Origin of the sequence: Lactobacillus sp. ESL0701 (genome assembly GCF_029433445.1) — a bacterium.
GTDB lineage: Bacteria > Bacillota > Bacilli > Lactobacillales > Lactobacillaceae > Lactobacillus.
Genome location: NZ_JAQTIC010000005.1, coordinates 1 through 115,343, shown reverse-complemented (window position 1 = coordinate 115,343; position 115,343 = coordinate 1). Strand labels below are relative to the sequence as shown.

General features: G+C 39.7%; 122 protein-coding genes, 2 tRNA genes and 2 riboswitches (1 of these 126 running past the window's edge). Of the genes, 15 read left to right on the top strand and 109 right to left on the bottom strand.

The genetic code is table 11. From position 1 onward, the window contains the following. From PT281_RS05230 to PT281_RS05185, 10 genes are all read right to left on the bottom strand, one after another. Positions 1–468, bottom strand: the 5' end (the start) of a protein-coding gene (locus tag PT281_RS05230; RefSeq protein ID WP_277152642.1) for an ABC transporter ATP-binding protein. It extends 1,098 nt beyond the left edge of the window; only the first 468 of its 1,566 coding nucleotides appear in the window; it begins with the start codon at positions 466–468; its stop codon lies beyond the left edge, outside the window. Between the two features lie 165 nt (positions 469–633). After that, positions 634–2,109, bottom strand: a complete 1,476-nt coding sequence (galT, locus tag PT281_RS05225) for a UDP-glucose--hexose-1-phosphate uridylyltransferase (protein ID WP_277152640.1) — start codon at positions 2,107–2,109, stop codon at positions 634–636. Between the two features lie 21 nt (positions 2,110–2,130). After that, the gene (locus tag PT281_RS05220) at positions 2,131–3,297 is read right to left on the bottom strand and encodes a galactokinase (protein WP_277152638.1); all 1,167 of its coding nucleotides are present in this window, start codon (positions 3,295–3,297) and stop codon (positions 2,131–2,133) included. A gap of 122 nt (positions 3,298–3,419) precedes the next feature. Next, on the bottom strand, positions 3,420–4,250 hold the full coding sequence (locus PT281_RS05215) for a DUF4097 family beta strand repeat-containing protein (protein ID WP_277152637.1): 831 nt from the start codon (positions 4,248–4,250) through the stop codon (positions 3,420–3,422). Positions 4,251–4,388: 138 nt separating this feature from the next. Then, positions 4,389–5,324 (bottom strand): AAA family ATPase, encoded by a 936-nt coding sequence (locus PT281_RS05210; RefSeq protein ID WP_277152635.1) that lies wholly within the window; start codon positions 5,322–5,324, stop codon positions 4,389–4,391. A 105-nt stretch (positions 5,325–5,429) separates the two neighbouring features. Beyond that, a complete protein-coding gene (locus PT281_RS05205) occupies positions 5,430–6,104 on the bottom strand; it encodes a 2,3-diphosphoglycerate-dependent phosphoglycerate mutase (RefSeq protein ID WP_277152633.1) in 675 nt (224 codons plus the stop codon). A 1-nt stretch (position 6,105) separates the two neighbouring features. Further along, positions 6,106–6,282 carry a DUF308 domain-containing protein gene (locus tag PT281_RS05200; protein WP_277152631.1) on the bottom strand — a complete coding sequence of 59 codons (177 nt, stop codon included), beginning with the start codon at positions 6,280–6,282 and terminating at the stop codon, positions 6,106–6,108. Positions 6,283–6,293: 11 nt separating this feature from the next. Beyond that, positions 6,294–7,184 (bottom strand): cation diffusion facilitator family transporter, encoded by an 891-nt coding sequence (locus PT281_RS05195; RefSeq protein ID WP_277152630.1) that lies wholly within the window; start codon positions 7,182–7,184, stop codon positions 6,294–6,296. 60 nt (positions 7,185–7,244) lie between these two features. After that, positions 7,245–7,925 carry a histidine phosphatase family protein gene (locus tag PT281_RS05190; protein WP_277152628.1) on the bottom strand — a complete coding sequence of 227 codons (681 nt, stop codon included), beginning with the start codon at positions 7,923–7,925 and terminating at the stop codon, positions 7,245–7,247. 35 nt (positions 7,926–7,960) lie between these two features. Then, complete coding sequence (locus PT281_RS05185) at positions 7,961–8,722, bottom strand: sulfite exporter TauE/SafE family protein (protein WP_277152626.1); 762 nt, start codon at positions 8,720–8,722, stop codon at positions 7,961–7,963. A 72-nt stretch (positions 8,723–8,794) separates the two neighbouring features. Here PT281_RS05185 and PT281_RS05180 point away from each other — a divergent pair, with 72 nt between their 5' ends. Both PT281_RS05180 and PT281_RS05175 read left to right on the top strand, forming a co-directional pair. Beyond that, positions 8,795–9,454, top strand: a complete 660-nt coding sequence (locus tag PT281_RS05180) for an HAD hydrolase-like protein (protein ID WP_277152624.1) — start codon at positions 8,795–8,797, stop codon at positions 9,452–9,454. A gap of 36 nt (positions 9,455–9,490) precedes the next feature. Further along, positions 9,491–10,075: a DJ-1 family glyoxalase III gene (locus tag PT281_RS05175; protein WP_277152622.1), complete on the top strand. Its 585-nt coding sequence runs from the start codon at positions 9,491–9,493 to the stop codon at positions 10,073–10,075. Positions 10,076–10,163: 88 nt separating this feature from the next. Here the strand turns inward: PT281_RS05175 and PT281_RS05170 are convergent, their stop codons facing one another. The 3 genes from PT281_RS05170 to PT281_RS05160 all read right to left on the bottom strand — a co-directional run bounded on the left by PT281_RS05170 (position 10,164) and on the right by PT281_RS05160 (position 12,718). Then, positions 10,164–10,754, bottom strand: coding sequence for a histidine phosphatase family protein (locus PT281_RS05170; RefSeq protein ID WP_277152620.1), 591 nt, complete (start codon positions 10,752–10,754; stop codon positions 10,164–10,166). Then, complete coding sequence (locus PT281_RS05165) at positions 10,751–11,758, bottom strand: aldo/keto reductase (protein ID WP_277152618.1); 1,008 nt, start codon at positions 11,756–11,758, stop codon at positions 10,751–10,753. The genes PT281_RS05170 and PT281_RS05165 overlap by 4 nt, the downstream gene beginning before the upstream one ends. Positions 11,759–11,863: 105 nt before the next feature. Beyond that, complete coding sequence (locus PT281_RS05160) at positions 11,864–12,718, bottom strand: alpha/beta hydrolase (protein ID WP_277152616.1); 855 nt, start codon at positions 12,716–12,718, stop codon at positions 11,864–11,866. 82 nt (positions 12,719–12,800) lie between these two features. On the opposite strand from PT281_RS05160, the gene PT281_RS05155 reads away from it, so the two are divergent. Next, positions 12,801–13,676, top strand: a complete 876-nt coding sequence (locus tag PT281_RS05155) for a LysR family transcriptional regulator (RefSeq protein WP_277152614.1) — start codon at positions 12,801–12,803, stop codon at positions 13,674–13,676. A 99-nt stretch (positions 13,677–13,775) separates the two neighbouring features. After that, a complete protein-coding gene (locus PT281_RS05150; RefSeq protein WP_277152613.1) occupies positions 13,776–14,159 on the top strand; it encodes a helix-turn-helix transcriptional regulator in 384 nt (127 codons plus the stop codon). A gap of 37 nt (positions 14,160–14,196) precedes the next feature. On the opposite strand, the gene PT281_RS05145 is transcribed toward PT281_RS05150, so the two are convergent. The 39 genes from PT281_RS05145 to rpsL form a co-directional block, all read right to left on the bottom strand. Further along, positions 14,197–16,167: a TetM/TetW/TetO/TetS family tetracycline resistance ribosomal protection protein gene (locus PT281_RS05145; protein ID WP_277152611.1), complete on the bottom strand. Its 1,971-nt coding sequence runs from the start codon at positions 16,165–16,167 to the stop codon at positions 14,197–14,199. 161 nt (positions 16,168–16,328) lie between these two features. Continuing rightward, positions 16,329–16,724, bottom strand: coding sequence for a 30S ribosomal protein S9 (gene rpsI / locus PT281_RS05140; RefSeq protein WP_277130602.1), 396 nt, complete (start codon positions 16,722–16,724; stop codon positions 16,329–16,331). A 12-nt stretch (positions 16,725–16,736) separates the two neighbouring features. Continuing rightward, positions 16,737–17,180 carry a 50S ribosomal protein L13 gene (gene rplM / locus PT281_RS05135; RefSeq protein ID WP_277130601.1) on the bottom strand — a complete coding sequence of 148 codons (444 nt, stop codon included), beginning with the start codon at positions 17,178–17,180 and terminating at the stop codon, positions 16,737–16,739. 106 nt (positions 17,181–17,286) lie between these two features. Next, entirely contained in the window at positions 17,287–18,072 is a 786-nt protein-coding gene (truA, locus tag PT281_RS05130; RefSeq protein WP_277152609.1) for a tRNA pseudouridine(38-40) synthase TruA, read from the bottom strand. Then, on the bottom strand, positions 18,072–18,869 hold the full coding sequence (locus tag PT281_RS05125) for an energy-coupling factor transporter transmembrane component T (RefSeq protein WP_277152607.1): 798 nt from the start codon (positions 18,867–18,869) through the stop codon (positions 18,072–18,074). Before PT281_RS05125 ends, truA begins: the two co-directional genes overlap by 1 nt. A 4-nt stretch (positions 18,870–18,873) precedes the next feature. Further along, complete coding sequence (locus tag PT281_RS05120) at positions 18,874–19,719, bottom strand: energy-coupling factor transporter ATPase (protein ID WP_277152605.1); 846 nt, start codon at positions 19,717–19,719, stop codon at positions 18,874–18,876. After that, positions 19,695–20,546 (bottom strand): energy-coupling factor ABC transporter ATP-binding protein, encoded by an 852-nt coding sequence (locus PT281_RS05115; RefSeq protein ID WP_277152603.1) that lies wholly within the window; start codon positions 20,544–20,546, stop codon positions 19,695–19,697. The genes PT281_RS05120 and PT281_RS05115 overlap by 25 nt, the downstream gene beginning before the upstream one ends. 177 nt (positions 20,547–20,723) lie before the next feature. Continuing rightward, positions 20,724–21,107, bottom strand: coding sequence for a 50S ribosomal protein L17 (gene rplQ / locus PT281_RS05110; RefSeq protein ID WP_277130596.1), 384 nt, complete (start codon positions 21,105–21,107; stop codon positions 20,724–20,726). Positions 21,108–21,126: 19 nt separating this feature from the next. Continuing rightward, complete coding sequence (locus tag PT281_RS05105; RefSeq protein ID WP_277130595.1) at positions 21,127–22,065, bottom strand: DNA-directed RNA polymerase subunit alpha; 939 nt, start codon at positions 22,063–22,065, stop codon at positions 21,127–21,129. 45 nt (positions 22,066–22,110) lie between these two features. Beyond that, on the bottom strand, positions 22,111–22,494 hold the full coding sequence (gene rpsK, locus PT281_RS05100) for a 30S ribosomal protein S11 (protein WP_277130594.1): 384 nt from the start codon (positions 22,492–22,494) through the stop codon (positions 22,111–22,113). Between the two features lie 19 nt (positions 22,495–22,513). Continuing rightward, positions 22,514–22,864: a 30S ribosomal protein S13 gene (gene rpsM, locus PT281_RS05095; protein ID WP_277130593.1), complete on the bottom strand. Its 351-nt coding sequence runs from the start codon at positions 22,862–22,864 to the stop codon at positions 22,514–22,516. A 23-nt stretch (positions 22,865–22,887) separates the two neighbouring features. Next, the gene (gene rpmJ / locus PT281_RS05090) at positions 22,888–23,004 is read right to left on the bottom strand and encodes a 50S ribosomal protein L36 (protein WP_003647815.1); all 117 of its coding nucleotides are present in this window, start codon (positions 23,002–23,004) and stop codon (positions 22,888–22,890) included. Positions 23,005–23,018: 14 nt separating this feature from the next. Continuing rightward, positions 23,019–23,240 (bottom strand): translation initiation factor IF-1, encoded by a 222-nt coding sequence (gene infA / locus PT281_RS05085; protein WP_034980408.1) that lies wholly within the window; start codon positions 23,238–23,240, stop codon positions 23,019–23,021. Positions 23,241–23,311: 71 nt separating this feature from the next. Beyond that, positions 23,312–23,962, bottom strand: coding sequence for an adenylate kinase (locus tag PT281_RS05080; RefSeq protein WP_277152601.1), 651 nt, complete (start codon positions 23,960–23,962; stop codon positions 23,312–23,314). An 11-nt stretch (positions 23,963–23,973) separates the two neighbouring features. Then, positions 23,974–25,269 (bottom strand): preprotein translocase subunit SecY, encoded by a 1,296-nt coding sequence (secY, locus tag PT281_RS05075; RefSeq protein WP_277152599.1) that lies wholly within the window; start codon positions 25,267–25,269, stop codon positions 23,974–23,976. After that, on the bottom strand, positions 25,269–25,709 hold the full coding sequence (rplO, locus tag PT281_RS05070; RefSeq protein ID WP_277130590.1) for a 50S ribosomal protein L15: 441 nt from the start codon (positions 25,707–25,709) through the stop codon (positions 25,269–25,271). Before rplO ends, secY begins: the two co-directional genes overlap by 1 nt. Before the next feature lie 21 nt (positions 25,710–25,730). Continuing rightward, on the bottom strand, positions 25,731–25,916 hold the full coding sequence (gene rpmD / locus PT281_RS05065; RefSeq protein WP_277130589.1) for a 50S ribosomal protein L30: 186 nt from the start codon (positions 25,914–25,916) through the stop codon (positions 25,731–25,733). 11 nt (positions 25,917–25,927) lie between these two features. After that, on the bottom strand, positions 25,928–26,434 hold the full coding sequence (rpsE, locus tag PT281_RS05060; RefSeq protein ID WP_277130588.1) for a 30S ribosomal protein S5: 507 nt from the start codon (positions 26,432–26,434) through the stop codon (positions 25,928–25,930). A gap of 16 nt (positions 26,435–26,450) precedes the next feature. Then, positions 26,451–26,807: a 50S ribosomal protein L18 gene (gene rplR / locus PT281_RS05055; RefSeq protein ID WP_277130587.1), complete on the bottom strand. Its 357-nt coding sequence runs from the start codon at positions 26,805–26,807 to the stop codon at positions 26,451–26,453. A 23-nt stretch (positions 26,808–26,830) separates the two neighbouring features. Beyond that, entirely contained in the window at positions 26,831–27,361 is a 531-nt protein-coding gene (rplF, locus tag PT281_RS05050) for a 50S ribosomal protein L6 (protein ID WP_277130586.1), read from the bottom strand. A gap of 24 nt (positions 27,362–27,385) precedes the next feature. Then, a complete protein-coding gene (gene rpsH / locus PT281_RS05045; RefSeq protein WP_277130585.1) occupies positions 27,386–27,784 on the bottom strand; it encodes a 30S ribosomal protein S8 in 399 nt (132 codons plus the stop codon). 22 nt (positions 27,785–27,806) lie between these two features. Beyond that, complete coding sequence (locus PT281_RS05040; RefSeq protein ID WP_046307561.1) at positions 27,807–27,992, bottom strand: type Z 30S ribosomal protein S14; 186 nt, start codon at positions 27,990–27,992, stop codon at positions 27,807–27,809. A 12-nt stretch (positions 27,993–28,004) separates the two neighbouring features. Further along, entirely contained in the window at positions 28,005–28,547 is a 543-nt protein-coding gene (gene rplE, locus PT281_RS05035) for a 50S ribosomal protein L5 (protein ID WP_277130584.1), read from the bottom strand. A 14-nt stretch (positions 28,548–28,561) separates the two neighbouring features. Next, on the bottom strand, positions 28,562–28,810 hold the full coding sequence (gene rplX / locus PT281_RS05030; RefSeq protein ID WP_277130583.1) for a 50S ribosomal protein L24: 249 nt from the start codon (positions 28,808–28,810) through the stop codon (positions 28,562–28,564). A gap of 17 nt (positions 28,811–28,827) precedes the next feature. Next, positions 28,828–29,196 carry a 50S ribosomal protein L14 gene (gene rplN / locus PT281_RS05025; RefSeq protein WP_277130582.1) on the bottom strand — a complete coding sequence of 123 codons (369 nt, stop codon included), beginning with the start codon at positions 29,194–29,196 and terminating at the stop codon, positions 28,828–28,830. 32 nt (positions 29,197–29,228) lie between these two features. Beyond that, positions 29,229–29,495, bottom strand: coding sequence for a 30S ribosomal protein S17 (gene rpsQ, locus PT281_RS05020; RefSeq protein ID WP_277130581.1), 267 nt, complete (start codon positions 29,493–29,495; stop codon positions 29,229–29,231). A gap of 18 nt (positions 29,496–29,513) precedes the next feature. Continuing rightward, positions 29,514–29,711, bottom strand: coding sequence for a 50S ribosomal protein L29 (gene rpmC, locus PT281_RS05015; protein ID WP_277130580.1), 198 nt, complete (start codon positions 29,709–29,711; stop codon positions 29,514–29,516). Then, positions 29,701–30,141 carry a 50S ribosomal protein L16 gene (gene rplP, locus PT281_RS05010; RefSeq protein ID WP_277130579.1) on the bottom strand — a complete coding sequence of 147 codons (441 nt, stop codon included), beginning with the start codon at positions 30,139–30,141 and terminating at the stop codon, positions 29,701–29,703. Before rplP ends, rpmC begins: the two co-directional genes overlap by 11 nt. Further along, a complete protein-coding gene (gene rpsC, locus PT281_RS05005) occupies positions 30,141–30,812 on the bottom strand; it encodes a 30S ribosomal protein S3 (RefSeq protein WP_277130578.1) in 672 nt (223 codons plus the stop codon). The genes rplP and rpsC overlap by 1 nt, the downstream gene beginning before the upstream one ends. 13 nt (positions 30,813–30,825) lie before the next feature. Continuing rightward, positions 30,826–31,179: a 50S ribosomal protein L22 gene (rplV, locus tag PT281_RS05000; protein ID WP_277130577.1), complete on the bottom strand. Its 354-nt coding sequence runs from the start codon at positions 31,177–31,179 to the stop codon at positions 30,826–30,828. Positions 31,180–31,198: 19 nt separating this feature from the next. Then, positions 31,199–31,477 carry a 30S ribosomal protein S19 gene (gene rpsS / locus PT281_RS04995; RefSeq protein ID WP_277130576.1) on the bottom strand — a complete coding sequence of 93 codons (279 nt, stop codon included), beginning with the start codon at positions 31,475–31,477 and terminating at the stop codon, positions 31,199–31,201. Between the two features lie 18 nt (positions 31,478–31,495). Further along, positions 31,496–32,332: a 50S ribosomal protein L2 gene (gene rplB, locus PT281_RS04990; protein WP_277130574.1), complete on the bottom strand. Its 837-nt coding sequence runs from the start codon at positions 32,330–32,332 to the stop codon at positions 31,496–31,498. Positions 32,333–32,347: 15 nt separating this feature from the next. Beyond that, positions 32,348–32,653 carry a 50S ribosomal protein L23 gene (gene rplW, locus PT281_RS04985; protein ID WP_277130572.1) on the bottom strand — a complete coding sequence of 102 codons (306 nt, stop codon included), beginning with the start codon at positions 32,651–32,653 and terminating at the stop codon, positions 32,348–32,350. Next, a complete protein-coding gene (rplD, locus tag PT281_RS04980) occupies positions 32,650–33,282 on the bottom strand; it encodes a 50S ribosomal protein L4 (protein ID WP_277142784.1) in 633 nt (210 codons plus the stop codon). Before rplD ends, rplW begins: the two co-directional genes overlap by 4 nt. 14 nt (positions 33,283–33,296) lie before the next feature. After that, positions 33,297–33,926: a 50S ribosomal protein L3 gene (gene rplC / locus PT281_RS04975; protein WP_277130570.1), complete on the bottom strand. Its 630-nt coding sequence runs from the start codon at positions 33,924–33,926 to the stop codon at positions 33,297–33,299. 25 nt (positions 33,927–33,951) lie between these two features. Further along, positions 33,952–34,260 (bottom strand): 30S ribosomal protein S10, encoded by a 309-nt coding sequence (gene rpsJ / locus PT281_RS04970; RefSeq protein ID WP_046327486.1) that lies wholly within the window; start codon positions 34,258–34,260, stop codon positions 33,952–33,954. A 352-nt stretch (positions 34,261–34,612) separates the two neighbouring features. Continuing rightward, positions 34,613–36,706, bottom strand: a complete 2,094-nt coding sequence (fusA, locus tag PT281_RS04965; protein WP_277152597.1) for an elongation factor G — start codon at positions 36,704–36,706, stop codon at positions 34,613–34,615. A 35-nt stretch (positions 36,707–36,741) separates the two neighbouring features. Continuing rightward, positions 36,742–37,212 (bottom strand): 30S ribosomal protein S7, encoded by a 471-nt coding sequence (gene rpsG, locus PT281_RS04960; protein WP_277131861.1) that lies wholly within the window; start codon positions 37,210–37,212, stop codon positions 36,742–36,744. A gap of 14 nt (positions 37,213–37,226) precedes the next feature. Next, a complete protein-coding gene (rpsL, locus tag PT281_RS04955) occupies positions 37,227–37,634 on the bottom strand; it encodes a 30S ribosomal protein S12 (RefSeq protein WP_277130565.1) in 408 nt (135 codons plus the stop codon). A gap of 184 nt (positions 37,635–37,818) precedes the next feature. On the opposite strand from rpsL, the gene PT281_RS04950 reads away from it, so the two are divergent. Further along, on the top strand, positions 37,819–38,511 hold the full coding sequence (locus tag PT281_RS04950) for an A24 family peptidase (RefSeq protein WP_277152595.1): 693 nt from the start codon (positions 37,819–37,821) through the stop codon (positions 38,509–38,511). Positions 38,512–38,553: 42 nt separating this feature from the next. Here PT281_RS04950 and rpoC read toward each other — a convergent pair whose 3' ends face one another. The 8 genes from rpoC to PT281_RS04910 form a co-directional block, all read right to left on the bottom strand. Next, a complete protein-coding gene (gene rpoC / locus PT281_RS04945; RefSeq protein ID WP_277152593.1) occupies positions 38,554–42,219 on the bottom strand; it encodes a DNA-directed RNA polymerase subunit beta' in 3,666 nt (1,221 codons plus the stop codon). 16 nt (positions 42,220–42,235) lie between these two features. Next, entirely contained in the window at positions 42,236–45,883 is a 3,648-nt protein-coding gene (rpoB, locus tag PT281_RS04940; RefSeq protein ID WP_277152591.1) for a DNA-directed RNA polymerase subunit beta, read from the bottom strand. Between the two features lie 210 nt (positions 45,884–46,093). Continuing rightward, on the bottom strand, positions 46,094–48,577 hold the full coding sequence (locus PT281_RS04935; protein WP_277152695.1) for an ATP-dependent Clp protease ATP-binding subunit: 2,484 nt from the start codon (positions 48,575–48,577) through the stop codon (positions 46,094–46,096). Positions 48,578–48,774: 197 nt separating this feature from the next. Beyond that, positions 48,775–48,848, bottom strand: a tRNA-Pro gene (locus PT281_RS04930). Between the two features lie 45 nt (positions 48,849–48,893). Next, positions 48,894–48,965: transfer RNA gene (locus PT281_RS04925), tRNA-Gly, on the bottom strand. Positions 48,966–49,079: 114 nt separating this feature from the next. Next, positions 49,080–50,636, bottom strand: coding sequence for a lysine--tRNA ligase (gene lysS / locus PT281_RS04920; protein WP_277130560.1), 1,557 nt, complete (start codon positions 50,634–50,636; stop codon positions 49,080–49,082). Between the two features lie 17 nt (positions 50,637–50,653). Further along, entirely contained in the window at positions 50,654–51,676 is a 1,023-nt protein-coding gene (dusB, locus tag PT281_RS04915) for a tRNA dihydrouridine synthase DusB (protein WP_277152589.1), read from the bottom strand. Positions 51,677–51,772: 96 nt separating this feature from the next. Further along, positions 51,773–52,399 (bottom strand): histidine phosphatase family protein, encoded by a 627-nt coding sequence (locus tag PT281_RS04910; protein WP_277152587.1) that lies wholly within the window; start codon positions 52,397–52,399, stop codon positions 51,773–51,775. A 111-nt stretch (positions 52,400–52,510) separates the two neighbouring features. Here PT281_RS04910 and PT281_RS04905 point away from each other — a divergent pair, with 111 nt between their 5' ends. Further along, positions 52,511–52,852: a YrdB family protein gene (locus PT281_RS04905; RefSeq protein ID WP_277152585.1), complete on the top strand. Its 342-nt coding sequence runs from the start codon at positions 52,511–52,513 to the stop codon at positions 52,850–52,852. A 19-nt stretch (positions 52,853–52,871) separates the two neighbouring features. On the opposite strand, the gene hslO is transcribed toward PT281_RS04905, so the two are convergent. From hslO to pth, 8 genes are all read right to left on the bottom strand, one after another. Further along, positions 52,872–53,762, bottom strand: a complete 891-nt coding sequence (gene hslO / locus PT281_RS04900) for an Hsp33 family molecular chaperone HslO (protein ID WP_277152584.1) — start codon at positions 53,760–53,762, stop codon at positions 52,872–52,874. Between the two features lie 54 nt (positions 53,763–53,816). After that, positions 53,817–55,985 (bottom strand): ATP-dependent zinc metalloprotease FtsH, encoded by a 2,169-nt coding sequence (gene ftsH, locus PT281_RS04895; protein WP_277152582.1) that lies wholly within the window; start codon positions 55,983–55,985, stop codon positions 53,817–53,819. 86 nt (positions 55,986–56,071) lie between these two features. Further along, positions 56,072–57,337, bottom strand: coding sequence for a tRNA lysidine(34) synthetase TilS (gene tilS / locus PT281_RS04890; RefSeq protein ID WP_277152580.1), 1,266 nt, complete (start codon positions 57,335–57,337; stop codon positions 56,072–56,074). Continuing rightward, positions 57,327–57,692, bottom strand: coding sequence for a S1 RNA-binding domain-containing protein (locus PT281_RS04885; RefSeq protein ID WP_277152578.1), 366 nt, complete (start codon positions 57,690–57,692; stop codon positions 57,327–57,329). The genes tilS and PT281_RS04885 overlap by 11 nt, the downstream gene beginning before the upstream one ends. Continuing rightward, positions 57,692–58,066, bottom strand: coding sequence for a septum formation initiator family protein (locus PT281_RS04880; RefSeq protein ID WP_277152576.1), 375 nt, complete (start codon positions 58,064–58,066; stop codon positions 57,692–57,694). The genes PT281_RS04885 and PT281_RS04880 overlap by 1 nt, the downstream gene beginning before the upstream one ends. A 79-nt stretch (positions 58,067–58,145) precedes the next feature. After that, a complete protein-coding gene (locus PT281_RS04875; RefSeq protein WP_277130546.1) occupies positions 58,146–58,388 on the bottom strand; it encodes an RNA-binding S4 domain-containing protein in 243 nt (80 codons plus the stop codon). Positions 58,389–58,398: 10 nt separating this feature from the next. After that, the gene (gene mfd / locus PT281_RS04870) at positions 58,399–61,890 is read right to left on the bottom strand and encodes a transcription-repair coupling factor (protein WP_277152575.1); all 3,492 of its coding nucleotides are present in this window, start codon (positions 61,888–61,890) and stop codon (positions 58,399–58,401) included. Position 61,891: 1 nt separating this feature from the next. Further along, a complete protein-coding gene (gene pth / locus PT281_RS04865) occupies positions 61,892–62,458 on the bottom strand; it encodes an aminoacyl-tRNA hydrolase (RefSeq protein WP_277152573.1) in 567 nt (188 codons plus the stop codon). 191 nt (positions 62,459–62,649) lie between these two features. On the opposite strand from pth, the gene cbpA reads away from it, so the two are divergent. Next, positions 62,650–63,354: a cyclic di-AMP binding protein CbpA gene (cbpA, locus tag PT281_RS04860; protein WP_277152572.1), complete on the top strand. Its 705-nt coding sequence runs from the start codon at positions 62,650–62,652 to the stop codon at positions 63,352–63,354. A 74-nt stretch (positions 63,355–63,428) separates the two neighbouring features. On the opposite strand, the gene alr is transcribed toward cbpA, so the two are convergent. From alr to rbsK, 12 genes are all read right to left on the bottom strand, one after another. After that, the gene (gene alr, locus PT281_RS04855) at positions 63,429–64,559 is read right to left on the bottom strand and encodes an alanine racemase (RefSeq protein ID WP_277152570.1); all 1,131 of its coding nucleotides are present in this window, start codon (positions 64,557–64,559) and stop codon (positions 63,429–63,431) included. A 1-nt stretch (position 64,560) separates the two neighbouring features. Then, positions 64,561–64,914, bottom strand: a complete 354-nt coding sequence (gene acpS / locus PT281_RS04850) for a holo-ACP synthase (RefSeq protein WP_277152568.1) — start codon at positions 64,912–64,914, stop codon at positions 64,561–64,563. Positions 64,915–64,991: 77 nt separating this feature from the next. Next, positions 64,992–66,521, bottom strand: coding sequence for a DEAD/DEAH box helicase (locus tag PT281_RS04845; RefSeq protein WP_277152567.1), 1,530 nt, complete (start codon positions 66,519–66,521; stop codon positions 64,992–64,994). A 10-nt stretch (positions 66,522–66,531) separates the two neighbouring features. Further along, positions 66,532–67,899 (bottom strand): UDP-N-acetylmuramoyl-tripeptide--D-alanyl-D-alanine ligase, encoded by a 1,368-nt coding sequence (gene murF / locus PT281_RS04840; RefSeq protein WP_277152565.1) that lies wholly within the window; start codon positions 67,897–67,899, stop codon positions 66,532–66,534. A 126-nt stretch (positions 67,900–68,025) separates the two neighbouring features. Beyond that, entirely contained in the window at positions 68,026–68,274 is a 249-nt protein-coding gene (locus PT281_RS04835; protein WP_277152563.1) for a type B 50S ribosomal protein L31, read from the bottom strand. Positions 68,275–68,389: 115 nt separating this feature from the next. Continuing rightward, positions 68,390–69,235: a transporter substrate-binding domain-containing protein gene (locus PT281_RS04830; RefSeq protein ID WP_277152561.1), complete on the bottom strand. Its 846-nt coding sequence runs from the start codon at positions 69,233–69,235 to the stop codon at positions 68,390–68,392. Between the two features lie 9 nt (positions 69,236–69,244). Then, the gene (locus tag PT281_RS04825) at positions 69,245–69,985 is read right to left on the bottom strand and encodes an amino acid ABC transporter ATP-binding protein (RefSeq protein ID WP_277152559.1); all 741 of its coding nucleotides are present in this window, start codon (positions 69,983–69,985) and stop codon (positions 69,245–69,247) included. Positions 69,986–69,994: 9 nt separating this feature from the next. Then, positions 69,995–70,666, bottom strand: a complete 672-nt coding sequence (locus PT281_RS04820) for an amino acid ABC transporter permease (protein ID WP_277152557.1) — start codon at positions 70,664–70,666, stop codon at positions 69,995–69,997. Then, on the bottom strand, positions 70,647–71,306 hold the full coding sequence (locus PT281_RS04815; RefSeq protein WP_277152555.1) for an amino acid ABC transporter permease: 660 nt from the start codon (positions 71,304–71,306) through the stop codon (positions 70,647–70,649). Before PT281_RS04815 ends, PT281_RS04820 begins: the two co-directional genes overlap by 20 nt. Positions 71,307–71,687: 381 nt before the next feature. Beyond that, positions 71,688–72,575, bottom strand: a complete 888-nt coding sequence (locus PT281_RS04810) for a GRP family sugar transporter (RefSeq protein ID WP_277152553.1) — start codon at positions 72,573–72,575, stop codon at positions 71,688–71,690. 15 nt (positions 72,576–72,590) lie between these two features. Next, the gene (gene rbsD / locus PT281_RS04805) at positions 72,591–72,986 is read right to left on the bottom strand and encodes a D-ribose pyranase (protein ID WP_277152551.1); all 396 of its coding nucleotides are present in this window, start codon (positions 72,984–72,986) and stop codon (positions 72,591–72,593) included. A gap of 27 nt (positions 72,987–73,013) precedes the next feature. Then, on the bottom strand, positions 73,014–73,928 hold the full coding sequence (rbsK, locus tag PT281_RS04800) for a ribokinase (protein WP_277152549.1): 915 nt from the start codon (positions 73,926–73,928) through the stop codon (positions 73,014–73,016). 189 nt (positions 73,929–74,117) lie between these two features. Here rbsK and PT281_RS04795 point away from each other — a divergent pair, with 189 nt between their 5' ends. Then, a complete protein-coding gene (locus PT281_RS04795; protein ID WP_277152547.1) occupies positions 74,118–75,419 on the top strand; it encodes an amino acid permease in 1,302 nt (433 codons plus the stop codon). A gap of 39 nt (positions 75,420–75,458) precedes the next feature. Here PT281_RS04795 and PT281_RS04790 read toward each other — a convergent pair whose 3' ends face one another. The 4 genes from PT281_RS04790 to guaA all read right to left on the bottom strand — a co-directional run bounded on the left by PT281_RS04790 (position 75,459) and on the right by guaA (position 79,168). Further along, complete coding sequence (locus PT281_RS04790; protein WP_277152545.1) at positions 75,459–76,487, bottom strand: DUF4097 family beta strand repeat-containing protein; 1,029 nt, start codon at positions 76,485–76,487, stop codon at positions 75,459–75,461. Beyond that, entirely contained in the window at positions 76,487–77,140 is a 654-nt protein-coding gene (locus PT281_RS04785) for a DUF1700 domain-containing protein (protein ID WP_277152543.1), read from the bottom strand. Before PT281_RS04785 ends, PT281_RS04790 begins: the two co-directional genes overlap by 1 nt. Then, the gene (locus PT281_RS04780) at positions 77,124–77,447 is read right to left on the bottom strand and encodes a PadR family transcriptional regulator (RefSeq protein ID WP_277130514.1); all 324 of its coding nucleotides are present in this window, start codon (positions 77,445–77,447) and stop codon (positions 77,124–77,126) included. Before PT281_RS04780 ends, PT281_RS04785 begins: the two co-directional genes overlap by 17 nt. Positions 77,448–77,611: 164 nt before the next feature. Next, the gene (gene guaA, locus PT281_RS04775) at positions 77,612–79,168 is read right to left on the bottom strand and encodes a glutamine-hydrolyzing GMP synthase (RefSeq protein WP_280926596.1); all 1,557 of its coding nucleotides are present in this window, start codon (positions 79,166–79,168) and stop codon (positions 77,612–77,614) included. Positions 79,169–79,352: 184 nt separating this feature from the next. Further along, positions 79,353–79,449: riboswitch (purine riboswitch) on the top strand. Positions 79,450–79,532: 83 nt separating this feature from the next. Between guaA and PT281_RS04770 the strand changes: the two genes are divergently transcribed. From PT281_RS04770 to PT281_RS04750, 5 genes are all read left to right on the top strand, one after another. After that, positions 79,533–80,111 carry a xanthine phosphoribosyltransferase gene (locus tag PT281_RS04770; protein ID WP_277152539.1) on the top strand — a complete coding sequence of 193 codons (579 nt, stop codon included), beginning with the start codon at positions 79,533–79,535 and terminating at the stop codon, positions 80,109–80,111. Next, entirely contained in the window at positions 80,111–81,394 is a 1,284-nt protein-coding gene (locus PT281_RS04765) for a nucleobase:cation symporter-2 family protein (RefSeq protein WP_277152537.1), read from the top strand. The genes PT281_RS04770 and PT281_RS04765 overlap by 1 nt, the downstream gene beginning before the upstream one ends. 182 nt (positions 81,395–81,576) lie before the next feature. Further along, positions 81,577–81,699 carry a hypothetical protein gene (locus tag PT281_RS04760; protein ID WP_277130507.1) on the top strand — a complete coding sequence of 41 codons (123 nt, stop codon included), beginning with the start codon at positions 81,577–81,579 and terminating at the stop codon, positions 81,697–81,699. A gap of 672 nt (positions 81,700–82,371) precedes the next feature. Beyond that, the gene (locus PT281_RS04755; RefSeq protein WP_277152535.1) at positions 82,372–82,494 is read left to right on the top strand and encodes a hypothetical protein; all 123 of its coding nucleotides are present in this window, start codon (positions 82,372–82,374) and stop codon (positions 82,492–82,494) included. Positions 82,495–82,778: 284 nt separating this feature from the next. Further along, positions 82,779–84,191: a C69 family dipeptidase gene (locus tag PT281_RS04750; RefSeq protein WP_277152533.1), complete on the top strand. Its 1,413-nt coding sequence runs from the start codon at positions 82,779–82,781 to the stop codon at positions 84,189–84,191. A 96-nt stretch (positions 84,192–84,287) separates the two neighbouring features. On the opposite strand, the gene PT281_RS04745 is transcribed toward PT281_RS04750, so the two are convergent. From PT281_RS04745 to PT281_RS04730, 4 genes are all read right to left on the bottom strand, one after another. Continuing rightward, entirely contained in the window at positions 84,288–85,562 is a 1,275-nt protein-coding gene (locus PT281_RS04745; protein ID WP_277152531.1) for a UDP-N-acetylglucosamine 1-carboxyvinyltransferase, read from the bottom strand. A gap of 124 nt (positions 85,563–85,686) precedes the next feature. Next, on the bottom strand, positions 85,687–87,306 hold the full coding sequence (locus PT281_RS04740) for a CTP synthase (protein WP_277152529.1): 1,620 nt from the start codon (positions 87,304–87,306) through the stop codon (positions 85,687–85,689). A gap of 133 nt (positions 87,307–87,439) precedes the next feature. Continuing rightward, positions 87,440–88,000, bottom strand: coding sequence for a DNA-directed RNA polymerase subunit delta (gene rpoE, locus PT281_RS04735; protein ID WP_277152527.1), 561 nt, complete (start codon positions 87,998–88,000; stop codon positions 87,440–87,442). 46 nt (positions 88,001–88,046) lie between these two features. Continuing rightward, positions 88,047–88,451: a DUF1934 domain-containing protein gene (locus PT281_RS04730; RefSeq protein ID WP_277152525.1), complete on the bottom strand. Its 405-nt coding sequence runs from the start codon at positions 88,449–88,451 to the stop codon at positions 88,047–88,049. 120 nt (positions 88,452–88,571) lie between these two features. Here PT281_RS04730 and PT281_RS04725 point away from each other — a divergent pair, with 120 nt between their 5' ends. Next, entirely contained in the window at positions 88,572–89,939 is a 1,368-nt protein-coding gene (locus tag PT281_RS04725) for an HD domain-containing protein (protein ID WP_277152523.1), read from the top strand. Between the two features lie 34 nt (positions 89,940–89,973). On the opposite strand, the gene PT281_RS04720 is transcribed toward PT281_RS04725, so the two are convergent. From PT281_RS04720 to trpS, 20 genes are all read right to left on the bottom strand, one after another. Beyond that, positions 89,974–90,435, bottom strand: coding sequence for a YbaK/EbsC family protein (locus PT281_RS04720; RefSeq protein WP_277152521.1), 462 nt, complete (start codon positions 90,433–90,435; stop codon positions 89,974–89,976). Between the two features lie 139 nt (positions 90,436–90,574). Beyond that, on the bottom strand, positions 90,575–91,543 hold the full coding sequence (locus tag PT281_RS04715) for a ribose-phosphate diphosphokinase (RefSeq protein WP_277152519.1): 969 nt from the start codon (positions 91,541–91,543) through the stop codon (positions 90,575–90,577). 222 nt (positions 91,544–91,765) lie between these two features. Then, entirely contained in the window at positions 91,766–92,662 is an 897-nt protein-coding gene (gene murQ / locus PT281_RS04710) for an N-acetylmuramic acid 6-phosphate etherase (protein ID WP_277152518.1), read from the bottom strand. A 6-nt stretch (positions 92,663–92,668) separates the two neighbouring features. Beyond that, positions 92,669–94,645: a glucose PTS transporter subunit IIA gene (locus PT281_RS04705; protein ID WP_277152516.1), complete on the bottom strand. Its 1,977-nt coding sequence runs from the start codon at positions 94,643–94,645 to the stop codon at positions 92,669–92,671. A 113-nt stretch (positions 94,646–94,758) separates the two neighbouring features. Continuing rightward, on the bottom strand, positions 94,759–95,625 hold the full coding sequence (locus tag PT281_RS04700) for a MurR/RpiR family transcriptional regulator (protein ID WP_277152515.1): 867 nt from the start codon (positions 95,623–95,625) through the stop codon (positions 94,759–94,761). Positions 95,626–96,448: 823 nt separating this feature from the next. Continuing rightward, positions 96,449–97,504: a MupG family TIM beta-alpha barrel fold protein gene (locus PT281_RS04695; protein ID WP_277152514.1), complete on the bottom strand. Its 1,056-nt coding sequence runs from the start codon at positions 97,502–97,504 to the stop codon at positions 96,449–96,451. Positions 97,505–97,608: 104 nt separating this feature from the next. Further along, positions 97,609–99,180: an SLAP domain-containing protein gene (locus PT281_RS04690; protein ID WP_277152512.1), complete on the bottom strand. Its 1,572-nt coding sequence runs from the start codon at positions 99,178–99,180 to the stop codon at positions 97,609–97,611. 164 nt (positions 99,181–99,344) lie between these two features. After that, positions 99,345–100,730 carry a bifunctional UDP-N-acetylglucosamine diphosphorylase/glucosamine-1-phosphate N-acetyltransferase GlmU gene (gene glmU, locus PT281_RS04685; protein WP_277152510.1) on the bottom strand — a complete coding sequence of 462 codons (1,386 nt, stop codon included), beginning with the start codon at positions 100,728–100,730 and terminating at the stop codon, positions 99,345–99,347. Between the two features lie 57 nt (positions 100,731–100,787). Further along, positions 100,788–101,618 carry a pur operon repressor gene (gene purR / locus PT281_RS04680; protein ID WP_277130489.1) on the bottom strand — a complete coding sequence of 277 codons (831 nt, stop codon included), beginning with the start codon at positions 101,616–101,618 and terminating at the stop codon, positions 100,788–100,790. A 114-nt stretch (positions 101,619–101,732) separates the two neighbouring features. Then, positions 101,733–101,990: a Veg family protein gene (locus PT281_RS04675; protein ID WP_277152509.1), complete on the bottom strand. Its 258-nt coding sequence runs from the start codon at positions 101,988–101,990 to the stop codon at positions 101,733–101,735. Between the two features lie 93 nt (positions 101,991–102,083). Next, positions 102,084–102,962 carry a 16S rRNA (adenine(1518)-N(6)/adenine(1519)-N(6))-dimethyltransferase RsmA gene (rsmA, locus tag PT281_RS04670; protein WP_277152507.1) on the bottom strand — a complete coding sequence of 293 codons (879 nt, stop codon included), beginning with the start codon at positions 102,960–102,962 and terminating at the stop codon, positions 102,084–102,086. Next, positions 102,955–103,521 carry a ribonuclease M5 gene (gene rnmV / locus PT281_RS04665; protein WP_277152505.1) on the bottom strand — a complete coding sequence of 189 codons (567 nt, stop codon included), beginning with the start codon at positions 103,519–103,521 and terminating at the stop codon, positions 102,955–102,957. Before rnmV ends, rsmA begins: the two co-directional genes overlap by 8 nt. Then, the gene (locus tag PT281_RS04660; protein WP_277152503.1) at positions 103,508–104,275 is read right to left on the bottom strand and encodes a TatD family hydrolase; all 768 of its coding nucleotides are present in this window, start codon (positions 104,273–104,275) and stop codon (positions 103,508–103,510) included. Before PT281_RS04660 ends, rnmV begins: the two co-directional genes overlap by 14 nt. Then, entirely contained in the window at positions 104,275–106,251 is a 1,977-nt protein-coding gene (gene metG, locus PT281_RS04655) for a methionine--tRNA ligase (RefSeq protein ID WP_277152501.1), read from the bottom strand. Before metG ends, PT281_RS04660 begins: the two co-directional genes overlap by 1 nt. A 173-nt stretch (positions 106,252–106,424) precedes the next feature. Beyond that, positions 106,425–107,177 carry a hypothetical protein gene (locus PT281_RS04650; protein ID WP_277152499.1) on the bottom strand — a complete coding sequence of 251 codons (753 nt, stop codon included), beginning with the start codon at positions 107,175–107,177 and terminating at the stop codon, positions 106,425–106,427. Then, the gene (locus PT281_RS04645) at positions 107,174–107,833 is read right to left on the bottom strand and encodes an ABC transporter ATP-binding protein (protein ID WP_277152497.1); all 660 of its coding nucleotides are present in this window, start codon (positions 107,831–107,833) and stop codon (positions 107,174–107,176) included. The genes PT281_RS04650 and PT281_RS04645 overlap by 4 nt, the downstream gene beginning before the upstream one ends. A gap of 145 nt (positions 107,834–107,978) precedes the next feature. Further along, entirely contained in the window at positions 107,979–110,669 is a 2,691-nt protein-coding gene (mgtA, locus tag PT281_RS04640) for a magnesium-translocating P-type ATPase (RefSeq protein ID WP_277152496.1), read from the bottom strand. Positions 110,670–110,762: 93 nt separating this feature from the next. Next, positions 110,763–110,926: riboswitch (M-box (ykoK) riboswitch) on the bottom strand. 64 nt (positions 110,927–110,990) lie between these two features. Continuing rightward, positions 110,991–111,659 (bottom strand): TPM domain-containing protein, encoded by a 669-nt coding sequence (locus PT281_RS04635; protein ID WP_277152494.1) that lies wholly within the window; start codon positions 111,657–111,659, stop codon positions 110,991–110,993. Further along, positions 111,589–112,068 carry a deaminase gene (locus PT281_RS04630; RefSeq protein WP_277152492.1) on the bottom strand — a complete coding sequence of 160 codons (480 nt, stop codon included), beginning with the start codon at positions 112,066–112,068 and terminating at the stop codon, positions 111,589–111,591. Before PT281_RS04630 ends, PT281_RS04635 begins: the two co-directional genes overlap by 71 nt. A 12-nt stretch (positions 112,069–112,080) precedes the next feature. After that, positions 112,081–113,097: a tryptophan--tRNA ligase gene (trpS, locus tag PT281_RS04625; RefSeq protein WP_277152490.1), complete on the bottom strand. Its 1,017-nt coding sequence runs from the start codon at positions 113,095–113,097 to the stop codon at positions 112,081–112,083. Between the two features lie 98 nt (positions 113,098–113,195). Between trpS and PT281_RS04620 the strand changes: the two genes are divergently transcribed. Continuing rightward, positions 113,196–113,798 (top strand): SOS response-associated peptidase family protein, encoded by a 603-nt coding sequence (locus PT281_RS04620; RefSeq protein ID WP_277152693.1) that lies wholly within the window; start codon positions 113,196–113,198, stop codon positions 113,796–113,798. A 62-nt stretch (positions 113,799–113,860) separates the two neighbouring features. On the opposite strand, the gene PT281_RS04615 is transcribed toward PT281_RS04620, so the two are convergent. Next, on the bottom strand, positions 113,861–114,856 hold the full coding sequence (locus tag PT281_RS04615; protein ID WP_277152488.1) for an SLAP domain-containing protein: 996 nt from the start codon (positions 114,854–114,856) through the stop codon (positions 113,861–113,863). Positions 114,857–115,343: the final 487 nt, after the last annotated feature.

Below are 115,343 nucleotides of genomic sequence, written 5' to 3'. Positions count from 1 at the left end.
CGGAATAACTGAACCAACAAAGAATAAAATGGTCAACAGCCAATTAATGTAAACGGCGTAACTCAAGGATAGTATCAACATACAGGCACTCATCGCGATATTAATTTCAGCGCCAAAACGGTTAGTCTCAAGCAGCTTAAAGTCACTTGTTAAAAAGCCAAGCCCTGCCGAATTTTCTGCTCGTTCTTCATGAAGCATCCCATTAAAGACCTTGGTTCTTAATGTACTGTTGGTTTGTCTAATTGCGTCATTTTTCAAATAGTTATATCCCAGCTTCGCCAGAAAGACAATTACAAAAAGAACAATAATTGTTACTAAAAAGTGCGGCAGCTTTTGTGGCTCGCCCTTTGTACCAATGTTAACCAAGCTTCCTGTCATATATGCCATCACGATATTTTCTGCGCTGGCAACCAGCCCCAAGATACACATTAAGATTAGCTTAGGCTTTGAATAGTATTTTGCAATCATGAGTTCTCCTTCAAATAATTAATTTCAATATATTCTTTAAGTTAATTAAAGTCTTTTACCCAGTTAAAGCAATAGCTACTGCCCAAGTGGTCGCTCATGATGACCAAGTGGTTATTTTTATGTATTAAAAAACGTTGAACTTATTCAACGTTTACTTGTTAATCTTTAATTTAAGACACTCTTAATAAAGCGCATAAAGGCTGCTTGTCCAACCTGAGTTTGCTTAAAGACACCAGCATCAGCAAGCACCCTAGTGAAGACTTTGCCTAATTCTGACTGTAAAATGGCATCCACATTAGCTGCTGTAATCTCATTTTGAGCCATCATCTGCTTCGCCCACGGCAAATGGATTGCCGCAATTTTATTCTCATCACCTAGCAAAAATTTACGCACCTCTTGCAGTTCTGACTTAAGCCGTGGCGGTAAAATTGCTAACCCCATCACTTCAATAAGACCAATATTTTCCTTCTTAATGTGCTGGACATCTTGATGGGGATGAAAAACGCCGTCAGGATATTCACTTGAAGTTTGGTTATCACGTAATACTAAGTTGAGCTCCAACTGATCACCATGCGTGCAGGCAATTGGCGTAATTGTATGATGTGGTACATTATCCGTAAAGGCGCGCACACCAACCTGCTCGTCACTATATTGTCGCCATGCCTGCAAAATTTTATTGGCTAAGGCAACCAATTGCTTTTTGTTTTGGCTGCGTAAGCGAATCACAGACATGGGCCACTTTACAATCCCAGCCTCTACATCGGCAAAACCCTTAAAATTAAGCTTGGTCATCATTTTCGCCTTCATCATCGCAAAATTATGACGCCCGCCTTGGTAATGCTCATGTGTAAGTATCGACCCACCAACAATTGGCAGATCAGCATTACTACCAGCAAAATATCCCGGGAATTGTTCAATAATATTCAGCAGCCGGATAAATGTTTTTTCCGAGATTTTCATCCCCTCGTGCTTAGAAGAAAGAAAGATGCAATGCTCATTAAAATATGCATAGGGTGAATATTGAAAGCCCCACTCCTCATCGCCAATCTTAAAGCGGATAATTCGGTGGTTGCTGCGGGCTGGATAATTATGGCGCCCTAGATAGCCTTCATTTTCCATACACAATTGGCACAAAGGATAACCCGTTGCTTTTGCCTTCTTCGCCGCCGCAATCGCCCGCGGATCTTTTTCCGGTTTAGATAAATTAATCGTAATTTCTAAATCACCATAATCACTAGGCGTAACAAAATAAATATTCTTGGCAATTGCCCGCGTTTTGATATAGTCACTAGTCTTACTTAACTGATAAAAATCCGCAATTGCCTGTTCTGGCTTTTCCTCATATGTCTGCCAAAATTGCCGATTAACAATACTAGGACGCGGCACTAATAAATTCATCAATTGCGCACCCAAAATATCTTGTTCATTAAAAGTAGGACCACAATGGCCATTTTTAACAGCAGCTGCAACCAATTCATCTTTTAAATCAATTAAAACTGTGCTTGTTGTGACTGCAGAACGTGTCTCATCTCCTACTAGTGCCAATACCTGATTAGTTAAATAGATTCGATCCAGCTCCGTACAATCGCTTGCGGCAATTACTTGCGTAACAAATTGTTCAACCAAACTTGTTTGTGTCATTTTTACATCCTTATCACTAAATTATTTTAAAACCTTAGCACCATCGGATGTTTCCGCAAGATAAAATGACGGCTCATAACCTACTACTCGCTCATATATCGTACCAACATTTTGCTCAAAAGCTGCTACATCTTTCTTGTTAACAAGCGCAATTGCACAGCCGCCAAAACCGGCTCCTGTCATTCTTGCACCTAATACCCCTGGCTGCTGCCAAGCCGCATGAACTAGCGTATCTAGTTCCTTACCTGTAACTTCATAATCATCTTGCAAAGATACATGTGAAGCATTAATTAGCCGACCAAACTGTTCCAGATCACCTTTTTGCAGAGCCTGTTCAGCACGCAATGTCCGCTCGTTTTCCCAGACAGCATGACGCGCTCTTTTAAGAAGCGTTTCTGAAGATAATAACGAGCTATACTGGTCCAAAGTTTCACTATCCAATTCGCCCAAAGAGTTAATCTTCAATTCTTTTTGTAAATCGCGTAATGCTTGCTCGCATTCACTTCGACGCTCATTATATTTGGAATCTGCTAGTTCACGACGCTTATTAGTATTCATAATAACAATTACATTATCTTGTAGATTAAGCGGCACCATATTGTATACCAGAGTATTAGTATCAAGTAAAATTGCCTGATTTTTCTTACTCATTGCCACCGCAAACTGATCCATAATTCCGGAATTTACACCAACAAAGTCATTTTCAGTAGCTACCCCCATCTTAACAAGATCAAGCGCACTAAAATTAAGGTTAAACTGATCGTTCAGTATCACACCGATCAACATTTCCAGAGCAGCTGATGAAGATAGTCCCGCACCGTCAGGAATATTACCATCAATATAAATATTTAAACCATGCGAAATTTGGGCATTTTCAGTCAGTAAAAAGTGCAGCATCCCCTTGGCATAATTAGTCCATGAATCTGATTTAACAAAGTGTAAATCATCAAGGTCAACTTCAATTATTCCTAATTCTTCAAAACTACTAGAGTAAAAATGAAACTTTTGATCATTACGGGAACTAACAGCACCATAAATTCCCAAAGTAATTGCACATGGGAACACATGACCGCCATTATAGTCGGTGTGCTCACCAATTAAATTAATTCTACCTGGTGAAAAATAACAACTGCTAGGAACTTCATGATATATTTTAGTAAACTTCGCTTTTAATTCTTCTTTGTTCATTTTGTTTCTATCCACCTTCATAAAAAAGCGCTATCAAAAATATTTCTACCTAATTGTACTATTTTTTATGATTCCGGCAAATTCAATTTAACAAAATTTAACAGCGGCTAACTATCTAGTCTTTATTCAATCGTAATATCACCAGTTGAGGAATCAACTTTAAGTACTGCCTTGCTGTGAGCAACTTTCTTATTAAGGTGATCGTCTACATCATCACCAAAGTAGTCAATATCACCAGTATCAACTGACAGATGATACGTCATCTTTTTACTAGCCTCATCCAAAGAAAAGTCACCAGTATCTAATGAAAATGAATTATTCCCTGATAACTGCGAGCTAGAAATATGGACATCGCCTGTATCGACATCGCTAGTAACATTGGCAACCTGACTAGTAGTAATCTCAATATCGCCAGTATCAGTCGACAAGTCATTACTTACTGACTTGACATTTTTAAGGTCAATATCGCCGGTATCAGAATCGATGGCCAACTTGTGCAATTGTAAATTGTCTAACTTAAACTTACTCGTTTCTGTCTCGGCATTAATCTTAGTTAATGAATTCTTGTGTGGAACCGTAATTTCTACCTGGCATTTAGCGGTTAGATTTTTACCATTAATCATTATCTTGCTTATGCCAAAGAAATGGTTGTGCGACCGTTCACGCTGGCTAACCAATAATTCATCATCCTTCACCTTCGCATTAATCCTATTTTTCTGATTATCAATAATCTTAACTTGATATTTAGTACCTTGATGAACACTAATATCAGATGTATCAACATCCACTTTAATTTTAGTAAATTTATGAGGATAAATTGTTCTAGTTTTTGTCGGCTGATTATTTGCGGCACTTGAAGTACTTGCTTGGTGACCAACATAAATACCGGCACCTAGCAAGACCACGATTAAACAAATTACTAACGTAATTATCACTTTTTTATTTTTCTTCATTTTCAACTTTCTCTTTCTAATAGACTACTAGTATTATAATACACTATAATCATTGTATTTTTAATATTTTTTAGTCAACCAGTTAATTATTTTTTTACAGAAAAAGACGTCACACCTTAAGTGTAACGTCTAGCAGTTTTACCAAATATGCAATAAGCGGTCGGCTTGCAATTTATTTAAATTAAATTGGTGAACATGTTGCGGCCTACTTTGCGGGACTTCTTGAATAAAGTCAGCTAAATTAACTAATCCAGTTGAATAAGTCCAGACACCTTTAACCTTTTTGATTGGATCCAATAATTCATTTCTGACTGGATACGCTGATATTAAAAAGTGCTTGTGATGAAATTTGAACACAAAATATGGCAGTCGAAATTTCTTAATGACTTCATCTTTTGTCTTACCAATTGTAATCACATTACGATAGGTGCCGTACTTTTCTGTAAAACGGTCGTTAAAAGAAAAGTAAAAATTAGAAATATGCACGTGCGGAAAATCTGCCTCCGCAACTTTATCCGGAATGGCAATTACATGGGCAAAATGATCTAAATTACTTTCCTTTTGTGACAAGGCTTTGCCCATCTGATTAGGATTAATTACATGTGCCCATTCTGGCACCTGCCAATTATCTTTATAGGTCAAATACATTTCCCGAACTACTTCAGGTCTGACCCAATCATATTGCCGACGTACTTCATTACGATTAAGTAAGTTACGTAAGCTTTTGTGGTACATTAAATCCACGACGAATAATTCATACCGGTAACGCTCAACCCATGATTTATAATGTTCTATGCTATCAGAAACAATATGGGTACTATCAACAATTACCGTTTCGCCGCGTTTCATCTTTTCTTCTACGAGGTAATCAACTAACCGCTCTGTCTGCTTATTTGCATATCGCGGAATTACTTGATGTAAGCAATCGGTATCTTCTTCATAAAAATAGGTCAAATTCGCCAATAATAATCTAATTTGATCGCGACTAATCGCATATGGTTGTAAGTGATGGCGAGCAATGAATGAAGATTTACCGGAGCCGGGTGCGCCTCGTAATAAAAATATTTTACGCATGCCTTTTACTCCAAACTAAGAATGTAAAAAATTATATAGTATCGTAATAAATTTTAACATACATCTGCCCAATTCCTTAGCATGAACTAAAAGCAATCTTAAAATTTAGTGTAAAATTTTTTTATCAACAATTTGTAAACAGGTATCTAGCGTGTAACTAATCGGTTCGGCATTAGCCACTTCTAAATGGACAATATCCTGATCGTTAATCCCTTCCATTTTTTTAATTAATGCTCGCAGGCTAGAGCCATGGGCAACAATTAACTGGTCTTCACCCTTGCGCAATCTGCTGGCAACCTCATTATAATAGTATGGTAATAATCGCTGCTGCGTCTGATACAAACTCTCAGCAAGCGGCAACCGCTGCAAATCATAATTAGCATAACGCCGTTCCGTAATTTGCTTACCGGCAGGTGGAATTGCATAAAAACCACGCCGCCATTCTAAAATCTGCTGTCTGCCATAAATTTGGCGAGAAAGATCTTTATTAGTGCCACGCAATTTACCATAATGCCGTTCATTCAGCCGCCAAGTTTTAGTAATTGGTAAATACAAAAAATGACAAACATCCGCCACAATATCGGCAGTAACAATTGCCCGCGATAAAATCGAAGTGTGGATATGCGTTGGTGCAAAATCAGGAATTTGCCTAATTAATTCACCAGCATATCGTGCTTGTGCCCTACCCTTAGCAGTTAATGGCACATCATTCCATCCAGTATAAACATTAGCCGAATTTGCCGTACTTTCACCATGTCTTACTAAAACTAGCTTAACCATTTTACTTAGCCCAATGTAAAATTAACATCACAATTCCGCCAATTGTAAAGATAATTCCTAAAATCATGAAGCCAATTGTTCCCCGCCGGCGATTTTGCTGGCGACGATTATACGCATATGCTAGATCGTAAAGTCCAACAATTAAAACAATAATGGCTGTAAACAAACTAACTTTCATTTCTATTTCCCCTAATTTTCATAATCATGACCTGGAACAATCATATCATCATTTTTACCGCGTTCGCACTCCACTTGAAAATTAATATGATTAATCCCCAACTGCCGCAGTTTTTCACTAATTCGCTGCGTTAATTTTTCAAATTCCTCAGCAGTCAATTTGGCGTCCACATTTACGTGGGCATCAAGCATGATATAGTCATCGCTATAACGCCATAAATGCACATGATGAATATTTTTAATCTCTGGAAAAGATAACACAATTTTATTCATTTGTTCAAGGTCAATATCAGGATTAGATTCCATTAAAATATTAGCAGCCTTTTTGGTAATTTGATATGCTTCGCGCAGAACAAACACTGATACCAGCAACGTCATTACGGGGTCAAGCCACGTAATTTGCCAAAAGTAAATAAACACCGCACCAATCACAACTGCAACGCTGGACAAAGCATCACTCAACATATGAATGAAAGTAGAGCGCACATTTAAACTTCCTTGAGCGTCACGGTGCATCGCTAGCATAGAAATAAAGTTAGCCAATAACCCAATCACCGCTACGACCAACATGATGCCACCCTTAATCTTGCTAGGCTGCCAAAAGCGCTCAATTGCTTCAATAAACAAAGCCAGGCTAATCAAAATTAAAATAATACCGTTAGTAAAGGCCGCCAAAGTTTCAGCACGCTCGTAGCCAAACGTTTTATGTTGGTTGCGACTGCGACTACTAATTAAGTGCGCAACAAATGAAATGATAATCGCGCCGACATCACTCAAATTATGTACGGCATCTGATAGCAAAGCTAGTGACCCAGACGCGAAGCCACCAACAAATTCTGCAATGGTAATGACAATATTCAACAGCGTTACATAAGCATAACGCTTAGTTGTATGATCTTTCATTTTCTGCATTCCTTTCCTTGCATTTAGTGTAACAAAAAAGTCTTACTGCTCCCAGTAAGACTAGATATTTTCTGCATTAATATTATAATCAACAATTTCAAATTTACCATTATCATGGAGAACGCCGCGGCTGACACTACCATTATCGGGAAAGGTAATATCGTGTAAGCCATCACTTTGATTCCAATACTTAATTCCCAAAGTTTTAATAAAATCACCATGTGATACCAGTAAAACACGCTTCTCATTTTTAGTTAAATCGTTTAACACGTTAACTGCCCGCACCATTCGAGCATCAAGTTCTTCTTTATTTTCAGCCAAATGTCGCGGATCAGCCTTTTTAGTTGCCTCACGAAATTCATAAATTCCTACCTGATTGATAATTTTACTAACATTATCCTCGGAGCCAATGCCAGCTGCTAATGCTACTTGTTTCCAAGTATTACGAACATCATCACCTTCAAACGAACCAAAAAAGACTTCCCGAAATTCGGGTAGCTTTTTAATTTTACCAATTTCTGACACTTGATTGGCATCCTTCATTAAGTGTACTGTATCAATTGCCCGCTTCAAATCGGAAGAATACATATTGTCAAAATGAACTTGACTTAAAGCATGTGCTGTCCGCTTCAAATCATTAATTCCCTTAACTGTCAGCGGTGAATCACACCAGCCTTGCACCTTATCAAGCTGGTTAAACATTGTTTCACCGTGACGTACTAAATAAACTTCTGTAGTCAATTTGCATTCTCCTTTCATAATAGATTTGTATTAAACTATAACATATATGCTTTATAAAAGAAATATCCCGCCTGAATAAAGGCTAAGGCTGCAATGAATAAGCGAATAACTTTTGCTGGAACTTTCCGTAAAATTCCCATTCCTAAATAACCACCAATAAACATCCCAACAGCAAGTGGAATTGCCTGCTGCCAATAAATGTGTGAGGTAAAGATAAACACGATTAGCGCCACTAAATTAGCCAACCCGCAAACAACGTTTTTGATAGCATTAACGACAATAAACTTTTCATCAGTGATATAGGTTAACAATACTAATACGATAACGCCGCCCGCAGCACCAAAGTATCCAGTATAAACGCCCATCACGAGTAATGCCGCAATATAGAAAATTTCTTGCCAAAGCGGTCTTTTATGTGGCTCCAAATTATGATGCTTACCAGATGCCAATACCATAATTCCTGAACCCGCAATAAAAAATGGCACCAACTTTTCAAAAACACTGGATGGAAATGATAATAATAAAAAGCAACCGACAAGCGACCCGATAACGGTTAAGAAACCATAAAAGCCGACCTGCTTCCAATGCCCCTTAAGCTCCTTAGTTGATGAAATAGTGGAACCGACACTAGTCCAGATCAAGGCGGCATCATTAGTGACATTAGCATAAACGGGTGGGATGCCAACAGCTAGTAAAACCGGATAAGATGCCAGCGATGCCATTGATGCTACTGACGATAATAGTCCCCCTGCAATTCCTCCCAATAAAAGAAAGATTAATGTAAAAATTGACGGCATAATTTAACTCCTTTTTGGCAATAATATCTATTATAATGCAAGTAGAAAACAAATAAAGAAGGTAAACTAATAGTGACAAAGTTTGAAACATTGATAATTATTCCAGAAGGTAGTCTATTAAATCAAAAAGCAGCTGAAAGAAATGCTTTGCGGCAGACTTTACGTGAGCTTGGGCGTGATTTTGGTCCTGCTGAGCGTATTAAATATACTAGTTTGCAGGAACAGGTAAAATTCCTAAGCCAAGATGAGCGGCTGCAACTACTCAGCCAAACTTTCTTCAATGATAATTCACAAGCAGCGCGCCAGATTTTTGAACAAAAGATGGCTGGACAACACCAATTAACGCAGGATGCTATTCCCTTTTTAGATGAAACGGCAGCCCAACTTAACTTAGTGATGCTGGCAAAAGAACCGCGAAAAATATTAGAACCACGCCTTGCAGAAAGTGAACTGCTAAATTACTTTTCAGCTATCTACTTTCCAGAAAATTTAACTGCCAAATTACCCAATAAAAATGTGTTTGTACCAATTTTTCAAGAACATGACAAATTCAATCCGGCTACTAGTCTTGTAATTGGTACCAATCTAACTGAAGAAATCCAAGGTGCTGTAAATGCCAACCTGCAATCATTGTGGCTGGCACCGAAAAAGAGCAAAATTCCGATTACGCCTCATCCCACACTGCACCTCAACAAGTTAAGTGATTTATTATTTTACCTTGAACTCAGCTAGTTTATAATAAGAGTAACAGATTGCGAGGTATAAAATATGACTAAAGTTGCGGTAGTCTTCGCTGATGGGTGCGAAGAAGTTGAGGGTTTGAGCATCATCGATGTTCTGCGTCGTTTAGGTGTGCAAGCCGATATGGTTGGCTTAACTAGTAAAGATGTCATCGGCGATCACAACATTAAATTAACTTGTGATAAAATTGTTGACGACAGCTTACTGGATTATGATCTAGTAGCCTTTCCCGGCGGTAAAACCGGCGCTGAAAATTTGCGGGACAATGAACGACTTCGCTCATTAATGGTGCAACGTCATCAAAATCAGCAGTGGGACGCAGCCATGTGCGCGGCACCAATTGCCTTGGCACGCTATGGCGTTTTGAATGATGCCAATTACACTTGTTATCCTGGGTTTGATGCCCAAACAAAACATGATGCACCAAGCGGTAACTTCCAAGAAAAGATTACGGTGACCGATCCGGATCATAAAGTAATTACCAGCCGCGGACCAGCAACAGCTTGGGCTTTTGCCTACGCAATTGCAGAAGCACTGGGAATTGATACCACAGATTTAAAACAAGGGATGCTTTATGAGTATCTCGGCAGCAATATTCAAGACAGTTTATAAACAATATAAAAGCCGCTACTAAATTCAGTAGTGGCTTTTATTGTCTAAGTTAACGCCAATCTAATTAGATTATAACGCGCTCCTGGCACTAATTTTCTTCCTTAACATTAATTGCCCTAATAAAAGTAAATTTACCGTCTTCATAAGTGAACTTTAGGATACAACAATTATGAAAGTTGGTTACTTGCCGTTTAATTTCATCATACGGCAGCCATTTTTGTAAGAACATGTAACATGCGCCGCCATGGCTAACTGCCAAGACGAGGTGGTGATCCGGCTGCTCCATAATTGCCGTTAACGTCTGATTCATTCGCTCCTGAACTTCTAAATCAGACTCACCGCCAAACTGCAGAAAAAAGTCACCGTATGAATGCCGACTACTATCATCATGGGGATTGAGCTGCTCACTTTGCCCTTCAAAAACGCCAAAGTTCCACTCTTTTAACCCCTTTATTCTGGTGTAAGGCTGGTCAGTGATATTTTCAAGTGTGTCACAAGCACGCTCCTGCGTTGACGAATAGACGTGATCAAACGTAATTTGTTGGTCCTTAAAATAACGACCAACTTCCTGGGCATCCTTAATTCCCTGCTTAGTTAATGGCGAATCAGACCAGCCTTGAATTCTATGTAACTGGTTAAACAATGTCTGACTGTGCCGCATTAAATATAATTCTTTCATTTTGTATCCTCGTTTAATAATACTGTGCCTTCCGGCGGATTTTCATCAATTGCGCCCACAATTTTGTGGGGCAAGTACGGCTGTTCAATGTAAGCAATATCTTCATTAGTTAGTTTAACAGAAAGCGCATTTACCGCATCATCAAAATGAGCGGCCTTTGTCGCACCAATAATTGGCGAAGCAACTCCCTTGGACCATAGCCATGCTAATGCAATTTGAGACATCTTGACCCGATACTTTTGCGCCAATTCGTTAACCCTCTGAGAAATTTTTTCATCATATTTTTTAGTATGGTCATATTTACCCCGTGCCACGCGGTCAGTTTGACTGCGCAAAGTAGAAGCTGTCCAATTGGGACGCGCAAGTCGACCAGCAGCTAGTGGACTATATGGCATCAGGGATACACCCATCTGCTGGCACAGTGGCAATAACTCACGCTCATCTTCACGATAAAGCAAGTTATAATGATTTTCCATTGCTGAAAACTGGATCCAGCCATGATCTCGTGCAGCTAATTGCAAATTATAAAATTGATAAGCATACATTGCTGAAGCACCAAGAGCCCTAACTTTACCTGCCTTAACCAAATCATTTAAGGCAGACATCGTTTCTTCAATTGGCGTGTGATAATCAAAACGGTGAATAATGTATAAATCCAAATAATCGGTTCCTAGTCGCTCTAAAGTACCGTCAATTTCACGTTCAATTGCCTTGCGGGACAAGCGCCCAGGATTAAAATAAACTTTCGAGGCAATTACTACTTTATCTCTTGTAGTACATTTTTTTAATGCTTTTCCTAAGTATTCCTCGCCCGTACCTGCAGAATAGCTGTTAGCCGTATCAAAAAAATTAATTCCTAAGTCTAATGCGTGGGCAACAACTTTTTCAGTACCACTTTGATCTAAAGTCCAGTCATGCATTGTTCCTGCTTGACCAAAACTCATGCCACCAACACATAATTTGGAAATTTTAATAGGTGTATTACCCAAATCAACATATTCCATAGCTGCTCTCCTTAATTTCTTGTTGTTATTATAATAATTAAGGACAGGCTATGTCTAATACTTATTTTGTATGTCATGCTATAACAATTAGGCATGGATAGTGCTTCACCATAAAAACTGTCCAATAGCTTGATCAACTCGAGAATTTTCATGGAGCTGACTATGCTGACCGCCAGCTCCCTTAACTTCAATTTCTTGATAATTAACTTTGCCGCGGAGCAAGTAACGCAAAGAACGTGCTGAAATAACACTGACATCCCCATCGGAATTTGTGCTGTCTTCCTTGTTGCCAAAAATATTTAAGACGGACACATTCTTCGGATAATTTTGCCGGTGCTTTAACAAATAACGATATGAAGCATTAAGATACCTTGGGCGACCACTGGACAATAAGTAATTACGATTAGCCTTGTCATCCATTCCCAAAATACCATCAAAATGGCCACCAAGATTGACCTGCTTATTTAGCCTAGGTAATTTATCACTATTGCCGTATTTCATTTGGTAAAACATGGTCGTTAAGTTCCCCATTGAGTGGGCAACTGTATTGTAGCGTTTAATTCGGTATTTTTTCTGTAACAAGATAATTAAATGATGGAACCATTCACGAGTCACATCATAATCACCATTTTTATTATCCACAAATACTAACTGGATTAAAGGGTGCATCGTCCCTTCAGGCCATGTTCCCTCTAAACTAATTTGCCCATCTCGCTTAACTTTTGCAGTCAGCACCTTGCGGGCATGATTATGCTTTTCGGCATAGGCAATCATACTATCCGTGGATTTTCCACTAGCTCCCCACCCATGAAGATAAATTGTCGGTGTACTGCCTGAGCGATCCATAACTTGATTAGTATTAGCTGGAGTATTTTGACTAAAATGAAACCAGCTAATAGTACCGCCAACAATCAAAATAATTATTACCGTGCCCAGCCAAAACAAATTTTTCTTTTTCATAATTTCATGTCCTAAAAGTCTTATACTTATCCTAAAATGATTATAATACCAAATACTGATTGACCTTAATAAAAGGAGCATCATGGAACTTAGAGTCTTACGCTATTTTTTAGCAGTTGTTAACGAGCAAAACATTTCCCGAGCAGCAGCCAAGCTGCACATTTCGCAGCCCACAATTTCACGGCAAATTCACGAACTTGAACAAGAATTGGGCGTCAGTCTATTTGAACGCGGTACGAGAACGATCAAATTGACAACTGATGGCGAATATCTTGCCAATCAGGCTAGACAAATTTTGACTTTAGCCAATAAAACGAGCACCAATATTGGTAAGAAATCCGAAATTAGCGGCAGCGTCTTTATCGGCTGTTCAGAAGCACCAATGCTTAGTACAATTGCGGATGCAATTAATCAATTAAAACAAATTGCGCCTAATGTTATTGTTAATTTGCACAGTTGTGATGCAAGCGAGGTCCAGCGCAAAATGCAAAATGGTCTGTTTGATTTCGGTTTTGTCCTGGATCCTTTTAATAAGATTAATTATAACTTTCTAACTCTGCCGGGAACTACAAGATGGGGATTATTGACTAGGAAGGATTCCGATTTAGCTAGTAAAAATAAAATTAAAGTTGCCGATTTAATTGGTAAACCAGTAATTCTGCCGCAGCGACATAATAGTCAAACATTATTGACCAACTGGCTGGGGCAAAGCAGTCTTAAATTTCAAACTGTTGCCAGCTATAACTTGCTTAACAATGCCGCAATTCTCGCACAACACAATGTTGGTGATGTGCTTTGCCTTGACCGAATCATCAATCTCGCACAAACCAGCCTAACTTTTATTCCCCTCGAGCCTGAATTAACCATTCACGCAAGTTTAATCTGGTCAAAAACCGCTGTCCTCTCGCATGCCGCCCAAACATTCTTAGACCAATTAAAAAAGGTGTTAAATCAATAATAGCAACCACTAGTTGACGAAATTTAACCGCTAGTTTATAGAAGGCAACTTTGCAATACGATATACTTTAATCATTATTAAAATAACAGGAGGAAAGTCATGAGCGTTTTAAGTGAGCGACTTAGAAAACAAAGAATTGCTAATCACTGGTCACAGGAAAAACTAGCGACAAAGATGGATGTTTCCAAATGGGAAACTGGTGATGCGGTACCTGATTTGGATAAATTAAAGCAGCTGAGTCAATTATATGCTGTTTCAATTGACTATTTGGTAGGTAATGAAAATCAAAGTAATCATAAAATTAAAGTCAAACCAGTAAATCTTAGAGATCTACGAAAAATTTATTTTATGATAGCAACTGTAATCTATTGTGGTGCTTCAATAATTAATCCTAGATTATGGCACATTCTTTGGGTAATTTATCTTGTTAGCGAGCTAGCTTATGAAATTCATAAATTTTGTTTAATTAAATATACTAATTAAAAATAACCTATTGATTATTCAATCAATAGGTTATTTTTTAGGCATGATAGCCACCGAATTTGTATTTGTTTTGATACGGTACATGAGCCCACTCGGGGACTTCATTCCACGGTATTCTCGTTGCAATTTCATTTGGTACAAAAACAGAGTCTGGTGTATTGGCCAAATCGTGCGTTGGCGAATAATCATAAGCCGCAATAATTTCCGTTGCATTTTGGCAAGGATGATAGCAATCAAATGTACACTCTAAATTCCCCTGCCCATGAATATAATTCCGGACTACTTTAGCATAATTTTGCATTTGCTTAACTGGAGCAGAGCCAGTTAAGACCTCCATCTCTTGATTAGTCCCCACTTCAGGCTCATTAAAGGTGCCCTTCATCTGTTGAATATCACTAATTGCCCGACCAATTTGTGTCGAAGCAATTTCTAAGCGGAAATGATACCACGGCTCAAGCAATTGACATTTTCCTTTAGCCTTAAGCAGCATTAATCCTTGCCGTACAGCACGCCAAGCTGCCTTACGAAAATCACCGCCCTGTGTGTGCTTATAACTGTAATGACCACTAACAAAGCGAATTTTCATATCGGTAATTGGCGCACCGATTAAGACACCCAGATGTTCCTTAGTTTGCAAATCAAACATTACTTGCTTCTGCCAGTTAGGTGCTAAAACTTCATTAGGGCAATCATTTACAATAACTAAGCCGCTTCCAGCTGGCAATGGTTCAAGCACCACATGAGTTTCCGCATAATGCCGCAAGGGTTCAAAATGACCAGCACCCTCAACTGAATCCGTAACCGTTTCTTTATACAAAATCTTACCAGTGCCAAATTCAAGCTGAAGATTAAATCTTTCCTGCAATAATTGCTGCAAAACTTCCAGCTGAACTTCACCCATAATCCGGACACTAATACTTTGACTTGACTCATCCCAAACTACATGAAGTTGTGGATCCTCGTCCTCTAACTCTTTTAAGGCTAGCAAACAAGTATGTGGATCATAATCTTTGGGATCGGCAGAGTAAGTTAAAACAGGTTGAACTTGTGAATCTTGACTATCATGTTCAAGCCCTAAACCTTGTCCTTGATACGTCCCAACTAAATTCGGAATCGTACAAATCTGTCCCGCTGTTACTTCCTGCTTAGTGGTGAATTTTTCTCCCTGATAAATTCGTAACTGGTTAATTTTTTGATCAGTTAATAAAATTTGCTTGGGCTGCAAGCTGCCACTCATAACACGCAGCCAAGTCAACCGCTCACCTTTTGCATTATGTGAAATTTTAAATACTCGTGCGCCAAATTCAGATATTGAAGACTGGTATTCCTCACTCCAAAAAGCAATCTCAGAAAGTAATTCCTTTATTCCCTGCAGCTTTAGCGCTGACCCAAAATAACAAGGAAAAATTTGCCTTTTCTTAATCATTTGGCGAATAGTCGCATTATCAATTGTCCCTGAAGACAGGTAGTCCGTTAAAACATCGTCATCTTGAACAACAATTTGTTCTTGGCTCGAAGCAGACAATTGTTGATTTTTTAATTCAAAATTGACACAACCAGCGGATAATTCTGTTTGCAGTTGTGTAATTATCGTTGATAACTCAGCTTGACTAGCATCCATTTTATTAATAAAAATAAAAGTCGGAACCTGATATTGCTGGAGTAGTTGCCACAATTTTCTTGTTTGACTTTGTACACCTGCAGTAGCGGAAATTACCAAAATAGCATAGTCCAAGACACTTAATACGCCCTCTGTTTGTGCCAAAAAGTCAACGTGACCTGGTGTATCAAGCAAAGTTAATTTTAAATCTTGATATTCTAAATTTGCCTGATGAGAAAAAATAGTGATTCCGCGTCTTTTTTCTAGCTGATCCGAATCCAAAAAGGCATTGCCATTATCAACACGGCCTAATTGCCTAATTGTTCCTGTTCGATAAAGTAGTGCTTCAGATAAAGTCGTTTTTCCCGCATCAACATTTGCCAATATGCCTGCAACTATCTGTTTCATAGTACCTTCTTTTCATCTCGTGTGTTATTTACTTTTTCTTATCTTAATAAAATATAATTTAATATTAGCCCAATTTATTTAAGGATTACAGTAAATTATCAAATTAAACAAAAAAAGATATCCCAATTGAGATATCTTTTTTGATAAACGTAAATCCAAAATTAACGTTTTGAGAATTGTGAAGCTTTGCGGGCCTTCTTCAAACCTGGCTTCTTTCTTTCAACCATTCTAGGGTCACGAGTTAAGAATCCAGCCTTCTTCAAAGGACCACGGAAATCTGGGTCAACTTCAAGAAGAGCACGGGCAATACCAAGACGGATTGCACCAGCTTGACCTGAGAAGCCACCACCATTAACGTTAACTTTAACGTCATATTGACCATCAGTTTCAGTCAAAGTCAATGGTTGCTTCAAGTCCTTAACTAAGTTAGGGAATGGAATGTATTGATCAACATCTTTGTTGTTAACAGTAATCTTACCAGTGCCTGGTACTAAACGTACACGCGCAACTGCGTCCTTACGACGACCAGTACCTGCATATGCAACTTGTTGTGCCATTTATTTAACCTCCTAGATTAATTTATTAATGTCTAATTCTTCAGGTTTTTGTGCTTCATGCTTGTGATCAGCATCAGCATAAACATGCATCTTCATGAATTCTTGGTGACCAAGAGTATTCTTTGGAAGCATTCCCTTAACTGACAATTCAACTAATCTAACTGGGTTATTGGCAAGCAAATCACCAGCTGGAACAGCCTTGATTCCGCCACGCCAACCAGAGTGGTGGTAATAAATCTTGTCAGTAGCCTTTTTACCAGTTAACTTAACTTTAGAAGCGTTAATAATAATAACGTTGTCACCAGTGTCAACATTTGGTGTGTATTGAGGTTTGTTCTTACCTCTTAAAATAGTGGCTACTGCAGTGGACAGACGACCCAAAGATACATCTGTTGCGTCAATAACATACCACTTACGTTCAATTTCATTAGGTTTTGCTAATTGTGTAGTACGCAATGTAAATTCCTCCGTTTATACGTTGTTTGAAAACAATAAGTTGCCGGGGCCTATCATGGACAAACATACTGTTCTAGAATACGTCCTTTTTAATAAATTGTCAATATTAATCAACGTCTTGCCGGTATTTTTTTGGCAAATCATCATAAAAGACATGATAAAGAAATAATCCGCTTGCTTGTGCAGTTTCTCTCACTTGCTCGCGATCCTTGGCTTTTATTACCCGGGGAATATCATCTAGCGGACGTTTGCCATTACCAATTTCTAACAAGGTAGCAACTAAAATCCGCACCATATTGTACAAAAAGCCCGAACAAATAAAATCAAAAACAATTTCATTAGTTTCCTTATCTTGAGCGATATTAACATAATACATTGTTCTTACTTTATTTTTGATTTGACCGCCGCTGGCAGCAAAGCTAGTAAAGTCATGAGTGCCAATCAGATCACGCGCAGCCAGCTGCATTTTTGCAACATCAACAGGATAAGGATAGTGACCAGTATAAAATCGCTTAAATGGATCAACGAAGCGGTCAAGACTAGCCCGATAACGATACCATTTCCCTTTGGCACTGTAACGAACATGAAAGTTCTCATCAACAATTTCACATTCCTTAAAGACAATATCTAGCGGCATAATTGAATTAAGTGCACAAATCATTCTTTCCGGTGGAATAGTATTTCCCGGGTAATCAAAGTGAATTACTTGACCAATGGCATGTACACCCGCGTCAGTCCTACCTGACCCTTCAACGACTATTTTTTTACCCTTAGTCATTTTAGTTAATGCAGCTTCAATTGTTCCTTGGACAGTTCGTTGATGCGGTTGTGATTGAAAGCCATGAAAGAGATGGCCATCATACGCAAGTATCATTTTATATCTTGTAATCATTAATGGGTCCTAAAAATTAATAACAGCGCAATTAAAATTGCAAAATAACCTAAGTCGAGCAAATCAAATTTTGACCAACGCAATATTCGATAACGAGTTCGACCATTATCATCGCGGTATCCTCGTGATTCCATTGCTGTTGACAAATCAACTGCGGTTTCCAATGAGTTAATAAATAATGGGATTAGTAGCGGCGTAATTGCTTTTGCCCGTGTAATTAGACCACCATTATTAAAATCAGCACCACGCGAACGTTGAGCATTCATAATTTTAACAGTTTCATCGAATAAGGTTGGCACAAAGCGCAGTGCAATTGACATCACTAACGCAATTTTATCAACTGGAACTTTAATTAATTTAAGCGGTGTTAGCAGCCACTCCATTGCATCAGCAATTTCAAGCGGCATTGTTGTTACCGTCATCACCGTTGAAATTAAAATAATCACTGTAAACCTGATAAAAATGTAAATCGCATTTTCAATACCATAACTGGTTACTGCAAAAATAGTCCACTGCCAATAAACTTTACCGCCAACCGTAAAAAACAATTGCAAAAGTGATGTAAAAAAGATTAACCAAACTAATGGCTTAACACCATCCCAAAATACCTTAGGACGTAATCTAGTTGCAGCTACTGCAATAAAACTAAATATGGTCACAATCGCATAAGTCAGTGGATTATTAGCCAGAAAAATAATCAAAATAAAAAAGATGGTTGCAAGTAATTTCCCACGCGGATCCATTTTATAAACAAGTGAATTTCCCGGTACATATCGACCAATTAAAATTTTACTCACAAACTCACCCCTTTATATTTTCTTTAATTCCTCGAACTAAGTCTTTTGCCGTTAACGGCTGCTTAGCAAATTTAAATCCCGCTAATTTGGATGCAAACAAAGATGCTTGTGGTTCATCCAAATAATGTTGCTTTAGCCATGAACGATCATCAAAAATCACCTGTGGCTTATCATGCTTAATCATCTGACCATGTTCCATTACCAAAACATCATCAGCATAATTAGCTACATCATCCATATTATGAGTTACCAAAATAACTGTATGTCCTGCCTTTTGGTAATCAACAAACAAATTCATCATTTGCTTACGTGCTTGCGGATCAAGTCCTGCTGCAGGTTCATCAAGACACAGAATTTCTGGCTCATAAGCTAAGACACCGGCAATGGCAACTCGTCTCATTTGACCACCAGAAAGGTCAAACGGCGACTTATCTGCAATATCATCTGGCAAACCCACTTTTTTAAGCCAAACTTGCGCAACCTGTTTTGCCTCTTTTTCACTATAACCAAAATTTTTAGGGCCATAAGCAATATCATCTAAAACAGTGCTTTCAAAAAGCTGAGCTTCAGGAAATTGAAAAACTAGACTAACATGTCGGCGCAACTGCTTTAAATTTTTATTTGAAGTTTCCGGTGTAATTGTTGTTCCTGCAATCTCAATTTGACCACTAGATGGTTTTAACAAAGCATTAAAATGTTGCATCAAGGTCGATTTACCACTGCCAGTATGACCAATAATTGCAGTAAAAGTACCATTTTGAAGTTCAAAATTTACATTATCCAGACCTTTTTTCTCAAGTGGTGAATCTGGCGCATAAATATAGCTTACTTGCTTAAATTTAATTGACATAAAAAATTAATCAACTCTTTTTCTGAATTTACAGTATCCGGAATATTAATGCCTTGTTCTAGCAGCTCATCCTTAATTTGCTCAAAGAAAGGTACATCAAGACCTAACTTTTTAAGAAGCTCTGTTTGACTAAAAATTTCACTACTAGTTCCTTGTTCGATCAGCTTGCCATCATTCATGACAATTACCTGATCAGCTAAACTGGCCTCATCAATGTCATGTGTAATCGAAATAACAGTTAAATCATATTCCTGCTTCATCCGGTGAACAATTTGTAAAATTTTATTGCGTCCTTCAGGATCAAGCATAGAAGTTGCCTCATCCAAAATAATAATTTGGGGCTTAATAGCAATAATACCAGCAATTGCCACACGCTGTTTTTGACCACCTGAGAGGCTAGCAGGCTCAGAATCAGTGTAATCAGTCATACCCACTGCATTAATTGCTTCAGGAACGATTTTTAGCATTTTCTCACGCGGAACACCACGATTTTCAAGACCAAAGGCAACATCGTCCGCAACGGTAGCACCAACAAATTGATTATCAGGATTTTGAAAAACTATCCCAACTTTGTTTCGAATGTCCCATACACTATCGTCAGTAAGTTTTTCACCATCAACTTCGATACTAGCCTCATCAGGATTGTCTGGAACAAGCAGCCCATTTATTAAACGAATAATTGTTGATTTGCCACTACCATTATGACCAATAATTGAGGTCCACGTCCCTCTTTTAATCTCAAAACTAATATGATCAATAGCGGGCTTTTTTGTATCTTGATATGTAAAAGCTACATTTTTAATTTTTATAATACTATCTGCTGCCATTTCTTCACCATCCTATAAGCCTGATTTGATTATACCAAAAAAAGGGCAAAAAAAATCATCCATGAAGAGGGATAATTTACATTATCTAAGCTAGACTAAACTTTCGTCATCATCTTGGCGCTTATTCTCACTTCCATGGATAATTCTTAATAGCTATTAAGTTTTGATTATCTCAAATTAAACTAATTCAAGAATAACCATTGGAGCGCCGTCACCCTTACGAGCTTTGGCTAACTTCATAATTCTGGTGTAACCACCATTACGGTCTTTGTAACGAGGTGCAATATCGCTGAAAAGTTTTTGCAATGCTGATTTAACAACAACTGCGTCTTTTTCTTCATGGATATCAGCAACTTCATCACGTACAAAAGCAGCAGCCTTTCTTCTAGCAGCTAAATCGCCACGCTTACCTAAAGTAATCATCTTTTCGGCAGTCTTACGAATTTCTTTTGCACGAGTTTCAGTAGTAACAATGCGTTCTTTCATGAACAATTGAGTTGTCATTTCACGCAACATTGCTTTTCTATGTGCACTATCCCAACCTAATTTACGGTATGCCATCAGTTTACCTCCTTTATTATTAATCTTCTTGACGAAGTGAAAGTCCCAAGTCAGCTAATTTGTTTTTAACTTCTTCCAATGACTTACGTCCTAAGTTACGTACACGCATCATATCTGCTTCAGTCTTATCTGTTAACTCTTGCAGAGTATTAATACCAGCACGCTTTAGGCAGTTATATGAACGTACAGAAAGATCAAGCTCTTCGATTGTCATCTCAAGTTTCTTTTCTGCAGTATCATCTTCCTTTTCGACCATAACATCATCGAATTTAGTATTTGCATCAGCAGTTTCAAACACTTTAAAGTGCGCTACTAGAATCTTAGCAGCAAAACTAAGGGCGTCATTAGGCTTGATTGAACCATCAGTCCAAATCTCTAAAGTGAGCTTGTCAAAATCATCTCTTTTACCAACACGAGTTGATTCAACCTGGTAATTAACTTTTTCAATTGGTGAAAAAAGAGAATCGACCGGAATAACACCAATTGGCATGTCTTCACTCTTGTTGTCACTTGCTGCAACATAACCACGACCGTTCTTGACAGCAATTTGCATGTGCAAGTGGCCACCTTCAGCGATGGTACAGATATATTGATCAGGATTCAGAATTTGAACATCAGCGTCAACTTTTAGGTCATCAGCAGTTACAGTAGCTGGACCTTCAACGTCCAATTCAATTAACTTTTGTTCATCAGAAAATGATTTTAACTCAAGTTTCTTCAAGTTAAGAATCATTTTTGCTACATCTTCTCTAACACCAGGAACTGTTGAGAATTCATGTAAGACACCATCAATTTGAACATAAACAAGTCCTGTACCTGGAATAGATGTTAGTAAAACTCTACGTAATGAGTTACCTAGAGTAGTACCAAAGCCTCGTTCAAGTGGTTCAATAACAAATTTACCGTAAGACTTCTCTTGGTCAACAACGGTAATATTTGGTTTTTCAAATTCAATCATTACTAGGCCCCTTTCAAAACGCAACGTCCTTCATTAAGAACAAAATTATACACGACGACGTTTTGGTGGTCTAGAACCATTGTGGGGAACTGGAGTAACATCACGAATTGCAGTAATTTCAAGACCAGTAGCTTGTAATGATCTAATTGCTGATTCACGACCAGAACCAGGACCTTTGACAGAAACTTCTACATGTTTCATACCTTGATCCATTGCACTCTTAGCTGCTGCTTCAGCTGCCATTTGAGCTGCAAACGGAGTAGACTTACGGCTACCCTTAAAGCCCAATGCACCGGCTGAAGACCAAGCAACTGCATTACCTTGAACGTCAGTAATCATGACTAAAGTATTATTAAACGTAGAATGAATATGAGCTACGCCTTTTTCAACGTGCTTCTTCACACGACGCTTACGTGCTGTTTTAGGCATCAATAAACCTCCTTATAAATTATTTATTCTTCTTACTACCCTTACGAGTACGGGCATTATTCTTGGTATTTTGACCACGAACTGGAAGTCCACGGCGGTGACGCATACCACGGTAAGAACCGATATCAATTAACCGTTTGATATTCATGCTAACTTGACGACGCAAGTCACCTTCAACACGGTATTTATCAACTTCTGCGCGAAGCTTTTCTTGATCGTCTGGAGTCAAATCTTTTGAACGTATGTCTTCAGAAACGCCAGCATCCGCACAAATTTTTTGAGCTGTAGGCTCACCAATACCATAAATATATGTTAAAGCAACAACTATTCTTTTATCTCTTGGTAAGTCAACACCAGCAATACGTGCCATAAATTGCACCTCCTATTTTATTTTTAACCTTGACGTTGCTTGTGCTTAGGATTTGCAGAACAAATAACCATCACACGGCCATGTCTTTTAATAATCTTACAATGTTCACACATTGGTTTAACAGATGGTCTAACCTTCATGTTTACCCCCGTTATTACTTTATAAACCGATACGTAATTCTACCTTTTGTTAAATCGTAAGGAGAAAGTTCCACAGTAACACGGTCGCCAGGCAAAATACGAATGTAGTGCATTCTAATTTTGCCGGAAACATGTGCTAAAATCACAGCTCCATTTTCCAATTCAACTTTAAACATAGCATTAGGCAAAGTATCTACAACTTTACCTTTTACTTCAATGACATCATCTTTTGCCAAAGTCGTTCCTCCGCAATTAAACAGTCATACTTTGAAATTATAGCACGGAATAGTAAATAAACAAATTATTGTTATTTACCTAATACCGCATCAACACTTTCAAAAACTTTTTCTGGAGTTTGTTCACCATCAATAACAGTCAACAAACCTTTCTTTTGGTAAAAGTCTTTCAAAGGTGTATTCATCTTTTCGTTAACTTCTAAACGATTCTTAACTACTTCAGGCTTGTCATCTTCACGTTGATAAAATTCATGACTACCACAACGATCACAAACACCTTCTTCTTTAGGCATTTTAGTAATCTTATTGTAAGTTGCGCCACAATTTTTACACATAAAGCGAGCTGACAAGCGATCAATTAAGGTCTGTTCTTTAACTTCAAGCGAAATCACATTAGTTAAAGGTTTATTAAGACGCTTAGTAATACCTTCTAATAGTTCTGCTTGAACAGTTGTCCTTGGAAAACCATCTAAAATATAGCCTTCTTTAATATCAGGTTGAGCTAAACGCTCTTCAACTAATTTAGCAGTAACTTCATCGGGTACCAAATCGCCCTTGTCGATATAACTTTTGGCTTCAAGACCAACTTTGGTTTCATTAGCCATTGCTTCCCTAAACATATCCCCAGTTGAAATATGAGTTAGGTGATATTTATCAACAATTTGCTCAGACACTGTACCTTTGCCAGCTCCCGGCAAACCTAAAAGAATTAAGTTAATCATTTATCTATTTCCTATCTGATGAATCCCACATATTCACGTTTCATTAACAAACCGTTAACTTGACGAGATAATTCTAGGACAACCCCAATAACAATTAAAAGACTTGTTCCGCCTAATCCAATTGAACTAGGTAAATTCCAAAAATTAGTAGCAAGCTGTGGCAGTAAAGCAACTAACCCTAAGAAAACTGATCCAACCGTTGATAATCTCATTAACAACTTCGAAACGTAATCTTGTGTATCTTTGCCTGGCCACACACTAGGAATATAAGCGCCTTGCTTTTGCAAATTCTTCGAAAGCTTCTCAGGATTAACCTGAACAAAAGCATAGAAGAAAGTAAACAAAATAATCAAAAGCGTATAAATTATAACTCCTGGTGTAGTCTGCATACTAAAGATGCTAGTCATTACCTTGTACCATTGCTGATCGCCTTGGGACTTTTGAAAGACCATTAAAATTGTTGCTGGTGTAATAATAAACGAACTAGCGAAAATTACCGGAATAACACCGGAAACGTTAACTTTTAATGGCAAAAAGCTTTCTGAGCCACTTACAGTTGCTCTCTTTGTATATTGAATTGGAATCCGACGATCCGCCTGTTCAACCCACGTAACTAATTGTGTTACGACGAGAATTGCAATGATAATCGCGATGAAGAACAAAATCCCTTGAATACGATCACTCGCACTATTATTAATAATATCTTCCTTGAAAATCTGATATAGACCTCGTGGAAGACGAGCAATAATACCAGCAAAGATAATCACAGAAACACCATTACCCAATCCTTTATCGGTGATTTCATCACCAAGCCAAGTAAGTAACATTGTCCCGGCTGTCATAATAACAGCAATTTCGACATAAGTCTGCCACGATTGTGACTTAACAAGCCCCATTTGTGTCAATGCGTTAAAGCCAAGTGTAATACCGATACTTTGAACAAAAGCAACAGCTAATGACAACCATCGAGTAACTTGATTGGTTTTACGCCGACCTACTTCACCTTGTTTTCCCCACTCTACTAATACAGGAACGATATCCATCTGCAGCAACTGAATAACAATTTGCGCAGTAATATAGGGAGAAACACCCAGTGAAAAAATCGAATAATTATCTAACCCACCACCAGAAACAGTATCCAGCATGGGAACTAAACCAGTTTGTGCTACTTGAGTAATCGCTTTTGCATTTACACCCGGAACTGTAATATTAGCTCCTATGCGATACAACAGGAGAATAAAGAGTGTAAAATAAATTTTATTTCTAATTTCTTTATCCTTAAAAGCGTTCTTCAAGGTCGAAAACATTAGATCACCTCAACAGATCCGCCAGCAGCCTCAACTGCTTTCTTGGCAGCGGCAGAAACTTTGTTAACCTTTACGTTTAATTTAACTTTTAATTCGCCTTTAGCAAGTAATTTAACGCCTGATAATTCTTTCTTTACCAAACCGTTTTCTTTCAAACTAGCGACAGTTACTTCACTGTTATCTTCAAACTTGTTCAAGTCGTCTAAATTAACAATTGCATATTCCTTACGGTTAATATTCTTAAAACCACGCTTAGGCATAGTTCTGAACAATGGCATTTGACCACCTTCAAAACCTAAACGAGTATGGCCGCCTTGACGGGATAATTGACCCTTTTGTCCACGACCAGAAGTCTTACCGAAACCACTTGAAGTACCGCGTCCAACACGTTTTCTAGTTGAGCGTGAACCAGCAGAGGCATGTAATTCATTAAGCTTCATTAATTGGCACCTCCTCAATAATTATTTATTAACTTCTTCAACAGAAATTAAGTGGGCAATTTTCATTAATGCACCACGAGTAGCAGCGTTGTCTGGTAGAACAACTGTACTGCTGATTCTACCTAAGCCAAGAGCCTTAACAACTTTCTTTTGGTTAGGTAGACGGTGCGCAACACTTCTAATTAAAGTAACTTTTAATTCAGTCATTTATAGTCTCCCTAATCTAAATCAGCGTGGCGAAGCTTTTCAACTTCTTCACTTGTTCTAAGCTTCTTCAAGCCATCAATTGCTGCGCGAACAACGTTGATTGGTGTGTTTGAGCCAAGTGACTTAGAAGTAACATCAGCAATACCAGCCATATCCATAACGATACGAACGGCACCACCGGCTGCAATACCAGAACCAGCTGGAGCAGGCTTGAATAAAATACTACCTGAACCATAGTGACCAATTACTTCGTGAGGAATGGTAGTACCAACCTTAGGAACATTGATCATGTTCTTCTTACCAGCTTCAACGGCCTTACGGATTGCTTCTGGAACTTCTTGAGCTTTACCAGTACCAAAGCCTACACGACCTTTTTTGTCGCCAACAACTACTAGGGCAGCAAATCTCATGCGTTGACCACCCTTGACAACCTTGGTGACACGATTAATTGCTACTAACTGATCTTCAATGTCGTCCTTATTTCTACGATTATTACGAGAATCGTTGCGGTTTGCCATGTATTATTCTCCTTCCCTAGAAATCTAATCCGTTTTCACGAGCGGCATCTGCCAAAGCTGAAATACGGCCGTGGTATAAGTAACCACTTCTATCAAACACAATGTTTGAAATGTTCTTAGCTTTAGCTGCTTCGGCAATAGCTTTACCAACAGCTTGAGCTTGTTCTACCTTAGTTGAACCTTTAACAGATTCATCCAAAGTTGAGGCACTTGCTAGCGTGACACCCTCTACATCATCAATTAATTGAGCGTAGATGTTCTTGTTTGAACGGAAAACACTTAAGCGTGGGCGCTCAGCAGTACCAGAGATCTTGCTACGAATACGTTTATGACGCTTTAAGCGCAATTTGTTTTTGTCTGGTTTTGAAATCACAATTTCACCTCAAAATTTATTTATTATTTACCTGTCTTACCTTCCTTACGACGTACATATTCGTCAACATAACGAATACCTTTACCCTTGTAAGGTTCTGGTGGACGTACATCGCGAATTTCAGCAGCAAATTGTCCAACATTTTGCTTAGAAATTCCTTCTACTTCAATATCAGTATTTGAAGTAGCATTTACGGAAACACCTTCAGGTGCAGTCATTTCAACTGGGTGTGAGTAGCCAACATTCAAAGTTAACTTGTTGCCTTGTGTAGTAGCACGGTAACCAACACCGATTAACTTTAAGGTCTTCTTGTAGCCGTTAACTACACCTTCAACCATTGATGCTAAATTAGCTCTTTCAGTACCATGAAGTGCTTTATCATTTTCACTTGAACGTGAGAAATTGATCTTGCCATCTTCTTGCTTAAAAGTAATTTTAGGATCGAAGTATCTAGTTAATTCACCCTTTGGGCCCTTAACAGTAATATTGTCACCTTCCTTGGTAACAGTGACACTGTCTGGGACTTCAATTGTTTTTAAACCTATACGGCTCATTGATTGTTCTCCTTTCTGTCAGAATTACCAAACGTAGGCAATAACTTCGCCGCCAACGCCTTTTTGTCTAGCTTCTTTATTGGTAATTACACCAGCAGAAGTAGAAACGATGGCAATACCTAAACCATTAAGAACTTTAGGTAAGTTTTCAGCACTAACGTAATTTCTAAGACCTGGCTTAGAAATCCGTTTTAAGCCTGAAATGACACGTTCTCCGTTTGGACCGTATTTCAAGAAAACCTTGATAACACCTTGCTTATTGTCATCAGTAACTTCGTAATCACGGATGAAACCTTCGCGTTTCAAAATTTCTGAAATAGATTTTTTAATATTTGATGCAGGAATTTCAACTGAACTATGCTTTGCCATGTTGGCATTTCTAATTCTAGTCAAGTAATCTGCGATCGGATCTGTCATGACCATTTATGCTATCCTCCTAACCGTATTACCAACTAGCCTTTTTAAGACCTGGGATTTGACCTTTGTGAGCTAAATCCTTCAGGCAAATACGGCATAAGCCAAATTTACGGTAAACTGAGTGTGGACGACCACATCTCTCACAACGTGTATATTCACGTGAAGAAAACTTAGCAGGACGATGATTTCTAATTTTTTGTGATGTTTTAGCCATTAATGTCCTCCATTATTTTGCAAACGGCATACCAAATTGACCTAAAAGCTCACGAGCCTCTTCGTCAGTATTGGCAGTAGTAACGATAACAACATCTAAACCTCTAGTACGGTTAACTTTATCAAAGTCGATTTCTGGGAAAATCAATTGTTCCTTGATACCTAAAGTGTAGTTACCACGACCATCGAATGAACGACTTGAAACACCGCGGAAGTCACGAACACGTGGAAGTGAAACGTTGATTAACTTGTACAAGAAATCGTACATTCTAGTGCCTCTAAGTGTAACCTTAGCACCAATTGACATACCTTCACGTAAACGGAAGTTAGCAATTGACTTCTTTGCCTTAGTAACTAAAGGCTTTTGACCAGAAATTAAAGTTAATTCTTCAACTGCTTCGTCTAAGTTCTTAGCGTTGGAAACTGCGTCACCAACACCCATGTTCAAAACAATCTTTTCAATCTTTGGTACTTGCATAACAGAATCGTATTCAAACTTTTCTTGTAATGCAGGAACAATCTTTTCTTTATATTCTTGAGCTAAATAACTTGCCATTTGTGTCCTCCCTTCTACTTCTTAGTTTCTTTTTTGCTTTCACCCTTAGCAATAACTTTAACGTTTGATGCATGAATTGAACCTTCTGATTCAACTACACCACCGTTTGCATTGCTTTGTGAAGGCTTTTCGTGCTTCTTAATCGTATTAACGCCCTTAACAACCACACGGTTCTTCTTAACGTTAACAGAAAGAACTACACCTTCTTTGCCTTTATCTTTTCCGGCAATAACTTTTACTTTGTCACCAGTTTTAACAAACATCAGTGCACCTCACTTAATTATAAGACTTCAGGAGCAAGAGAGACGATCTTCATAAAGTCGTGCTCACGTAACTCACGTGCAACAGGCCCAAAGATACGAGTACCGCGTGGGCTCTTATCTGCATTAATAACTACGCCAGCATTTTCATCAAACTTAATGTATGATCCATCTTCACGGCGTGCGCCTGATTTTGTTCTGACAATGACAGCTTTAACAACGTCACCTTTTTTGACAACGCCACCTGGTGTTGCTTGTTTAACAGTTGCTACCACGATATCACCAATGTTACCGGTCTTACGTTTTGATCCACCTAAGACTCTAATAACTAAAAGTTCTCTGGCACCAGAGTTATCAGCAACTCTCAAACGGGATTCATTTTGAATCACTGTATAGTCCTCCCCTCACTAAATCCGCAAAATTAAACAGATTTCTTAACAATTTCTACTAAACGAAAGCGCTTTGTACGAGATAATGGACGAGTTTCCATGATACGAACAGTATCGCCAACTTTAGCTTCATTATTTTCGTCTTGTGCATAGTATTTCTTAGAATATCTAATACGCTTCTTGTAAACAGGGTGGTTCTTGTAAGTATCAACTACAACAGTGATAGTCTTGTCATTCTTATCAGAAACTACACGACCTTGATATACGTGACGATGATTTCTTTCGATTGATTCGCTCAAGTTAATAACTCCCTTCCACTAATCTTTCTTCAATGCTTCTTCACTAAGAATTGTCTTAATTCTAGCGATATTCTTGCGGACTTTACTCAGGCGAGCGGTATTTTCTAATTGACCCGTTGCTTGTTGGAAACGCAAGTTGAAAAGTTCTTCTTTATATTGCTTTTCCTTTTCTAACATTTGATCAGTGGTTAGTGTTCTGATATCCTTAGCCTTCATTAGAATTGCCACCTACTTCCGAACTTTTAGTCACAAACTTACATTTGATTGGTAACTTAGTTGAAGCAAGACGTAAAGCTTCACGAGCAGTTGCTTCGTCAACGCCACCAATTTCAAACATAATCTTTTCTCTTTTTACTACAGCTACCCAACCGGCTGGTGCACCTTTACCAGAACCCATACGTACACCTACACCTTTAGCAGTGTATGATTTTTGTGGGAAAATTCTGATCCAAACTTTACCGCCACGTTTCATGTAACGAGTCATCGCAACACGAGCAGCTTCGATTTGTTGATTAGTAATCCAGTGAGATTCGAGGGCTTGTAGACCATATTCACCAAAGGCAATAGTTCTACCACCTTTAGCAGCACCACGCATCTTACCACGGAATTCACGACGGTGTTTTACTCGTTTTGGTACTAAAGGCATTATTTGTTTCCTCCCTTCACTGCTTTTGCGGGCTTCTTGTTCTTAGTTGGCAAGACTTCACCGCGGTTGATCCAAACTTGAACACCAATTTCACCATAAGTGGTGTAGGCATTTACCCAAGCGTAATCAATATCAGCTCTTAAAGTTTGTAATGGTACACGACCTTCTGTATGCCATTCTCTTCTTGCCATGTCGGCACCGTTTAAACGACCAGAGGTTTGTACTCTGATACCTTTAGCACCAGCACGCATAGTTCTTTGAGTAGCTTGACGAATTGCACGTCTAAAAGCAATACGAGCTTCAAGTTGGCTAGCAATACTATCAGCAACTAATTTAGCATCAAGATCTGGTTTCTTAATTTCAACAATGTTGACATGTACTTGTTTCTTAGTTAAAGCATTTAAGTCTCTTCTTAAAGCTTCAACTTCAGAACCACCTTTACCAATTACCATACCTGGTTTTGAAGTATTGATGGAAACGTTGATTCTGTTAGCTGCACGTTCAATTTCAACAGTAGAAACAGAGGCATCCTTCAACTTCTTAGAAATGAATTTTCTGATGCGCAGGTCTTCATTTAAGGTTTCTTTGTATCCTCTGTCAGCATACCATTTAGATTCCCAGTCGCGAATAACGCCAAGACGGAAACCATTTGGGTTAATCTTTTGACCCATTAATATACCTCCCTTAATCGTTCTTTTCTGAAACTACTACAACTACATGACTTGTTCTCTTGTTAATTGGAGAAGCCATACCCTTAGCACGTGGCCGGAATCTCTTCAAAGTTGCACCTTCGTTTACATATGCTTCTGATACGTAAAGATTTGCACTTTCAAGATCATAGTTGTGTTCTGCGTTAGCGATTGCTGAACGTAAAACTTTTTCAACGATTGGGGAAGCAGCTCTAGGCGTAAATTCTAAGATTGCTAATGCTTCAGCAACGTCTTTGCCGCGAATTAAGTCAACGACTAAACGAGCTTTTCTTGCAGCAATACGAACAGTTCTTGCTTCAGCTCTAGCTGAACTAATTTGTTCTGCCATTTAAGTGTTTCTCCCTTCTTTATTTTGTAGCCTTATCGTCAGATGTCTTGTGTCCACGGAAAGTTCTCGTTGGAACGAATTCACCTAACTTGTGACCAACCATGTCTTCAGTAACATAAACTGGAACATGTTTTCTACCATCGTAAACAGCTATAGTCAAACCAACAAAGGAAGGGAAAATAGTTGAACGACGTGACCAAGTTTTAATAACTTGTTTCTTTTCTGCGTTTTCTTGAGCTTCAACCTTCTTCAACAATGATGCGTCTGCAAAAGGTCCTTTTTTAATACTACGGCTCATTAATTAACCCTCCTTCTATTATTTGCTACCCTTACGGTGACGAATGATTAACTTCTCGCTAGCTCTCTTACTATTTCTAGTCTTAACGCCGCGACTCTTCTTACCCCAAGGAGTCATAGGTTGTGGACGACCAACTGGAGCCTTACCTTCACCACCACCATGTGGGTGATCGTTAGGGTTCATTACGGAACCACGTGATTGTGGACGTCTGCCTAACCAACGGCTACGACCAGCTTTACCTAATTGGATCAATGAATGTTGTTCATTACCAACAACACCGATAGTAGCACGACAAACTGACAAAATCTTACGAACTTCGCCACTTTGCAATCTGATTAATGCATAGTTACCGTCAAAACCTAAAACTTGAGCACTTGTACCAGCACTTCTTACAAGTTGTCCACCCTTACCAGGTTTCATTTCAATGTTGTGAATTGAAGTACCAGTAGGAATGTTCTTTAATGGCAATGCGTTACCTGGCTTGATGTCTGCATCTGCACCAGATTCAACGATGTCACCAACTTTTAAGCCCTTAGGTGCAAGAATGTAAGTCTTGATACCGTCAGTGTAGTGAAGAAGTGCGATGTTAGCAGTTCTGTTTGGATCGTATTCGATAGATTTAACAACTGCTTTTGCATTATCTTTATTACGCTTAAAATCGATAACACGGTACTTTTGCTTGTGACCACCACCACGGTGTCTACTAGTAATATGACCATATGAGTTACGGCCTGCTGTATGTGATTGTGATTCAAGCAAGGTACGTTCTGGCTTGCTCGTCGTAATCTCAGCAAAGTCGGAAGAAGTCATATTACGGCGACCATTTGTGGTTGGCTTATAAACTTTAATAGCCAATTGACTGACCTCCTATTACTTATTCTCTTCTTTGTTTTCGTCTTTGAAAATCTTGATGTCGTTTGAATCGTCAGTTAAAGTAACAATTGCTTTACGGGTGCGAGCTGTTTTACCAGCATAGCGACCAACGCGCTTGTCCTTACCACGAACATTCATGATGTTAACTTTCTTAACCTTAACATCGAAGATTTCTTCAACAGCGTTACGAACTTGAGTCTTGGTTGCAGTTAAAAGCACGTTGAAAGTGTACTTCTTATCATCCATTAAGTTCGTTGACTTTTCAGTAATGACAGGTCTTAAAATGATATCGTGTGCACTCATTTCTTTGAAGCCCCCTCAACATTCTTTTCAATCTTCTCTACAGCATCCTTAGTTAAGATCAACTTGCCATAGTTAACAACGTCTTCAACATTTACGCCGTTAACAGGAACAACCTTAACGTTAGTCAAGTTTCTTGCTGAAAGTTGTACGTTCTTGTCGTCTGAAACAACTAAAACTTTACCTTCAACGTTCAAGCTACTTAACATTGACTTAAATTCTTTAGTCTTAGGAGCTGACATTGTCAACTGGTCTAAAACGATTAAATCTTGATCAATCAATTTTTGGGAAAGAACTGACTTAATAGCCAAACGACGTTGCTTTCTTGGCATTGAATATGCGTATGAACGTGGAGTTGGTCCAAAGACAACACCACCGCCGCGCCATTGTGGAGATCTGATGGAACCTTGACGAGCACGTCCTGTACCCTTTTGCTTCCATGGTTTCTTACCACCGCCGCGAACAGCAGATCTATTCTTAACTTTTGAGGTACCTTGACGTTTGCCAGCTCTTTGTCTGATGATTGCGTCAAATACGACACTTTCGTTTGGTTCAATACCAAAAACTGCATCATTTAAAGTAACTTCACCAGCATCTTTACCTTTTTGATCGATAACCTTTAAATTAGCCATTCTAGTCCTCCTTCCTATTTATTAATCTTAACAGCAGATTTAACAGTAATTAATGAGTTCTTAGCACCTGGAACGTTACCCTTGATAAGCAATACGTTCTTGTCAGCTACAACTTTTTCAATTACTAAGTTTTCAATGGTAACTTTCTTCATACCCATGTGACCTGGCAAACGCTTGCCCTTTGGTACACGGTTAATGATGGAACCCATTGAACCAGGAACTCTGTGGTATCTTGAACCGTGAGTTTCAGGTCCACGTGATTGGCCCCAACGCTTAATGTTACCTTGGTATCCATGACCTCTTGTAATTCCAGTAACGTCTACAACGTCGCCTTCCTTAAATGTGTCCACAGTAACTTCTGAGCCGACTTCGTAGTCCTTAAGCTCAACTCCGCGGATTTCACGAATGAAGCGCTTAGGCGAAGTCTTTGCTTTTGCAGCATGACCTTTTTCTGGTTTGTTGCTCAAAACTTCACGCTTATCTTGGTAACCTAATTGAACTGCTTCGTAACCGTCTGATTCAACAGTCTTAACTTGCATAACAACGTTAGGAGTTGCTTCAACAACAGTTACGGGAACAAGGATACCATCTTTAGTGAAGACTTGAGTCATACCGACTTTTCTTCCTAAGATTCCTTTGGTCATGATTACACCTCTTTCTTTTTAAAAATTATAATTTGATTTCGATGTCAACGCCGCTTGGAAGATCAAGCTTCATTAAAGAATCAACAGTCTTAGGTGTTGGGTTCAAAATGTCGATTAAACGCTTGTGCGTACGCATTTCAAATTGTTCACGTGAGTCCTTGTTCTTGTGTGGTGAACGTAGAACTGTGAATAAAACCCTTTCTGTTGGTAGTGGAACTGGACCTGAAATTTCAGCACCAGTTCTCTTAGCAGTAGCTACAATCTTAGCAGCTGATTCATCGAGAATACCATGTTCGTATGACTTAAGTCTAATACGAATAGATTGACTTGCCATTGAATTACCTCCTTAACGTCTTCTTTTAAAAGATGACTAGCTTCCGCAAAAATTACCGGCCACACTTCTGTGGCAATGCAGCCTGGTGTGCCGCAACCTTTTGCATCAACGCTTTACAACAAATACATGCATTAAGACATAATATGTCCTAAACGCACAAACACTAGTATACCTGCTCCTTGTTGAAATATCAAGGATTTAGGGCACTTTTATTTTATTTTTTTGCTTTTTCTACCTATAATATTCATCTTTTTAACAATTATTTTCTTTAAAAAATCACAAAAAAAGAGTCATTGGCATTACCAACGACTCTTTAAAAGTCTTAACTTTTATTTTTAAAAACTAACAAGAATTAGTCAGCGTCGCCGCCGCGCTTCTTGATAATTTCTGCTTGAATTGACTTAGGTGTAGCTGCATAGTGGTCAAATACCATTGTAAATGTACCACGACCTTGAGTTGATGAACGCAAAGTAGTTGCGTAACCAAACATTTCAGCAAGTGGAACCATTGAGTTCAACACTTTAGCACCTGAACGGTCTTGCATGTTGTCCATTGTACCACGACGAGCAGTGATGGAACCCATTACGTCACCTAAGTATTCTTCTGGTGTAATTACTTGAACCTTCATAATTGGTTCAAGGATTACAGCACCAGCCTTAGGAGCAGCATTTCTCAATGCAAGTGAAGCAGCAACCTTGAAGGCAGCTTCAGATGAGTCGACTTCGTGGTAACTACCATCGTAAAGCTTAGCCTTAACGTCGATCAATGGGTAACCAGCAAGGATACCGTTCTTCATTGATTCTTGAAGTCCAGCATCTACTGAAGGGATAAATTCACGAGGAACAACACCACCGACAATGGCATCTTCGAATTCGTAGCCTTTACCTCTTTCGTTTGGTGTAAATTCAACCCAAACGTCACCGTATTGACCCTTACCACCGGATTGACGAACGAATTTACCTTGAGCCTTAGCAGGTTGAGTGAAGGTTTCACGGTAAGCAACTTGTGGTTCACCGATCTTAGCTTCAACGTGGAATTCACGCTTCATCCGTTCAACCATGATTTGTAAGTGCAATTCGCCCATTCCGGAAATCAAGGTTTGACCAGTTTCAGCATTAGTTTCAGCTCTGAAAGTTGGGTCTTCTTCAGTCAACTTTTGTAAAGCAACATCAAGCTTGTCACGATCAGCCTTTGATTCAGGTTCAATTGAAACTTGGATAACTGGATCTGGAACTTCCAAACTTTCCAAAATTAATGGGTGGTCTGGATCAGTCAAAGAGTCACCAGTAGTGGTGTTCTTCAAACCAATGGCACCAGCGATATCACCTGAGAATACTTCTGGAATTTCAGTTCTTGAGTTAGCGTGCATTTGCAATAAACGACCAACACGTTCACGACTGTTCTTTGAAGCATTCAAAACGTATGAACCTGATTCAAGTGAACCAGTGTAAACACGAATGTAAGTCAAACGACCAACAAATGGATCAGTAGCGATCTTGAAGGCTAAAGCTGAGAATGGCTTGTCGTCCCCTGCTACTAATTCTTTTTCTTCACCAGTCTTAGGATCATGAGCGATGTATGGCTTAACATCAACTGGTGATGGTAAGTAGTCAACAACACCGTCAAGCATCATTTGAACACCCTTGTTCTTGAAAGCTGAACCAGCAAATACTGGGAACAATTCCAAGTTCAAAGTTGCTTTACGAATAGCAGCCTTTAATTCATCAATAGAAATTTCATCACCATTAAGGTATTTTTCCATGATGTCATCGTCAACATCAGCAACTTGTTCGATTAAAGCACTACGACGCTTTTCAGCTTCTGCCTTGTATTCTTCAGGAACTGGAATAGTTTCCCACTTAGAACCAAGCTTGTCTTCATCATAAACATCGGCAACCATGTTGATTAAGTCAATAACACCTTCAAAAGTTTCGGCAGAACCAATTGGCATTTGAACAGGTAAAGCATTGGCATTTAAGCGTTCATGCAAAGAAGTAACAGACTTATCAAAATCTGCACCAATCTTGTCCATCTTGTTAACAAAAACAATTCGAGGAACACCGTAAGTCTCAGCCTGACGCCATACATTTTCAGTTTGTGGTTCAACACCAGCTTGGGCATCAAGAACAGTTACCGCACCGTCAAGAACACGAAGTGAACGTTCAACTTCGATAGTGAAGTCAACGTGTCCTGGGGTATCAATGATGTTAATTCTGTAGTCTTGCCATTGCGCAGTCGTAGCGGCTGAAGTAATGGTAATACCACGTTCCTTTTCTTCTTCCATCCAGTCCATTTGGCTGTCACCCTCATGGGTTTCACCAATTTTGTGGATTTTACCAGTGTAGTAAAGGATACGTTCAGTAGTGGTAGTCTTACCCGCATCAATGTGGGCCATGATACCAATGTTACGTGTCTTTTCTAATGGAAATTCACGCTTATTAGCCATAAATTCTTATCTCCTTAAAAAATATACCAATTAAATTAGAAGCGGTAGTGTGCAAATGCACGGTTAGCTTCAGCCATGCGGTGAACATCTTCACGCTTCTTAACTGCAGAACCGGTGTTGTTTGAAGCGTCAATGATTTCGTTAGCTAAACGTTCATCCATAGTATGTTCATTACGTAAACGAGCGTATGAAACAAGCCATCTTAAACCTAAAGTAGTTCTTCTTTCTGGACGAACTTCAACTGGAATTTGGTAGTTTGAACCACCGATACGGCGAGCTCTAACTTCCAAAACTGGCATAATGTTGTTCATAGCTTCTTCAAAAACGTCAAGTGGTTCCTTGCCGGTCTTGTCTTTAACGATGTTGAAAGCATCATAAAGGATAGAAGATGCCTTAGCTCTCTTACCATCAAGCATCAAGTGGTTGATTAACTTAGTAACAAGCTTTGAGTTATAAACTGGATCTGCTAAAACGTCTCTTTTAGTTACATGTCCTTTTCTAGGCATTATTTAACTCCTCCTTAATCTTTCTTAGCACCGTACTTAGAACGGCTTTGTTTTCTGCCATCAACACCAGCAGTATCAAGGGCACCACGGATAATATGGTAACGTACACCAGGAAGGTCCTTTACACGACCACCACGGATTAAAACAACCGAGTGCTCTTGCAAGTTGTGGCCTTCACCTGGGATGTAGGCAGTAACTTCGATTAAGTTAGAAAGACGAACACGAGCATACTTACGCAAAGCTGAGTTTGGCTTCTTTGGTGTCATAGTACCAACACGAGTTGCAACACCACGCATTTGTGGAGCTGGGTTGAATACTAATTCTTTCTTCATACTGTTGTAGCCGTAGCTTAAAGCTGGTGACTTTGATTTAGTCGTCTTTGAGTGACGGCCTTTTCTTACCAATTGGTTAATAGTTGGCATTAACTTTTTCCTCCTAAAAAAACTGTTTATTCTGTTCACACATCCAGGAGTTTCTTTTTTAGATCCTGAACTATCATCAAAACATACAAGGACTATTGTACTCGCTTTTGGAGATAAATCAATCTTTATTTATTTAAAAAGTAGGATTTATCTTTTTCTGCGTACCTACTAATGAGGTAACAAAATGAACTGGATTTACACATTAACTAATTTTTTAATCGGGACTTGTCTTGCTTCTCACGCCGCTGTTGTTTATGAGCATTGGGATACTTTCGACTTTTTCGTAACCCGCTCGCGCTGCAGCACCTGTCAAACTGAACTTAGCTTACTTGATGAATTGCCCATAATTTCTTATCTTTGGCTGCGTGGCAAATGTCGCTACTGCAATAGTCAAATTCCGGTTAAATTACCGATTATTGAAATTTGTGGCGGCCTTGCCTTTATGCAAATTGACTTTAGCCAGCCTAGTAATTATGCAACTGCTATTCTAATTTTTAGTATCTTACTAGTAGCAATCAGTGATTACGAACAGCAAGAATTTCACTTAGCAATGCTTTTTCCAGCGTTATGCCTAGCTCTATTTAAAAGCAGTAACCTACTTCATTTTCAGCTTTTAGATTACGTTGAATTATTACCGATTTTGCTGCTATTAATTTTCTATGTTTGGCAGAAAAAGCTGGGCAGTGGCGATTTACTTATTTATCTTGTTTTAGCTTTATACTTCAATCCGCACACGGCAAATTTTATTTTCCTAATAGGTGCAACTCTATTAATCGTCCATTTTTGTCTAAAAAGGCAAAAAGGACAAAAGCAAACTACCATTGCCTTTGTCCCCTATCTTTTTCTGGGATTAACCATTCAACTCTTCTTTAAATAAAAATAGCGTTCCTACTCACGTAGAAACGCTATTTATTTTAAACTATTTTTGTGGTTCCTTAGTCTTGTCAGCTTCCTTCATCTTTTTCTCAATATCAGCAATTGAGTAAACAGATTGTGGTCGCTTAACGTCAGCTTCAGGTTCCATGTTACGGTAAACTGGAAGACCAGTACCAGCTGGAATAATCTTACCGATGATAACATTTTCTTTCAAACCAAGCAGTGGATCATTCTTGCCTCTGATTGATGCATCAGTCAGAACACGAGTTGTTTCCTGGAATGAAGCAGCAGACAAGAAACTGTTGGTTTCAAGGGCAGCCTTGGTAATTCCCAAGATAACACTTTGGGCAGTAGCTGGAATACCACCAGAAATAATGACTGACTTGTTTTGTTCCTTGAAGTCGCCAATATCCATTACGGCACCTGGCAATAAGTCAGTTTCACCTGGATCAAGAATTCGAACCTTTTGCAGCATTTGCCGAGTTAAGACTTCGACGTGCTTGTCAGAAATGTCTACCCCCTGCATTCTATAGGCTTTTTGAACTTCAACTAAGATGTATTCTTCAGTCGTCAAAGTGTCAGTTACTTGAATTAATTCCTTAGGATCAACAGAACCTAAAGTCAACTTGTCACCACGGTTAACGAAGTCACCTTCAGCAACTGCAACAGAAGCAGTATAAGGAACACTGTAACTTCTAGTATCAATCTTACCCTTAACAGTAATCTCACGAGTATGTTCAGCTGGGTTTTCTTGGATTGAATCAATTGTTCCATCAACTTCAGAAATGATTGCCCGACCTTTAGGGTTACGAGCTTCAAACAATTCTTGCACACGAGGAAGACCCTGAGTAATATCTTCAGCACCGGCAACCCCACCGTTGTGGAAAGTACGAAGAGTCAACTGAGTACCAGGTTCACCGATTGATTGTGCGGCAACAGTACCAACTGCTTCACCGACTTCAACTTCTTCACCAGTAGCTAGGTTCATACCGTAACATTTGCGACACACACCGTGAGGCGTATCACAGATTAAGATTGAACGAATCTTGACGTCAGTAACACCAGCATCACAAATCTTATGAGCTAAGTCTTCATCCATCATTTCGTTTGGACCAGCAAGTACTTCACCGGTCTCTGGATTCTTAACAGTTTCAGCAGTGAAACGACCAAGCAAACGATCGTATAATGGCTCGATTAATTCGTCACCTTCCATGATTGCATGAACATGGATCCCGCGGTCAGTACCACAATCATCTTCACGGATGATAACATCCTGAGCAACATCAACTAACCGCCGCGTCAAGTAACCAGACTGAGCAGTCTTCAAGGCCGTATCAGTCATTCCCTTACGAGCACCGTGAGTGGACATGAACAATTCCAAAACTGACAAACCTTCTTTAAAGTTTGAAGTAACTGGAATTTCGAACAACCCACCGTTAGGAGTGGCCATCAAGCCACGCATTCCGGCTAACTGAGTAAAGTTAGAAATGTTACCACGGGCACCGGAATCGGCCATGATTGTAATTGGGTTACGTGGATCATAGATCTGCGCAATTTCGTTTTGAACTTGATCCTTACATTCGTTCCAAATGCTGATAACGCGATCGTGTCGTTCTTGCTCAGTAATCAAGCCGCGTCTAAATTGCTTAGAAACAACATCAACTTGCTTGTGGGCCTTAGCTACCTTTTCGTCTTTATCATTAATTTCTGGAACATCGGTCATCCCAATTGTAATACCAGAAGTAGTTGAACTAATATAGCCTAACTTCTTCAAATCATCAAGGTATTCTGATGTTCTTTGCACCTTGTAATACTTGTAGATAGTCGCAATTGAATCAGATAAGAATGACTTCTTAAATGGTGTTGCAACTAAGTCGTCGCCAACATTATCAATCTTTTCATGAATATCTTCACCAGGCTCTAAGAAGTACTTAGTAGCTAGTGGATTATTCGAGTTTTCTTCAGTTGGTTCATTAATGTAGAAGTAATCTTCTGGTGCAATTTGATTGAAAATTACCCGACCATAGGTAGTAACAAAAATACCATGCTCGTAACCCTTAGGCCATGCCTTCTTTGGCATTGAATCAGCTGACATACCAATAATTGTGTGGTAGTGAATATCACCATTATTGTATGCGATTGTAGCTTCTTCAGGTGAATTGAAGATCATGCCTTCACCTTCACGACCACGTTCAGCTTGAGTTAACCAGTAGTTACCCAAAACGACATCCTGAGATGGAGTAACGATTGGCTTACCATCCTTAGGAGCCAAAATATGGTGTGCAGCAAGCATCAATAGGCGTGATTCAGCAACAGCTTCATCTGATAACGGAACGTGAATCGCCATCTGGTCCCCATCAAAGTCGGCGTTGTAAGCTTCACAAGCTAACGGGTGTAACCGAATTGACTTACCAGGAACTAGAACTGGTTCAAAAGCTTGAATACTCAAACGGTGCAAAGTAGGTGCACGGTTTAACAGAACCGTTCTTTCCTTGATTACATCTTCAAGTACATCCCAGACATCATCATCTTCACGATCAATCTTACGCTTAGCACTCTTGATATTAGAAGCAATCTTACGTTTAACCAATTCATGCATTACAAATGGCTTGAATAATTCCAATGCCATTGGGCGTGGAACACCACATTGATATAATTTCAATTTTGGCGAAACGTCGATAACTGAACGACCGGAGTAGTCAACACGCTTACCAAGCAAGTTTTGACGGAAACGTCCTTGCTTACCCTTAAGCATATGTGATAGTGACTTCAATGGCCGGTTACCTGGTCCAACAACTGGACGACCACGACGACCATTATCAATTAAAGCATCAACAGCCTCTTGCAGCATCCGCTTTTCGTTCTGAACAATAATATTCGGTGCGTTTAAGTCAAGTAGTCTCTTCAAACGGTTATTCCGGTTAATTACCCGGCGGTAAAGGTCATTCAAGTCAGAAGTGGCAAAACGACCACCTTCTAGTTGAACCATTGGCCGCAAGTCTGGTGGGATAACGGGAACGGCATCAATAACCATCCATTCAGGCTTATTGCCTGAATCCTTGAAGGCATCCAAAATATCTAACCGTCTAATTGCCCGTGTCCGTTTTTGACCAGTTGCAGTTTCCAATTCTTTCTTTAAATCGGCAACTTCTTTAGCCAAATCAACTTTCCGTAATAAATCACGGATTGCTTCGGCACCCATCTTGGCAGTAAAGCGATTACCGTACTTAGCTTTTTGCTCACGGTATTCAGCTTCGGTCATTAATTGTTTAAATTCGAGGTCAGTGTCGCCAGGATCGATTACGATGTAAGCTGCAAAATAAATTACTTCTTCCAGTAATCTTGGTGACATATCAAGAATTAATCCCATCCGAGATGGAATACCCTTGAAGTACCAAATATGAGTAACTGGAGCAGCCAACTCAATGTGACCCATCCGCTCTCTTCTGACTTTGGCAGAGGTAACTTCAACCCCACAGCGATCACAAACGATTCCGCGATAGCGAACGCCCTTGTATTTACCACATGCACAGGCCCAATCTTTAGTTGGTCCAAAAATTCTTTCATCAAACAGACCGTCTTTTTCTGGCTTTAAAGTACGGTAGTTAATTGTTTCTGGCTTTTTAACTTCACCGTATGACCAGCTGCGGATCTTGTTAGGTGATGCAAGACCAATTTGCATGCTTTCAAACTTATTTACATCGATCAAAAGTTTAACCCCCTACTTATTTAGAAATCTTGTTATCATCGTCAGATTCATCAATGACAGTTTCGGTCTTCTTTGGTTCCGCAACTGATTCACCTTGATCATCAGATTTGGCAGTTTCTTCGGCTAACTTCTTCTTTTGTTGTTCTTCAGCCATCTTCGACAAAGTATCGATATTCAAACGTTCATTTGAATCATCATCCATGTCGCGTAATTCAATTTCATTATGATCCATGTCAAGCACGCGAATATCCAATCCTAATGACTGTAATTCTTTAACAAGAACACGGAATGATTCTGGAACACCTGGCTTAGGAATTCTTTCACCCTTAACAATTGCTTCGTATGCCTTTACCCGACCAACAACATCATCTGACTTATAAGTCAAAATTTCTTGCAGAGTATATGCAGCACCGTAAGCTTCAAGAGCCCAAACTTCCATTTCACCAAAACGCTGTCCACCAAATTGTGCTTTACCACCAAGAGGTTGCTGAGTAACAAGTGAGTAAGGCCCAATCGAACGAGCGTGAATCTTATCGTCAACCATGTGAGTCAACTTCAGATAGTGCATAATCCCAACAGAAACCCGGTTATGGAATGGCTCACCTGTACGACCATCGTAAAGAACAGTCTTACCGTCTTTATCAATACCGGCTTGGTGAACTGTATCCCAAACGTCATCTTCACTAGCACCATCAAATACTGGTGTCGCAACATGGATACCCAAGCTATTCGCAGCCCAGCCCAAGTGTAATTCCAAAAGCTGTCCAATGTTCATACGTGAAGGAACACCCATTGGGTTCAAACAAATATCAACTGGCGTACCATCTGGCAAGTATGGCATATCTTCTTCGGGAACAACTGCGGCAACCGTACCCTTGTTACCGTGACGACCAGACATCTTATCTCCGACTTGAATTTTACGTTTTTGAGCAATGTAAACTCGAACTAAGGTATTAACACCTGGTGATAATTCATCGCCCTTTTCACGCGTGTAAACCTTAACGTCGCGAACAATTCCGCCGCCGCCATGTGGTACACGCAAAGAAGTATCACGAACTTCACGTGCCTTTTCACCAAAGATAGCGTGTAGTAATCTTTCTTCAGCTGACAATTCTGTCACACCCTTAGGTGTAACTTTACCAACCAAAATATCGCCATCGTGGACTTCAGCACCAATGCGAATAATTCCTTCTGCATCGAGGTCTTTTAATGCATCCTCACCAACATTTGGCAATTCACGCGTAATTTCTTCTGGTCCCAATTTAGTATCACGGGCTTCAGATTCGTAATCCTCAATACTGATTGAAGTATAAACATCATCCTTAACAAGCCGTTCAGACAGCATAATTGAGTCTTCATAGTTGTACATGTTCCAAGTCATGAAGGCAATAACTGGGTTTTGACCCAAGGCTAATTCACCATGGCTCATTGTTGGACCGTTGGCAATTACTTCGCCTTCGACCACTTCATCACCTAACTTAACGTTTGGCGTTTGGTTGTATGACTTCGAGTTGTTTGACCGACGGTACTTCTCAAGAACATATTCATCTAAGGTACTATCAGCACGTCTAATCCGAATAGTGTTAGCATCAACGTATTCAACTTTACCTGCAGCCTTAGCGATTAAAGCAGCACCAGAATCGTGGGCAGCACGATATTCCATTCCAGTTCCAACAAGAGAACCGTGTGGATTAATTAATGGCGCAGCCTGACGTTGCTGGTTAGCACCCATCAAAGCCCGGTTAGAGTCATCGTTTTCCAAGAATGGAATACATGCAGAAGCAACAGACACAACTTGCTTAGGAATAACGTCCATGTAGTCAATCTTGTCTGGACTAACTTCGACGTTATCTTCCTTTGAACGAGCCAAGATCAATTCATCTTTAAATGAACCATCTGGATTAAGTGGTGAGTTTGCACCGGCAATAATATAGTTATCTTCAACATCAGCTGTTAAATAGTCAATCTTGTCAGTAACCTTGTGGGTCTTCCAAGAAACGCGACGGTATGGAGTTTCAATAAAGCCATACTTGTTAATTACAGCGTATGTTGCCAAAGAGTTAATCAAACCAATGTTTGGACCTTCTGGCGTTTCAATCGGACATAAACGACCATATTGTGTATAGTGCACGTCACGAACTTCGTATCCGGCACGATCACGAGTCAAACCACCAGGCCCTAAGGCAGACATCCGGCGCTTATGAGTTAATTCACCCAGCGGGTTATGTTGATCCATGAACTGTGACAGTTGTGATGAACCAAAGAATTCCTTAATGCTGGCAACGATTGGACGAATGTTGATTAATTGTTGTGGAGTAACAGTTGATGGGTCTTGAATTGACATTCTTTCCCGAACAACACGTTCCATTCTTGCTAAACCAATTCTAAATTGATTTTGCAATAATTCACCAACTCGACGAATACGACGATTACCCAAGTGGTCAATATCGTCAACATTGCCGATTTCATCTTGCAATAATAAGAAGTAATTAATTGAAGCCAAAACATCAGCAGGCGTCAAGTACTTAACGCTCTTGTCAATGTGACCATTGGACATCATCTTAACAACGCGTTCTGGATTTACTTTTGAGTAAACCTTGATTTCTTGAACACTGATTGGATCTGGCAAAACGCCTTCCTTAGATGGTTCATAAGTAACCATCTTAAAGTCATCGCGGTCAAGGTACTTCTCTAAAGTATCCATTACTTCATGAGTAACAACGGTACCCTTCTTAGCGATAATTTCACCAGTGTCGGGATCAGCCAAAGTTTCAGCCAAAGTTTGACCATATAAACGGTTCTTCAGTGATAACTTCTTGTTGACCTTGTAACGACCAACTGGTGCCAAGTCGTAACGACGTGGATCAAAGAACCGGGCATAAAGCAAGGAACGTGAAGAATCAGTCGTCTTCGGCTCACCTGGACGCAATCTTTCGTAAACATCCTTCAATGCTTCTGCAACTCTTGAGTCTGCAGGGTTCTTATGTACATCTTTATCCAAAGTAAATTGTAGAGTATCACTTTGACCAAACATGTCTAAAATGTCGCTGTCAGAGCCAACACCTAACGCTCTGATCAATACAGTCAAAGGTAATTTACGAGTCCGGTCAATGCGAACATATGAAACATTCTTGGCATCAGTTTCATATTCAAGCCATGCACCACGGTTAGGAATAACAGTCGTACCAAAAATTTGGCGACCGTTCTTATCATAGTCACCTGAGTAATAAACACTTGGTGATCTAACTAACTGTGAAACAATAACTCTTTCGGCACCATTGATAATGAATGAACCAGATTCAGTCATTAACGGCAAATCACCAAAGAAAACATCTTGAGTCTTAATTTCACCGGTTTTTTGGTTAGTTAACTTCAAAGTAACGTGCATTGGTGCGGAATAAGTCGCATCATGATCGCGGGCTTCATCAACGGTATATTTCGGCTTTTGCAGTTTATAGCCCATGTATTCCAAAGAAAGCTTACCTGAAAAGTCACTAATTGGCATAATGTCGTCAAAGACTTCTTTAATACCTTCATCCAAAAACCACTTATATGATTCGGTTTGAACATCGGTTAAGTTAGGTAGTTTCAGTACTTCTTTAATCCGTGAAAAACTACGTCTTGTTCGGTGTTTACCATAGTTCACTACGTGTCCATTTAACAAGGAGAAAACATCCTTTCTGTCAGAGAAAGCAAATATTACATTTCATTTACAAATTCAAAAGGCCGGAATTTTAAGCATAAAAAAGACAAAAACAACATTGTCGTTTTTGTCTTTTATTATTCTGCTGGACAATATATCAGCAAAATTCTGAACTTCAGCCTTTTTAATCAAGCTTCAATATAACAAAATTTATTAATATTGTCAACTGATTTAACTAGCTCCAACCAATTTTGAATCAGCTGCTTTAACAATTTCAAACTTTAATTTATCATGACTACTGCCAATCTTGAGTAAATCTCCTGCCTGCAGTTCATCTTTAATCAACATCGAGGCAATCTCGTCTTCAATATCAGCTTGAATGGCACGTCTTAGTGGTCGTGCACCCATTTCAGGATTATAGCCGTCCTTAGCAATCTTGTCCATTGCTGCACGTGATAATTTAAGCTTGATACCTTTTTTAGCCAGGCGATCAATTAACTTGCGCGTTAACAGCGTAACAATTTGCCGTAATTGCGGTGCATTTAGTTCATCAAAGATAATTGTTTCATCAATCCGGTTCAAAAATTCCGGTCGGAAGAACTGCTTAAGGGCTTGCTTGACCCGCTCACGCCGCATCTTAATTTGACTAGAACCATCAGCATTAAAGCCAACTGCCTGCGTCTCAAACAGTGACCGTGAACCCAAATTAGAAGTCATGATGATGATCGTATTTCTGAAGTCAACTTTGCGACCCTTTGAATCCGTTAAAAAGCCATCATCAAGAACTTGCAATAGCAAATTGAACACATCGGGATGTGCCTTCTCCACCTCATCAAGCAAGACAACTGAATATGGGTGACGTCTAACCTTTTCGGATAATTGCCCACCTTCATCATAGCCAACATAACCAGGAGCCGAACCAATCAGCTTGCTGCTGGCAACTTGGTCCATATATTCAGACATATCAATTCTGATTAAATTATTTTCTGAGCCAAACATCGCAGCTGCAATTGCCTTGGCTAGTTCCGTCTTCCCAACACCAGTTGGACCTAAGAATAAAAATGAACCTATCGGACGTTTTTCGTCTTTAATGCCACTGCGGCTGCGGCGGACAGCCCGACTAACTGCCGACACGGCCTTATCTTGCCCAATAATCCGCTTATGCAGGTCACTTTCAAGATTTGCCAGCTGCTTTGATTCATCCCGGTTCATCTGCGTAACTGGGACTCCTGTCCAATTAGACACAACTTTAGCAATATCTTCCGGCTTAACAACAGCTTTACTATCAACTCGTTCTTCTAAACGATCAGCTAGTTTGTCACGCTTTAATTGCAGACTATTTTGCCGCTCTTGCAGTTTAGCCGCTTCAACAAAGTTTTGGTTGACGGCTGCCTGATTTTTTTGGTCAATTACTTGTTTAATTTGATCGTTAACCTGCATCAATTGGTTATCAGGCGCCTTGTTCGTCTTAATCTTGACAGCAGCACCAGCCTCGTCAATCAAGTCAATAGCCTTGTCTGGTAAATAACGGTTAGAAATATAGCGACTAGACAAGTCGACCGCGTCTTCTAACGCTGCTTTAGTAAATTTGACATGGTGGAATTTTTCATATTTAGCCTGCAACCCTGTCAAAATTGCCAAAGATTCTGCTCGTGACGGTTCATTAAGCCGAACTTGCTGGAAGCGGCGGGCCAAAGCCTGATCCTTCTCTACATACTTTTGGTATTCATCAAAGGTTGTTGCCCCAATCATTTGAATATCACCACGAGCAAGCGATGGCTTCAAAATATTAGCGGCGTCAATTGAGCCTTCGGCACCACCAGCACCGATTAACGTATGCATCTCATCAACAAAAAGAATAATTTTACCGTCTTTGGTAATCTCTTTAATAATCTTTTTCATCCGATCTTCAAATTCGCCGCGGTACTTGGTACCAGCCACTAGACCACCTAAATCAAGCGAAATCACCCGCTTATTCAGTAAATCATGTGGTGCTTTCTTAGTCACGATTGCCGTTGCGATTGCTTCAGCTACCGCCGTTTTACCGACACCTGGTTCACCAATTAAAACCGGATTATTCTTAGTCCGCCGCGATAAAATTTCAATTACTCGAGCAATCTCTTGATCGCGCCCAATTACGGGATCAATCTGACCATTTTTTGCCCGCTCATTTAAGTTAACCGACACTTGATCTAAGGTCGGTGTCGTACTCTTAGGTTTATCTGTATTTAAATCGGTTGGCGGCGCACCAATCCAATCACTGTCAGTTTCTGGATTATCTTCTTGACCAAGGCTGCGTTGAGCATCATCTTGTAGACTCTGAATATTAATATTTAAATTACGCAAAATTGTAGCAGCCAAAACCTGCTCGCTAGAAATTAACCCCAGCAAAATATGACTGGTCTTAACCTCAGTCGAACCACCACGTTCTGCTAATGTCCCCGCATATGCCAGAGCCATGCTTAAGCGCGGTGACATCTCCATATAACTAGTTTTAGCGGCAGAACCGTAACCGGTGTAACGCTCAATTTCTTCACGAATGGCAGTAGGTGTAGCACCCCAAGCCCGCAAGTCCTTACCGGCTTCGCCATCTGATTCAATCACCATCGCTAAAAGTACATGTTCAGTACCAATTAAGCGATGATGAAAATTCTGTGCTTGTTCACGTGCAATTTCTAATACTTGATTTGCACTTTTACTGTAAGAGTTCTTCATCATAGCACCACCTTAAAATGACATGGATATTGCCAATCCCTTTATAGCCAATTGTAAGACCATTTACTGTAAATGGTTACCTTCATATCAAAAACATTGCAATCATTATAGCAAATACATTATGCTTACGCTAATATTCCTTACTACTAATCATTTGCAGACAACAAAAAAACTGTCTGTTACCAGACAGTCAATCATCGGGAAAACAGGATTCGAACCTGCGACCTCTACGTCCCGAACGTAGCGCTCTACCAAGCTGAGCTATTTCCCGTTTCAATAAAAAGACTCACCTAAGCGGTGAGTCTTTTTATTATAGAGCGGAAGACGGGATTCGAACCCGCGACCCCCACCATGGCAAGGTGATGTTCTACCACTGAACTACTTCCGCAAGACATTTATTATTATAGCAAATGAATTTGATTTTGCAAACCTTTTTTGCAAGAAAAAAAGGAAATTCTTCAAAAAGAATTTCCTAATTGCTTAAAAAGCCTAGTCTAACAGCTTATTCTGCTGAATTATTTTTTGCTTTTTTCTTTAAATCTGCTTGAACTTCGCGATCAATGTCTTCGACTTTTTCCGGACGCATGGTTGGGAAGAGCAAAACATCCCTGATTGCTGGTGCATCTGTTAACAGCATTACCAACCGGTCGATTCCGATTCCGAGTCCACCTGTTGGCGGCATACCGTATTCCATTGCCCGCAAATAATCTTCATCAATCATATCTGCTTCATCATTACCGGCTTCACGTTCAGCCATTTGGGCTTCAAACCGTTCACGTTGGTCATCTGGATCATTTAATTCTGAGAAGGCATTGCCGTATTCCTCACCCATAATGTAAATTTCAAACCGATCAGTGAATCGTGGATCATCTGCATTTTTCTTGGCTAATGGTGAAATTTCAACAGGATGACCATAGACAAAAGTTGGGTCAACAATGGTTTCTTCACAATACTTTTCAAAGAAAGCATTGATAATGTGACCAACCTTCCAGAAGCTTTCGACCTTGATGTCGTGATCTTCAGCAATCTTAGTTGCTTCTTCAACACTCATCTTTTGCCAGAAGTCAACGCCAGTCTTTTCCTTGATTAAATCAACCATATGAACACGACGGTATGGCTTACCTAGGTCAATTTCTGTGCCTTGGTAAGTAACCTTACCATCTGGTGAAACAACTTCAGCAGCAGCCCGAATAATGCCTTCTGCTTCATCCATTACATCGTGGAAGTCCCAGTATGCGGCATACGTCTCAAGTTCTGTAAATTCAGGGTTATGGTGAGTATCTAAGCCTTCATTTCTGAAGACCCGACCAATTTCATAAACGCGTTCCATATCACCAACGATTAACCGTTTAAGTGGTAATTCCAACGCAATTCGCATGTAAAGATCAATGTCTAACGCATTGTGGTGGGTAATAAATGGACGTGCTTCAGCACCACCAGGGATATTATGCAAAACTGGCGTTTCAACTTCTAAGAAGTCCTTCTTATTCAAGAAGTCACGAATTGCCTGAATAATCTTAGTCCGGTTGACAAAGCGCTTGTAGCTGTCTTGATTAGTAATCAGGTCAAGATAACGTTGCCGGTAAATTTGTTCAACGTCCTTTAGGCCATGATACTTGTCAGGAAGTGGGCGCAGTGCCTTAGACAGGAAGGTAACGTGAGTTGCACGAATGGTCAATTCGCCGGTATCGGTCTTCATTACTTCGCCGTCAATACCTAAAAAGTCACCAATGTCAGACTTTTTGAAAATCTTGTAGTTGTCTTCACCAACAATATCCTTACGAACGTAAATTTGTACCTTACCAGTCCGATCATAAAGATCAGCAAAACCAACTTTACCCTTACCACGTTTAGCAAGCATTCTGCCGGCTACCTTGGTCTTAGGCATGTCGTTATTTAACTCGTCTTTATCATCATCACGATACTTTTCATTTAAGGTCTTTGCTAAATCTTGACGATGAAATTTACGCATACCAAAGGGCTCAATCCCATTCTCACGTAATTCTTCCATCTTTTGGCGGCGAACAATTAATTGATCGTTCATTTCATTTTTTGCCAATTACTTTTCCTCCATTACTATATAGTTGCGACACGTCGAGCCGTCTTTTGCGCCTGACGCTTCTCATAATCCTCAACAAAGTTATCCAGTAAGTCATAAACTTCTTGCGCTGTCCATACTTCATTTATTTTAGCACGAGTGCGCGCAGAACGGGGAACACCCTTCAAATAGTAGGCTGCCTGCTGACGAAATTCTGGTACCGCAATTTTTTCACCCTTTAGGTCAACTAAACCTTGCAATTGATGCTTAGCAGTTGCAACCTTCTCGCGAACTGTCTGCGGCGTTAACCGTTCACCCGTTTCAAGATAATGGGTCATATCTTTTAAAATCCAGGGATTCCCTAAAGCAGCCCGACCAACCATAACAGCAGTTGAACCAATTTCTTTTAACGCTTTTGCGGCTAATTCTGGTGTTTCAATATCGCCATTAGCAACAAAAGGTATATCAAGGACCTGGGCAACATCATGCAATGTTTCCCAATCAGCATGTCCTTGGTACATCTGCTTACGTGTTCTACCATGCATCGCGATCATGCTTGCACCGGCTTCTTGGGCAGCTAAAGCATTTTCAACCGCAAAAATATGCTTACGATCCCAGCCAATTCGCATTTTTACACTAACTGGCTTAGACACATTTTGCACAACTGCATGCACCATTTGATAAATCTTGTTTGAATCAAGCAGCCACTTAGAACCCGCATCCGTTTTTGTGATTTTCGGTACTGGGCAGCCCATATTAATATCAATAATATCAGCATCAGTATGCTGATCGATGTACTGTGCCGCCTCAAGCAGAGTTTCTTCAGTTCCCCCAAAAATCTGAATACTCATTGGGTGTTCTTGCGGATCAACCTTCATCATTGACATTGTTTTTTTATTACGATAAATGATCCCATGATCCGAAATCATTTCACAGACAACCATTCCCGCGCCGAATTCTTTACAAATCATCCGAAATGCCGAATTAGAAACTCCGGCCATCGGTGCAACAACAACGCGATTAGGAATAGTAATATCCCGAATCTTCCAACTATTATCCACCAAATCATCCTTTCAAATACTTTAACATCATAACAAAAAAGACTAAATCAGCAAAATTTCACGGTGTTAACCACTTAAAAGAACGATTGTGGTTAATTACTTCTTCAAGAAAAACTTCCCGGGAGCAACCCGATTATAATAACGCAAATATGCTTTTTTACTGCGATCATCAACAGAAAAGTTAATTACACCAGCATTTTGGATTTCGCCAATTAGGGCAATATTAGGAATTTCCAAAATATTCTGAACCATCGAACGTGAAGCCGTGCCGTGAAAGACAAGCAATACTGCTTCATTTTCATGCTGCTGAATAAGGTCATGCCAAAAGTCCATAAGCCGTGCGCCTAATTCCTGATAGCTTTCACCAGTCGAGTAATCGCTATAATTTTCCTTAAAATAACCTAGTTCATCAAAGACCTGCGGATACTTATCACGAATTTCCTGTGTATCTTTACCGTCCCAATTACCATAATTCATTTCCGTCAGCCGTTTATCGGTAATAATCTCACGCTTATCCTGCGCCAAAATTTTTGCAGTCTGCTGCGCCCGTTTCAAGGGACTAGCATAGACATAATCAATTTGATTAATATCAAAACTATCCCGCAAGGTTTCAACTTGCTTAATACCTGTCTGGTTCAGCGGCAAATCAACTGAAGAACCATTGATTGCCCCCATCTTGTTCGTATCAGTTTCACCATGACGCACAATATAGACGTTTAACATGTTGTCACACTCCTTTTCATCTTTGTTCAACCCTTACATTATAATCAAAATCGGTATTAACCGCACCTTGATTTTGGATTATACTTAAAAATAAAAGAAAGGATAGCATCTATGAATTTTATCAAAATAATTACAATTAGCTGCCGCTTTTTATTAGAGTGCGCAACAGTTATTGGCATCTTCAGCGGCATATTTATTAAGCATAATCTTCTGAGCAAAATTATTTTTGCTGTCATCGCAATCCTTATTTTCCTAGTCTGGTCGCGCTACGGGGCACCTCATTCACCTCAAGCCCTGACAGGAGTGGCTAAACTAATACTGGAAATTATTGTTTATACCATTGGCGGTAGCTGCTGGATCATAATTTTTGGCAAGACTACTGGTAGTATCTATTCTGCAATTGCCGTAATTGATTTAATCTTGATGTATCTACTAAAAATTGAACAACTCTAATTTCACAGAAGACACTGAATTAATATTCTTTGTCTTCTTTTTTCTTTCCTAAAATAGCATTTAATTCAGCTTCTGTATAGTGATACTTACTGCCACAGAAGTTGCACGTCAATTCAGCACCATGATCTTCATCAATCATGGACTGCAATTGATCAACTTTTAAAGTTTCTAAAATTTCAGCATATTTATCCTTTGAGCAATCACATTTCCAGGCTACTGGTTCTTTTGCCAAAATTTTGCAGTCAGTTCCTAAAATCTTGCGCGCCAAGTCTTCCGGTGTCATCCCGGCTAAAAATGATGTCGATAGTGCCGGCAGATCATCAATATGCTTAATTGTCTTAGTAATCAGGCTCTCACTGGCACCTGGCAAAGCTTGCAGCATGAAGCCGCCAGCTTCGCCAATTGTATTATTCGGGTTAACAAACACTGACAAGCCAACCGCTGACGGAATTTGTTCTGACTTAGTCAGATAGTAAGCAACATCCTCAGCAATTTCACCAGATACAATTGGCACTTGTCCTGTGTAAGGCTCCTTTAAGCCTAAGTCTTTGGTCACTTCTAACCAGCCTTGACCAACTGCCTTTTTAACATCAATATGACCATCTTCGCGCGGCGGCAAGGCAATGTGGGGATTTTTAACATAACCCTTCACTGTCAAGTCAGCTTGCGCTGTTACTACTGTGGGGCCAACCGGACCATTGCCTAATAAGCGCACCGTCAATTCTTCCTTGTCGGTTAATTCAGCCCCCGCTAATAAGACGCCGGCAACTAAACTCCGCCCTAAAACTGCGGAAGACGCTGACCAAGTATCGTGTCTAGTCTGGGCTTCTTGAACCAAATCCTTAGCTGTTACCGTTAATAACCGTAAATTTTTAGTTTTATCAATTGCCTTAATTAAATAATCACTCATCTTAGTTCTCCTAAAAAAATAGAGCCTGTAACTAGGCCCTATTAATTATTAATCTTATTGATCATCTGAAAAATGGTCACTGCCCTTAGGTGTAGAATCTGAATCAGCTTTAGGAGCCTTCTCTGGATTTTCCGGATTGCGTTCTTCTACTTCTTCATTCTTCTCTAAAGGAGTTTCTGCCTCTTTTTCATCATGAACATGTTTATCTTCATTAGCTGTAACAATTGCTTTATGATTTTCCTTCTTTTCAGCAGCTGCTTTAGCTTCTTCGTAAGTCAAAGCCTTAGATTCACTCGGGTATTCTGGCATTTTTTCTGGCATCTTACCCGTTGTATACAGTGACATGATCTGCTTTTCATCTAAAGTTTCATACTTCAATAATGCTTCCGCAATTATACGGTGCTTGTCGCGGTTTTCCTTGACAATTTCCACAGCTTTAGCATGAGCCTCATCAAGCAGTTCTTTAACTGCTTCGTCAATTTTGGCTGAAGTTGCTTCACTATACGGCTTAAAGCCATAAGGATTAGTTTCGCCTTCTTTTTCAAGCTCAACCATTCCTAAAGAGTCGGTCATCCCGTAATTAACAACCATGCTGTGAGCAATTTGTGTTGCCTGCTCAAAGTCGTTAGAAGCACCAGTTGATTGATCACCAACTACAACTTCTTCACCGGCACGACCACCCATTAACCCCACAATCTGTTCCATCAATTGCTTTTTGGTTAATAAGAACTGATCATCTTTTGGCAACATTAAGTTATAACCACCAGTGCGACCGTGTGGAACAATCGTAACTTTACGAACAGTCCGTGAGTCACTTAAAACTAACCCACAGATTGAGTGACCCGCTTCATGGAAAGCAACACGTTCTCTTTCTTTTTTAGAAATCATGCTATTCCTCTTAGCTGGTCCGGCAATGACGCGATCCTCAGCTTCATCAAGATCAGTTGCCGTAATTTCAGTACCATTGCGCCGAGCAGCAAGCAATGCGGCTTCATTTAAGAGGTTAGCTAAGTCAGCGCCGACAAAGCCCGGAGTTTGACGAGCAATTTCCTTTAAGTCAACATCGGAAGCTAATGGCATGTTCTTAGCATGAACCCGTAAAATAGCTTCACGACCACGAACATCTGGTGAGCCAACTAAGACTTTTCGGTCAAATCTTCCTGGACGCAGCAGTGCTGGATCCAAAACATCAGACCGGTTGGTTGCAGCAATAACGATAACACCTTCGTTACCTTCAAAACCGTCCATTTCAACTAATAATTGGTTCAAAGTCTGTTCACGTTCGTCATTACCGCCGCCGCTGGCATTACTGCCACGCTTACGACCAATGGCATCAATTTCATCAATAAAGATAATACTTGGTGCATTCTTCTTAGCATTCGTAAATAAGTCCCGAACCCGACTGGCACCGACACCAACAAACATTTCGACAAAGTCGGAACCAGAAATTGAGAAGAATGGTACATTTGCTTCACCAGCAACTGCACGCGCAAGCAAGGTCTTACCGGTACCCGGAGGACCCTCAAGCAAAACACCGGACGGAATTTTCGCGCCCAGCTTAGTAAATTTAGATGGATTCTTCAAAAATTCAACGACTTCAACTAATTCTTGCTTTTCTTCTTCTTCACCAGCAACGTCGGAGAAGCGAACCTTATTCTTTTTCGGATCTTCAGGCTTAACATGGGAGCGACCAAAGTTCATAATACCGCCACTGCCTGAGCCGCCGCGACCGCCGCCTGTCTGACTAATCATCATCCACAGCATGACAATAAAGAGAATTGTCGGCACTAACATGACAATTGTTGAAATCCAGTTGCCTGACTGCGATTCTCCTTGGGTTGTCATCTTCGTATTGCTCTTTTGAGCTAAGTCTTGGACGTTGGCAACACTAGAATCATTCTGCAGCATTGTGGTTGAAAATCGCGTTACTTGTGAACCCGAATTACCACTAAAGAAGTCAAAACTATTTTTTGATTGTCCCTTATTTCCTTGTGCTGTTTTATAACTACCTGAAACGGTATAAACCCCGTTAGCAGGTTGAACATTAAAGTTTTTAACTTTGCCTTGACGTAAGTCTTTGACAAATTCAGAGTAGCTAATATTTTCACTGCTGCCAGAATTATCAGAGCCGCCAAGCGCCCAGTTGATACCTCCCAATAACAGAAGGAAGACAACTATATAGAACAAGCCGTTCGATAACAGCCGATTCCGGTTATTCTTCATAAAAAACCTCCGCAAAGTTTCTAGAAATATACGAATAAAAGTTTAACACAAATTTCACTAATGCTCTAATATTTTAAAGGATCTTATCATTTAATGTTATAAACATAATATTGGTCTGTAATAAAGTCAACTTCTTGATTGCTATAAGCATTTTCGACAAAAAGCACCTGATCATTGGCAACTAAAGCCAAACAATATGGGCGTAATACCGCAGGAATGCCATTTTGAGCAAACTTTTTCTTGCTTTTAACATGTTGTCCATTCTTCAACAGTAATTTTGCACCTTTAGGCAAAGAATAAGCTACTAATTGACTCGCTGACTTAACCCTAAACTGACCTAATAACTGACCTGATGAGCAACTATTCTTACTTATTAATAAGTGCCGCGAGCCCCAGTTAAATTCTTCATCTAGTTTAACTACTCTTGCCTGCGGCAATGTTGGCAGCTTAACCGGCATGATATACCAATACCCTTGGTATTTTAGTAACTCAAATCCAGCCAAATTTTCATTAACCCGAACATGCCACGTCTGCCAGATGAAGTTCTGCCAATAAGCAAGCTGCTCTTGCTCAGAAAATTGGATAAGGGCAGATTCCTGCTGCCGATAAGCAAAGCTCAAAAAAGGTTTAGGCGGTGTTACTGCTGCAAAGGCTCTTGCAGCTAGATCCGTTAAGATGCTCATCTGCTTGCTATAACGCAAAGCATTAAGTCCAATTGCCCGATTTTCTTGTTTTAAAAGCGGCACCACATGATGGCGCAAACGATTACGCAACACATCATCTGCAGCATTAGTTGTATCTTCAACAAACGGCACTTGCTCATCGTGATCATACTCAAACAGCTGCTCTTTACTGTAAGTTAACAGCGGCCGCAATAGCAGAACTCCCTGCCACTGGCTAACCGGCTGCAGACTATTCATCTCACTAGGATTACCCGAGCGAATAAATTTTAGCAGGATGTTTTCCAGTAAGTCATCACCGTGATGCGCTGTTAATAAGTAATCGCCGTGCTCCTGCCGCATTACTTTTGCTAAGAAAGAGTAGCGAAAAGCCCGTGCAGCAGCCTCAATTCCCGTATGCGGGTGTAATTCAACTGGCCAGACAGTATTAATTATCTTAATCTGCTTACCAGAGCAATACTGCTCAATTACCGCAGCTTCCGCACTAGAATCGGGCCGCAATTGGTGATCCAAGTGAGCCGCAACTATTTTTAAATGATATTTTTTCTGCAAGTAACTAAGCATTGCCAGCAATGCCATCGAATCTGGTCCACCGCTTGTCGCCACCACCAACGTTTTATTAGCTAATGGCAAATTATTTTGCTTAAAAAAGTCCGCAATCTTAGTTGCCATAATTCGTTAATTCTTGGTGCAGCTTCTTAATTTCTGCTTCGCTATCCGTTACCGTTTTAGTCAATACTTGCAAAAAATCTGCCTTTTCAACAGCAGAAAATTGGTTAGTCTGATCGACTAAGGTTGGATCATTGACCCGCATCTTCGATAAACTGATTTTTCCCTTAAAGTTATGGACAATTACGGTGCGAACGCTCTGACCAATCTGGTAATTATGCCGCTCACGATCCCAATTATTGCCAAAATCACTGTGGTGGATTAAGCCGGAATGGCTTTTAGGTAATGATATAAAAATACCTAAATCCGTTATATTGTTAACAACACCAGTTATCCGCTGTCCTACTTGATATTTCATTAATTATTATCTTTTTCTTCTGGAATATTGTAGATTGTTTCATTAGGTTTGGAATATAAAAACTTGAACCGCACTAATTTGGCTACGTAATCCGGATCTTTGAGGTCATCACGTTTAGCAGACAGAGCCCGCTTTTCCTTATTAATTGTACTAAGTGATTTTTTAGAAGTCTGCACCTCACTATTAATGCGGTTAGTCTGCGCGTGTGTAATGCCAATCTGCACACCCAAAAAGACAAAGATAATCGCAAATACCGCGACTATCCGGTTGCGCCGCACCCGGTGTACTTCTTGTTCTCTTTTTTCCTGTTTACGTTTCAAACGTGCCATTCGCTCTTCTGGACTAAGCGAATTATAAATGCGTGGTCCTTTCATTTTTGATCCCCTATTATTAAAACAATACTATTTTAATTATAACAAGGCCACCTATAAAAGTCATTAATATCGAAACCGATTAATCAACTAGTTCATAAAGCTCACTTGCTTCAGCCTTTTTGGTAGTTTCACGAATTGCACATACCTTGGCCTTAACTTGTCTTGAACCATAACCAACTTCAATAACGTCGCCGACTTTGACATCATAGCTGGACTTAACTACTCGGTCGTTAACCTTAATTCGTCCCTGATCTGCCATTTCCTTAGCAATTGGTCTTCTCTTAACCAATCGCGAAACTTTTAAAAATTTATCAATTCGCATCTTTATCCCTCTATCTTTGAATAATATCACTTGCCGCAGTCATAAATGTCATCAATTCATTTGTCAGCATGCGGCTATTCTCATTAGCTGGCAGTTCTAACAGAACCACCAGCCGCTTTTGCGGCGATAAGCTTATTCTAGCCTTTAACTTAACGTGTTCCAAGGCCTTAAAAATATTTGATCCCTCTAGTTCTCGACTGGCATCAGGTGCAAATTCCACTTTAACGCGATTAGCTGTTTTAACAATATTTAAAACCTGAGCTAAATCGGTCTCAATCTTTAAATTAGCCATCGCCAGCAAGTTTTCAACTGGCTGCGGATAATCGCCAAAGCGGTCAATCAATTCATCCTGAATTTGGTCAAGCTCATCGGCATCAGCCGTTTTAATCTTCTTGTAAAATTCGATTTTTTCTTCTTGATCGCCAATATACGTGTCAGGAATGTAAGCCTCTAAGCCTAAATCAATTTCCGCATTAGTCTTGTTAATGCGCTTTTTGCCCTTACGTTCACGAACCGCATCAGCCAGCATTTGTGAGTACAAATCATAGCCAACACTGTCAATGAAACCGTGCTGCTGAGCACCAAGCATGTTGCCGGCACCTCTAATTGACAAGTCACGCATCGCAATCTTAAAGCCGGAGCCCAACTCAGTAAAATCACGAATTGCATCCAGTCGTTTTTCCCCAATTTCAGTTAGAACCTTATTAGGTTGATACAAAAAGTAGGCATACGCTAACCGCGCGCTACGACCGATCCGACCCCGCAACTGATAAAGCTGACTTAGACCATAATGATCCGCGTCTTCCACAATCATTGTGTTCACATTGGGCATATCAATCCCCGTTTCAATAATGGTTGTGGTCACCAAGATATCAAATTCCCGATTCAAAAAGCGGTACAGAATATCTTCCATCTGGTTCTGGCTCATGCGCCCGTGCACACTAGCAATGCGCGCCTGCGGAATTAAATTTTGCAACTGGTTAACAACATCGTCAATGTCACCAATGCGATTATGCAGGTAAAAGACCTGCCCGCCGCGCTGCATTTCACGTAAGCACGCATCCTTAATCACGCTTGGAATCTGTTCCATGACATAAGTTTGAATCGGATACCGATTAGACGGCGGCGTTTCCATGACTGACAGGTCGCGAACACCGACCATTGACATATGCAGCGTTCGCGGAATTGGCGTTGCCGTCAAAGTCAAGACATCAATATTAGCTTTGAGTTCCTTTAATTTTTCCTTGTGCTTAACGCCAAACCGCTGTTCCTCATCGACAATCAAGAGTCCTAGATTTTTAAATTTAACATCCTTGGACAAGATCCGGTGTGTGCCGACCACTAAGTCAACTTTACCATCTTTTAATCCCGCAACGATTTCCTTAGCTTTTGCTGGAGTTTGAAAACGTGACAGCATCGCAAAGTTAACCGGAAAATCTTTAAAGCGATCCTGGATTGTTTCGTAATGCTGCTGCGCTAAAATTGTTGTCGGTACCAAAAAGGCGACTTGCTTATTGTCTTGAATGGCTTTAAAAGCCGCTCTTAAAGCTACTTCCGTCTTACCAAAGCCAACATCCCCCACCAGCAGACGGTCCATTGGCTTATCCTGCTCCATGTCATGCTTAATTTCCTTAATTGACCGCAATTGATCTGGCGTTTCCACATAAGGAAAAGCATCTTCAAACTGCCGCTGCAAATCATCGTCCGGTGAAAAGGCAAAGCCCTTTTCGGACTCACGTTTAGCATACAATTCAATGAGGTCATCGGCAATATCCTCAACCTTTGACTGTACCTTGCGTTTTGTCTTCGCCCATTCACTGCCACCTAGCTTGTTAACGTGGGGAGTTTTACCTTCCGAAGCAACATACTTTTGCACCAAGCTTAATTGATCGGCAGGCACAAACAATTGGTCGCCGTGCTGGTAGGTAATGGTAATGTAATCCCGCTTAATGCCCTGATTTTCTAGTGTTTTAATTCCTTCAAAACGGCCAATCCCATGATTAACATGAACAACATAATCGCCTGGCTTCAGTTCAGTATAATTACGCAAGCGCTGGGCATTTTCCAGGGTTTTAATTCGCCGTTTATGGTGCGTTGTTTTATTAAATAATTCGTGTTCGGTTAGATAAACCAAACTAATTTCAGGCAGTGTAAAGCCACTGGTAAATCCGCCAACAATAATCTGCGTTTGGTGTTCACTAATCGCACTAGCATCAACTACCGGCACATCAAGACCAAATTCTGCCATCGTTTGACTGATTTGATGTGCCCGTTTATCATTATCTGCCTGCAAAATCACTGTTTGCCGTGTCTTCTGGTAAGATTCAATTTCGGTCTTAATCAGCGGCATCTGACTAAAGAATTGCTGCGGCTCACGTGTCTGCCAGTCAAACAATTGCCCCAAGCGAATACGCCCCATACTCCGTTGAAAGAGTGAAAAATAAATATGAGCGTGCCGATCCTTGGTCCAATTTTGATTAAAATTGGCACGCAACTCCTGTCCCGGCAGCATTGCTCCGGTCTTTAATTCATCATCAATAAAGCCAGCATTCTGCTGATCCACGGTTTTAACTGCCTGATCGATCAACGGCCAATCATCTAATAACACCACGCCACTTGGCGCAAGGTATGCTAATAGATTACTCGGCTCCTTAATTAAAAAATCAACTAAAAAGGCGTAATTTTGTGGTAATGTGCCGTCTTTGAGCTCATCAAGCGTTTGCGTAAAGTGATCCTTAACTGCTTCTACTGGCGCTGGCGCATCAGCCATTGCTTTAGCAATTGCAGTCCTTGCCCGTGCAAAATCATCAGCTGTAAAGACCCGATCCTGTGCGGCGGCAACGGTGACTTGGTCTATGGTCTTTTGACTGCGCTGACTAGCCAAGTCAAATTCTTTAATCGTATCAATTTCATCACCGAAAAATTCCATTCGCAGCGGATTTTCCCGATCTAATGGATAAATATCTAAAATATCGCCGCGTAAAGCAAATTCACCCGGACGTGCGACCAAGTTTTCCCGGCGATAACCCGTTTGCACCAGCCAACTGGTTAACGCAGCCAAATCAAATTCTTTACCTGGGGCAAACTCGCGCCGAGCCTGTTTAAATGCGGCTGGATCTGACAATTGATATTGCAAGCCTTGTGGGGTAGTTACCACAATTCCCGGCTGCTCACTTAATAATAGGTTAAGCGCCTGAATTCGGCCGCTCAATTCATCAGGCGAACTTACTGCCGTCTGCGTGGCAATTGTCGCGTCAACCGGAAAGCTTTGCACCATGCCACTAGGCATGATGGCACTTAATTCACTGGTTAATTTTTGTGCCTTGCTTTCGTTTTCTTCAATTAAGAGCAGTGGCTGGTTTAATTCCTGAACAATTTGCTTTAACAGCAGACTAAAAGCACCGGCAGTGGCGCCAGTGATCAAAGAATTATTAACTTGCGTAGTTTTTTTAATAAAATCTGATAAACCTTGATCTTGTTCAAGTAAATTTGTTAAACGCATTTTAGTTATATTTATTCATTAAATATTGGCTGCTTTGACCAGCAATAAAATCAGCGATAATCTGACTGCTCCTGGCAAAGGCAGCTGACATTAACTCCTGCTGCTCCTTATTAAATGGCGACAATACCCAAGAAATTACACTTGCTTCTGTCACTTCTGCAGGGTGGCGAATACCAATCTTCAAGCGGTTAAAGTCACTTGTTCCTAAGTCGCGAATAATGCTTCTAATGCCATTGTGACCGCCCGACTTACCATTGGCTCGGACCCGAATTTTGCCTAAAGCCATGTCCATGTCATCATGAATAATTAAAATATCTTGTGGTGCCACCTTAAAAAAGTGCGCTACTTGCGCAACAGATCGTCCTGAATCATTCATGTATGTTTGCGGCTCAAGCAAGATAACATCTGTGCCGTTAATTTTCTGTTTTGTAAATTTGCCTTCAAACTTATCACGTTCAAGTGTAAGATTATTTTCTGTCAAATAATGATCTAGTGCCATAAAGCCCGTATTGTGCTTAGTACCATCGTATTTTTTGCCTGGATTTCCCAGACCTGCAATAATTTTCATTAAAATTCCCCTTATATTTAATCGTATTAATGATAGCACATTCGTGCCATTTATTTAGCTTAACAGCTACAATCTAGCAACTAGTTCCTCTTTTAATTTATCAGTTTAACAATTTATTTTAATATTTATTTAATCGTAAAACCATCTATGTTATAATTACAAGGATTATTTATACAAATGGAGGCAATCTCATGCTTATCAAATCTCTAGTTATTAAAAAAGATTACCTAGTAACGGTTAACGAGCACGCCACACTCGAAGAAGCACTTAAAACCCTCGAAGATTCTGGGTTTCGGTGTGTGCCGATTCTTGATGACACTGGTACTATTTTCCGTGGTAATATTTACAAAATGCACATCTACCGGCACAAATCCCAAGGTAAGGATATGAGTCTACCGGTCACTGAATTACTCAAAAATGCCACTAAAACAATTAAAGTAAACTCACCATTTTTTAAAGTTTTCTTCACGATTAAGGACTTACCTTATATTTCCGTTTTAGATGAAAGCGGCAAATTTTACGGCATTCTAACCCACTCGCGCTTACTCGACATGTTGTCTAATGCTTGGAACATTAAAACTGGTTCTTATGTCTTTACCGTACTGACCGATAACGACCGCGGCAATTTGGCTAAGATGACCAAAGTTATTACTAAATATTCAAACATTGCCGGTGTTATGAGCTTAGACGCAACTGCCGCAGAAACCGACGGAACTTTTGTCCGCCGGATTCTATTTACACTGCCAGCTGGCATCAGTGAAAGCACCTTGAAGACCATTGTCAGCAAGCTAGAACATAAAGGTTATGTTGTTTCTGAAATTGAAGACCTGCAAGCGGGAATGACCATCATGAGTGATGAGAATCCCGGAGTTTACATTGACAACCCGGAAAAGTAATAATTAAAATTCACTAATCAAATAAAACCGCTGCTAGAGATAATCTAGCAGTGGTTTTTAATTTAATAGGTTAATTATTCGTGATCGTAAATTCGTGGCAGGCGGTCATCAAGTAAACAGGCCACCTCATAGTGAATTGAGTCAACGTAATCCGCAGCTGCCTTGATATTATTAGGTGTAGTGGGATCATTAGAAATTAACACTACCTTGGTGCCAGCAGGCATCTCATGCGGCAATAGTACCATTAATTGATCCATACAGACGCGGCCAACAATGGGACAATATTCATCTCCCACTTTGACTTTAAAGCCCTGGAACTTCCGAATGAAGCCATCGGCATAACCAACGGGAACCGTACCAATAATTTGGTCTTGATCGGCAATATAAGTTGAACCATAACCGACACCTTGACCTTGGTGGATTGTATGTACCTGCACCAGTTCACTTTCAAATGATAGAGCTGGGTGCAGCTTAATCTTAGTAGATAAGTCTTCGCTATTTGGATTAGAAGACGGATTCAATCCATAAAGACCAATCCCAAAGCGTACCAAGTCGCTAGGGATTTTTTTATCAAAAACGCTGGCGGCAGTGTTATCAACGTGAATCCATTTTGGCTTTACCTTAAGCAGACCCTTTAGGTGGTTAAACCGCACAACCTGCTGCTTAAAGTAAGTATCATCACTGCTATCGGCAGAGGCAAAGTGTGTAAACAAGCCCTCAACGATAAAGTTTTGATTAGTAAGCAAAAAATCATTAGCAGCCACAAATTCATCATCACTGCTAAAGCCGATACGCCCCATCCCCGAATCAACTGCCAAGTGAATTTTTAGCTGCAAGTCACTAGCTGCTAAATTTTGTGCGGCTGCTTTTAGCCAGGCTAAATCTGGCACAGTCAAAGAGACCCCATTAGCTGCTGCCAGCATCGCATATTCAACTGGCGTCACGCCCAAAACCAAAATTGGCTGAACAATCCCTGCCCGCCGCAATTCCAGTGCTTCATCCAAAATTGCGACGCAAAAGCCCGCTGCACCAGCTTTTGCAGCAACTTGCGCGACTTTAACTGCTCCGTGACCATAGGCATTAGCCTTAACTACCGCAAACAATTTCTGTCCCGGTTCTAAATGATTTAATTCTTGCTTGATATTTTGTCTGATTGCATCTAAGTCAACACGGACTGCTGCCGGACGATGTATTCCTGGAACCATTTTATTTCTCCAACACAATTAATGTAATAATTTCATGATTGTCGTGAGTAATACTAGGGAAAATGTTGCCATCGAATTTGGTTGAAGTCGTTACTGGATGACCCAAATCATCCCAGAGGGTCTCTACGTCCTGTAAGCCGAGTGACTTACCAAGTCCAGTCCCCATTGCCTTAGAGAAGGCTTCTTTAATCGAAAAACGACCGCCAAGATATTCCACCTTGCGTTTACCCTGCATTTTCTGATATTGGGCAAACTCCTTAGGAGTTAGTGCCCTTTTAGCAAAATTATCGCCCTTGGCAACGATCTTAGCAACTCGTTCAACTTCAACTGCATCAATTCCTACGCCAACAATCATTTTCTTTACCTCACATTTCAAAATTATAATACAAAAAGTGAGCTGCTCACCAGAACAACTCACTTTTAAATAAATCATTAATCTTTTTTATTCTTAATCACAAAATTGTGATCGCCGCCATTGCGGCGTGAATGACCACCGCGGTAATTGCCATGACCATGATCGCGATCGCCGCCACGATGGTTACGGTCACCACCACGATAACCGCCACGACCACCGTGACCATTTCTTGAACCATGACCATAATGACCACGTCCGCGGCCGCCGCCACGACGACCGCCACCCTTATATGGTAACGGCTTTTCAGAACTAATCTTAACTTCAACCTTTGAAGAATCCTTAGATAAGTTCTTCAAGAAAGCAGAAACAAGGTCAACTGCTGAATAATTTTCCAAGAGTTCATCAGCATCTTGGGTATACTTAGTCAAGTCTTCCTTCATCAGGTCTTCAATCTTAGTCTTGGCAACCTTCAATTGACCACGCAAAGCCTGATCGTCTGATGGTGGACGAAGTGGTTCCATCTTCTTCTTGGTCAATTGTTCGATGGTCCGCATGTAGCCAATTTCGTTTGGGGTCACGAAGGTAACAGACATCCCATTTTGACCCGCACGACCGGTACGACCAATACGGTGAACGTATGAATCTGGATCTTGTGGAATATCATAATTGTAAACGTGGGTCACACCAGAAATATCAAGCCCGCGGGCAGCAACGTCAGTCGCAACCAAAATATCAAGCTTGCCGCTGCGGAAACGTTTCAAGACGCTCATTCTGCGTGCTTGTGACAAGTCACCATGAATACCAGCAGCATTATAACCGCGAGCTTGCAAGCCGCGAGTAACTTCGTCAACACGACGCTTGGTCCGCACAAAAATAACCGCTAAGTCTGGACTTTCAACGTCAATCAACCGACACATAATGTCGAATTTTTCTGAGTCCTTTGAACGGACAAAATATTGGTCAATTAAGTCAGCAGTTAATTCCTTAGCCTTAATACGAACAATCTCTGGGTTGTTCATGAATTTTTCGCTGATACGCAAAATTGGCTTCGGCATGGTCGCACTAAACAGCAAAGTTTGCTTACGATTTTTCACGTAGCTTAAGATACTTTCAATATCTTGAATAAAGCCCATGTCAAGCATTTCATCGGCTTCATCAAGCACAATGGTATTAACATTTTCTAAGTCGATTGTCTTACGCTTTAAGTGGTCAAGTAGACGACCTGGAGTACCAACTAAAATTGCTGGCACTTGCTTTTTAAGTGAGCGGATTTGTCGACCGATGTCAGCCCCACCGTAAACTACTTGCACACGTGCCTTTTCATCACGGCCTAAACGGAAAAGTTCTTCTTGCGTTTGAATAGCAAGTTCACGTGTTGGTTCAATAATTAAAGCTTGAATTGTCTTTTCGTGACGATCTAAGTTTTGTAAAATTGGCAAAGCAAAGGCAGCTGTCTTACCAGTACCGGTTTGTGCCTGACCAATTACATCTTTGCCCGCTAAGGCAAGTGGAATTGTTTGTTCCTGGATTGGAGTTGCTTCCTCGAAGCCTGAACGCTTAATCGCTTTTAGAAGCTCATCATTTAATCCTAATTCCGAAAATTTCACTAAATTCTCCTTATCTAAGCCGCTCTAATACTTTCTCAAGGTGCATCCCATGCGAACCTTTTAAGACTACAATGTCGTGCGGCTTAATATCATTCTTCAGTGCTGCAATCATTTGCGGCATCTGATCTTCTCTATAATAATGTAAATTCTCTGGCGCGTATTTGCTCTTTAAAGCAGCAGCTAAGTTATTCATCTCAGCGCCAAATAAATATACTTCGTTAATCACTTGGGGATCAAGGCTATCGGCTAAGTCGGCATGTAAAATAGCAGAACGCTTGCCAAGTTCCAACATATCACCCAAAACGGCAATGCGGCGGCTGCCTTCTGGAACCTGAATTTGACCAAAACTAGTTAAAACAGCCCGAACAGCGGTTGGATTGGAGTTATAGATATCACTCATGATATCTTCACCAACATCGCCTTTTTCCCATTCCATTCTGTTAGCAGTCGGCGTGAAGTTAGCTAATGCGGCAGCAATTTCTTCATCGCTTTCGCCAAAATGCCGACCAACACAAAGAGCTGACATGGCATTAGAAACATTGTGTTTACCAATCATTGGGATTGAAAACTGCTTTTGCGAACCGTTAATTGTAAAGGTAGCATGGTGCTTATAACTTCTAAAGCCTGTCGCATAAACTGTATCATCTTTTGCAAAACCAAAGGTAACTTTTGCTTGCTTAATTTTGGCACTGCGTTCACGTAAAAGCGGTTCATCCCCGTTGTAGATGAGTTCACCATCTTCACGCAAAAAGTCAGTAATTTCCATTTTGGCATCGGCAATGCCTTCACGCGAACCTAAAAATTCAATATGAGCTTCACCAATCATGGTAATAACCGTTACGTCAGGATGCGTCAATTCACTTAAATGATGTAATTGTCCAGCATGATCCATACCCATTTCCAAAACCAAAATTTCTGTATTTGGTTTCATTTCCAAAATAGTCATTGGTACGCCAATTTCATTATTAAAGTTAGCATCTGTCTTGTGCACGTTGAAGCGTTTGGCAAGCACCGCAGCAGTCATATCTTTAGTTGTTGTCTTACCATTAGAACCGGTAATACCAACAACAGTTGGATTAACCTTGTTTAAGTAGTACTGTGCTAATTTTTGCATACTTAACAGCGGATCATCAACTTCTAACACGGCAATAGCTGTCGGTTTATCAGCATGACCCTTTTGCCATAAAGTTGCGCAAGCTCCATTAGCAATTGCACTATCAATAAAGTCGTGACCATCGCGTTCGCCCATTAGTGGGACAAACAAGCCGCCATCTGTAATTTTTCTTGAGTCAAAGGCAACCGAAGTAATAACTGTTTGTTCATTACCTTCACAAGTTGAATTGATTGCTTTGGCAATTTCTGCCAGTTGCATTTTCATCTATTTTTGCTCCTAAAAAATAAAGTCCGTACAGCAATTATTACACTTAATTTCGATTTGGTATAACAATTTAGCTTCACATAAAAAAACAGCCCCAATGGGACTGCTTCCACCAGATCAAAGGTACTACTTCTTGTTCATACCATACTTCTTGTTGAACTTTTCGATCCGACCATCTGCTTGAGCAAACTTTTGCTTGCCTGTGTAGAATGGGTGAGAATCTGAAGTGATTTCAACGCGAATTAATGGGTAAGTTTTACCTTCGTATTCTACTGTTTCCGTTGGCTTCAAAGTTGAACCTGCAACGAACTTAGCACCTGTAGCTGAGTCCATGAAGACAACTTCTTGGTAATCTGGATGAATGCCTTGTTTCATGTTTATTACTCCTTTTGCCATGACCTTATTTCAAGCCATAGATTAATCGATTAACGTTAATTACTCTAACATTTTTGTTAGTAAAATTCAAGCCTTAATCTTTTTTGCATTCAGGTTAATTTAAAACAATGTCACTTGGCTTAACTTCACTGCCAAAGTATGGCTTTAATTCCTGATTATAATCATTAACAAAGAACTTTTGTCCATTTAATTTGGTAATTTCTTTGTTAGTCCAAGTTAACAAAGACTTGTTGCCCTTCTTAACGGCTGGAGAAATGAATTGGTTCGGCCCAATATTCTTAATACCGACAGTGTAGCTTGGGTTCTTCTTAACCCAGGCATAAAGGTAAGAATTATCATCAGCTAAGGCTGCTGCTCGCTTATTCTTAATGGCATTAAATTGCTGGGTCTTAGAATCAAACTTCAATAAGTTAATGCCGCTCTTCTTAGTAAAGTAATTTTCGGCGGTAGTTCCCTTAGTGACAATTAAACTCTTGCCATTCAACTCACTAGCCCTAGTGATTGGCGCATTCTTAGGTGAAATCACCCCAACAGAAACCTTCATGTAAGGTTTAGCATAGTCAACAACCTGCTTACGTTCCGGCGTAACCGTGAAGTTAGCCAAAACTAAATCAGCCTTATTGGAATTTAAAGTGTCGACCCGGTTATTGGCATTAACTTGGATAAATCTAATCTTTACCCCCATGTCCTTAGCCATTTGCCGTGCCAAACGTACATCATAACCTACCCGTTTACCACTGGAATTAACCCAGCCATATGGCGGCAAATCGCCAAAGACAGCTACACGCAACACGCCGCGCTTCTTGATGGCAGTTACACTGCTATCATTATTACTTGCCGAATGATTACTTGATGATTTAATCCCAAAGAAAGCTGCAATTGCAATAATTGCAACAACCACCACACCAATAATTGTATTTCTTGTCTTATTCTTCTTCATTGTTTCTCCTTAAAAATCCATACTTGTTAAAAATTCTTGCGCCCGGTCAGTCCGTGGTTTAGTAAAGAACTGCTCTCCTGGCGTGTTTTCAATAATCTTACCGTCTTCTAAAAACAAGACCTGATCCGCAATTTGCGCGGCAAAGTTCATTTCGTGCGTCACGATAATCATCGTCATGTGGTCCTTTTTCGCCAAAGTCGTCATGATTTGTAAAATACCACGCACCATTTCCGGATCAAGTGAAGCTGTCACCTCATCAAAGAGCATCACTTCTGGATGCATTGCCAAAGCCCGGACAATTGCAATCCGCTGCTTCTGCCCACCAGACAATTCTCGCGGATAGGCGTCAACGTACTTAACTAACCCAACGCGATCTAGCAGCTTCAATGCTTCGTCCTTAACTTCTGCTGCTGGACGCTTTTGCACCTTGGTTGGCGCCAATAAAATATTTTCCATTACTGTTAAATTAGGGAATAAATCATAGCTCTGAAAGACCATGCCGATTTTTTGGCGTAACTCTTGCCAATTCTGATCAGTCGGAGTGATCTTTTGTCCCTTAAAATAAATCGCACCTTCATTGAATTGTTCAAGTCCATTAAGACACCTGAGCAAGGTACTCTTGCCTGATCCCGATGGTCCAAGCAAGGTTAACACTTCGCCTTCTTCTAGTTTAAAGTTGATGTCATGCAATACCTGACGGTCGCCATAAAACTTATTTAAATGTTCAACTCGTAAAATTTCTTTTGCCATTTATTTCACCTACTTTTTCGCAGCTAAGCGCTTAGCCCAAACTGATAACGGATAATCAATTACAAAATATAAAATAAAAATCAAGCCATAAATCCAAAAGACAGCATTTGGATATTGCTGGTTATTGGCTTCAATAATCTGCTGACCAACGGCAATCACATCAATAATACTAATTGTCATCAATAGTGAAGTCGTCTTAATTACCCGCGTTGCCAAATTAATCGTTGCCGGCAATTCCAGTTTGACTGCCTGTGGCAACAAGACATAGCGGAATAATTGCAGACGACTTAACCCTAATGCCAAACCCGATTCTTTCTGCGATAATGGCACCGACTCAATTGCTCCACGCACAATATCACTAAATTCCGCGGCGACCCATAAGGCAAATGCCAAAACGGCCATCCAGCTCGCCGACCAGTTGATATGCAGCTGCCTTGGCAGGATGTAATAGACTAAATACAGCAAGACAATTGTTGGCATAATTCGGAAGAATTCAAGGTAGAGTCGTAAAACAAAGCGGACAATTTTATTAGGCAAGGTTCTTAAAACACCAAAAATAGTTCCTAAGATTAAACCCAGTACTAAGCTAACGGCCGCAATCCAGACCGAAGTCCACAACCCTTGCATAATCCGAGCAAAATTGTCCCCAGCTAAGAAAACATTAATTGCCGAATGTGCCATAACGAACTCTCCTTTCCAAATAATTGAGTATCAAGATAACTGGAATCAAAATAACTGCATAAGCCATAACTAGCACTAACAAGTATTCATTAGAACGATAATACATCCCGATTAAATCTAGTGCTGTATTAGTTAATTCTGGAATTGCAATTACCGAGAAGATCGAAGTTTCCTTAATTAAAAAGATAATGTTCGCGGTCAAAGCTGGCATACTGAGTGCAAAGCCTTGCGGGAAAACAACATAGCGGGCTAACTGCAACTTACTCATTCCTAGTGCCTTACCATTATCAATTTGATTAGCATTGACTCCTGTAAAGCCACCGGTAAAGCCTTCTGCCATATAAGCTCCACCCAAGAAAATTAAACCGATAATGCCACAAGTTTCTGCTGACATTTTCAAGCCTAAAACAGGAAACGCATAATATAAGAAAAATAATTGAATTAACAGTGGCGTGTTACGTGCCACTTCGACATAAGCTGTGAAAATTTGACACAGCACCGGTACCTTAAAATATTGCATTAAACTGCTAATTATACCGACAATAATTGAGCCCACAATCCCGACTAGTGACAGCCAAAGAGTTAACTCAAAAGCTTTACCAAAAACCGGTAAACTCTGAGAGATAATCTGCCAGCTCATTTCTTCCCCCTCACTTCTTAACAAAAAAGGACCTGTCAATTACGCAAATTAACAGGTCCTCATTAAAAAACTGCGAATACATTTAAATTCGCAGCTTTCCAACTATTAACGATTATTAAAGCGAAATTAACTGCAAAAACAGACTGTGACCATTGATTTTAGTTGAACATCCAGTGAGACAGTTTTGTAATTTTTGCATGATGTTAATTCCTTTCTTACTTATTATCTGTAAGCATCTTATATGCTAGACTTTTACTTACTTTTTGTCAATTGTTTAGTCTTACTTAATCTTATATCCTTACGCTATAACAAAAAAGCCACAGCTCTCTAAGAGTTATGGCTTTAATTTTAACAAATATGAATTTATTCTTATTTATTTAGTTAAACAAGTTCTGTTACGGCGGCAGCAACCAGAATAATAATTAAACCGGTAACCGTCACCAGCATTTCCTTTTTAGTTTTTTTCTGACCTAAGAACCAGATACCAGTTAAGGTCGCCAAAATAACCGAAGTCTGTGATAAAACAAAACCCGTCGCCAAACCGTTCATATTAGGTTGGGCTGAAATCAAATAGGTTAAAGCCGCAAAAGCAAAGAAGAACCCCGCAAAAATCTGCTTGTAAGAAACCAGTTCTGTAAAAGGATTTTCTTGTTTATCTTTAATTGCAACATAGATGCCATATACAACCCCGGTTAATAACATTCCAATCGCTTGCGGCAAAAAGGCATGTTGCCCATCAACATGTGCAGCTTGTGGTGCAGCAGAATATGCCCAATAACCAATCTCACCAAATAGCAGCCAAATCGTTGCCTTTTTAAGCAGGCTAGATTTTTGCGCGGTTTTCTTTTCTGACCAAACCGTCATGTAGGCGCCAAGAATGATCGCTACTAAGGCAATTGCTCCCACTATCTTGGCGGGGATGCCCGGCCAGTCGCCCAGGGCAATTACACCCCATAATGAAGCACCTAACAATTGGAAGGCCGTCGTAATCGGCATCGCCCGTGAAGAGCCGACTAAGCCAAAGGACATAAAGGTCACAATCTGCGCGCTTGCCCAGCCAATTCCAGAAATAATTGACAATAAGAGCGCTGTTCCAGTCGGTAACGCGTACCCACCAGCAATTGCATAGACCAAGCCGAAGATAAAGGTTCCAAGAGTAGTACCTAGAATTTGGTTAGCAGGTTTGCCGCCGATTTTAGATGCAATTGTCGGGAACAATCCCCAGCCAAGGAGTGGACCAAGACCAACTAATAATGCAGTAGTATTCAATTTTTTCTCCTAGCGTTAAAAGACAACGTTACTTTCAAGTAAAATATTAGCAAATGGCGTCATTTCACCAGTTCTGACAAAAGCCTTGCAATCCTTCAAGCTTTCTTTTAATTCCTCATGCGTAATAAATTCAAGCGGCGTATCAGGCAGACGCTTCTTGATTTGTGCTAGCATTTCAGGATTTTCTGTTTTAATTTCACTAGCCAGAAAAATCCGTTGGATGCCCAATTCTTCAAGAACATTGTTGAGCACGTCCATGAAACTGGGAATCCCATTAGTGACAGCCAAGTCAATCTTTTCAGTATCTTTGGGAACTGGCGTGCCGGCATCACCAATTGCCAACTTATCAAAATGCCCCATGGTAGCAATCACACGCGATAAATCTGAGTTAATTACTTTTGTCTTTTTCATTTCAATCCACTTTCTATTATGTAAGAGTTACTTAACTTGATCGATTTCCTTCTTGTACGGAATTGATGGCTGGGCACCATAACGCTGCACCGTTAATGATGATGCCTTGTTAGCAAACCTAATTGCCTCATCCAGATTAGAAAAGTCTGGCTTTAACAAACTCGACATCGCACCGATGAAGGTATCACCGGCAGCAGTCGTATCAACAGCTTTAACCTTAAAGGCAGGAACCAACTCACTTTGACCATTAAAGTCATAAAAGGCACCCTTGGAACCAATCGTAATAATTACTGCAGCTACACCAAGATCATGTAATTTGGCAGCAGCCTGTTTGGCGCTAGTTTCATCAACAACGTGCACCCCAGTAATTGTTTCCGCTTCAGTTTCATTTGGTGCAATCATGTCAGTCAATTGGAGTAGTCCCCTTGGGATTTCAGTCATTGCTGGTGCTGGATTTAAAATGGTTTTAATTCCGCGAGCGCGAGCAATTTCAAAACCCTTAATCGTTGCCGCAATTGGCGTTTCAAATTGAGCAATCACAAAATCACTGTCTGTAATCAATGCACTCTTTTGCGCAATCTCGTCAGCACCAAAAGCATAATTGGCACCAGCATAAATCGTAATTGAATTTTGCCCTTCATCGTCAACTGAAATAAAGGCTTGACCCGTTGATTCATTCTCAATTGTCGCAATTCCTGAAACATCAATTCCTTCTTCTTTAAGCAAGTCCAGCATTTCTGTTCCCGGTGCATCATCACCAACAGCCCCAATAAACCGCGTCATGCAGCCAGACCGCGCTGCCGCAACTGCTTGATTGGCACCCTTACCGCCAGCAGCAGAATAGTGTTCTTTTGCATGGATTGTTTCCCCCGGCTTAACCATCCGCGCAACTCGCAAGTTGGTATCAAGGTTAATACTGCCGATAACTGTAACCTTATTCATCTTTCTCTCCTCTATAAACTGCCAAAGTCTCTTTGGCTAATTAGCCTCCTTCAAAATAATAGCATACTTGTAATTGCTTTCAAACGTGCTAAATAAATTTGTAACCATGTTCATGAACCACAATCTTAGTTTTTTGCGTTAGTTTAACCTATAATGTTGAAGTTATTTTAATTTAGTAAGGATTTGATTATGAAAAGACAACTCACATTATTCGCCGCATTAGCCACCGTCATGGGCACCATGATTGGCGGCGGTGCCTTTTTCAAAATTGCTAGTGTTTCGGCAGTAACCCACAATGCTTGGCTGAGTATTCTTGTTTGGCCACTAGCTGGTTTTATTACCCTGATGGCTGGTCTAAGTGTTGCTGAACTCGCCGCTATTTTCCCAGAAGACGGTGGACCGGTCAAATACTTACAAGAAATTTACGGACCGAAAATTGCCTTTCTCTTTGGCTGGTCACTAATTATCATTTATTATCCCGCTAATATCGCAGCCCTCGCAATTGTCTTCGCAACTCAATTAAAGCAAATTCCTAGTTTTAGCAATTTCTCTACTACTGGTGTGGCACTCGTCCTTATGGCAGTTGTCCTACTGGTTAATTGGCTTGGCTCTAAATTAAGTAGTGAAGTTCAAAAGCTAGCGTTAATTATCAAGTTACTGCCAATTGCCGCAATCATTATCTTTGCCATTTTTAGTAGCAGCCATAACCAATTAACTGGTGCATCACTGCCTCACTTTAACGCCGCTAGCAGCACCGCCTTTGGTCAAGCTCTGCTGGCCGTCCTTTTTGCTTATGACGGCTGGCTCAGTATTGGAAATTTAGCTGGTGAAATTAAAAATCCAGCCAAGACTTTGTCCCGGGCGATTACTTGGGGGGTATTTGGTGTCACTATCATTTATACCCTACTTAATTGGAGCTACCTTAGAATTACTCCGTGGTCTAAAATTGTGGGTAATCAGGGAGCTGCACTACTTACTGCTCAAAGATTATTTGGTAATTTAGGCGGGTTAATTATCAGTATTGGCATCTTAGTATCCGTCTTTGGTTCAATTAACGGTCACCTCATGGTCGGTTCCAGAATGCCTTACATCTTAGGTAAGCAAAATAAATTACCGGCCGCGGGCTTTTTTGCTAAGTTAAACCGTAAAACCATCGTTCCGACTAATAGCATGCTTTTTGAATGTGCAATTGCGGCCATCATGATTTTTTCTGGCACCTTTGACAGCTTAACTGACATGCTAGTTTATGTTTCGTGGATTTTTTCAATTCTATTATTTGTTGGTGTCTTTATCCTGCGTCAAAAACAGCCAGAATTAATGAGACCATACAAGGTTCCCCTATTTCCCTGGCCGCCAATCCTTGCCATCATTGGCGCCTTGTTTATTGTGATTAACACTACCTTAACTCAGCCTGTTTTGGCAGTTATTGGTATTTTGTTAACTTTAACTGGCTGGCCAGTGTATCTGTGGGTAGAGAAAAAACAAAATTAAATAAAAAGGCTAAAAACATCAAGTTTTTAGCCTTTTTTACTATTTAATAATGATACTCTCATCGCTAGATTCAGCTTTAATTGTTCCTACTGGCTTAGCTACTTTCTTAGTAAAACTAGTGTAATTAGCAAAATTACGCTGAATTCTCTTACCACGGAAAGTAATCCATCCTTCTCTTGGCGCAACCAGGTCATAGTTAACATTTGTTGGACTGTGTTTTATCATTAATGAACTCTGTTTAAGATTATTTTTACCAATAAATTTATCACGAGACATATGCAAACCTCCATCTTTGATAGAAAATTTTGTTGTGTCAAGCTGACTATTATTTATAGTAACATCGCCTTCCTTAGCATAAATTTTACCATGATGAAATTCTGATGAATAAGCTTCAAAGCCACCAATTGCATGAATTATCATTTGCTTTTTTGCAACTAACTTATTTATTTCCAACAAACCGGAACCCGAACTAATATTACTCTTATCAAAAGTACAATTATCAATATCCATATCAGACATATTAGTACTAATTTGCGCTTGTTTTACCTGCAAATTATGCAGCTGTAAGTCATCTTGTTCATTGTAATCAGCAATACCGACTACTAATTTTTGCAAATTTAAATCCGCTACTTTTAAACTTCCTTGCGTATTATTATCCTCAATCTTAGTTAAGGCTGTCTTAGACGGTACCGTAATTTCAACTTCCGGATGTTGTTTATAAAACTTCCAATCAATAGTAATTGGATAGGTTTGATGACGTTGACCTATTACTATTTTGTCTTTTACTTTGCTAACTATAAGCGAATGTTCTTTAGTATCAATCACCTTAATTTGATACTTATTGCCGCGATGAATCCGATAATCGACTTCACCAGTATTCAATTCAACCTGACTAAATTTCTTGTAAGGTAAAGTCCGTTCATGTGAAAAGGTTTTGGCATCAAGCACCTGAAAGTTGGTTAAGTCTGTCCCCACGACTGGCTGCAAACCACCATTAATATAACCGGCAATCGTTAAAATCAACCCAATTATTAACGCTGCAGCTCCTATTTTATAAAATCGTTTCATCATTTAACCTCCTTATCAGTTTTAGTTTGATAGTAACGTTTTTTAAAGATTTTTTTGCCCAAAAAGCGTGCAAATTGTGCGCATTTAGCAGCTAAAAAACGGACAGTTTGGATAATCGCTGGGACGATAAACAGGCAAATACTAAGAATTATTAGACCGGCACCTAAATAAAAGCAGCCTGCAGCCCAAGAACTCACAAATAGTAAGTTCAAACCAATAACAATTCCGACCACACCGCCGACCAAAAGACCTAAAGCCAAACCGATGAAACCAAGCAGAATCCCAATGAAGGCACAGAATAATCCAAGAAAAATTGCCGTTAATGTAATTCCGATAATTATTCCCGTTGGAATCGCACAAATACCAACAAAAATGCGCCAAATTGTGTGCAAGCTCTGCGAAGAAGATGCCGTATCTTCAGTCGCAGCAGTTGTCCCAGTCTCAGGTTGATCGTTAATTACGTAATCAGCCACAATTTTACGTGCCAATTGTTGTGGTGTGCCTAATTCTTTTTCAATTGCAGCCCGATTTTGAAAATCACCATCTAACAAGAATTCACGGTAAAATTCCAACACATCCTTGCGATCTCCAAGAGGCAAGGATGACAAATTTTCTTCTACTTCCAAAATGTAGTCATTAATTATTTGTTCCATTTTTCTCTCCCAATATTTGATTAACCTTCGTGCTAAAGTTTAGCCATTCTTCTTGCACAGCTGCTAATAAGGTCAAACCTGTTTCCGTCAACTGATAATAGCGACGATTCCGACCCTGATATGGCTGATCGTAAGTTGTTAGATAGCCGTTCTTCTTTAATCGTCTTAACACAGGATAGATTGTTGATTCAGAGATATCGAAAGTACCTTGGACCTTCTGTGTCAACGCATACCCATACAGATCTTCATCTTTTAAAAACGCAAGAACTGCACCATCAAGTAGTCGTGTTGGTATTTGAATTGCCATATTGTTTCTCCTCTCTATATTATATTTCATATAATATTATCGTAAATTAAAAAAGTCAACAATTATTTAAATAAGTTTACTTTTTTCTCAACAAAATTATTAATATTACAACAAATAAGCCACTAATGAACTTAATCTCATTAGTGGCTTTAGCTATTTAAAAATTATTCCCATTCAATCGTTGAAGGCGGCTTACTCGTGACATCGTAGACCACGCGATTAATGTTCGGTACCTCATCAACAATGCGGGTAGAAATCTTTTGTAAGACATCCCATGGCAGATGGGCAAAATCCGCCGTCATGCCATCAATTGAAGTTACAGCCCGAATGCCAATTGTATAGTCATAAGTTCGACCATCACCCATTACACCAACGGACTTAATGCCTGGTAGAACAGTAAAGTATTGCCAGACCTTTTCTTGCAGTCCAGCTTTTTTAATTTCGTCCCGCAAAATAGCATCACTCTCGCGTACCAATGCCAGCTTGTCTTCTGTCACTTCACCCAAAACGCGAATGCCGAGTCCTGGACCAGGAAATGGTTGCCGCCAAACTAGGTCATGCGGAATACCTAATTTTTCACCTAATTCACGCACCTCGTCCTTAAATAACTTGCGCAATGGCTCGATCAATTTAAAGTGCATATCTTCTGGCAAGCCGCCGACATTATGGTGTGACTTGATTGTTTGCGCGGTATTAGTTCCACTCTCAATCACATCAGTGTACAAAGTTCCCTGAGCCAAAAAGTCAGCGTCAGGAATTTTTTGGGCTTCCTCATTGAAGACCTCAATGAACTCCTTACCGATGATTTTGCGCTTTTGTTCAGGATCAGTAACACCTTTAAGCTTATTTAAGAAGCGATCTTTAGCGTTAACGCGAACGATATTCACCCCTAAGTCGCGGCTAAGAGCTGCCATTACCTCGTCGCCCTCGTTTTTGCGCAACATGCCATGATTTACAAAAATTGCGGTCATTTGGTCGCCGATTGCCTTGTGGAGTAGCGTCGCGGTCACACTAGAATCAACACCGCCAGACAGTCCCAGAATCACTTTTTTATCGCCAACTTCGGCACGAATATCGGCAATTTTCAGTTCAATAAAGTCGGTCATTGACCAATCAGCCTTAGCTCCGCAAACCTTGAAAGCAAAGTTTTTCAAGATATCAAGACCATACTGCGTATTGCGCACCTCGGCATGGAACTGAATACCGTAAAATTTAGCCGAATTATTAGCAATTGCGGAAATTGGACAATTCTTACTTGAAGCAACCGTTGCAAAGCCATCGGGCGCCTGTGTAACCAAATCACCGTGGCTCATCCAGACATACTCATCTTCTGGCAAGTCACTAAACAAAACAGCACTTGGATCCTCAACCTTGATGTCGGCGCGGCCATATTCCGAATTATTTGCCGGCTCAACCTTGCCGCCCAAGTAGTACGACATCAGCTGCATCCCGTAACAAATTCCCAAAATAGGAATCCCCAACTTAAAAATTTCAGGATCAACTTTTAGCGCATCTTCAGCGTAAATACTGTTTGGTCCACCAGAAAAGATAATCCCCTTAGGATTAATCCTTTTAATTTCTGCCATACTAATATCGTGCGGCAATAATTCTGAATAAATACCAAAATCGCGCAGCCGGCGCGTTATTAATTGATTATATTGACTGCCAAAATCTAAAACAATAATTTCATCAAAGTCACTGATATTCTTCTTCACGGCCATCCCCAAATCCTTTGTAAAGCTATACTGTAAATTAGTTAAACCATACTAGGAATTATGATTGCGGTCAACCATTTTCTTTCCAAAATATTTTTAAAAACGAATTATATCCTATATATGCAAAAAATAATTCGTTTTTAAAATAAAGTTTATTCTTGCATGCCCTGCCTAACTCTGTTAGAATTCATTCAATACATAAATATTAATCTATATATTGTCGTAATCAGGTCGACAGTTTCTACTCAGAACCAAAATTCTGAACTATGGATTAAGCAGCAACTTTTAGCGGTCACACTGACCCCTTTTAGGGACCTCTTTTACCATAGTCTTGGTAGAAAAGGTCCCTATTTTTTTCAAGGAGGAAAACGTGAAGTTACTAGAAGATCGCATTAGACGTGATGGTGAGGTTTTACCTGGAAATGTCCTGAAAATCAACTCGTTCTTGAATCATCAAGTTGATCCAGAATTGATGATTGCCTGCGGACAGGAATTTGCCCGCCGCTTTCAAGATAGTGGCATTACCAAGGTCTTAACTTGTGAGGCTTCCGGCATTGCACCCGGCATTATGGCGGCGTTTGAATTGCGTGTGCCCATGATTTTTGCCCGCAAGAAAAAGCCGTCAACACTTAACGATGCGGTCTACTGGGCTGACGTTTTTTCTTATACCAAAAAAGTCACTAACAAAATCTGTGTTGAACAAAAATTCCTGCATGAAGATGACACGCTACTAATTATCGACGACTTTTTAGCTCATGGCGAAGCCGTTAAGGGCATGATTAATATTGCCGAGCAGGCTCACGCTAAAATTGCCGGCGTTGGTGTTGTCGTTGCCAAAACTTTCCAAGGCGGCAGCGATTGGATTAATGACCACAATTACCGTTTAGAAACTCTGGCAAATATCACTAGCCTAGCTGATGGCGAAATCCACTTTGCAGGTGAAGAATAATGCCCAAACAGGAAGTTAGTCACCAAAAAGCAGCAATCCTTGGACTCCAGCATCTCTTAGCCATGTATTCTGGCGCCGTAGCCGTGCCATTATTAATCGGCAGTGCGTTAAACTTTAATGCCGGACAGATGACTTATCTTGTTTCCATCGACATTTTTATGTGTGGTCTTGCCACGCTCCTGCAATTGATAAGCAACAAGTTTTTTGGGATTGGCTTTCCCGTTATTCTAGGTTGTGCCGTTCAAGCTGTTGCTCCTTTGCAAATGATTGGCAAGAAATTCTCAATCAATGATATGTATGGCGCAATTATTGCCGCTGGGATTTTTGTGATTCTAATTGCTGGTATCTTTGCCAAAATCAAGAAGTTCTTCCCGCCAGTCGTCACGGGCACGCTAATTACAACGATTGGTCTGACCTTAATTCCTGTTGCCATTCAAAACATGGGCGGAGGCAATAGCAGCGCCAAAGATTTTGGCAGTGGTCAAAATTTACTTTTAGCATTTGTAACCTTGGTGGTTATTTTAGCCTTAGAAATTTGGGCAAAAGGATTTTTACATTCAATTTCCGTATTAGTCGGGTTAATTGTCGGTACGCTGCTTGCGGCCTGCATGGGACTAGTTTCCTTTGAACCCGTTCTGCAAGCTTCATGGTTCCACTTGCCACAATTGTTTTACTTTGGTGTGCCACACTTTGAATGGTCATCAAGCCTGACGATGATGATTATTGCGCTGGTTTCCATGGTTGAATCCACTGGCGTCTTCTTTGCGACCGGCGATTTAATCCACCATAACGTCACTGAAGAAGACCTCAAAAAGGGTTATCGTGCTGAAGGATTAGCGCAAATCTTCGGCGGTTTATTTAACGCCTTTCCATACACTACTTTTTCGCAAAATGTTGGTCTGTTGCAACTATCGGGAATTAAGACCAAACGGCCAATTTATTGGGCGGCAGGGTTATTGATGGCAATGGGACTGCTGCCTAAGATTGGCGCGCTTGTTACCATTATCCCTACTCCCGTTTTAGGTGGTGCAATGCTTGTGATGTTCAGTATGATTGCCGTTCAGGGTATGAAAACCTTAACTAAGGTTGATTTGAATAACAATAACAACATTTTAATTATTGCCATCTCAATCGGCTTAGGTCTCGGGGTTACCATTTACCCGCAGATTTTCCAGAATTTGCCGGCAACGATCCAATTATTCCTATCTAACGGAATTGTGATTACCAGCCTATCGGCGACTATTCTCAACTTGCTGCTTAAAGGAAAAGCTGTTAAACAATAATCTTCTATTATGTAAGTACGTTTTCTTGCCCTTGAAAATACTTACCTGCACCTAAAAAGGAGCTGCTTCAAATTGAAGTGGCTCCTTTTATTTACTATACGCTATTTATTTTTAATTACATTATTTGTTATAATTAATTGTCACTGCCAGCCCTCCTGTCTTACCAGAAGGGAGGTGAGAAAATGAATTCATTTTTCATGGCTTTTGTGGTTGCTTTTATTCAAAAATTGGCCACATGGTCCTTTGAAGAAATAATAAAGTTAATATCACACTTTATTCGCAACCATGGTGGTGACAAGAAGTGATATATCTGCTCTTTAGTAGCAAAAAAAGCATTACTAAGTTCCATTTAGTAATGCTTTTTATTTTGCTTTGAGAAAACAAATTCATTTTTCTGGTATGCTTATATTTTAGCACAGATTACTTAAGTTGTTAACTTTATCGTTATTTACAAGATTTCCCAGATTTTAACTACCTGCAGCTTTTATTTACTATACACTATTTATTTTATACTGCATTATTTACTATAATTAATTGTCACTGCCAGCCCTCCTGTCTCACCAGGAAGGGAGGTGAGAAAATGAACTGGTTTATTAAAGCGTTTGTGATTGCACTTATTCAAAAATTGGCCGTATGGTCTTTTGAACAAATACTAAAGTTAATATCACACTTTATTCGCAATCATGGCAGTGACCATAAGTGATAGTGTTATTCTTTCTGAATAACAAAAAGCATTACTAACTTCTACTTAGTAATGCTTTTATTTTTGAGAAAATGTACTGGCTTATTTTCGCGTATCTATATTCTAGCACAGATTTGCTTAAGTTGTTAACATTATCTTTATTTACAAAATTTCCCAGGCTTCAGCTTACTTGCACCTTTTATTTACTATACGCTATTTATTTTATATTACATTATTTGCTATAATTAATTGTCACTGTCAACCCTCCTGTTTCACCAGGAAGGGAGGTGAGAAGATGGCTTGGATTATTAAGGTTTTCATGATTGCTCTTGTTCAAAAATTGGCCGTATGGTCTTTTGAACAACTACTAAAGTTAATATCACACTTTATTCGCAATCATGGCAGTGACCATAAGTGATAGTGTTATTCCTTCTGAATAACAAAAAGCATTACTAAGTACAAGTTAGTAATGCTTTTATTTTTGAGAAAATGACTTGGATTTCTCTAGGTTTTCCTTATTTTAACACAAATTTGCTTAAGATGTTAATAAACATATCAAATTTTTATTAGCATCTGTTGTCTAATTAATACCTTCTTTGCTTATCAAAATACCACTAATTATTAATTTGAACTTATTTAGATTGCCAGACAGCCCTTACTTTTAATACAATAGTAGGTAAAGCAAACAGAAAGGACTTATTTATGAAACAAACAGAATGTACCACAATTTTAGTTGGTAAAAATGCTTCACTTGATGGCTCAACCATGATCGCACGTAGCGAAGATGGCGGCAGAACCATTATCCCTGAAGGATTTGAAGTTATTACACCAGACAAGCAACCTAAGCACTACGAAAGTGTCATCAGCCACCAAAAGATTGATGATGAAGACCTGTTGGCTAACCCATTACGTTATACCAGCGCTCCTGACGTCTCTGGTGAAAGCGGCATTTGGGCAGCTGCCGGAATTAATTCCGATAACGTTGCCATGACTGCTACCGAAACAATTACCACCAATTCCCGGATTCAAGGAATCGACCCATTGACTGCAGAAGGCGGCCTTGGCGAAGAAGACTTTGTCACTTTGACTTTACCATACCTGCATTCAGCACTTGACGGTGTTAAGCGTGTCAGTTACTTACTCGAAAAATACGGTACTTACGAAATGAACGGCATGGCTTTTGCCGACAAGGATGAGATCTGGTACCTCGAAACTATTGGCGGTCACCATTGGATCGCACGCCGGATTCCCGACGATGCCTACGTAATTGCCCCTAACCGCTTAAACATTGACGAATTCCACTTTGGTCAAGAAGGCTTCATGGCCTCAAACGACTTAGAGGACTTAATCGCTGGATACCACTTGAACCCTGACCGTGAAGGCTATAACATGCGGCACATCTTTGGCAGCTCAACTATTAAGGATGCCCATTACAACAACCCACGCGCATGGTTTGTTCACAACTACTTTGATCCTGAATTTGGCGGTAAGCCAGGCGACCAAGACCAACCATTTATCTGTCATGCTAACCGTAAGATTAGTATCGAAGATATTGAATGGGTTGAAAGCTCCCACTACCAAGACACGCCTTACGACCCTTATGGTACTGGAACAGATGCTGAAAAGAAAACTTTCCGGTCAATCGCACTTAACCGTAACTTTGAAACTCATATTTTGCAAGTCAGAAATGACGTTCCTGCAGAAATTGCCGGCGTGCAATGGCTTGCCTTTGGGCCAAACAGCTTCAACTGCATGGTACCATTCTACACTAACATTTCAACCACTCCTGCTAGCTACCAAACTGGTGCTAAGTTCGACTTAAACAAGATTTTCTGGTTGAACAAGTTAACCGCTCAACTCGGCGATACTAACTTTAAAGTTTACGGCGAATTAGAAACTGACTTTGAACAAAAATCGCAGTCTGAATGTCACATGATTCAACATGAAACTGACAAGAAGGCCAAAGATTTGTCTGGTCAGGAATTAACTGACTTATTAGATCAAGCTAACCAAAAGATGGCTGACCAAGTGTACAATAATACGATTGAACTCCTTGGCAACATGGTTGACGAAGGTCACAGCTTAATGACCTTGAAGTATGATCTACTTGACTAATTATTTAACAATTTAACTAAGCAGCAGAGTAATTACTCTGCTGCTTTTTTGAACAAAAAAGCTTGAAGCAAATTGCTTCAAGCTCTTTTGATTAACTTATTTTTCTGGTACATCTTGAATGGTGACATCAGCACCAAGCAAGCGAAGTTTTTCTTGAACACGGTCATAACCACGTAAGATATTGCCCGCATTATTAATAACAGTTGTTCCATCAGCCATTAAACCAGCAATCATCAGACAAGCGCCGGCACGAATTTCGCCAGCAGCCACTGTTGCTCCATGCAAATGCTCGGTTGGATGAACTAAAATAATATCATCCTCGGCTTTAATATCAGCACCCATCTTACGCAATTGCTCAATGTGACCAATTCGCTTTGGATAAATGCGATCGATAATAACACCTTCACCGTTTTTAGCTGTTAATAAGAGCGGGGTTACCGGCTGCTGCAAGTCTGTTGCAAATCCTGGATAAGCTGCCGTCTTAATCTGCGTCATTCTGAGTTCACCAGCTGGATAAACAAATAGGGAATCTTCATCTGCATCGATGACTACACCCATTTCTTCAACCTTAGCCAGGTATGAATCAAGGTGTTCCTCAATAATATTATGAATGCGAATACCATTACCTAGACAGCCAGCCAGTGATATATAGGTACCAGCTTCAATTCGATCCGGAATAATTGTATGCGGCGTTTGCGCGCGCAATTGCTCGACCCCTTCAATTCGAATTGTGTCTGTCCCAGCACCGCGAATAATAGCCCCCATATTATTGAGAAAAGTTGCTAAATCAATAATTTCAGGTTCTTTAGCGGCATTATCAATTACCGTTTGACCATGCGCAGTCACACTAGCCATAATAATATTCATCGTTGCCCCTACTGATGGCATCTTCAGGTGAATTGTTGCACCATGCAGTCCACTTTCAGGAGACTTAATTGTTATTTGATCATTTTCATTTTTTACACATGCGCCTAAGGCTTCAAAGCCCTTAATATGCTGGTCGATGGGACGCGGCCCAATGTCATCCCCACCCGGGAAGCCCACAACAGCCTTACCAAAACGACCAAGTAACGCGCCCATAAAATAATATGAGGCGCGCAAGCTCTTGATCTTACCGCTTGGTAATGGGCTCATCTTAATGTTTACTGGGTTAATGTGCAATGTTGTTTCGTGAAAATCACTCACAACATCCATTTCACTCAATAAATCCATTAAGTTGTCGACGTCAGCAATCCTTGGAACACCTTCCAAAGTTACCGGTGTACGCGACAAAATCGATGCTGGAATCAGTGCCACCGTTGAATTTTTGGCGCCACCAATCCAGACATCACCCTGTAGGGGCTTTCCACCATGAATTATCATTTGCTTCATTGGCGAAAAAATCCTTTTCTATTTTGATTAATCATAATAATGTTAAAGGAATTTTACAGAAAAAACAAGAGAAGACCTCTGTCTTCTCTGTTCAAAAATCAGATTTTTGTATTATTCAAACCGATTAAAATTTTTCTGCTGGCAAACCACTGGCAGCACCAATGAATGCTTGGTAAAGTCCTTCTGGTCTTTGTGGTCTACTCAAAAATTCTGGGTGGTATTGAGCAGCGACAAAGAATTTGTTCTTAGTAACTTCAACAACTTCAACCAAATGATTATCTGGTGAAACCCCAGCAATCGTCATACCGGCCTTTTCAAAGGCTTCACGATACTCATTGTTAAATTCGTAACGGTGACGGTGACGTTCTTGAATGACATCTTGGTTGTCGTAAGCAGCAGCAGTCTTAGTGCCCTTCTTCAAGGCAGCTGGATACAGACCTAAACGCAATGTCCCACCAATGTTTTCTTCATCACGCTTGTCAGCCATAATATCAATTACGTTATGCTTACCATTAGGTGTTACTTCACCAGTATTAGCATCTTTAATTCCTAAAACATTGCGGGCAAACTCAATTGTAGTTAATTGCATTCCCAGACAAACACCAAGGAATGGGATGTCATTTTCACGAGCGTACTTAATTGCCGTAATCATTCCTTCATAACCGCGGCTGCCAAAACCACCAGGAACAATTAAGCCGTCTGAATCCTTCATGAAGTCAGCAATGTTATCTTCAGTTACATCTTCAGCTTGAACCTTGTCAACTTCAATCTTAGTGTTGTAAAGGTAACCAGCATGTTGTAAAGCATCAGTCACTGAAATATAAGCATCTTCAAGTTCAACGTACTTACCAACCAATGTAATCTTAGTTGTGTACTTCAAATTCTTAGCACGTTCGTCGAGCTTCTTCCATTCTTCCATATCAGCTTCTTGTTTAGGGCTGTCGAGATGTAAGAAGTCACATACCTTTTGGTCCATGCCTTGCTTTTGGAAATCAAGCGGCAAGTCAAATAATGAAGGTGCATTAATTGATTCGATAATCCGGTCAACTGGAACATCGGTAAAGTTAGAAATCTTATCCTTGTGTTCTTGGTCAATTGGCATTTCAGCACGTAAAACTAGCATATTAGGCTGAATTCCAATACTACGCAATTCAGCTACTGAATGTTGAGTTGGCTTAGTCTTCATTTCCTTAGCAGCATGCAAGTATGGCACTAATGTACAGTGAATATACATGACATTGTCTTCGCCAACTTCACGACGCATTTGGCGAATTGCTTCCATGAATGGTGTTGACTCAATATCGCCAACTGTTCCACCGATTTCGGAAATAACAACGTCTGAATCAGTGGTAATTCCGGCACGCATGATCTTTTCCTTAATCATATCGGTAATATGTGGAATTACTTGGACTGTTGCACCATGGTAGTCACCACGACGTTCTTTTTCCAAAACTTCCTTGTAGATCTTACCAGTTGTAACATTGGAATACTTGCTAGTGCGCACATCTACAATTCGTTCGTAGTGACCTAAGTCAAGGTCGGCTTCTGTACCATCATCGGTAACAAAAACCTCACCGTGTTGGTATGGGTTCATTGTTCCCGGGTCAATATTGATGTAGGGATCGAATTTTTGCATGGTTACTTTCAAACCACGGTTCTTAAGCAGACGTCCGAGACTTGAAGCGGTTATTCCCTTACCAAGGGATGAAACAACGCCACCAGTAACGAAGATATATTTTGTCATTAGCCAAACTCCTTCTTAAATAATATCCAGAAAAATAATTAATAAATAAAAAAGCTCCCAACAAAGGGAGCATAAACGCACATAAGGTGCCCAAATAAAATACTATCTATTTTGACCAAAGAAGTCAAGAAAATTATTCTTCTTCCTCGTCTTCATCTTCGTCATCATCAAGTTCTGATAATTGACCTTCGATACCATCTGGCAATTCTTCTTCATCGTCATCAGTGGTAGCACCAAAGTCATCATCGTCATCACCAAAGTCGTCAGTATCATCAGCGGCAGTGGCATCTAAGTCTTCGTCTTCTGGATCATCGTTATCGTAGTCAATAATATCATCACTACCAGTTGCGCTAGCCAAGAAGGCATTAACCTTTTTATGGTGTGAACGAGTATCTTCCTCATCCTCATCTTCTGGGTGGTTAACCTCTTCATCAACAGATTCGTATGGGAACCATGATCTTAATGCCCAAACATTTTCACCCATTGAGATGAATTCACCATTAGTGTTCATATCCGTATAAAATTGCGGCAAGCGTTCACGAATTTCTTCGTCACTTTCACCTAAGAACTTCTGTACGGCATTTACTATATCGGCAAAAGCCATTCTCTTATTATTATCTTCTAAAATTGCGCGAGCAACTTCAATCATTGATAGTTCGTTACGATTTTTGTCTTTAAAGTCGTTTAATCCCACAATTGCATTCCTCTCTTTTACCAATCTTTATTATTTTACTAGGCGTTTAAGTAAAAATCAACGTGACAGTATAATTACCTACTAAGTATAGACCACTAAAGAGGTCATATTCAATTCGAAGTTCTCGGGAACCGTCTTTTTTAGAGAAAAATTTAATTTGGTTGGTGGTACTGGTTAAATCCATCTGGTAACCCGCGGCAACATACCGGCAGGCTTGCTGCTCGCCCAAACGAAAGTGCAGCTGCGAATAATTTTGCTCGTCAGGCTGGCGGCGAATAATCACGTCGCCAGTCTTAATCAAGATTTTAACCGGAATCTTGTCATCTTCAAGATAAGAAACCCGGGTTACTGCACCATCTTGTCTTAGTTCACCCACTGCTTTTTTGGTAAATGATTCTGTCTCTTGCTCCTGCCTAATTGTACTTGTAAACGTCACCGCTACTTTAGCCATCCTGCTAAAACCCCATCTATTCTTAAAACATCGCCTAATTTTTGCTATAATTTAGTTAGTTAAAACTATTCTAAATGATATTTACCCAAAAATTAATAGTCAAGCTTGAGGAATTTTGTAATGGCAGAATTTAATAGTAAAAAATTAGCCAAAGAAGTGGTACTGCGTGACCCCGTCCACGGTTATATCCACATTGAAGATCAGGTTGTTCTTGACCTGTTAAAAACCAAAGAATTTCAGCGCATGCGGCGGATTAAGCAGCTGGGGCCAACCGCTTTCGTCTTCCCCGGAGCAACTCATACTCGTTTTGAACATAATTTAGGCGTTTATGAATTAACCAGACGAATTTGTGACATTTTTGCTAAAAAGTACCCCACTCAACGTCCAGGAGACGGGCTCTGGGACGATAACAATCGCTTACTAGTAGAATGTGCTGGGATGCTGCACGACATCGGTCATGGACCTTATTCGCATACTTTTGAGCACTTATTTAATACTAACCACGAAAAGATAGGTCAAAAGATTATTACCGATTCTAATACCGAAATCAATCAGGTATTAAAGCAGGTTGCGCCTAACTTTCCAGAACTAGTTGCCAGTGTCATTGCCAAGACTTACCCTAACCCACAAGTAGTAAAAATGATCTCCAGTCAAGCAGATGCCGACCGCATGGATTATCTCGAACGGGATGCTTACTTTACCGGTGTCACATACGGCGAATTTGATTTATCACGAATTTTACAAGAAATTAGACCTTACCAAGATGGCATTTGCTTTACTATGGGCGGGATGCATGCCGTTGAAGATTACATCGCCTCACGCTATCAGATGTACCAGCAAGTTTACTTCCACCGGGTCGGTCGCTCAATGGAAGTTTTATTGCAGCATCTGCTCGAGCGTGCTAAGACGATTTATCAACAAGGTAATTTACAAGTAACACCTAGTTTAGCCCGTTTTTTAGCCGGCAGTTGGACACTCGATGATTATTTAAAATTAGATGACGGCGTAATGGAAACCAACTTCTCGATGTGGACCAAGTCTGGTGACCCGATTTTAGCTGATCTTGCTAACCGCTACCTTTACCGCAAACCGTTAGCAAGTGTTCGCATTAATCACGAAACCAAAAATCTACTGCCCAAATTAAAAGACTTAATTAAGCAAGCTGGATTTGACCCCACTTATTACACAGCTACCAATTCCGCGTTTGATGAACCCTATGATGCTTATAAGCCATCCGGCAAAAACGCCAACAGTCAAATTGAAATTATGCAGGATGACGGTCAACTTATTGAATTATCACAATTAAGTCCGCTAGTTCGCGCATTAAACGGCACTATTCAGGGTGACGAGCGTTTCTTCTTCCCAAAAACAATGCTATCAATTAGTGATGAACCACAAATCTTTGATCCTTTATATGAACAATTTCAGCGTTACATTAGGAATGGCGAATTGCGCTATTTAAGACGCCCAAAAAGAACTACCGAATAGAAAGATGAAAGCTGAGCCTTAATGGCTCAGTTTTTTATTTGGTCACATCCACCCATTTACATGGCTGCGTGTATTGTTCTAGTTCCGTCAACGTCAACTTAATTGCCGAATTAGGTAACCCAGCTGCCGGATATATTATGTCATGTTTTTTCAAACTCTCATCAAGATAAACTTTGACTCCCGGCTTAAGCGCAAACGGACAAACACCACCAGCTGGATGACCGATTGCCTCCTCTAATTCAGCAAACTTAATCATCTTCGCCTTTTGCCCAAAGACAGCCTTATATTTGGCATTAGCAATTCGCGCACCACCCTCAGTTACGACCACGATTGGTCCGGTTTTAAGCGTAAAAGCCATTGTCTTAGCAATCTGATTAGGGTCAACATTTAAAACAGCAGCTGCTTCAGCAACAGTTGCCGTCGACTCTTCAAAAACATGAATGCGGTTTTCCAGTTGATACTTCTTAAAGTAATTTACAACATTCTCATAGGACATCAGCACTGCCTCCTTGAACTATATTCAATTATTATGAATTACTATTTAAGATAAGTAAAATAAGTTTTTAAGGCAGCTAAGATAAATTTTAGACAAGCAAAAACAGCCTGACGCTAACTGCAAACAGGCTGTTTTAATTTTATTTATTTTCTTGGTATCTTGTATTAAACAAGGGACTCAGTGGTTCATGACGTTGAATACACTTAATAGCATCCCCCATCAATGGTCCAACTGAAACTAATAATGTCTTATCTAACTTCTTTTCAACTGGTTGATTGATTGAATCAGTCAAGACTAAGTTCTTAATTGGTGAGTCATTCAACCGTTTAATAGCTGGACCTGATAAAACGGCATGAGTAGCACTGGCGTAAACCTCAGTTGCACCAGCATCAATTAATGCTTGCGCTGCTAAGGTAATAGTTCCAGCAGTATCAATCATATCATCAATGATGATTGCACGCTTACCTTTAACGTTACCAATAATGTTCATTACTTCAGCAACATTGGCACGTGGACGCCGTTTATCAACAATTGCAATTGGCGTACCCAAAAATTCGGCTAACTTTCGTGCTCGTGTAACACCACCGTGGTCAGGTGAAACAACAACTGCATCCTTCTCCAAGTGATTGCTTAAGAAGTAATCAGCTAAGAGTGGTGCACCCATCAAGTTATCAACTGGGATATCAAAGAAGCCTTGAATTTGTGGTGCATGTAGGTCGAGCGACAATACTCTTGTTGCTCCTGCTACTTGCAGCATATCAGCAACTAACTTGGCTGTAATTGGTTCCCGTGGACGAGTTTTACGGTCTTGACGTGCGTAACCGTAATAAGGCATAACGATATTAATCGTCTGTGCACTAGCCCGGCGAACGGCATCAATCATAATCAACAGCTCCATCAAATTATCATTGACTGGCGCACTCGTTGATTGAATCAAATAAACATCTTTGCCACGAACAGATTCATCAATATTAATTTGAATCTCACCGTCACTAAAACGTTGAACACTTGACTTACTGAGTGGTACACCAACGCGCTCAGCAATTTTTTCAGCAAGTGGAACATTCGAATTAAGGGCAAACAACATCATATTGTCTTTATAAGACATAATTTCCTCCGTAAAAACATGCTAACAACTTATTATTTTACCAAAAGTTGTCTGAAAAAGTGACTATCCATACTTTATTATTCAACTTTAATCCACAACATTCAAGTCTCTAAAATTAGAATAGCGCTTAATTTGGCAAATTCTTATCATTTTGTAGATATTAGTTAATCACGGCATTCGATAAAAAAAGTTTTACCTTAATTGAAAGATAAAACTTTTTTATTATTTGTTTTGTAAAACTTGACCAACATTGCCATGATGCGCGGCTAATAATTCAGCAGCCTCAACCTTATCAGTTCCTGTCTTAATCATGACAATCGCTAAAGAGACATTATTATCTGTTTTCTTTAAAGTCGCCAACGCTTCAGCAGCTGAAGCACCAGTAGTAACATTAATAATCCGGCACGCACGATCGACCAGCTTAGAATTAGTCGGCTGCACGTCAATCATGACATTTTGGTAAACTTTTCCCTGCCGAATCATTACACCAGTTGACAGCATGTTCAAAATCATCTTTTGCGCTGTCCCAGACTTCATTCGCGTTGATCCAGTGATAACCTCGGGACCAACAACTGTCTCAATGACAATGTCAGCATGGTGACCAATCACGGAATCAGGAACACAAGCAATCGCAACTCCAAGAGCACCAACTTCTTTAGCATAATCTAAACAGCCAACCACGTACGGTGTTCTACCGCTAGCCGCTAAGCCAATAACTGTATCAGTTGCAGTTAAATTCAGCTGCTGCAAATCTTGCTTGCCCAGTTCAGCTGAATCTTCAGCTCCCTCAACAGCGTGATACATTGCTTCTTGACCACCAGCAATTAAGCCAACAGCTCTCTCAGGCTTAATACCATAAGTCGGCACTAATTCAGCAGCATCTAAAACGCCAAGCCGGCCGCTAGTCCCTGCACCAACGTAGACTAAGCGACCACCACGCTGATAACGTTTAGCTGCCTCATCAATTGCCTTAGCAATCGGTTCAACTTGAGTACCTACTGCTTTAGCAACCTTTTGGTCTTCACCATTGATTGTCTTAACCATTTCAATAGTTGACATTGTATCAATATGCATTGTTGCAGGATTACGTGTCTCGGTTACCAGATTCTTGATTTCCATAATTACCTACTTAGTTTTTACCGTAATAACATTTTGATCTGCGTTAACTTTGCCAGGTACAATAGCAGACATTTGTTTAACATGATCCATATTAGTCACAATCGTCATCACAACGGGATCTTTATCAGCTTCCTTGACTGCTGCAATATCCATTTGCGCTAAAACAGTCCCACGTTTAACAGTTTGTCCCTCTTTGACTTTAATTTCAAAAGGAGCTCCCTTTAAGTCCACAGTATCTATTCCAAAATGTAACAGGATTTCCAAATTGCCATTAGTTGTGGTCATTGTAATCGCATGTTTAGTAGCCATTACCGTAACAATTGTGCCATCAACTGGTGCCACAATCTTGCCGTCTTCTGGAATAACCGCATAGCCATCTCCGACCATTTTTTGTGAAAAAACATCGTCGTTAACAGCAGTTAATTCTTCAAGTTCACCACTTACTGGACTAACAAAGTTAACCGTCACACTCTGAGGTTGACTTGCAGCTGGCATTTCCTTAACTGGTTCAACCAGTGAACCATCCTCATTTTTAGCAACCATCGCGATCTTAGGAACACCGAAGAAGTAAGTAGCAATAAAACCACCAAGATAAGCAGCAAGAAGACCAATCACGTACTTCAACCACATGTTGTGGGCAATTAACGGAATTAAGGCAACACCTGAAGTCCCAATCGCAATTGCGCCGACATTACCAAAGGCACCTAAGACAGCACCGCCAATACCACCACCGATGCAGGCAGTAATAAATGGTCGACCAAGAGGAAGTGAAACACCGTAAATTAACGGCTCACCAACGCCCAAGATTCCAACTGGCAACGCACCCTTGATTAATTTAGTTAACTGCTTGTTCTTGCGGCATTTAACCCACAAAGCAATGGCAGCACCAACTTGACCGCCGCCAGCCATTGCCAAAATTGGCAGCAGTGGCGTGTAGCCCATCTTTTGAATCATTTGCAAGTGAATTGGCGTTAAGATTTGGTGCAAGCCCAGCATAACCATTGGCAAGAAGACCAATCCTAAAATGAACCCAGCAATTGGTCCGCCAACTCTTAATACCCAGTTGATCCCACCAACTAATGAGTTAGAGATCCAACCAGCAATTGGCATCGTAATAAAAATGGTAAACAGACCCATAATCAACAATGTCAAAAACGGAGTGAAGATAATATCAACCGAATCGGCAATGTGGCGGTGGAAGTATTTTTCAACATAAGATAATAGCCACACCGACAGCAAGACGCCGATAATCCCACCTTGTCCTGCAGCAAGTGGCTGTTTATCAAAGATATTGGGAATTGTTACTGGCGGAATAATACCCGGAAGCATTACAATCCCACCGATAATTCCACCAAGACCTGGTGTTGCGCCAAATTCTTTGGCAGCATTAATTCCAACAAAGATATTTAAATAAGTGAATAAACCGCTAGACAAAACACCTAACACGGTAATTGCCAATGTCCAGCTTACCGGCAACATCTTGGCCGTCAGCATATTCTTCATAATTCCGGATAAACCAGAAATCAACCCCGCACCGATAAATGCTGGAATTAACGGAATAAAGATAGCCGAAATATGTTGCAGTGCGGCACGCCACCAGGTTTTCTTCAGACTCGCCTTATGGGCTGCATGAACCTCATTAGCCTTAGCCATGACATCGTTTTTGTCCTGCTCATAAGAACTAACTTTACTAGAAGTTGCGCCTTGAGGAAAGGGATCATTCTCTTTCACTCCAGCTGCGTCAACCATACTTTGTGCGACCTTAGTGTTAACTCCCGGTCCCAGAACAATCTCCAGCGTTTCACTTTCGACAACGCCGAGCACGCCATCTATCTTCTTTAGCCCCGCAAGATCAACCTTATTCATATCTCTAATCGCAATTCGAATTCGCGTCATACAATGATATAAAGTTGCGACATTTTCAATACCACCGATGTGGGCATAAATTTCTTTACCCATTTCGGTATATTTATCTGAACTCATTTTTTGCCTCCCTATTAAATCAAAATCAGTATAAACTTATTTAGACCAATTTACAATTTTATTTTTAAATTGGTATATATCAGTAAGTCATTGGATTATACCAATTTCAGAGATTACTTGATTTTGAAAATTTTGCGGTAATTCTCCACCCCTTGACTAGAAGAAGTTACCGCTTTTAAGCTGCGGTCAAAATCGCGACTAAAATACAGGTAAAACAGCACGTCAATTATATAAAATTGACCAGTAATTGAATTAGTTGCACCGACTCGCACATCCGGTTCGATTGGTTTACATGTCGTCAATGCTAACTTGGTTTTTTTGACCAAACTATTCTGCCCAAACATCGTTAACGAAATCGTAAAAATGTGATTTTGGTAAGCATAATCAGCCAAATAAATACATTCTGGTGTTTCACCAGAATTAGAAATTAGCCACAAAGTATCTGCCTTGGTTGCATTAGCTAACTGTGCCAGCAAGACATTAATATCATCCTCGTAAACCACGTTATAACCAATACGGGACCATTTTTGATAAATATTTCGCGCGGCTAACGCGGATGCACCAACTCCAAAGACATAAATTGTTTCTGTCTTGAGTAAACGAGCAACCACGCCTTGGCAAATACCTTCTTGCAATAATTCCTTAGTGTGCTTCAAATTTTCAATTTCATTTTTCAGCAACTTATTACAAATCTCGGTAAATGAGTCATTAGCTGAAATATCCAATTTTTCATCAGTGTCCTGATCCTTTTGACCGGCCAAATCAACCGAAATCATTACTTTCATTGCCGGATAAGATTCTATCTGCAAACTTTTTACTAGTCGTGAAACAGTTGCCGCACTAGTTTGCGAAGCTCGCGCTAACTCATTGATGCTTAATTTGACGGCTTTTTTAGGATTTTGCAAAATATAATCAGCTATTTTTGTTTCCGAAGTTGTTAAATATCTGCGTATCGCTTCCACCCGATTTTTAAAATTCATTTTTCCACCCGACATTCTACAAATTTATTTTAACAAGTTATTTATAATTAAAGCGATTAAATCAAGTCATAATATTGCAATATATAAATATAAATATCATATAGTTATGAATTCGTTTTCATTATAAAACACAAAAAAATATATTTCAACTTCAAATAATATCATTTGATAATTATTTTCATAGTATTCAAGGTTAAGAATACTATACCAAGGTAGCTATTTCTCCAAGCTATTAGCTTATTCTATTAGGACTCCATTTTCAGTACTTAATAAAATTTAAAATATATATTTTTCTTTACCACAGTAATCAATATTAAGTTAACGATTACAAATACCTGCAAATTAGGAAATATAGCTTAAAAGTTATAAATTAAAATTATATTTTCTTGTATACAATAAAAAGATCATCAAATACAATCATCTATTAGTGTTATTTTATAATTTTCGCTTATACAAAATATGCTTGCCACTTTAAGCTTATTAATAAAAATACATTAAACTATTTTTAGTTTCTAATGTTATTTTGAAAAAATATGTACGCTTTAAGCCAAGAGAGTGCTACAATTTATGTTAAGAGAGAAGTATTATGCGCAAGTAAAGACTTAATCTCTAGGTAAACTTTTTTATACAGTTTTTCTAAGTGGAACTTTTAAAAACCCAACATATAATGGCATACGTATAATTTATACATTAATAATAACTTTGAGCACTTTTTATACTAGCTCATCCTTCCACTCTATTCTTTGAATAAATTTTTCCATGCTGTTTAAGAAAGTTTGCTGCTAAAAAAGTGCATTACCCCCAATTCAGGTAATGCACCTTTTTATGCTTGATTAACTTTTTCGAAAATGATCGCCTGATTGGCATCAACTTGTGCTAAAAGCGGCAAATCAGCCACTATTACATGGCCTAAGACGTTTACCCGCTCGTCTGCCGGTAGATTGATCTTAGTTACCTGTAATTCGCCTTGGTAACGCAAATAACGGCGATTATCGCAAGTAATCGTCCCCTTTGGTCGCGCCGCAATCTTAGACTGCGGCTCCACGTTAAATAGCTGCCTTGTTCTGCCTTCAACTAAGCGGATAACATCCCGCGCAACATCGGGACGATTATGCCATTTTTGAGCTATTAATTTCTCAGGAGCTTCAGTTACATGCAGAGTAATGGCATCATGCTTTAAATAATTGGTAAAACTAGTAATTGTACTTGGCTTAAGACTAGGATCACCAATAAAGACGTGATCGCAACCTAATTTTTGTAATTCTAACATAGCAGCCAGTGGATTTTCATCACGCTGCTCTTCTAAAGTAGGAAGCCCCGCCCCAATTGGACCTCGTTTAAAATGGTCCCCTGCAACAAAAGCCATCGTCTTTAGACCATTTTGGTGCAGCCAAATGTTTCTTTTACTTAGCCATGCACGGTCAAGACCGGTTTCAGGACGTGGATAATAATTGTGCCAAGCTTCAAGATGATCAAAATCAGCACCATGCTCACGCAAAGAAGCAATATCTTGATTGCTAAGTGTACTGGCATTTAGGGCAAGTGGCATTTCTTTTGACAATTTAGCAACAATGCTAAAATCAACGCCATCATCAATTCTTAAACCTGTTAAGTTCAATGCCTTGACCTGTGTAACATCTTCAATCATCACGCCTAATCTTGCCAAGCCAATCTTAGACACATCTGCAATCACGTCAAGATCAAGATTGCGGCACCACTTAGTCAGCACATTTAAACGCTGAAGCACAACTTGCGCGTCATCTTCTGGAATATGCAATGACGTAAAAACAACTGCGAAACCAGCATTCCGCATTGCAATTAAGTAATTATAATCTTGAGCAGTCAAATCCTCGCCCAAGTAGATTGAAAAACCTATCATTTTTTCCTCTTTTTCAATACCAATGCTATTTAATCTTACCATATTTTTATGACAACAAAAAAGCACCATCAAAATTATGATGGTGCTTAATTTATTTTAGTTAATTATTTAGCAGTTGTTGCATAATCTGCAATATTTAATGTTTGTTGGAAACCATTTGCACCGCTAATTGTCAAAGTAGTATTGTTATTACTAAATTGTACGGCACTTGTGGCAACATCGTTAACACTTGCAACCAATTGAACAATTTGATTACCTTCAGCAACTGTTAAATTGTTCAAATCAGTGACTACTACTTTTTTACCATTAAGCGCACTCTTGGCAGCTGTCAATTTAGCTAAGGCATCCTTAACTTGACCAATAGTTGCAGTTTGTGAACTATTAACTTGGCTGGCATCTGAAGAAGCAGTATCATAAGCATCACGCAAAGATTTAGCAGATAACTTATAAGTGTCACTACTCTTAACGGTTGAATCTTGGTTCAAAGCAGTTTGCAAGTCGCCTTTATCAGTAGCAGTAGCTACTGTAATTGCTTCTTGAGCAGCTTGTGGGGTATTTACTGGTGTCAATTTAGCACCACTAATCCCGCTGACGTCATCGTCTTTGATGTAGCCATTCTTGTCACTTTGCAAAGCATAGAACAATTCTGCCTTATTATCGGCAGTAACCCAAATATAACGTAATTCAGTTACCCGCGCCGTGTGACCTTTAGGAAAAGTATTATTTTTTTGTGCAACCCCTTGGGCGTTATAAACATTGCTGTCACGTCCCAAAGTAATTATAGTTGCATTGTCATCAGCAGCAGGTTGGCTGTTTTCTGGCTTTAATTGGCTGCCAGTAACTACACTAACATTGCTCTTCTTAATCCATTGATCCTTACCTGGGTAATTGCTGTCATTAATTCGGTAATAAAGTTTACTGCCAATATATTTTAATTGATCAACAGTAACTTGTTGGCCTTTTTTGACCAATTTTTTGTTCGTATTGCCTTGACCATCATAAATATACGCATTGCGACCCAACGTAATCACCGTTGCCCCAGTTTGATTAGTATTATCAGCTGGTTTAGAAGGCTTTTGTTCAGGCTTGGTATTAACTGGCTTTAATTTAGCAGAAGTTGATGCTACGTTGCTCGACTTGATGAATTGATTGCTTTGACCGCTAATTCGGTAATAAAGCTTAGAACCAATGTAAATTAATTGGTCAACAGTAACCTTAGCACCTTTTTTAATCTTTTTCTTGTCAGTCTTGCCGTTAGCATCATAAATGTAGGCGTTACTCTTAAGTGTTGCTGTAACTGTTGACGTAGCAGGAGTAGAAGTTGTCACTTTTTGCCCATCAACATAACCAACATTACCCGCCTTTACAAAAGCACCGTTGCCTAGTCCGTAATATAATGTACCGTTAATTGTCTTTTTGCCAGTATAATTAACAGTTATACCCTTAGCAATCGTGGTGTACTTAGCACTACCCATGTACTTCTTCAAACGCTTGCCATTCTTATCATAAACATAAGCATTATGACTAAATTGAATTGTCCCCTTCTTAGAGGTGGTCTTATTAGTCGTAGCCTTCTTAGCTGCTTGTACAGTAGTTGTCTGCAGTCCACTAACAACTGGTCCAGCACCAATTAATACTGCAGCCGAAACTACCATTAACTTATGATTAAATTTCATATATTTTACCTCACACTGTATCTTCGAAAATATTCAGCCTCTATTGTAACCTAAAAACTTACTAAGTAAATTATTGTTATTCATTCTTAAGACAAATTAATTTAATTACACAAAATGCCCTACAAACGCAAAGTTAATTAACGCTTATAGGACACCAAAAACTATTATTGCCAATCCTCATCATTAGATAAAGGTAACTTATGCCAATAATCCGGTTTATTAACTTGCCGTCCGCGAGCAATCGCCATATCGTACTTAGCAACGTCTTTAGTAATCGTTGAGTCAGCAGCTACAAAGGCATGATCAGCCACATTAACCGGAGCAATTAAGGTTGTCCCAGAACCAATAAAGGCACGATCGCCAACATTAGTATGATCTTTTTGAACACCATCATAATTAGCAAAGATAGTACCGCAGCCTACATTAACATCCCTACCTAAGGTAGCATCACCAACATAGGTTAAGTGACCTACCTTGGAATTTTGCCCAATTTCCGCATTTTTAATCTCGACAAAATTACCAATGTGCGCACCCTCACGAATTATTGCCTTCGGCCGCAGGTGCGAATTAGGACCGATATCAGTGTGGTCGTCCATCTGTGCCTCTTCAAGTGTAGATGAAGTTACCGTCACATCGTTGCCAATCTTAGTATCCACAATTCTGGAACCAGAAGTAATCAAGCAATCACTGCCAATTGTTGTTTTACCTTTAATAACAACATTGGCCTCAATTACCGTATCATTACCAATTGTAACATCAGTATCAATATAGGCAGTTTCTGGGTCAACAAAAGTCACGCCATTACGCATGTGTTCCTTATTAATCCGTTTTTGCATAATTTTGCTGGCTTGTGCTAAGGCAATTCTATCATTCACACCCAGACTTTCACTAAAGTCAGGCATCTTATAAGCACCAACGCGTTCGCCGCTGTTACGCAAAATTTCCAAAACATCGGTTAAGTAATATTCACCTTGAGCATTATGGTTTGTAACCTGTCTTAGAGCCGCAAAAAGCTTTTGGTTATCAAAGCAGAACACGCCCGTGTTAATTTCTTTAACCTTGAGTTCTTCATGACTACCATCTTTTTGTTCGACAATTCGCAAAACATTGTCTTGATCATCACGAATAATCCGACCATAACCATAAGGATTAGGTGCTTGCGCCGTTAAAACAGTCGCCGCATTACCCTTTTTTTGGTGATAGTCAAACAGACTCTGAAAAGTTTGACTGGTAAACAGCGGGGTGTCACCAGTAATCACCAGTGTGGCACCATCTTGACCTGCTAATTGCTCTTGCGCTGTTAAGACCGCATCACCAGTACCTAATTGCTGCTTTTGCAGGGCAAATTCTGACTTGCCAGCCAATACTTTTTCAACTTCTTCAGCACCGTTACCAACAACGGTCACAATTTTATCGGGATTGATTGCTTGAGCAGACTCAACAACATGCTCAACCATTGTCTTGCCGCAAACTTGGTGCAAAACTTTGTACAACTTGGATTTCATGCGGGTACCCTTGCCAGCAGCAAGAACAACTACAAACTTCTTCATTAAATTAACCTCGTTCTATTCTTAAATTACAACTAGATTACAGTATATCATTTAATACTAAAAGCGGTTAAAATCGGTATGTACCACAAAATTACCCGGTTCAGCCAAAATAACTCGTTTGGCAGCGTCAACCTTTTTAATTTTCACTAAAGAAAGGTGACCTTCAATTAACTTAACATCATCAAAGTCGGCCTCACACAAGACACAAATTCCAGCAATATTACTGTTAAATTCCTTAACTAATTGCTGCATCCCCGTCAGTGTCCCACCGGCCATCATAAAGTCATCCACAAGCAAAACATTAGAATTTTCATTTAATACCCGAGTTGGTAATTCCATCTTGGACACGCGATCAAGTGACGAAGAAATATAGTTGACAGATACAGTCGCACCTTCTGTGACCTTTGAACGCTTGCGGGCAATAATGAACGGAACATTCAAGTAGCGTGCAACTGCTTGCGCCAAGGCAATTCCCTTGGTTTCAATAGTCATGACAACGTCAATGTTTGAATAAGCATAACGAGTAGCGATTAATTTACCAATTCGTTCCAATTCTTGTGGATCACCCAAAATATCAGACAGGTAAACAAAACCTCCTGCCAAAATTCGGTTTGGATCTTCAATCCGCGCAGCTAAGTCTGTTAGGTAATTTTGCGCATGCTTCTTCCCCCAAAAAGGAACATACCTTACCCCACCGGCAGCCCCAGCAACTGTCTCCAAAATCCCATCTTGATTAGCAGCTAAAGTGTGCTTCAAAATGGCTAAATCTTCAGAAATTGACGACTTTGCGGCACCATATTGCTTGGCAAAAAACGGCAACGGAATTAATTCGTGTGGTCGTTCCATTAACCGCTTAGTCATATCAACTAATCTCTCTGAACGTTTCATAATTTCTCCTTCCTAATGTTTGCTTTTTTGCTTTTAATTACTATACTCTAAGCCATAAAAAAAGGCACCAACATTTTACAAAATGTCAATGCCAAAAAAATTTACTTTTATAAATTATGCTTCGGCCGCACTAGCCCCATCATCAAATTTTAATGTAATATTTTTGGTTAACAAATCAGTATAACTATAAGAAACATGCTTAAAATTATTTTGATCTTGGTCTAAATCAACAACAAAGACTGCAGGAAATGTTTCTCTTAAAATTCCCCGTCTCTTAGTTATCTTCTTCCGACCGGCTCTTGCGACTACTGTTAAAGGATCACCTAAATGTGAATCTAACTCATGTTTAATGGTAATAATTGATGTTGGCACTAAATAACAACTCCTTTGTTCGGTATTTTACTACATTATGACAAATATTTCAATTACTTTTCGTAATTACCGAACAAAATTATGTAATTATTGCTACTTAATGGCTGCCGCTATTTGCGCAAATTGCGCAATTGAAAGTTGCTCAGGGCGAATACGCGCGTCAACTCCTAAAGATGCAATTAGTTGTGCTCTTTCAGCGGCATCAGGAATCAAGTTTTTTAAGTTATTATTCAATGTTTTACGACGTTGGGCAAAACACATTTTGACTACCCAATTAAAGTGCTTCGCATCGCCAACATCAGGCTTTTGCGTCAACGGTGTCAAGACGACCACACTTGAATCAACTTTGGGCCGCGGAATAAAGGAAGTACTTTTTACGGTTAAAGCTTCAGTTACATTCATCTCAATTTGCACGGCAATTGAAAGCGGACCGTATGCTTTAGAGCCAGGCTGAGCACCCAAACGATCTGCCACCTCTTTTTGCATCATTAAAGTAAGACTAGCAAAATTCAATTCAGATTCATTCAAGAAGAAAATAATTGGCGTCGTGATGTAATATGGTAAATTCGCAACTACCTTAATTGGCTTAGTTAAGTCAAAGAAGTCTTTTAAGTCTTCTTTAAAATCAGCCTGCAAAATATCCTTCATCATTAACTCAAAACGTTCCTTAATTGGCACGCCGTTAATTTGTTTGGGTAATTCATTGTTCAAGATTTCTGGCAAATCATCATCAACCTCATAGGCAAAGACCTTTGCCCCAGCAATGAGCAATTGTTCAGTTAACGAGCCAATCCCCGGACCAATCTCAATTACCTGGTCACCAGGTTGAATTTGCGCTGCCTGCACAATTCCTTGGATTGCAGCCAGATCAACTAAGAAGTTCTGTCCCAGATTTTTCTTCGCCTTAACAAAATAACGGTTAATTATTGCCTGCGTCCTTATCGGCGAGCCAATAGGAATCTCATTATTCATCTTTTGCCTCCTCAACTGCCGCAGTTAATTCTGCCAGTGTTACCCCAAAGGTATGCAGCCGCTTATAAAATTGCTTGGCATTGCCGTAGCCCACACGCAATTTAATTCCCACTTGCTCACGCAATTTGCGTGAACCTTGTCCACTTGCTAACCCTAACTGCTGGTATGCTTCTTTAGTTAAATCACTCTGATCTAATTTAACCTCGTGAAGATCACTTAAAGCCCGCGTTAAAGCTCCTTTTGATGCATGTTCAACGCCTAGTGAATTGCCCCGTTTTTGCGGGACGCCTTCTTTACGAGTAATAAAAGCTTGTTTAGCATTAGGAACTGCTTCAGTTACTAACCGGCGAATGCGTTCGCCATTTAAATCAGGATCGGTCAACACGATGACGTCTCGCTTTTTAATTAGTTCCTGCAATTCAGTTAAAACCGCTTGGGGCACATCTGAACCGTTAGTTTCAATTGTTTCAATCCCTGGGAAAAATTGCTTCAGTCGAATTGTGTCGTCCTTTCCCTCAACGACCACAACTGCATTAAATTGTTTTTTAGTTAAGACCATAAACTCTCACAGTATTTGCATAAGTTGCCGCAGCAACTTCTTCTATTGGAATATCTTTCAGTTCGGCAATTGCCTGAGCCACATAATAAACGTTGCCTGGCTCGTTTTGTCTACCGCGATAAGGTTTCGGCGTCAAAAAAGGCGCATCCGTCTCAATCAACAAGCGGTCAAGCGGCGTTTGTCTGGCAGACTCATGGACTTCGGTTGCCTTAGTAAAGGAAACTACACCGGAGTAAGAAAAACAAACATTTAGCTCCATGAACTTCTTGAGCCAAGTAAGATTTCCATTAAAACTATGTAAAATCGCACCATATTCAAGGTTGCTATTTTGCAAAATATCATAGCAGTCGCTAAAAGCATCCCGCGTATGAATATCAACTGGCAAGTGTAATTCATGAGCCACCTCAATTTGCCGCGCCATAACTTCACGCTGCTTATCTCTTGGAGATTCATCCCAATAATAATCAAGCCCAATTTCGCCCATGGCAACAACACCAGGAGTCTGCAATTGTTCAATCAGTAAATCTTCTGCTTCTTGATTGTAATCTTTAGCAACATCAGGGCAATAACCAACCATGGCATAGACGTTATCAAAGCGTTGACTAAGGTCAATTGCCCGCTTATTAAACTCTGGGTCTTGCCCCGCGCAAATCATCTTTATAACACCAAGCTCTTTAGCTCGGTCAATGTAAAATTCTTCTTTGCCACGAAATGGTTCATTCTGCAAGTGCGTATGGTTATCAATTAATTCCATTAACCTAATTGAGCCCCAACTTCGTGTTCATCGCCGACTAAGGCTAACTTAACCTCACCATTCTTTTCGCTAGATAGCAGCATTCCTTGACTAAGTTGACCAAGCATCTTACGCGGCTTCAAGTTAGTTACGGCTAATACTTTGCGATCAAGTAATTCACTAGCATTTGGATAATACTTACGGATTCCACTCAAAATTTGCCGTTCGTCACCATTGCCAAAGTCAAGCTGGAATTTTAATAACTTGCTTGATCCTTGAACTGGCTCAACTGACAGAATTTTACCAACTTGAATCTTAACCTTGTCAAAATCATCAATGGTAATTTCTGGGTCTTTGCCTTGTTCACTGCGGCTTTGCTTCTTTGGCTTGGCCTTAGCCATCTCATCCTTAATGTACTTAACTTCTTCTTCTGGCTTTAAGCGTGGATAAATTGGCGTTGGCTTTTCTGTTACCTTAACATCCCAAGCGCAGTCACCAAAGGCTAGTTTCTTTTGGTCATCATTTTCCCAGTTTAAACCAAGTTGTCTAAACATCTCTACTGGTGTTCTAGTCATAATTGGGGCAATTAATAAGGCAACAATTCGTAAACTTTCAGCTAAGTTGGACATTACTAAAGATAGTTCTTCCTTCTTGCCTTCCTTGTTCAAAGCCCACGGTGTTGTTTCATCAATATACTTGTTGGCACGACCAATAAACTTCCAAATGCCCTCAATTGCTTGGGTAAAGTAAAGCTTATCCATATTCTTCTTGTAGTCGGCAATCGTTTCTTCTGCAGCCGCAGCCAATTGTTTACCTAATTCGTTTTGCTCTAAAGCAACTGGAGCAACATGACCATTCTGATATTGGTTAATCATTGAAACAGTCCGGTTAAGCAAGTTGCCCAAATCATTAGCCAAATCATAATTAACTCTCTCAACAAAATCTTCTGGAGTGAAGACACCATCTGAACCAAATGGCAATGCCCGCATCAAGTAGTACCGCAAGGCATCAACACCATAACGGCTAGTGATTGATTCTGGATAAACAGCATTACCCTTGGACTTGGACATCTTGCCATCCTTCATTAGCACCCAGCCATGACCAATAACATGTTCTGGCAGCGGCAAATCCAGTGCCATCAACATAATTGGCCAATAAATTGTATGGAAGCGAACAATTTCTTTACCAACCAAATGAACATCAGCTGGCCAATATTTCTTAAATAAGGAATCATCGTCAGAACCATAACCTAATGCCGTAATATAGTTTGATAAAGCATCAATCCAGACATAAACCACGTGCTTAGGATCACTTGGTACTGGAATCCCCCAAGAAACCGTCGTCCGCGTGACTGATAAGTCTTCTAGACCTGGCTTTAAGAAGTTATTAACCATTTCTTTTTCACGAGAATGAGGCAAGATAAAGTCAGGATGATCCTTGTAGTATTGCTGCAGACGGTCGGCATACTTACTCATCTTGAAAAAGTATGATGGTTCCTTAACCAATTGAACTTCGTGACCTGATGGCGCCTTACCACCAATTACGTTGCCAGCATCATCTTTGTAAACTTCTGCTAATTGCGATTCAGTGAAGTATTCCTCATCTTCAACTGAATACCAACCAGTGTATTCGCCAAGGTAGATGTCGCCTTGCTTTAATAGCTTTTCAAAAATCTTTTGTACACTCTTAACGTGTTCTTCGTCAGTTGTCCGAATGAACTTGTCGTAAGAAATATCAAGACTCTTCCACAACTTTTTATACATGACAACCATGTTATCCACGAACTCTTGCGGCTTAATGCCCTGCTTTTCAGCCTTTTGTTCAATCTTTAAACCGTGTTCATCAGTCCCAGTTAAAAAGAAAGTATCATAGCCTTGACTACGCTTGTAACGCGCAATTGTGTCAGCAGCAATTGTCGTGTATGCATTACCGATCGTCAAGCGGCCAGATGGATAATAGATTGGGGTGGTAACATAAAAAGTTTTTTTGTCAGCCATATTTGTTTCTCCTTAGGATTTATTTGTTTTCAGTTCATTATACTACACTAAGATAGCTTGAAAATCGTAGTATGAGGATTTTTATGGTATAATTTCATTTTTGTTTCATTAATAATTTAACAATATTCTTCACAAATAAAATAATAAAGTCCAGAAATTCTGGACTTTTTTAGTTAGGCGACCAAATTTAGATAATTCAATTTAACAATCTTAGACCACAAAATCACAATTAATCCTGATACAACTGTACTAATTCCGTTTATGAGATAGCCCAGATTAACTAGATTATGAGTGGCAGCAGAACTTTGTCCATAAAAGCTATATGGCAAAATATTTAAATAAACCACATGAATTTGCGCATCTGGCGAAGATATTCCAATCATAAAATGAACTGTCTGGGATTTTTCAATTTGCCAAAAAAGGAAAATTTCAAGTGCAATAACTAAGACAGTCGCAATTAAGATTAACGATTCACCGACAACAACTTTTCTAATATTCTTAAAAATCATCGCAAAAGCAAAAAGCAACATATAAAAGCTTAACAATGATATCAACTTACTAAATAAATACTGCCCAACATCCAGTTTGACACCAGACTTATAAACATTTATTTCTTGATAAACAATTCCCAAAACTGTTGTTAATCCAGAATAGATTACTAATTCAATCAAAGTCAGCAGTTCATTAGAAAACGGCAAAATGTTTATCAAATCATCGCTACCCAGATAATAAATTTTAATTAGCTGGTATGTCGTTACAAATAAGATAATTGCCGTAATCGCAGCGTACCATAAATCATGAATTTCAGAAATTGACGCATTATTGGGCTTGGCAATTCTAAGCAGCCAAAAAACAATTTCAATTCCAATTGAAATGATAAATAGCGGCAGAATTTTCCTCAGTCTTACACTAAGATATGCTCTCATCTTCCTACCTCCTCAAAGTAAGCTTCTTCAAGACTGCTATATTTATTCAAGATATTCTTTTTAGTATCTTGCAAAATCAAGTGACCATTTCTCATCAAGATTATCTCGTCAAACATGCTGCCCAAGTCACGCAACAAGTGAGTAACAATCAAGACTGTACTGTCTTTTCTTCGATAGTTTTTAATTGCCTCAATAAAGGCTGCCCGATTGATTGGATCAATTGACGATAATGGCTCATCCAGCACATAGAAGTCCGTGTTCCGCGACAAAATTAATGCTAAATGGATTGCTTCATGATTACCTTTAGAGCCATCGTGAATTTTCATATTAGGATCAAGTTTAAAATGAGCGAGTATTTTTAAAGCGCGCGCTTCATCAAAATCAGAAAAAGATTGCTTAAATAATTTTATTGCCTGCTTAACGCGCATATTTTCATAAAGAAAAAAGCGATCGGGCATATAAGCAATGCTTTCATCGACTATTCTTGTTCCTTTAAAGCGATTCAATCTTCCTAGTATGACATTGATTAGGGTTGTTTTACCGGCACCATTTTCACCAAGAACACCAATAATCTTGCCATTATTTGTAAATTCAACACTTAAATTATCTAAGGAAACCTGCTTACCATATTTAACTGTTAAGTTCTTTAATTTCATCGTATCCCTTTCTAAAATAATAACCTGATAGTTTTACTGTACTATTATGTTGTAACACTATAACAGATAGAAAGCAAACTCACCCTTAATGAATACACAAAAAAGCGACTTAGATAAAAATCTAAGTCGCTTTTTGCAGTAACCCTTAAATTAAGAATTTTTCGTCCTTTAAATAAAAGTGCTTAACAATTGTTGTTAGTAAAATATAGAAAATCAAAATTCCCAGTACTATCCACATATAGCTTAGTGGCATTGGTCCAAACTTAAGTGCACCAGCAACATCCGAGAATGGCAACAATGTTCCGATAATCCCAGCGCCGAAGGTTGCCAAGATAACCGCATAAGTTGCATGCTGCCCAATAAACGGTAAGTGCCGGTCACGCAATGCGTGAATAACCATTTCTTGAGTCCAGAGCGATTCAATGAACCAGCCTGTATGGAACAAGGCAATAAAGGCAGCCTGTTGAGCTGGCGAAATTGCATTGTAATTACCGCCCACAAGCTTAGGACAAATGATGAAGTACAATACCGCAAACGTCACAATATCAAAGACCGATGAGGTTGGACCAAAGTAGAACATAAACTTCGGCAACTTCTTAGTCGACCAAGTCCGCGGCTGCTTCAAATATTCGTCTGACATTGTGTCAAATGGCAATGATAAACAGCTAGTACCATATAGCAAGTCTAGGATTAAGAGCTGCAGCGGGAGCATTGGTAGAAACGGTAGAAACGACGACGCAACCAAAATTGACAAGATATTCCCAAAGTTCGAGGACAAGGTAATCTTGATATATTTCATCGTATTGCCAAAGACCTTACGACCAATTCTGACGCCCTTTTCTAGAACATTGAGGTCTTTATGGAGCAAAATAATATCAGCTGACTCCTTAGCAATATCAACTGCCGTATCAACCGAAATCGAAACATCAGCAGCTTTCATTGCGGGAGCATCATTAATGCCATCACCCATATAACCAACTGTGTGACCATTTTGCTTGAGCAAATTAATAATCTTCGTCTTATCTTCTGGTGACAATTTGACAAAAATATTGCATTCCTCAACCATCTTAGCCAATTCTTGCGGACTTTTACCATCCAAATCAGCACCAGAATATACAGTATCAACGTTAAGACCAACTTGCAGACCGACAGTTCTGGTAACAGCTTCATTATCACCCGTTAAGATTTTGACATTAATACCATCACGCTTTAACTTGGCTAAGGCATTCTTGGCACTTTCTTTTGGCGGATCAAGGAAGGCTAAAAAGCCACACAAAATCAAATTACTCTCATCTTTAGTAGAGAACTCACCAACTGGAGCCGGATTAGGCTTATACCCCAGCATAATGACCCGCAAACCATCATCATTCATGTCGTTAATCTTTGCCATGACTTTTTGCTTACGCTCCGGTGTTAACGCCAAAATCTGGCCATCAACTTCAACCCGGTTGGAAACGGCCATCATTTCTTCAGCCGCACCCTTGGTTACCAAAAGATGTTCGCCATGTTCACGATCCGAATTTTCAACGACGACACTCATTCGGCGTCTAGAAAAGTCAAACGGAATTTCGTCAATCTTATTATAATCACGTTGAATTTCGTTAATGTCTAGTTCATCGCCAGCAGCTTCAATAATCGCCTTATCAATCAGATTTTTCATTCCTGTTTGATAATAGGAATTAAGGTAGCCCAATTCCAAAACCTTCGGCGTTTCGTGCAAATTTAAGTCATAATGTCGTTCCAAGACTACCTTGTCCTGTGTCAATGTCCCCGTCTTATCAGTACAGAGCACATCAGCTGAACCAAAGTTCTGAATCGAATTCATCTTTTTGACAATTGTTCCGTGCTTGGACATCTCAATTGAACCCTTGACCAAGTTAGTAGTCACAATCACCGGCAGCATTTCTGGCGTCAAGCCAACAGCCGTTGCAATCGCGAAAATTAAGGCATCAATCCAATTGCCTTTAGTTAAACCGTTAATAATGAACACCAGTGGGGCAATAATTGCCGTCATGGTAATTAGCAATTTAGAAATGTTTTTAATGCCGACATCAAATGATGTATTCTTAATATCATTTCTAGCAATATCATGCGCTAATTTACCAAACATGGTATGCGAGCCAGTCGCAAAGACAACACCGCGCCCAGAGCCAGAAACAATCGTCGTCCCCTCATACAAAATATTAGGGTAATCAAGATAATCACGGTCTTGCCCAAGACTAGGACGCTTAGTGGCAATCTTCTCGACTGGACTAGACTCACCATTCAAAGAACTTGACGAGCAAAACAAGTCTTTACTTGAAAGCAGCCGCATATCAGCTGGCACTAGGTCTCCAGCGGCTAAGCGAATAACATCACCAACTACTACTTGATTAGTCGGAATTTCCTGATCTTTGCCATCACGGATAATATCCGTTGTCACTGACACCATCTTCAGCAGTGAATTAACGGCGTTAGACGACTTAACATTTTGGATAAAACTGGTAATTCCGGATATCAGTACCATCGTCACCATAATCAGCACGGTACTTAAGTCTTTTTGTCCAGCAGGAACAAAAATATAGTCGGTACATAACGATAATGTCGCCAAAACTAACAACACCAAAGTAAACGGTGTAATAAAGGCTTCAGCTAAAAATCGCAGCTTCGAATCGTGTTTGTTTGAGGCAATCTCATTCGAGCCATATTCCTCACGATTTTTTTCTGCTTGCTTACTAGATAACCCGTTACTGCTCGCGTGGAGCCGCGCCAAAGTTTCGGAACGTGTCTCTTTAGCAATTGCTTTAACCCGCTGTAAGTCCTTGCTTTCAGCCGCATCATTAGGTTTTTTCAGCATTTTCACCACTCCTTATTTAAAATCTTAAACAAACAAAAAAAGCCGCACGCAAAAGCTGCAGGCGACCTTCTTTTAAACAAGGTATCATGTATAATAATATACTCGTCGTTCAGTTTTAACACTACGTGACGTAAGCACATGCTAGCTATCTGGATCTCGCCTTAAATCGACGACACCTATTTAACCCGTTGGCATCTCTGGATGTTTCTGGGCGATAGCGTGTGTTCACGTAGGAGTCTCACCTAACAGTTTATTTGTTTATTTAATTACATAGTGAGTGTAATCCATAACTGTACACCAAGTCAACTGATTGAGTTACTATTATTTTTGAGCGCGATTTTTGGGGTGAAAATTACGCCGGAAAAAGTAGTATAGTCCAGCAACAACAATAACTAACGCTAGAGCAATCGGCAATGCCAACCGGTGTGGATGGGTAATTTGCGAGCGCTCATCATTAGTTAAGTCATACTTGTCAAAGGAATACTGGTATTGCTGGTCAATCGTCGTTGCACAAGCGCGAAAGACAAACCGCAACCCCTTATTAAATTCAGCCTTACTGCTGCTGCGCAATTGCTCTGATTGTGATCGGATAATACTACCACGCGTATCTGCCGTAAAGGCACCATGCAAGTCTTTACTTGAATAGATTTGTACATTACGCTTTTTACCCTTAGTTCCAACAACAATAAAGACGGTTCGTTTGGCTTTTGCTAAATTATTCGGTGTTAATTTATCAAGTCGATCAAGCGTCCGCACAATAATTTGGGGCTGCTCACCAGTTTGCCAATAACGGTCATTTTTAGCAACAATCAGTTCTTTAGTCGTATGCTCCAAAAGATGACTGTTATCCTGAATATTGGCATTCGCAAAACCAGTTACTGTACAAAAAAGACCGACTAAAGCAGCAACAAATATTAGTTTAGTTTTCAGCTTCTTCCAGTTTATGCGCCAATTGTTCCACATACTTACGGTCAATCTTAATTTGCTCATAGGGAACCCCACAATCTTTAAATAGTGCAATTACCAGTGGACTGTCATGATAATCAAAATAATAGTTAATTTTTTTGACTCCAGCCTGAACTAAGGCCTTAGCACAATTATAACAAGGAAAATGCGTGACATAAATTTCCGTATTATCTGTTGAAACACCATTTTTTGCACATTGAATCAGTGAATTCATTTCTGAATGAATTGTCCGCACGCAATGCCCATCAACTAGTTGATGCCCAACATCATCACAATGTGGTGCTCCAGTAACAGAACCGTTATAGCCAGTTCCGATAATGCGGTTATCTTTAACCAGCACATTGCCGACAAGTGCCCGATCACAAGTTGAACGCTGGGCAATAACTAAGGCCTGCATCATAAAATATTGCTTCCACGGAATTCGATCACGCATTGTATTTACCTCTTAATCAAAGTAATTTAAGCCGATTGCCGACCGAACTTGCTGTAAAGTTTCATTGGCAACTTCATTGGCCTTCTTTGAACCCTCAATTAACATTTCATAAACAGCAGCTTCATCTTCCGCAAATTTAGCGCGGCGTTCACGAATTGGTGCCAGTTCAGCTTCCAAAACCTTGTTTAAGTAACGCTTAATTTTGACGTCACCCAAACCGCCCTTTTGGTAATCTTCCTTCAATTGCGCTACCTTATCTTTATCAGGATCAAAAATATCAAGATAAGTAAAGACAGTGTTGCCTTCAATCTTGCCCGGATCCTCAACGTGAATATGGTCTGGATCAGTGTACATTGACATGACCTTTTTTTGCACCGTTTCGGCATCATCTGATAAATAAATGGCGTTGTTTAATGATTTAGACATCTTGGCATTGCCATCAAGCCCCGGCAAACGACCGCTGCCGTCTTCTGGGAAGTAACCTTTCGGCTCAACGAGCACGTCACAGTTATATACCCGGTTAAAGGTGCGCACAATTTCTCTGGCTTGCTCAATCATCGGTTCTTGATCGTCACCAGCAGGAACAAGCGATGCCTTAAAAGCCGTAATATCAGCTGCTTGTGAAACTGGATAGTTCAAAAAGCCAACTGGAATTGAATCGTTAAAGCCCTTTTGACCGATTTCGGTTTTAACAGTTGGGTTGCGTTCAAGGCGGCTAACCGTTACTAAGTCCATGTAGTAAGCGGTTAATTCAAACAAGGCCGGAATTTGTGATTGCACAAAAATCGTCGAAATTTCTGGGTCAATCCCCACAGCCAAATAGTCTAAGGCTACTTGAATCAGACTATTGCGAATCTTTTCAGGATTACGCGCGTTGTCAGTCAAGGCTTGCGTGTCAGCAATCATGATAAATGGACGATATTTGCCTGAATTTTGGAGCATAACTCGATTCTTCAATGAACCGATGTAGTGCCCAATATGCAGTTTGCCAGTTGGGCGATCTCCTGTTAGAATAACTTTCTTTTCCATCTGTTTTTTGGCCTTCTTTAAAAATTAAAATCTTATTTAATATAATAGCTATACTTGATTTTACCAAAAATCAAGCAATGATTAAACCTAGAGGAAAAATGTGTAATCAATTCCAGCTGCCGAGTTTGGCAGAAATCAAAAAATATTTAGTCGCTGACCTGAACTTGCCATTAGTTGAACCAACAGCTAACCTGCCGCAAAGTCAGCCGATCTTCCCTAAAGCCGCTGCCCCTATTCTGCTTTATCAAAATAATCAATTACAATTAGTGCCCAAAACTTGGGGCTATCCTAGTCCTGTCGATAACAAAAAAGTGATTTTTAATGCTCGTGTTGAACGCTTCTTTGAGACTAAATCTTCAATGTGGGATAAGTCATTTGCTAAATCACGATGCATTATTATTGCTAAGCAATTTTGGGAATCTGGACGTCAAACTTATACTGTTAATCAGCACACTTATCATGAACGTTACAGTTTTCGTGACCCCAATGCGCCCCTAACTTTAATTGCCGGAATTTACCAAGGCGGGCATTTTTCAATGGTAACAACTAAGCCCAATGCTAACATGGCACCAATTCATGACCGCATGCCCTTAGTCATTACTCCCGCAGAATTACGCCGCTGGCTGTTCCAAAATTTTACTAACCTAGTTGACCGCAGCAGTCTGCCCTTAGCAGTTAATAAACTGCCGCAGAGAAAGTAAAATAGCAACAAAGTATATTTATACTTTGTTGCTATTTTACTTTCTAATTAATACAGTATTTTTTACAGCTTTTTGCCGTACATGTATTTAACATCTGACGCTTTAACGAATAAAGATATATTATTACTTGAAGTTCTTGTATTATCATGTATTTCATAAAACTTTTCTTTTTTCTGTTCTTCAGGTACATAAATATATACTTCTTTGTCCGCAGATATTTGCCTACCTTTTTCAAGTAAAGGTGTAGTCGCAAATTTTTCTTTTGTGCTATTAGCAATAATTATTTCTTTATTTGGATCATGTATTTGAACGTATTTTTGACCATTACTTGTGTAACAATTTGTAGAATTAACAATTAATAATTTCATACAATTACTATAAGGGAGCAAGGGGTGTTTTATATTTATTTTAACTTCATATGATGGCACATAACTATTCGTATCAGATTTAATGCCATATAAAGAAGCATCGCCATCACTTCGCTTTAGTAGATCAGAAACATTTATTTCTCTATTTACAATAACTTTTTTCCCAATTTTAATATTTGATTTTATTGTTCTTTCATCACTATTTAATACGGTCGGCTTTTTTAAAAATTCATCTTTAACAATAGCAGTAATCTGATTAACAAATAATTTATCGCCATTAATTTTATCAACATTTACAGCCTTAATATAGCCACCATGCCCAATACTATAATATTCTTGTCCTTTAATTGTCTTGTATGGTAAATAGCACCAATTCCAGTCATCATCATGAAATGAATATCTAACTGTACTTGGATCATCTATTGCTTTAACCTTCTTAGCATAGCCAATTGTTGTACCCTTTTTAAGCAAACCATTAGTTCTTTGATAAGAATATAACTTTTGCCCTTTTTTGTTATAAATACGGGTATTATGATTTAATGTTAATGTTTCATTTGCTGCGGTTTTATCTTGAGTTTGGTCAGTAGTTTGTGCCGCGTGAGCCTGATTATTAAAAATAGTTGAGCCTGCTAAAGTTGTTGCCAAAACTGCTGCTGCCAAACTAACTATTATTTTTTTGTTTTTTTTCATCTCTACACCTCATAAAAAACAAATAATATATTTATTAAATTATAGTTTATACTTCAAAGTGATAAGTTTCTACTGTTTTTTAAATATATTGTAAGGGATTTCATAAATTTGATTTAAATTGCCATAAAACAAAAAAGACGATCCTTTTAAGATCGTCACCGCGCGTTGTAAGTAATCAGCTCACCTGCACGTTTCAACTACTAAAATCGTAGTTAACTAGTTTCTACCGTTATTATACCATGCTTAAAGACATAGTTATAATAGTTTTCTTAATCAGGCAATTAAATCCGTTAAAATACACAAATTAATTCGTTATCCTTACTTTTCTTCCAAGTTCCCCACCCAGTCTACTGCTTGACTTTATACGTTATAACGTAGATAATTGAGGTTATAAAAAGAGAGCTATGCGCTAACACAACTCTCTTGACGTAGTTCCACTAAAAGTGGTTTACTACCTGGAATTTGATTTTTTACAAAACCGTCATCC

Coding starts and splice junctions, on each gene's coding strand:
- galT (WP_277152640.1), bottom strand. CDS start 2,109: ATGACACAAACAAGTTTGGTTGAACAATTTGTTACGCAAGTAATTGCC.
- PT281_RS05220 (WP_277152638.1), bottom strand. CDS start 3,297: ATGAACAAAGAAGAATTAAAAGCGAAGTTTACTAAAATATATCATGAA.
- PT281_RS05215 (WP_277152637.1), bottom strand. CDS start 4,250: ATGAAGAAAAATAAAAAAGTGATAATTACGTTAGTAATTTGTTTAATC.
- PT281_RS05210 (WP_277152635.1), bottom strand. CDS start 5,324: ATGCGTAAAATATTTTTATTACGAGGCGCACCCGGCTCCGGTAAATCT.
- PT281_RS05205 (WP_277152633.1), bottom strand. CDS start 6,104: ATGGTTAAGCTAGTTTTAGTAAGACATGGTGAAAGTACGGCAAATTCG.
- PT281_RS05200 (WP_277152631.1), bottom strand. CDS start 6,282: ATGAAAGTTAGTTTGTTTACAGCCATTATTGTTTTAATTGTTGGACTT.
- PT281_RS05195 (WP_277152630.1), bottom strand. CDS start 7,184: ATGAAAGATCATACAACTAAGCGTTATGCTTATGTAACGCTGTTGAAT.
- PT281_RS05185 (WP_277152626.1), bottom strand. CDS start 8,722: ATGCCGTCAATTTTTACATTAATCTTTCTTTTATTGGGAGGAATTGCA.
- PT281_RS05175 (WP_277152622.1), top strand. CDS start 9,491: ATGACTAAAGTTGCGGTAGTCTTCGCTGATGGGTGCGAAGAAGTTGAG.
- PT281_RS05170 (WP_277152620.1), bottom strand. CDS start 10,754: ATGAAAGAATTATATTTAATGCGGCACAGTCAGACATTGTTTAACCAG.
- PT281_RS05165 (WP_277152618.1), bottom strand. CDS start 11,758: ATGGAATATGTTGATTTGGGTAATACACCTATTAAAATTTCCAAATTA.
- PT281_RS05160 (WP_277152616.1), bottom strand. CDS start 12,718: ATGAAAAAGAAAAATTTGTTTTGGCTGGGCACGGTAATAATTATTTTG.
- PT281_RS05155 (WP_277152614.1), top strand. CDS start 12,801: ATGGAACTTAGAGTCTTACGCTATTTTTTAGCAGTTGTTAACGAGCAA.
- PT281_RS05150 (WP_277152613.1), top strand. CDS start 13,776: ATGAGCGTTTTAAGTGAGCGACTTAGAAAACAAAGAATTGCTAATCAC.
- PT281_RS05145 (WP_277152611.1), bottom strand. CDS start 16,167: ATGAAACAGATAGTTGCAGGCATATTGGCAAATGTTGATGCGGGAAAA.
- rpsI (WP_277130602.1), bottom strand. CDS start 16,724: ATGGCACAACAAGTTGCATATGCAGGTACTGGTCGTCGTAAGGACGCA.
- truA (WP_277152609.1), bottom strand. CDS start 18,072: ATGATTACAAGATATAAAATGATACTTGCGTATGATGGCCATCTCTTT.
- PT281_RS05120 (WP_277152605.1), bottom strand. CDS start 19,719: ATGTCAATTAAATTTAAGCAAGTAAGCTATATTTATGCGCCAGATTCA.
- PT281_RS05115 (WP_277152603.1), bottom strand. CDS start 20,546: ATGGCAGCAGATAGTATTATAAAAATTAAAAATGTAGCTTTTACATAT.
- rplQ (WP_277130596.1), bottom strand. CDS start 21,107: ATGGCATACCGTAAATTAGGTTGGGATAGTGCACATAGAAAAGCAATG.
- PT281_RS05105 (WP_277130595.1), bottom strand. CDS start 22,065: ATGATTGAATTTGAAAAACCAAATATTACCGTTGTTGACCAAGAGAAG.
- rpsK (WP_277130594.1), bottom strand. CDS start 22,494: ATGCCTAAAACAGCACGTAAGCGTCGTGTGAAGAAGCACGTTGAAAAA.
- rpsM (WP_277130593.1), bottom strand. CDS start 22,864: ATGGCACGTATTGCTGGTGTTGACTTACCAAGAGATAAAAGAATAGTT.
- rpmJ (WP_003647815.1), bottom strand. CDS start 23,004: ATGAAGGTTAGACCATCTGTTAAACCAATGTGTGAACATTGTAAGATT.
- PT281_RS05080 (WP_277152601.1), bottom strand. CDS start 23,962: ATGATTAACTTAATTCTTTTAGGTTTGCCGGGAGCTGGCAAAGGTACA.
- secY (WP_277152599.1), bottom strand. CDS start 25,269: ATGTTTTCGACCTTGAAGAACGCTTTTAAGGATAAAGAAATTAGAAAT.
- rplO (WP_277130590.1), bottom strand. CDS start 25,709: ATGAAGCTTAATGAATTACATGCCTCTGCTGGTTCACGCTCAACTAGA.
- rpmD (WP_277130589.1), bottom strand. CDS start 25,916: ATGACTGAATTAAAAGTTACTTTAATTAGAAGTGTTGCGCACCGTCTA.
- rpsE (WP_277130588.1), bottom strand. CDS start 26,434: ATGGCAAACCGCAACGATTCTCGTAATAATCGTAGAAATAAGGACGAC.
- rplF (WP_277130586.1), bottom strand. CDS start 27,361: ATGAGCCGTATAGGTTTAAAAACAATTGAAGTCCCAGACAGTGTCACT.
- rpsH (WP_277130585.1), bottom strand. CDS start 27,784: ATGGTCATGACAGATCCGATCGCAGATTACTTGACTAGAATTAGAAAT.
- PT281_RS05040 (WP_046307561.1), bottom strand. CDS start 27,992: ATGGCTAAAACATCACAAAAAATTAGAAATCATCGTCCTGCTAAGTTT.
- rplE (WP_277130584.1), bottom strand. CDS start 28,547: ATGGCAAGTTATTTAGCTCAAGAATATAAAGAAAAGATTGTTCCTGCA.
- rplX (WP_277130583.1), bottom strand. CDS start 28,810: ATGTTTGTTAAAACTGGTGACAAAGTAAAAGTTATTGCCGGAAAAGAT.
- rpmC (WP_277130580.1), bottom strand. CDS start 29,711: ATGAAGGCTAAGGATATCAGAACACTAACCACTGATCAAATGTTAGAA.
- rplP (WP_277130579.1), bottom strand. CDS start 30,141: ATGCCTTTAGTACCAAAACGAGTAAAACACCGTCGTGAATTCCGTGGT.
- rpsC (WP_277130578.1), bottom strand. CDS start 30,812: ATGGGTCAAAAGATTAACCCAAATGGTTTCCGTCTTGGCGTTATTCGC.
- rplV (WP_277130577.1), bottom strand. CDS start 31,179: ATGGCAGAACAAATTAGTTCAGCTAGAGCTGAAGCAAGAACTGTTCGT.
- rpsS (WP_277130576.1), bottom strand. CDS start 31,477: ATGAGCCGTAGTATTAAAAAAGGACCTTTTGCAGACGCATCATTGTTG.
- rplW (WP_277130572.1), bottom strand. CDS start 32,653: ATGAGTGCACACGATATCATTTTAAGACCTGTCATTACTGAAAAGTCA.
- rplD (WP_277142784.1), bottom strand. CDS start 33,282: ATGGCTAATTTAAAGGTTATCGATCAAAAAGGTAAAGATGCTGGTGAA.
- rplC (WP_277130570.1), bottom strand. CDS start 33,926: ATGACCAAAGGAATCTTAGGAAGAAAAGTCGGTATGACTCAAGTCTTC.
- rpsJ (WP_046327486.1), bottom strand. CDS start 34,260: ATGGCAAGTCAATCTATTCGTATTAGACTTAAGTCATACGAACATGGT.
- fusA (WP_277152597.1), bottom strand. CDS start 36,706: ATGGCTAATAAGCGTGAATTTCCATTAGAAAAGACACGTAACATTGGT.
- rpsG (WP_277131861.1), bottom strand. CDS start 37,212: ATGCCTAGAAAAGGACATGTAACTAAAAGAGACGTTTTAGCAGATCCA.
- rpsL (WP_277130565.1), bottom strand. CDS start 37,634: ATGCCAACTATTAACCAATTGGTAAGAAAAGGCCGTCACTCAAAGACG.
- PT281_RS04950 (WP_277152595.1), top strand. CDS start 37,819: ATGAACTGGATTTACACATTAACTAATTTTTTAATCGGGACTTGTCTT.
- PT281_RS04935 (WP_277152695.1), bottom strand. CDS start 48,577: ATGAAGAACTCTTACAGTAAAAGTGCAAATCAAGTATTAGAAATTGCA.
- PT281_RS04910 (WP_277152587.1), bottom strand. CDS start 52,399: ATGTTAAACGTCTATATTGTGCGTCATGGTGAAACTGATACGAACAAG.
- PT281_RS04905 (WP_277152585.1), top strand. CDS start 52,511: ATGAATTTTATCAAAATAATTACAATTAGCTGCCGCTTTTTATTAGAG.
- hslO (WP_277152584.1), bottom strand. CDS start 53,762: ATGAGTGATTATTTAATTAAGGCAATTGATAAAACTAAAAATTTACGG.
- ftsH (WP_277152582.1), bottom strand. CDS start 55,985: ATGAAGAATAACCGGAATCGGCTGTTATCGAACGGCTTGTTCTATATA.
- tilS (WP_277152580.1), bottom strand. CDS start 57,337: ATGGCAACTAAGATTGCGGACTTTTTTAAGCAAAATAATTTGCCATTA.
- PT281_RS04885 (WP_277152578.1), bottom strand. CDS start 57,692: ATGAAATATCAAGTAGGACAGCGGATAACTGGTGTTGTTAACAATATA.
- PT281_RS04880 (WP_277152576.1), bottom strand. CDS start 58,066: ATGAAAGGACCACGCATTTATAATTCGCTTAGTCCAGAAGAGCGAATG.
- PT281_RS04875 (WP_277130546.1), bottom strand. CDS start 58,388: ATGCGAATTGATAAATTTTTAAAAGTTTCGCGATTGGTTAAGAGAAGA.
- mfd (WP_277152575.1), bottom strand. CDS start 61,890: ATGCGTTTAACAAATTTACTTGAACAAGATCAAGGTTTATCAGATTTT.
- pth (WP_277152573.1), bottom strand. CDS start 62,458: ATGAAAATTATTGCAGGTCTGGGAAATCCAGGCAAAAAATACGATGGT.
- cbpA (WP_277152572.1), top strand. CDS start 62,650: ATGCTTATCAAATCTCTAGTTATTAAAAAAGATTACCTAGTAACGGTT.
- alr (WP_277152570.1), bottom strand. CDS start 64,559: ATGGTTCCAGGAATACATCGTCCGGCAGCAGTCCGTGTTGACTTAGAT.
- acpS (WP_277152568.1), bottom strand. CDS start 64,914: ATGATTGTTGGCGTAGGAATTGATGCAGTTGAAGTTGAACGAGTTGCT.
- murF (WP_277152565.1), bottom strand. CDS start 67,899: ATGAAAATGCAACTGGCAGAAATTGCCAAAGCAATCAATTCAACTTGT.
- PT281_RS04835 (WP_277152563.1), bottom strand. CDS start 68,274: ATGAAACAAGGCATTCATCCAGATTACCAAGAAGTTGTCTTCATGGAC.
- PT281_RS04830 (WP_277152561.1), bottom strand. CDS start 69,235: ATGAAGAAGAATAAGACAAGAAATACAATTATTGGTGTGGTGGTTGTT.
- PT281_RS04825 (WP_277152559.1), bottom strand. CDS start 69,985: ATGGCAAAAGAAATTTTACGAGTTGAACATTTAAATAAGTTTTATGGC.
- PT281_RS04820 (WP_277152557.1), bottom strand. CDS start 70,666: ATGGCACATTCGGCAATTAATGTTTTCTTAGCTGGGGACAATTTTGCT.
- PT281_RS04815 (WP_277152555.1), bottom strand. CDS start 71,306: ATGAGCTGGCAGATTATCTCTCAGAGTTTACCGGTTTTTGGTAAAGCT.
- rbsD (WP_277152551.1), bottom strand. CDS start 72,986: ATGAAAAAGACAAAAGTAATTAACTCAGATTTATCGCGTGTGATTGCT.
- rbsK (WP_277152549.1), bottom strand. CDS start 73,928: ATGAATAAGGTTACAGTTATCGGCAGTATTAACCTTGATACCAACTTG.
- PT281_RS04795 (WP_277152547.1), top strand. CDS start 74,118: ATGAAAAGACAACTCACATTATTCGCCGCATTAGCCACCGTCATGGGC.
- PT281_RS04790 (WP_277152545.1), bottom strand. CDS start 76,487: ATGAAACGATTTTATAAAATAGGAGCTGCAGCGTTAATAATTGGGTTG.
- PT281_RS04785 (WP_277152543.1), bottom strand. CDS start 77,140: ATGGAACAAATAATTAATGACTACATTTTGGAAGTAGAAGAAAATTTG.
- PT281_RS04780 (WP_277130514.1), bottom strand. CDS start 77,447: ATGGCAATTCAAATACCAACACGACTACTTGATGGTGCAGTTCTTGCG.
- guaA (WP_280926596.1), bottom strand. CDS start 79,168: ATGGCCGTGAAGAAGAATATCAGTGACTTTGATGAAATTATTGTTTTA.
- PT281_RS04765 (WP_277152537.1), top strand. CDS start 80,111: ATGCCCAAACAGGAAGTTAGTCACCAAAAAGCAGCAATCCTTGGACTC.
- PT281_RS04760 (WP_277130507.1), top strand. CDS start 81,577: ATGAATTCATTTTTCATGGCTTTTGTGGTTGCTTTTATTCAAAAATTG.
- PT281_RS04755 (WP_277152535.1), top strand. CDS start 82,372: ATGGCTTGGATTATTAAGGTTTTCATGATTGCTCTTGTTCAAAAATTG.
- PT281_RS04750 (WP_277152533.1), top strand. CDS start 82,779: ATGAAACAAACAGAATGTACCACAATTTTAGTTGGTAAAAATGCTTCA.
- PT281_RS04745 (WP_277152531.1), bottom strand. CDS start 85,562: ATGAAGCAAATGATAATTCATGGTGGAAAGCCCCTACAGGGTGATGTC.
- PT281_RS04740 (WP_277152529.1), bottom strand. CDS start 87,306: ATGACAAAATATATCTTCGTTACTGGTGGCGTTGTTTCATCCCTTGGT.
- PT281_RS04730 (WP_277152525.1), bottom strand. CDS start 88,451: ATGGCTAAAGTAGCGGTGACGTTTACAAGTACAATTAGGCAGGAGCAA.
- PT281_RS04725 (WP_277152523.1), top strand. CDS start 88,572: ATGGCAGAATTTAATAGTAAAAAATTAGCCAAAGAAGTGGTACTGCGT.
- PT281_RS04720 (WP_277152521.1), bottom strand. CDS start 90,435: ATGTCCTATGAGAATGTTGTAAATTACTTTAAGAAGTATCAACTGGAA.
- PT281_RS04715 (WP_277152519.1), bottom strand. CDS start 91,543: ATGTCTTATAAAGACAATATGATGTTGTTTGCCCTTAATTCGAATGTT.
- murQ (WP_277152518.1), bottom strand. CDS start 92,662: ATGGAAATCAAGAATCTGGTAACCGAGACACGTAATCCTGCAACAATG.
- PT281_RS04705 (WP_277152516.1), bottom strand. CDS start 94,645: ATGAGTTCAGATAAATATACCGAAATGGGTAAAGAAATTTATGCCCAC.
- PT281_RS04700 (WP_277152515.1), bottom strand. CDS start 95,625: ATGAATTTTAAAAATCGGGTGGAAGCGATACGCAGATATTTAACAACT.
- PT281_RS04695 (WP_277152514.1), bottom strand. CDS start 97,504: ATGATAGGTTTTTCAATCTACTTGGGCGAGGATTTGACTGCTCAAGAT.
- PT281_RS04690 (WP_277152512.1), bottom strand. CDS start 99,180: ATGAAATTTAATCATAAGTTAATGGTAGTTTCGGCTGCAGTATTAATT.
- glmU (WP_277152510.1), bottom strand. CDS start 100,730: ATGAAGAAGTTTGTAGTTGTTCTTGCTGCTGGCAAGGGTACCCGCATG.
- purR (WP_277130489.1), bottom strand. CDS start 101,618: ATGAAACGTTCAGAGAGATTAGTTGATATGACTAAGCGGTTAATGGAA.
- rsmA (WP_277152507.1), bottom strand. CDS start 102,962: ATGAATAATGAGATTCCTATTGGCTCGCCGATAAGGACGCAGGCAATA.
- rnmV (WP_277152505.1), bottom strand. CDS start 103,521: ATGGTCTTAACTAAAAAACAATTTAATGCAGTTGTGGTCGTTGAGGGA.
- PT281_RS04660 (WP_277152503.1), bottom strand. CDS start 104,275: ATGGAATTAATTGATAACCATACGCACTTGCAGAATGAACCATTTCGT.
- metG (WP_277152501.1), bottom strand. CDS start 106,251: ATGGCTGACAAAAAAACTTTTTATGTTACCACCCCAATCTATTATCCA.
- PT281_RS04650 (WP_277152499.1), bottom strand. CDS start 107,177: ATGAGAGCATATCTTAGTGTAAGACTGAGGAAAATTCTGCCGCTATTT.
- PT281_RS04645 (WP_277152497.1), bottom strand. CDS start 107,833: ATGAAATTAAAGAACTTAACAGTTAAATATGGTAAGCAGGTTTCCTTA.
- mgtA (WP_277152496.1), bottom strand. CDS start 110,669: ATGCTGAAAAAACCTAATGATGCGGCTGAAAGCAAGGACTTACAGCGG.
- PT281_RS04635 (WP_277152494.1), bottom strand. CDS start 111,659: ATGAGCAAATTAAGATTGACCGTAAGTATGTGGAACAATTGGCGCATA.
- PT281_RS04630 (WP_277152492.1), bottom strand. CDS start 112,068: ATGCGTGATCGAATTCCGTGGAAGCAATATTTTATGATGCAGGCCTTA.
- trpS (WP_277152490.1), bottom strand. CDS start 113,097: ATGGAAAAGAAAGTTATTCTAACAGGAGATCGCCCAACTGGCAAACTG.
- PT281_RS04620 (WP_277152693.1), top strand. CDS start 113,196: ATGTGTAATCAATTCCAGCTGCCGAGTTTGGCAGAAATCAAAAAATAT.
- PT281_RS04615 (WP_277152488.1), bottom strand. CDS start 114,856: ATGAAAAAAAACAAAAAAATAATAGTTAGTTTGGCAGCAGCAGTTTTG.